The 113,816-nt window shown below is 56.3% G+C and carries 110 protein-coding genes, 1 tRNA gene and 15 pseudogenes (1 of these 126 running past the window's edge); 56 read left to right on the top strand and 70 right to left on the bottom strand.

Annotated elements, in window-relative coordinates; translation table 11 throughout:
* From JCM17844_RS03480 to JCM17844_RS03460, 5 genes are all read left to right on the top strand, one after another.
* Window positions 1–865 carry the 3' portion of a glycosyltransferase gene (locus JCM17844_RS03480; protein ID WP_149999691.1) on the top strand. 314 nt of this gene lie to the left of the window's left edge, so the window shows 865 of its 1,179 coding nt (coding positions 315–1,179); its start codon lies beyond the left edge, outside the window; it ends in the stop codon at window positions 863–865.
* A gap of 70 nt (window positions 866–935) precedes the next feature.
* Window positions 936–1,850 carry a presqualene diphosphate synthase HpnD gene (hpnD, locus tag JCM17844_RS03475; protein ID WP_149999690.1) on the top strand — a complete coding sequence of 305 codons (915 nt, stop codon included), beginning with the start codon at window positions 936–938 and terminating at the stop codon, window positions 1,848–1,850.
* A complete protein-coding gene (gene hpnE, locus JCM17844_RS03470) occupies window positions 1,832–3,157 on the top strand; it encodes a hydroxysqualene dehydroxylase HpnE (RefSeq protein ID WP_149999689.1) in 1,326 nt (441 codons plus the stop codon). The genes hpnD and hpnE overlap by 19 nt, the downstream gene beginning before the upstream one ends.
* Window positions 3,154–5,097: a squalene--hopene cyclase gene (shc, locus tag JCM17844_RS03465; RefSeq protein WP_149999688.1), complete on the top strand. Its 1,944-nt coding sequence runs from the start codon at window positions 3,154–3,156 to the stop codon at window positions 5,095–5,097. Before hpnE ends, shc begins: the two co-directional genes overlap by 4 nt.
* Before the next feature lie 25 nt (window positions 5,098–5,122).
* Window positions 5,123–5,344 carry a DUF2842 domain-containing protein gene (locus JCM17844_RS03460; RefSeq protein WP_149999687.1) on the top strand — a complete coding sequence of 74 codons (222 nt, stop codon included), beginning with the start codon at window positions 5,123–5,125 and terminating at the stop codon, window positions 5,342–5,344.
* Window positions 5,345–5,421: 77 nt separating this feature from the next.
* On the opposite strand, the gene JCM17844_RS03455 is transcribed toward JCM17844_RS03460, so the two are convergent.
* The gene (locus JCM17844_RS03455) at window positions 5,422–7,050 is read right to left on the bottom strand and encodes a long-chain-fatty-acid--CoA ligase (RefSeq protein WP_149999686.1); all 1,629 of its coding nucleotides are present in this window, start codon (window positions 7,048–7,050) and stop codon (window positions 5,422–5,424) included.
* Window positions 7,051–7,266: 216 nt separating this feature from the next.
* On the opposite strand from JCM17844_RS03455, the gene JCM17844_RS03450 reads away from it, so the two are divergent.
* On the top strand, window positions 7,267–7,884 hold the full coding sequence (locus JCM17844_RS03450; RefSeq protein WP_210431283.1) for a DUF1134 domain-containing protein: 618 nt from the start codon (window positions 7,267–7,269) through the stop codon (window positions 7,882–7,884).
* A gap of 94 nt (window positions 7,885–7,978) precedes the next feature.
* On the opposite strand, the gene JCM17844_RS03445 is transcribed toward JCM17844_RS03450, so the two are convergent.
* Complete coding sequence (locus JCM17844_RS03445; RefSeq protein ID WP_149999684.1) at window positions 7,979–8,653, bottom strand: N-formylglutamate amidohydrolase; 675 nt, start codon at window positions 8,651–8,653, stop codon at window positions 7,979–7,981.
* A 105-nt stretch (window positions 8,654–8,758) separates the two neighbouring features.
* Here JCM17844_RS03445 and pyk point away from each other — a divergent pair.
* Window positions 8,759–10,221, top strand: a pseudogene (pyk, locus tag JCM17844_RS17105) (pyruvate kinase).
* Here the strand turns inward: pyk and JCM17844_RS03435 are convergent.
* Both JCM17844_RS03435 and JCM17844_RS03430 read right to left on the bottom strand, forming a co-directional pair.
* Window positions 10,218–10,586 carry a M67 family metallopeptidase gene (locus JCM17844_RS03435; RefSeq protein WP_210431280.1) on the bottom strand — a complete coding sequence of 123 codons (369 nt, stop codon included), beginning with the start codon at window positions 10,584–10,586 and terminating at the stop codon, window positions 10,218–10,220. The pseudogene pyk and the gene JCM17844_RS03435 sit on opposite strands and share 4 nt — an antisense overlap.
* Before the next feature lie 29 nt (window positions 10,587–10,615).
* Window positions 10,616–10,879, bottom strand: coding sequence for a hypothetical protein (locus tag JCM17844_RS03430; RefSeq protein WP_149999682.1), 264 nt, complete (start codon window positions 10,877–10,879; stop codon window positions 10,616–10,618).
* A 22-nt stretch (window positions 10,880–10,901) separates the two neighbouring features.
* On the opposite strand from JCM17844_RS03430, the gene JCM17844_RS16370 reads away from it, so the two are divergent.
* The 3 genes and pseudogenes from JCM17844_RS16370 to rpoH all read left to right on the top strand — a co-directional run bounded on the left by JCM17844_RS16370 (window position 10,902) and on the right by rpoH (window position 12,931).
* Entirely contained in the window at window positions 10,902–11,477 is a 576-nt protein-coding gene (locus tag JCM17844_RS16370) for a pseudouridine synthase (RefSeq protein ID WP_210431279.1), read from the top strand.
* Window positions 11,478–11,500: 23 nt separating this feature from the next.
* The gene (locus JCM17844_RS16365; RefSeq protein WP_210431278.1) at window positions 11,501–11,899 is read left to right on the top strand and encodes a pseudouridine synthase; all 399 of its coding nucleotides are present in this window, start codon (window positions 11,501–11,503) and stop codon (window positions 11,897–11,899) included.
* Between the two features lie 130 nt (window positions 11,900–12,029).
* Window positions 12,030–12,931, top strand: a pseudogene (gene rpoH / locus JCM17844_RS03420) (RNA polymerase sigma factor RpoH).
* Window positions 12,932–13,062: 131 nt separating this feature from the next.
* On the opposite strand, the gene JCM17844_RS03415 reads toward rpoH, so the two are convergent.
* The 9 genes and pseudogenes from JCM17844_RS03415 to xseA all read right to left on the bottom strand — a co-directional run bounded on the left by JCM17844_RS03415 (window position 13,063) and on the right by xseA (window position 24,361).
* A complete protein-coding gene (locus JCM17844_RS03415; RefSeq protein WP_149999681.1) occupies window positions 13,063–13,644 on the bottom strand; it encodes a hypothetical protein in 582 nt (193 codons plus the stop codon).
* Window positions 13,645–14,055 (bottom strand): hypothetical protein, encoded by a 411-nt coding sequence (locus JCM17844_RS03410; RefSeq protein ID WP_149999680.1) that lies wholly within the window; start codon window positions 14,053–14,055, stop codon window positions 13,645–13,647. It abuts the gene before it with no gap.
* Window positions 14,055–15,689 (bottom strand): protein kinase family protein, encoded by a 1,635-nt coding sequence (locus JCM17844_RS03405; RefSeq protein ID WP_149999679.1) that lies wholly within the window; start codon window positions 15,687–15,689, stop codon window positions 14,055–14,057. The genes JCM17844_RS03410 and JCM17844_RS03405 overlap by 1 nt, the downstream gene beginning before the upstream one ends.
* A 181-nt stretch (window positions 15,690–15,870) precedes the next feature.
* Window positions 15,871–17,159, bottom strand: a pseudogene (locus tag JCM17844_RS03400) (adenylosuccinate synthase).
* A gap of 6 nt (window positions 17,160–17,165) precedes the next feature.
* Window positions 17,166–18,365, bottom strand: a complete 1,200-nt coding sequence (locus JCM17844_RS03395; RefSeq protein WP_149999678.1) for an ATP phosphoribosyltransferase regulatory subunit — start codon at window positions 18,363–18,365, stop codon at window positions 17,166–17,168.
* 51 nt (window positions 18,366–18,416) lie between these two features.
* Window positions 18,417–19,994, bottom strand: coding sequence for a phosphoglycerate dehydrogenase (gene serA / locus JCM17844_RS03390; protein WP_149999677.1), 1,578 nt, complete (start codon window positions 19,992–19,994; stop codon window positions 18,417–18,419).
* An 80-nt stretch (window positions 19,995–20,074) separates the two neighbouring features.
* A pseudogene (locus JCM17844_RS03385) lies at window positions 20,075–21,237 on the bottom strand (phosphoserine transaminase).
* 112 nt (window positions 21,238–21,349) lie between these two features.
* Window positions 21,350–22,765 (bottom strand): MATE family efflux transporter, encoded by a 1,416-nt coding sequence (locus tag JCM17844_RS03380; protein ID WP_210431275.1) that lies wholly within the window; start codon window positions 22,763–22,765, stop codon window positions 21,350–21,352.
* 147 nt (window positions 22,766–22,912) lie between these two features.
* On the bottom strand, window positions 22,913–24,361 hold the full coding sequence (gene xseA / locus JCM17844_RS03375; protein WP_149999675.1) for an exodeoxyribonuclease VII large subunit: 1,449 nt from the start codon (window positions 24,359–24,361) through the stop codon (window positions 22,913–22,915).
* Window positions 24,362–24,510: 149 nt separating this feature from the next.
* On the opposite strand from xseA, the pseudogene purD reads away from it, so the two are divergent.
* The 3 genes and pseudogenes from purD (at window position 24,511) to JCM17844_RS03360 (ending at window position 27,708) form a co-directional block, all read left to right on the top strand.
* Window positions 24,511–25,775 (top strand): annotated as a pseudogene (gene purD, locus JCM17844_RS03370) (phosphoribosylamine--glycine ligase).
* A gap of 56 nt (window positions 25,776–25,831) precedes the next feature.
* Window positions 25,832–26,908, top strand: coding sequence for a phosphotransferase (locus JCM17844_RS03365; RefSeq protein ID WP_149999674.1), 1,077 nt, complete (start codon window positions 25,832–25,834; stop codon window positions 26,906–26,908).
* A 2-nt stretch (window positions 26,909–26,910) separates the two neighbouring features.
* Window positions 26,911–27,708, top strand: coding sequence for an alpha/beta fold hydrolase (locus JCM17844_RS03360; RefSeq protein WP_149999673.1), 798 nt, complete (start codon window positions 26,911–26,913; stop codon window positions 27,706–27,708).
* On the opposite strand, the gene JCM17844_RS03355 is transcribed toward JCM17844_RS03360, so the two are convergent.
* From JCM17844_RS03355 to JCM17844_RS03345, 3 genes are all read right to left on the bottom strand, one after another.
* Window positions 27,705–28,199, bottom strand: coding sequence for a mechanosensitive ion channel family protein (locus JCM17844_RS03355; protein ID WP_210431272.1), 495 nt, complete (start codon window positions 28,197–28,199; stop codon window positions 27,705–27,707). The genes JCM17844_RS03360 and JCM17844_RS03355 overlap by 4 nt on opposite strands.
* Window positions 28,130–29,065, bottom strand: coding sequence for a mechanosensitive ion channel family protein (locus tag JCM17844_RS16360; protein WP_210431271.1), 936 nt, complete (start codon window positions 29,063–29,065; stop codon window positions 28,130–28,132). The genes JCM17844_RS03355 and JCM17844_RS16360 overlap by 70 nt, the downstream gene beginning before the upstream one ends.
* 61 nt (window positions 29,066–29,126) lie before the next feature.
* Entirely contained in the window at window positions 29,127–29,582 is a 456-nt protein-coding gene (locus tag JCM17844_RS03345; RefSeq protein ID WP_149999670.1) for a nucleoside deaminase, read from the bottom strand.
* 84 nt (window positions 29,583–29,666) lie between these two features.
* On the opposite strand from JCM17844_RS03345, the gene JCM17844_RS15765 reads away from it, so the two are divergent.
* The 3 genes from JCM17844_RS15765 to rsmD are packed head-to-tail and all read left to right on the top strand — an operon-like array spanning window position 29,667 to window position 31,128.
* Window positions 29,667–30,239 (top strand): pseudouridine synthase, encoded by a 573-nt coding sequence (locus tag JCM17844_RS15765; protein ID WP_235898896.1) that lies wholly within the window; start codon window positions 29,667–29,669, stop codon window positions 30,237–30,239.
* Window positions 30,206–30,562, top strand: coding sequence for a pseudouridine synthase family protein (locus tag JCM17844_RS15760; protein ID WP_235898895.1), 357 nt, complete (start codon window positions 30,206–30,208; stop codon window positions 30,560–30,562). The genes JCM17844_RS15765 and JCM17844_RS15760 overlap by 34 nt, the downstream gene beginning before the upstream one ends.
* On the top strand, window positions 30,562–31,128 hold the full coding sequence (gene rsmD / locus JCM17844_RS03335; RefSeq protein ID WP_149999669.1) for a 16S rRNA (guanine(966)-N(2))-methyltransferase RsmD: 567 nt from the start codon (window positions 30,562–30,564) through the stop codon (window positions 31,126–31,128). The genes JCM17844_RS15760 and rsmD overlap by 1 nt, the downstream gene beginning before the upstream one ends.
* A gap of 14 nt (window positions 31,129–31,142) precedes the next feature.
* Here rsmD and mutL read toward each other — a convergent pair.
* The 5 genes and pseudogenes from mutL to JCM17844_RS03310 form a co-directional block, all read right to left on the bottom strand.
* Window positions 31,143–32,988: pseudogene (gene mutL / locus JCM17844_RS17100) on the bottom strand (DNA mismatch repair endonuclease MutL).
* A gap of 112 nt (window positions 32,989–33,100) precedes the next feature.
* On the bottom strand, window positions 33,101–33,565 hold the full coding sequence (locus tag JCM17844_RS03325) for a DUF3035 domain-containing protein (RefSeq protein ID WP_210431268.1): 465 nt from the start codon (window positions 33,563–33,565) through the stop codon (window positions 33,101–33,103).
* A 92-nt stretch (window positions 33,566–33,657) separates the two neighbouring features.
* Complete coding sequence (lspA, locus tag JCM17844_RS03320; RefSeq protein WP_210431267.1) at window positions 33,658–34,173, bottom strand: signal peptidase II; 516 nt, start codon at window positions 34,171–34,173, stop codon at window positions 33,658–33,660.
* A complete protein-coding gene (gene ileS, locus JCM17844_RS03315; protein ID WP_149999666.1) occupies window positions 34,170–37,010 on the bottom strand; it encodes an isoleucine--tRNA ligase in 2,841 nt (946 codons plus the stop codon). Before ileS ends, lspA begins: the two co-directional genes overlap by 4 nt.
* Before the next feature lie 195 nt (window positions 37,011–37,205).
* Window positions 37,206–38,234: a bifunctional riboflavin kinase/FAD synthetase gene (locus JCM17844_RS03310; RefSeq protein ID WP_149999665.1), complete on the bottom strand. Its 1,029-nt coding sequence runs from the start codon at window positions 38,232–38,234 to the stop codon at window positions 37,206–37,208.
* A 276-nt stretch (window positions 38,235–38,510) separates the two neighbouring features.
* On the opposite strand from JCM17844_RS03310, the gene JCM17844_RS03305 reads away from it, so the two are divergent.
* Both JCM17844_RS03305 and JCM17844_RS03300 read left to right on the top strand, forming a co-directional pair.
* A complete protein-coding gene (locus JCM17844_RS03305; RefSeq protein ID WP_149999664.1) occupies window positions 38,511–38,897 on the top strand; it encodes a response regulator in 387 nt (128 codons plus the stop codon).
* Window positions 38,897–39,754 (top strand): protein phosphatase CheZ, encoded by an 858-nt coding sequence (locus tag JCM17844_RS03300; protein ID WP_149999663.1) that lies wholly within the window; start codon window positions 38,897–38,899, stop codon window positions 39,752–39,754. Before JCM17844_RS03305 ends, JCM17844_RS03300 begins: the two co-directional genes overlap by 1 nt.
* Window positions 39,755–39,818: 64 nt before the next feature.
* Here JCM17844_RS03300 and JCM17844_RS03295 read toward each other — a convergent pair whose 3' ends face one another.
* From JCM17844_RS03295 to JCM17844_RS03275, 4 genes and pseudogenes are all read right to left on the bottom strand, one after another.
* Window positions 39,819–40,469, bottom strand: coding sequence for an HAD hydrolase-like protein (locus tag JCM17844_RS03295; protein ID WP_149999662.1), 651 nt, complete (start codon window positions 40,467–40,469; stop codon window positions 39,819–39,821).
* Complete coding sequence (locus tag JCM17844_RS17095) at window positions 40,415–40,657, bottom strand: hypothetical protein (protein ID WP_149999661.1); 243 nt, start codon at window positions 40,655–40,657, stop codon at window positions 40,415–40,417. Before JCM17844_RS17095 ends, JCM17844_RS03295 begins: the two co-directional genes overlap by 55 nt.
* A 68-nt stretch (window positions 40,658–40,725) precedes the next feature.
* Window positions 40,726–41,612, bottom strand: a pseudogene (locus JCM17844_RS15755) (EAL domain-containing protein).
* A gap of 414 nt (window positions 41,613–42,026) precedes the next feature.
* Window positions 42,027–43,217: a sensor histidine kinase gene (locus JCM17844_RS03275; protein WP_149999658.1), complete on the bottom strand. Its 1,191-nt coding sequence runs from the start codon at window positions 43,215–43,217 to the stop codon at window positions 42,027–42,029.
* Between the two features lie 196 nt (window positions 43,218–43,413).
* On the opposite strand from JCM17844_RS03275, the gene JCM17844_RS03270 reads away from it, so the two are divergent.
* From JCM17844_RS03270 to JCM17844_RS03250, 5 genes and pseudogenes are all read left to right on the top strand, one after another.
* Window positions 43,414–44,292 carry a DUF748 domain-containing protein gene (locus JCM17844_RS03270; RefSeq protein WP_210431265.1) on the top strand — a complete coding sequence of 293 codons (879 nt, stop codon included), beginning with the start codon at window positions 43,414–43,416 and terminating at the stop codon, window positions 44,290–44,292.
* Window positions 44,293–44,409: 117 nt separating this feature from the next.
* Window positions 44,410–44,703, top strand: coding sequence for an SCP2 sterol-binding domain-containing protein (locus JCM17844_RS03265; RefSeq protein WP_149999656.1), 294 nt, complete (start codon window positions 44,410–44,412; stop codon window positions 44,701–44,703).
* A gap of 110 nt (window positions 44,704–44,813) precedes the next feature.
* Window positions 44,814–46,009, top strand: a pseudogene (locus tag JCM17844_RS17090) (acyl-CoA dehydrogenase family protein).
* A gap of 11 nt (window positions 46,010–46,020) precedes the next feature.
* Window positions 46,021–46,539: a DUF1499 domain-containing protein gene (locus JCM17844_RS03255; protein ID WP_149999655.1), complete on the top strand. Its 519-nt coding sequence runs from the start codon at window positions 46,021–46,023 to the stop codon at window positions 46,537–46,539.
* Between the two features lie 89 nt (window positions 46,540–46,628).
* On the top strand, window positions 46,629–47,132 hold the full coding sequence (locus tag JCM17844_RS03250; RefSeq protein WP_149999654.1) for a hypothetical protein: 504 nt from the start codon (window positions 46,629–46,631) through the stop codon (window positions 47,130–47,132).
* Between the two features lie 105 nt (window positions 47,133–47,237).
* On the opposite strand, the gene JCM17844_RS03245 is transcribed toward JCM17844_RS03250, so the two are convergent.
* The 4 genes from JCM17844_RS03245 to JCM17844_RS03230 all read right to left on the bottom strand — a co-directional run bounded on the left by JCM17844_RS03245 (window position 47,238) and on the right by JCM17844_RS03230 (window position 51,936).
* Window positions 47,238–48,596: an OmpA family protein gene (locus JCM17844_RS03245; protein WP_210431263.1), complete on the bottom strand. Its 1,359-nt coding sequence runs from the start codon at window positions 48,594–48,596 to the stop codon at window positions 47,238–47,240.
* A gap of 135 nt (window positions 48,597–48,731) precedes the next feature.
* Complete coding sequence (locus JCM17844_RS03240; RefSeq protein ID WP_149999652.1) at window positions 48,732–49,229, bottom strand: DUF2793 domain-containing protein; 498 nt, start codon at window positions 49,227–49,229, stop codon at window positions 48,732–48,734.
* Window positions 49,230–49,283: 54 nt separating this feature from the next.
* Complete coding sequence (locus JCM17844_RS03235; protein ID WP_149999651.1) at window positions 49,284–50,801, bottom strand: phage tail protein; 1,518 nt, start codon at window positions 50,799–50,801, stop codon at window positions 49,284–49,286.
* A gap of 724 nt (window positions 50,802–51,525) precedes the next feature.
* Window positions 51,526–51,936, bottom strand: a complete 411-nt coding sequence (locus JCM17844_RS03230; protein WP_210431262.1) for an NlpC/P60 family protein — start codon at window positions 51,934–51,936, stop codon at window positions 51,526–51,528.
* Between the two features lie 97 nt (window positions 51,937–52,033).
* Here JCM17844_RS03230 and JCM17844_RS03225 point away from each other — a divergent pair, with 97 nt between their 5' ends.
* Window positions 52,034–52,846, top strand: coding sequence for a hypothetical protein (locus JCM17844_RS03225; RefSeq protein WP_149999649.1), 813 nt, complete (start codon window positions 52,034–52,036; stop codon window positions 52,844–52,846).
* Between the two features lie 8 nt (window positions 52,847–52,854).
* On the opposite strand, the gene JCM17844_RS03220 is transcribed toward JCM17844_RS03225, so the two are convergent.
* From JCM17844_RS03220 to JCM17844_RS03145, 16 genes are all read right to left on the bottom strand, one after another.
* Window positions 52,855–53,697, bottom strand: coding sequence for a phage/gene transfer agent baseplate hub protein (locus tag JCM17844_RS03220; RefSeq protein ID WP_149999648.1), 843 nt, complete (start codon window positions 53,695–53,697; stop codon window positions 52,855–52,857).
* A 3-nt stretch (window positions 53,698–53,700) separates the two neighbouring features.
* Complete coding sequence (locus JCM17844_RS03215; protein WP_149999647.1) at window positions 53,701–56,058, bottom strand: DUF2460 domain-containing protein; 2,358 nt, start codon at window positions 56,056–56,058, stop codon at window positions 53,701–53,703.
* A gap of 2 nt (window positions 56,059–56,060) precedes the next feature.
* On the bottom strand, window positions 56,061–56,705 hold the full coding sequence (locus tag JCM17844_RS03210; protein ID WP_149999646.1) for a tail tape measure protein: 645 nt from the start codon (window positions 56,703–56,705) through the stop codon (window positions 56,061–56,063).
* 17 nt (window positions 56,706–56,722) lie between these two features.
* Window positions 56,723–56,968, bottom strand: coding sequence for a hypothetical protein (locus tag JCM17844_RS03205; RefSeq protein ID WP_149999645.1), 246 nt, complete (start codon window positions 56,966–56,968; stop codon window positions 56,723–56,725).
* Window positions 56,969–57,067: 99 nt separating this feature from the next.
* Complete coding sequence (locus JCM17844_RS03200) at window positions 57,068–57,232, bottom strand: phage tail assembly chaperone (RefSeq protein ID WP_149999644.1); 165 nt, start codon at window positions 57,230–57,232, stop codon at window positions 57,068–57,070.
* Complete coding sequence (locus JCM17844_RS03195; RefSeq protein ID WP_149999643.1) at window positions 57,219–57,548, bottom strand: GTA-gp10 family protein; 330 nt, start codon at window positions 57,546–57,548, stop codon at window positions 57,219–57,221. The genes JCM17844_RS03200 and JCM17844_RS03195 overlap by 14 nt, the downstream gene beginning before the upstream one ends.
* Window positions 57,545–57,961 (bottom strand): phage major tail protein, TP901-1 family, encoded by a 417-nt coding sequence (locus JCM17844_RS03190; RefSeq protein WP_149999642.1) that lies wholly within the window; start codon window positions 57,959–57,961, stop codon window positions 57,545–57,547. The genes JCM17844_RS03195 and JCM17844_RS03190 overlap by 4 nt, the downstream gene beginning before the upstream one ends.
* A gap of 20 nt (window positions 57,962–57,981) precedes the next feature.
* Window positions 57,982–58,383, bottom strand: coding sequence for a DUF3168 domain-containing protein (locus JCM17844_RS03185; RefSeq protein WP_149999641.1), 402 nt, complete (start codon window positions 58,381–58,383; stop codon window positions 57,982–57,984).
* Window positions 58,380–58,739: an HK97-gp10 family putative phage morphogenesis protein gene (locus JCM17844_RS03180; protein ID WP_149999640.1), complete on the bottom strand. Its 360-nt coding sequence runs from the start codon at window positions 58,737–58,739 to the stop codon at window positions 58,380–58,382. Before JCM17844_RS03180 ends, JCM17844_RS03185 begins: the two co-directional genes overlap by 4 nt.
* On the bottom strand, window positions 58,736–59,068 hold the full coding sequence (locus JCM17844_RS03175) for a phage head closure protein (protein ID WP_149999639.1): 333 nt from the start codon (window positions 59,066–59,068) through the stop codon (window positions 58,736–58,738). Before JCM17844_RS03175 ends, JCM17844_RS03180 begins: the two co-directional genes overlap by 4 nt.
* Window positions 59,065–59,625, bottom strand: a complete 561-nt coding sequence (locus JCM17844_RS03170) for a head-tail connector protein (protein WP_149999638.1) — start codon at window positions 59,623–59,625, stop codon at window positions 59,065–59,067. Before JCM17844_RS03170 ends, JCM17844_RS03175 begins: the two co-directional genes overlap by 4 nt.
* Before the next feature lie 121 nt (window positions 59,626–59,746).
* A complete protein-coding gene (locus JCM17844_RS03165; RefSeq protein WP_149999637.1) occupies window positions 59,747–60,982 on the bottom strand; it encodes a phage major capsid protein in 1,236 nt (411 codons plus the stop codon).
* Window positions 60,979–61,653 carry an HK97 family phage prohead protease gene (locus JCM17844_RS03160; protein WP_149999636.1) on the bottom strand — a complete coding sequence of 225 codons (675 nt, stop codon included), beginning with the start codon at window positions 61,651–61,653 and terminating at the stop codon, window positions 60,979–60,981. Before JCM17844_RS03160 ends, JCM17844_RS03165 begins: the two co-directional genes overlap by 4 nt.
* 16 nt (window positions 61,654–61,669) lie before the next feature.
* Window positions 61,670–61,987: a DUF6127 family protein gene (locus JCM17844_RS03155; RefSeq protein ID WP_210431261.1), complete on the bottom strand. Its 318-nt coding sequence runs from the start codon at window positions 61,985–61,987 to the stop codon at window positions 61,670–61,672.
* A gap of 120 nt (window positions 61,988–62,107) precedes the next feature.
* A complete protein-coding gene (locus JCM17844_RS03150) occupies window positions 62,108–62,452 on the bottom strand; it encodes a pesticin C-terminus-like muramidase (RefSeq protein WP_149999635.1) in 345 nt (114 codons plus the stop codon).
* A 469-nt stretch (window positions 62,453–62,921) separates the two neighbouring features.
* On the bottom strand, window positions 62,922–63,587 hold the full coding sequence (locus JCM17844_RS03145; RefSeq protein ID WP_149999634.1) for a hypothetical protein: 666 nt from the start codon (window positions 63,585–63,587) through the stop codon (window positions 62,922–62,924).
* A 73-nt stretch (window positions 63,588–63,660) separates the two neighbouring features.
* On the opposite strand from JCM17844_RS03145, the gene JCM17844_RS03140 reads away from it, so the two are divergent.
* Window positions 63,661–64,353, top strand: a complete 693-nt coding sequence (locus tag JCM17844_RS03140) for a hypothetical protein (RefSeq protein WP_149999633.1) — start codon at window positions 63,661–63,663, stop codon at window positions 64,351–64,353.
* 24 nt (window positions 64,354–64,377) lie between these two features.
* Here JCM17844_RS03140 and JCM17844_RS03135 read toward each other — a convergent pair whose 3' ends face one another.
* The 3 genes and pseudogenes from JCM17844_RS03135 to JCM17844_RS14235 form a co-directional block, all read right to left on the bottom strand.
* Complete coding sequence (locus JCM17844_RS03135; RefSeq protein ID WP_210431260.1) at window positions 64,378–65,166, bottom strand: pesticin C-terminus-like muramidase; 789 nt, start codon at window positions 65,164–65,166, stop codon at window positions 64,378–64,380.
* Window positions 65,150–66,135, bottom strand: a pseudogene (locus JCM17844_RS03130) (phage portal protein). The gene JCM17844_RS03135 and the pseudogene JCM17844_RS03130 overlap by 17 nt, the downstream one beginning before the upstream one ends.
* Complete coding sequence (locus JCM17844_RS14235) at window positions 66,095–66,394, bottom strand: hypothetical protein (protein WP_210431257.1); 300 nt, start codon at window positions 66,392–66,394, stop codon at window positions 66,095–66,097. Before JCM17844_RS14235 ends, JCM17844_RS03130 begins: the two are co-directional and overlap by 41 nt.
* An 86-nt stretch (window positions 66,395–66,480) precedes the next feature.
* Here JCM17844_RS14235 and JCM17844_RS03125 point away from each other — a divergent pair, with 86 nt between their 5' ends.
* Entirely contained in the window at window positions 66,481–66,864 is a 384-nt protein-coding gene (locus JCM17844_RS03125) for a hypothetical protein (protein WP_149999631.1), read from the top strand.
* 19 nt (window positions 66,865–66,883) lie between these two features.
* Here JCM17844_RS03125 and JCM17844_RS03120 read toward each other — a convergent pair whose 3' ends face one another.
* The 4 genes from JCM17844_RS03120 to JCM17844_RS16350 form a co-directional block, all read right to left on the bottom strand.
* The gene (locus tag JCM17844_RS03120; protein ID WP_210431256.1) at window positions 66,884–68,224 is read right to left on the bottom strand and encodes a DNA-packaging protein; all 1,341 of its coding nucleotides are present in this window, start codon (window positions 68,222–68,224) and stop codon (window positions 66,884–66,886) included.
* Window positions 68,221–68,703: a hypothetical protein gene (locus JCM17844_RS03115; RefSeq protein ID WP_149999630.1), complete on the bottom strand. Its 483-nt coding sequence runs from the start codon at window positions 68,701–68,703 to the stop codon at window positions 68,221–68,223. Before JCM17844_RS03115 ends, JCM17844_RS03120 begins: the two co-directional genes overlap by 4 nt.
* A 145-nt stretch (window positions 68,704–68,848) precedes the next feature.
* Window positions 68,849–69,085, bottom strand: coding sequence for a DUF6456 domain-containing protein (locus tag JCM17844_RS16355; protein WP_149999629.1), 237 nt, complete (start codon window positions 69,083–69,085; stop codon window positions 68,849–68,851).
* Complete coding sequence (locus JCM17844_RS16350) at window positions 69,058–69,747, bottom strand: DUF6456 domain-containing protein (protein WP_149999628.1); 690 nt, start codon at window positions 69,745–69,747, stop codon at window positions 69,058–69,060. The genes JCM17844_RS16355 and JCM17844_RS16350 overlap by 28 nt, the downstream gene beginning before the upstream one ends.
* A gap of 131 nt (window positions 69,748–69,878) precedes the next feature.
* Here JCM17844_RS16350 and JCM17844_RS03100 point away from each other — a divergent pair, with 131 nt between their 5' ends.
* Window positions 69,879–70,457, top strand: a complete 579-nt coding sequence (locus JCM17844_RS03100; protein ID WP_149999627.1) for a helix-turn-helix domain-containing protein — start codon at window positions 69,879–69,881, stop codon at window positions 70,455–70,457.
* 132 nt (window positions 70,458–70,589) lie between these two features.
* On the top strand, window positions 70,590–71,726 hold the full coding sequence (locus JCM17844_RS03095) for an acyl-CoA dehydrogenase family protein (RefSeq protein ID WP_149999888.1): 1,137 nt from the start codon (window positions 70,590–70,592) through the stop codon (window positions 71,724–71,726).
* Window positions 71,727–72,860: 1,134 nt separating this feature from the next.
* Here the strand turns inward: JCM17844_RS03095 and JCM17844_RS03090 are convergent.
* From JCM17844_RS03090 to JCM17844_RS03050, 10 genes and pseudogenes are all read right to left on the bottom strand, one after another.
* Window positions 72,861–73,385: a J domain-containing protein gene (locus tag JCM17844_RS03090; RefSeq protein ID WP_149999626.1), complete on the bottom strand. Its 525-nt coding sequence runs from the start codon at window positions 73,383–73,385 to the stop codon at window positions 72,861–72,863.
* Window positions 73,386–73,513: 128 nt separating this feature from the next.
* Window positions 73,514–75,154, bottom strand: coding sequence for a hypothetical protein (locus JCM17844_RS03085; protein WP_149999625.1), 1,641 nt, complete (start codon window positions 75,152–75,154; stop codon window positions 73,514–73,516).
* A 4-nt stretch (window positions 75,155–75,158) separates the two neighbouring features.
* On the bottom strand, window positions 75,159–76,775 hold the full coding sequence (locus JCM17844_RS03080) for an ATP-binding protein (protein WP_149999624.1): 1,617 nt from the start codon (window positions 76,773–76,775) through the stop codon (window positions 75,159–75,161).
* 100 nt (window positions 76,776–76,875) lie between these two features.
* Window positions 76,876–77,784: an NAD-dependent epimerase/dehydratase family protein gene (locus JCM17844_RS03075; protein ID WP_149999623.1), complete on the bottom strand. Its 909-nt coding sequence runs from the start codon at window positions 77,782–77,784 to the stop codon at window positions 76,876–76,878.
* Window positions 77,785–77,786: 2 nt separating this feature from the next.
* Window positions 77,787–77,858: pseudogene (locus JCM17844_RS17085) on the bottom strand (hypothetical protein); the annotation flags it as partial.
* Window positions 77,859–78,086: 228 nt separating this feature from the next.
* Complete coding sequence (locus tag JCM17844_RS14230; RefSeq protein ID WP_210431254.1) at window positions 78,087–78,254, bottom strand: hypothetical protein; 168 nt, start codon at window positions 78,252–78,254, stop codon at window positions 78,087–78,089.
* A 180-nt stretch (window positions 78,255–78,434) separates the two neighbouring features.
* A complete protein-coding gene (locus JCM17844_RS03065) occupies window positions 78,435–79,058 on the bottom strand; it encodes a hypothetical protein (RefSeq protein WP_149999621.1) in 624 nt (207 codons plus the stop codon).
* The gene (locus JCM17844_RS03060; protein WP_149999620.1) at window positions 79,051–80,238 is read right to left on the bottom strand and encodes a hypothetical protein; all 1,188 of its coding nucleotides are present in this window, start codon (window positions 80,236–80,238) and stop codon (window positions 79,051–79,053) included. Before JCM17844_RS03060 ends, JCM17844_RS03065 begins: the two co-directional genes overlap by 8 nt.
* Before the next feature lie 21 nt (window positions 80,239–80,259).
* Window positions 80,260–81,078 carry a crotonase/enoyl-CoA hydratase family protein gene (locus JCM17844_RS03055; RefSeq protein ID WP_149999619.1) on the bottom strand — a complete coding sequence of 273 codons (819 nt, stop codon included), beginning with the start codon at window positions 81,076–81,078 and terminating at the stop codon, window positions 80,260–80,262.
* A gap of 27 nt (window positions 81,079–81,105) precedes the next feature.
* Window positions 81,106–82,895: pseudogene (locus tag JCM17844_RS03050) on the bottom strand (aminopeptidase P family protein).
* Between the two features lie 138 nt (window positions 82,896–83,033).
* Here JCM17844_RS03050 and JCM17844_RS17460 point away from each other — a divergent pair.
* Window positions 83,034–83,420, top strand: coding sequence for a hypothetical protein (locus JCM17844_RS17460; RefSeq protein ID WP_210431251.1), 387 nt, complete (start codon window positions 83,034–83,036; stop codon window positions 83,418–83,420).
* Complete coding sequence (locus tag JCM17844_RS16340; protein WP_268885066.1) at window positions 83,333–85,132, top strand: S9 family peptidase; 1,800 nt, start codon at window positions 83,333–83,335, stop codon at window positions 85,130–85,132. The genes JCM17844_RS17460 and JCM17844_RS16340 overlap by 88 nt, the downstream gene beginning before the upstream one ends.
* A gap of 17 nt (window positions 85,133–85,149) precedes the next feature.
* On the opposite strand, the gene JCM17844_RS03040 is transcribed toward JCM17844_RS16340, so the two are convergent.
* Together JCM17844_RS03040 and JCM17844_RS03035 are read right to left on the bottom strand one after the other, a co-directional pair.
* Window positions 85,150–85,641, bottom strand: coding sequence for a DNA-3-methyladenine glycosylase family protein (locus JCM17844_RS03040; RefSeq protein WP_210431249.1), 492 nt, complete (start codon window positions 85,639–85,641; stop codon window positions 85,150–85,152).
* Window positions 85,605–85,793, bottom strand: a complete 189-nt coding sequence (locus JCM17844_RS03035; RefSeq protein WP_149999617.1) for a hypothetical protein — start codon at window positions 85,791–85,793, stop codon at window positions 85,605–85,607. Before JCM17844_RS03035 ends, JCM17844_RS03040 begins: the two co-directional genes overlap by 37 nt.
* A 130-nt stretch (window positions 85,794–85,923) precedes the next feature.
* Between JCM17844_RS03035 and JCM17844_RS17080 the strand changes: the two are divergent.
* The 4 genes and pseudogenes from JCM17844_RS17080 (at window position 85,924) to JCM17844_RS03015 (ending at window position 88,608) form a co-directional block, all read left to right on the top strand.
* Window positions 85,924–86,627: pseudogene (locus JCM17844_RS17080) on the top strand (nitroreductase family protein).
* Between the two features lie 137 nt (window positions 86,628–86,764).
* The gene (locus JCM17844_RS03025) at window positions 86,765–87,316 is read left to right on the top strand and encodes a PRC-barrel domain-containing protein (RefSeq protein ID WP_210431246.1); all 552 of its coding nucleotides are present in this window, start codon (window positions 86,765–86,767) and stop codon (window positions 87,314–87,316) included.
* 153 nt (window positions 87,317–87,469) lie between these two features.
* Entirely contained in the window at window positions 87,470–87,982 is a 513-nt protein-coding gene (locus tag JCM17844_RS03020; RefSeq protein WP_149999615.1) for a hypothetical protein, read from the top strand.
* Window positions 87,883–88,608 (top strand): phosphatase PAP2 family protein, encoded by a 726-nt coding sequence (locus JCM17844_RS03015; protein ID WP_149999614.1) that lies wholly within the window; start codon window positions 87,883–87,885, stop codon window positions 88,606–88,608. Before JCM17844_RS03020 ends, JCM17844_RS03015 begins: the two co-directional genes overlap by 100 nt.
* Window positions 88,609–88,717: 109 nt before the next feature.
* Here JCM17844_RS03015 and JCM17844_RS03010 read toward each other — a convergent pair whose 3' ends face one another.
* Entirely contained in the window at window positions 88,718–88,927 is a 210-nt protein-coding gene (locus tag JCM17844_RS03010) for a Flp family type IVb pilin (RefSeq protein WP_149999613.1), read from the bottom strand.
* A 339-nt stretch (window positions 88,928–89,266) separates the two neighbouring features.
* Here JCM17844_RS03010 and JCM17844_RS03005 point away from each other — a divergent pair, with 339 nt between their 5' ends.
* The 11 genes and pseudogenes from JCM17844_RS03005 to JCM17844_RS14200 all read left to right on the top strand — a co-directional run bounded on the left by JCM17844_RS03005 (window position 89,267) and on the right by JCM17844_RS14200 (window position 101,036).
* A complete protein-coding gene (locus JCM17844_RS03005) occupies window positions 89,267–90,058 on the top strand; it encodes an alpha/beta fold hydrolase (RefSeq protein WP_235898911.1) in 792 nt (263 codons plus the stop codon).
* A 429-nt stretch (window positions 90,059–90,487) separates the two neighbouring features.
* On the top strand, window positions 90,488–92,152 hold the full coding sequence (locus JCM17844_RS03000; protein WP_210431245.1) for an ABC transporter ATP-binding protein/permease: 1,665 nt from the start codon (window positions 90,488–90,490) through the stop codon (window positions 92,150–92,152).
* Window positions 92,149–93,594: an amino acid ABC transporter ATP-binding/permease protein gene (locus tag JCM17844_RS02995; RefSeq protein ID WP_210431244.1), complete on the top strand. Its 1,446-nt coding sequence runs from the start codon at window positions 92,149–92,151 to the stop codon at window positions 93,592–93,594. The genes JCM17844_RS03000 and JCM17844_RS02995 overlap by 4 nt, the downstream gene beginning before the upstream one ends.
* 282 nt (window positions 93,595–93,876) lie before the next feature.
* Window positions 93,877–95,497, top strand: a pseudogene (locus JCM17844_RS02990) (cytochrome ubiquinol oxidase subunit I).
* Entirely contained in the window at window positions 95,494–96,654 is a 1,161-nt protein-coding gene (gene cydB, locus JCM17844_RS02985) for a cytochrome d ubiquinol oxidase subunit II (protein ID WP_149999611.1), read from the top strand. Before JCM17844_RS02990 ends, cydB begins: the two are co-directional and overlap by 4 nt.
* A gap of 15 nt (window positions 96,655–96,669) precedes the next feature.
* Window positions 96,670–96,807, top strand: coding sequence for a cytochrome bd-I oxidase subunit CydX (gene cydX / locus JCM17844_RS02980; RefSeq protein WP_149999610.1), 138 nt, complete (start codon window positions 96,670–96,672; stop codon window positions 96,805–96,807).
* 186 nt (window positions 96,808–96,993) lie between these two features.
* Complete coding sequence (locus JCM17844_RS02975) at window positions 96,994–97,668, top strand: Crp/Fnr family transcriptional regulator (RefSeq protein ID WP_149999886.1); 675 nt, start codon at window positions 96,994–96,996, stop codon at window positions 97,666–97,668.
* A gap of 118 nt (window positions 97,669–97,786) precedes the next feature.
* On the top strand, window positions 97,787–98,674 hold the full coding sequence (locus JCM17844_RS02970; protein ID WP_149999609.1) for an MBL fold metallo-hydrolase: 888 nt from the start codon (window positions 97,787–97,789) through the stop codon (window positions 98,672–98,674).
* Between the two features lie 24 nt (window positions 98,675–98,698).
* Window positions 98,699–99,151 carry a protein tyrosine phosphatase family protein gene (locus JCM17844_RS02965; protein WP_149999608.1) on the top strand — a complete coding sequence of 151 codons (453 nt, stop codon included), beginning with the start codon at window positions 98,699–98,701 and terminating at the stop codon, window positions 99,149–99,151.
* 101 nt (window positions 99,152–99,252) lie between these two features.
* Window positions 99,253–100,412: pseudogene (locus JCM17844_RS14205) on the top strand (SulP family inorganic anion transporter); the annotation flags it as partial.
* Window positions 100,398–101,036 carry a SulP family inorganic anion transporter gene (locus JCM17844_RS14200; protein WP_371864739.1) on the top strand — a complete coding sequence of 213 codons (639 nt, stop codon included), beginning with the start codon at window positions 100,398–100,400 and terminating at the stop codon, window positions 101,034–101,036. The pseudogene JCM17844_RS14205 and the gene JCM17844_RS14200, both read left to right, overlap by 15 nt.
* 39 nt (window positions 101,037–101,075) lie before the next feature.
* Here the strand turns inward: JCM17844_RS14200 and JCM17844_RS02955 are convergent.
* A tRNA-Thr gene (locus tag JCM17844_RS02955) sits at window positions 101,076–101,150 on the bottom strand.
* A 101-nt stretch (window positions 101,151–101,251) separates the two neighbouring features.
* Between JCM17844_RS02955 and JCM17844_RS14195 the strand changes: the two genes are divergently transcribed.
* Window positions 101,252–101,407 (top strand): hypothetical protein, encoded by a 156-nt coding sequence (locus tag JCM17844_RS14195; RefSeq protein WP_188873770.1) that lies wholly within the window; start codon window positions 101,252–101,254, stop codon window positions 101,405–101,407.
* 33 nt (window positions 101,408–101,440) lie between these two features.
* Here the strand turns inward: JCM17844_RS14195 and JCM17844_RS02950 are convergent, their stop codons facing one another.
* A complete protein-coding gene (locus JCM17844_RS02950) occupies window positions 101,441–102,871 on the bottom strand; it encodes a sigma-54-dependent transcriptional regulator (RefSeq protein WP_149999607.1) in 1,431 nt (476 codons plus the stop codon).
* Between the two features lie 102 nt (window positions 102,872–102,973).
* On the opposite strand from JCM17844_RS02950, the gene JCM17844_RS02945 reads away from it, so the two are divergent.
* A complete protein-coding gene (locus tag JCM17844_RS02945; protein WP_149999606.1) occupies window positions 102,974–103,309 on the top strand; it encodes a PilZ domain-containing protein in 336 nt (111 codons plus the stop codon).
* 42 nt (window positions 103,310–103,351) lie between these two features.
* A complete protein-coding gene (locus JCM17844_RS02940) occupies window positions 103,352–104,224 on the top strand; it encodes a D-amino-acid transaminase (protein WP_149999605.1) in 873 nt (290 codons plus the stop codon).
* A 27-nt stretch (window positions 104,225–104,251) separates the two neighbouring features.
* Here JCM17844_RS02940 and JCM17844_RS02935 read toward each other — a convergent pair whose 3' ends face one another.
* The gene (locus tag JCM17844_RS02935) at window positions 104,252–105,127 is read right to left on the bottom strand and encodes an SDR family oxidoreductase (RefSeq protein WP_149999604.1); all 876 of its coding nucleotides are present in this window, start codon (window positions 105,125–105,127) and stop codon (window positions 104,252–104,254) included.
* A gap of 26 nt (window positions 105,128–105,153) precedes the next feature.
* On the opposite strand from JCM17844_RS02935, the gene JCM17844_RS02930 reads away from it, so the two are divergent.
* From JCM17844_RS02930 to JCM17844_RS02895, 8 genes and pseudogenes are all read left to right on the top strand, one after another.
* Window positions 105,154–106,161: a tetratricopeptide repeat protein gene (locus JCM17844_RS02930; protein WP_149999603.1), complete on the top strand. Its 1,008-nt coding sequence runs from the start codon at window positions 105,154–105,156 to the stop codon at window positions 106,159–106,161.
* Between the two features lie 59 nt (window positions 106,162–106,220).
* Window positions 106,221–106,883, top strand: coding sequence for a phosphoribosylanthranilate isomerase (locus JCM17844_RS02925; RefSeq protein ID WP_149999602.1), 663 nt, complete (start codon window positions 106,221–106,223; stop codon window positions 106,881–106,883).
* Window positions 106,880–108,117 (top strand): annotated as a pseudogene (gene trpB / locus JCM17844_RS02920) (tryptophan synthase subunit beta). The gene JCM17844_RS02925 and the pseudogene trpB overlap by 4 nt, the downstream one beginning before the upstream one ends.
* Window positions 108,114–108,932, top strand: coding sequence for a tryptophan synthase subunit alpha (gene trpA / locus JCM17844_RS02915; RefSeq protein WP_149999601.1), 819 nt, complete (start codon window positions 108,114–108,116; stop codon window positions 108,930–108,932). Before trpB ends, trpA begins: the two are co-directional and overlap by 4 nt.
* A 60-nt stretch (window positions 108,933–108,992) precedes the next feature.
* Window positions 108,993–109,871: an acetyl-CoA carboxylase, carboxyltransferase subunit beta gene (gene accD, locus JCM17844_RS02910; RefSeq protein ID WP_149999600.1), complete on the top strand. Its 879-nt coding sequence runs from the start codon at window positions 108,993–108,995 to the stop codon at window positions 109,869–109,871.
* Between the two features lie 15 nt (window positions 109,872–109,886).
* Window positions 109,887–111,266 (top strand): bifunctional folylpolyglutamate synthase/dihydrofolate synthase, encoded by a 1,380-nt coding sequence (locus JCM17844_RS02905; RefSeq protein ID WP_149999599.1) that lies wholly within the window; start codon window positions 109,887–109,889, stop codon window positions 111,264–111,266.
* 127 nt (window positions 111,267–111,393) lie between these two features.
* On the top strand, window positions 111,394–111,693 hold the full coding sequence (locus tag JCM17844_RS02900) for a sulfurtransferase TusA family protein (protein ID WP_149999598.1): 300 nt from the start codon (window positions 111,394–111,396) through the stop codon (window positions 111,691–111,693).
* 114 nt (window positions 111,694–111,807) lie between these two features.
* Window positions 111,808–112,524, top strand: a complete 717-nt coding sequence (locus tag JCM17844_RS02895) for an SEL1-like repeat protein (protein WP_149999597.1) — start codon at window positions 111,808–111,810, stop codon at window positions 112,522–112,524.
* A 33-nt stretch (window positions 112,525–112,557) separates the two neighbouring features.
* Here JCM17844_RS02895 and JCM17844_RS02890 read toward each other — a convergent pair whose 3' ends face one another.
* Both JCM17844_RS02890 and JCM17844_RS02885 read right to left on the bottom strand, forming a co-directional pair.
* On the bottom strand, window positions 112,558–113,316 hold the full coding sequence (locus tag JCM17844_RS02890; protein ID WP_149999596.1) for a TIGR02186 family protein: 759 nt from the start codon (window positions 113,314–113,316) through the stop codon (window positions 112,558–112,560).
* The coding region (locus JCM17844_RS02885) for a sulfite exporter TauE/SafE family protein (RefSeq protein ID WP_149999595.1) at window positions 113,313–113,816 on the bottom strand (504 nt) is incomplete at its 5' end. The genes JCM17844_RS02890 and JCM17844_RS02885, both read right to left, overlap by 4 nt.

The raw sequence follows: 113,816 nt of genomic DNA, 5'->3' as shown, positions 1-113,816 counted from the left end.
TGTCAGCGCGCCGCCTTTGGCAGCGGGCTGGACCGGGAAATTATGGGCTTTATCCCACGGTGTGGCCGCCGCAGGCAAAAAGGCGGACTTTTTGTGGCTCACCGATGCCGATGCGCTTCATGGGCCGGATGTTTTGGCGCAACTGGTCTCGAAAACCCAGACAGACGGGGTGGATCTGGCCTCTTTGATGATCCGCCTTCGGACCAAAAGCCTGTGGGAACGCTGGATCGTTCCCGCATTCATCTTTTTCTTCCAGATGTTGTATCCTTTTCCGGCCATCAACGATCCGCGAAAAAAGCACGCCGGCGCAGCGGGCGGCTGCATTCTGGTACGAAGGGATCGTTTGGAAGCAGCGGGCGGCATTGCAGCGATCCGCACCGCCCTTATCGATGATTGTTCGCTGGCCAGAAAGATACAGGATGCAGGAGGACGCTTGTGGCTGGGCCTGGCCAAAGACAGCTATTCCTTACGTGGGTCGGACGGCTTGATGCCCCTTTGGGTGATGGTGAAACGCACCGCCTTTACCCAGCTTCACTATTCAACGCTTTTGCTGCTGGCAACGCTTCTGGGACTGTCGCTGGTGTTTCTTGTGCCCCCAGCCCTTACCGTTGTCGCAATTGTGACCGGCCAATGGAGTCTTGCTGGAATCGCCGGTCTTGCATGGCTTTTGATGACCATCGCCTATGCCCCCACCCTACGCGATTATGGACAAAGCCCGATCAAAGGCCTGTTTTTACCCATAATCGCAGCGCTTTACACCGCCATGACCCTCCATTCCGCCATCGACCATTGGCGAGGGAAAGGCAGCCATTGGAAGGGCCGCGATTATAGCGCCGATGGAGAGACCACCCGCACCGGGACTTGATTGCCACGCGCGACAAGGCTAAGTGCGCTACATATTACGCAAAAAACACGATAAGGACGTCGAAAGCAGCATGAACGCGCCTTTGGTACAAATCAGCGCACCAGACGACAAAGCGGACCGCATCGCCGTCGCGCGGCAGGTGCGGTCGGCGGGATCGTCTTTCTATTGGGCCATGCGCTTGATGTCGCCCGAACGCCGTGCTGCCCTGTTTGCCATTTATGCCTTTTGTCGTGAAGTCGACGATATCGCCGACGGCCCCCTAAAAAACGCCGAGAAAAAGGCACAGCTGGCCCGATGGCATGACCGTATCGACGCCCTTTATGAAAGCACGACCGATCCTTCGGGCGATGCTTTGGACCGCGTTCTAAAGCGCAGCATCATGGATTACGGGCTTGATAAAGCCGATTTCATTGCCGTGATCCGGGGCATGGAAATGGATGCCGATGGCCCCATCCGCGCACCATCCTTTGAAGAGCTGATGGATTATTGCGATTGCGTGGCCTCTGCCGTGGGGCGTTTGTGCGTGCGGGTCTTTGGTGCGCCGGAACTGGCCGGGCGTACAGTATCCGATCATCTGGGCAAGGCCTTGCAGCTGACCAATATCATCCGCGATGTATCGGAAGATGCCGAAATGGGGCGTCTCTATCTGCCTCGTGATCTTTTGGCGAAAGCGGGGATAAAAAGCACCGATCCGATGACCGTGGCCCATGCCCCTCATATTGGTAAGATAAAGCAAGCGCTGGCCAAACAAGCCGCAGAAGAATTTTCCAAAGCCGAAACCGCCCTGCGCGCCTGTGATTGCGGCGATATGCGGCCCGCCGTGATTATGATGGTGGTTTATCGGCGCATTTTCGAGCGCATGAAAAAAGACGGCTATCAAACCCGCCGGCAAAGCAAAATCAAACGCGCTTTGGATAAGGCGGAAAAGCTGTGGATTGCGGCTAAAATAGCGCTGGGAGGCCGGTCATGGCGCGCGTCCATATAATCGGCGGTGGGCTGGCGGGTTTGGCCGCAGCGGTCCGCATTGCCAAAGCAGGCCACGATCTGACCCTTTATGAAACCGCCGCACGGGCTGGCGGGCGCTGCCGGTCTTTTCACGATGAAAAGCTGGGCTGTGTGATCGACAATGGCAATCATTTGATGCTGTCCGGCAATGGCTCTCTTTATGCCTATCTGGACGATATCAACGCCCGCGACCGGCTGGTTGGCCCTGATGCGGCGGATTTTCCCTTTGTCGATCTTGAAACGGACGAGCGCTGGACGTTGTCTTTGAACAAGGGGCGCTGGCAGGGCTGGGTGCTTGATCGCAATCGGCGCATCCCCGGCACCCGTGCATGGGATTATCTATCGGCCCTGCGGGTGTTATTGGCCCGCCGCGATGACCGGATCGCCAACCTTTTGAACCAAAACAGCGCGCTTTATCATCGCTTGTGGGAGCCGCTGATCGTTGCGGTGCTCAACACCGATCCCGACAATGCTTCGGCCCATTTGATACGTCGGGTGCTATTGGAGAGTTTCGCCAAGGGACAGGCTTATTGCCAGCCGCGCATGGCCCGCCATAGCCTGGCCGATACGCTGGTCGATCCGGCACTTGATCTGCTGGAAAACGCCGGAGCCAAGCTGCGCTTTCACAGCCGCATCAGTCATTTAGACCTGTCAGACAGCCGTATTCTCGCCATAAATCTGGGCAAAGAAAGCATCCGGCTCGATCCTGAAGACCGCGTGATACTGGCAACACCGCCATGGATCGCACAGCAGCTTCTGGATGGTCTGGCAACACCCGAAACAGGCGAAACCATTGTGAATGTGCATTTCCGCATGCCAACCGCTCTTTATGAGACCCCCATCCGCATCATCGGGCTGGTGGGCGGACTGGTGCAATGGATTTTCGTGCGCGGTGATGTGGCTTCCGTCACCATTTCTGCGGCGAATAAAATATCGAAAATATCGGCAGACGACATTGCCCGCACCTGCTGGTCCGAAGTGGCACGCGCTCTTGAACTGGGGGACAGCCCCCTGCCCGCCTTTCGCGTAATCAAAGAAAAACGCGCCACCTTCTCCGCCACGCCAGACGCCGCCACAAACCGGCCCGGTGCCCGCACAAAATGGTCCAATCTGACACTGGCGGGAGACTGGACCGACACCGATCTGCCGTCCACCATTGAAGGGGCTATCCGCTCTGGCCATCGCGCCGCAACGCACTGCCTGTCCACCATAGGCCGCGCGATGAAGGCGCACGCATCCGATTCAAACCCCATAACAAACAATCGAACAGGAGTGATGCAATCATGAGAGGAGAAGATCTCCAGATTGATCGCGGGCTTCAAGACCAGCTTGATTTTACCATCGGTGATGCCCTGACCGCCCTTAAAAAGCGCCAGCAGGCAGACGGCCATTTGATCTTTGATCTGGAAGCTGATGCCACCATTCCGGCGGAATATATCTTTCTTAATCATCATCTTGATGAACGCGAACCTGCGCTTGAACAAAAATTGGCGCGCTATATCCGTTCGATCCAGCAAGAAGAGGGCGGCTGGCCGCTTTATCATGGGGGGGCGCCGGATATTTCCGCCAGCGTCAAAGCCTATCTGGCCCTGAAGATCACGGGCGACAGCCCCGACCAACCCCATATGGCCAAAGCCCGCGCCGTTATCCATCGTTTGGGCGGCGCAGAAAAAACCAATGTGTTCACCCGCTATGCCCTGGCGCTGTTTGGCGAAGTGCCGTGGCGGGCGGTGCCGGTCATGCCGGTGGAACTGATGCTGATGCCCAAATGGTTCCCCGCCAATATGTGGCGTTTTTCCTATTGGTCGCGCACGGTGATCGCGCCCTTGCTGATTTTGGCGGCGCTGAAGCCCAAGGCCATCAATCCGACCAACACCCATATCCCCGAATTATTCCTGACACCGCCCGAGGACATCCGCGACTGGCAGCAAAACCCCACCGGGCGCTGGACCGGCAAGATGTTCTTGCAACTGGACAAGATATTACGGGTCGTCGAGCCTTATTTCCCCAAGAAAACCCGGCAAAAAGCCATCGCCAAGGCAGAGGCTTTTTTCACCGAGCGGTTGAATGGGGAGGATGGCCTGGGAGCGATTTTCCCGGCCATGGCCAATTCGGTGATGGCCATGGAAGCGCTGGGCTATCCCAAAGACCATCCCGCGCTGGTGACCGCGAAAAAGTCCATCAAATTATTGGTGACAGAAGAAAACGACGAAACCTTCGTACAGCCCTGTCTGTCCCCCATTTGGGACACATCCTTAAGCGCCCATGCGCTGCTGGAAGCGGGCGAAGCACCCATGGGAGAAAGCGCCAAAGGGGCGTGCGATTGGCTGGCCTCGAAGCAAATTCTGGATGTGAAAGGCGATTGGGCGGAAAAAGCTCCCGATCTGCGCCCCGGCGGCTGGGCATTTCAATATAACAACGACCATTATCCCGATGTGGATGATACCGCCGTTGTGGCCATGGCTTTGCATCGTACGCAAAACCCCGCCTATAAAGAAGCCATCGACCGTGCCGAAGAGTGGATCATCGGCATGCAAAGCACCAATGGCGGCTGGGGAGCCTTTGATATCGATAATGACGACCATTATCTCAACCATATCCCTTTTGCCGATCATGGCGCTTTGCTTGATCCGCCCACCGAAGATGTTTCGGCCCGCTGCTTGAGCTTTTTGGGCCAGCTTGGCCATGATATGTCGCATCCCACCGTCAAGCGCGGCATAGACTATCTGAAAAATCTGCAAGAAGACGATGGCAGCTGGTATGGCCGCTGGGGAACCAATTATGTGTATGGCACATGGTCGGTACTTTCGGCCCTGAATGCCGTGGGTGTGGATATGGACGCCGATTATGTCCAAAAGGCCGTGAACTGGCTAAAAGCCCGCCAGAATGACGATGGCGGCTGGGGCGAATCCGGCGACAGCTATTATGAGCATATGAAGCATGATGCGGCCCCAAGCACGCCTTCACAAACCGCATGGGCTTTGCTTGGGCTGATGGCCGCCGGCCATGTAAAAGACGAAGCCACCCGCAAGGGCATTGATTTCCTGTTGGCCCATCCCCGGACCAAAGACGGGCGCTGGGAAGAGCCCTGGTATAATGCAGTGGGTTTCCCCCGCGTATTTTATCTGCGCTATCATGGCTATAGCCATTTCTTCCCCGTTTGGGCCTTGTCGCGCTATCGCAATCTGACCCGATCCAACGACAAGTCCGTGCAATGGGGCATGTAATTCTTTCCAGAAGAAAGCCCGCCTTATGGCCATAGAGCGCCCTTCCTTACGCAGCCTGACAGGAACGTTGTTGCTGGTGGGTGGGCTGATTGTTTATGCGCTTTTGGCCATGCAGCTGGGAGCCATAATCAATGGCTGGCCGATTTGGGGACAAACGGTCATCTATGTGATTGTGGGGCTGGCCTGGCTTTGGCCCGCAAAGCACCTGCTAGGGTGGATGGGCCGCGGACGGCGCAACCAGAACTGACAGACCAAATAGCCGCCAGCCCGGACAGCTTTGCCATCCGGGCTGGTTCATAATCTGGAACGGCGACCGATGGCGCCTTACACATTCGGGAAGCGATAGTCCTTGAACTGCTCGCGCAGGCCCGCTTTATGGATTTTGCCCGTTGCCGTGTGGGGGATGCTATCGCGGCACACCACATCATCGGGCAACCACCATTTCGCCACCTTGCCGGTAAGAAAAGCCAGCATATCGTCCCGGCTGACGGTTTTGCCCGGTTCGGGAACGATCACAAGAAGCGGGCGCTCGTCCCATTTGGGATGGACAATGCCAATCACCGCTGCCTCAAGCACATCAGGATGCCCCACAGCGGCATTTTCCAGATCAATGGAACTGATCCACTCGCCCCCGGATTTGATCACATCTTTCGACCGGTCGGTGATCTGCATAAAGCCATCGGGATCAATCACCGACACATCCCCGGTATCGAAGAATCCATCCATATCAAGGATGTCATCGGGACGGTTATAATAGGCTTTGGCCGTCCACGGACCACGGGCCTGAAGATGGCCAAATGCAACGCCATCATGGGGCAAGATCTTGCCTTCCGCATCCACAATGCGCAATTCCGCACCGAACACCGCACGCCCCTGTTTGCATTGCACGTCAATGCGTCCATCGAAATCCAGAGACGCCGTGTCGGCCGTATGAGTGCCAACCGTGCCCAAGGGGCTCATTTCTGTCATGCCCCAGGCATGGCTGACCGACACGTCATAATCGCGTTCAAATGCTTCCACCATCGAGCGCGGAGCCGCAGACCCGCCAATGGTTACATTCTTGAGATAAGGCAGCTTTTTGCCGGTTTCCTGCAGATATTTCAGCAAGGCCATCCAGATGGTCGGCACTGCCGCCGTAACGCTGACCTGTTCTTCATCCAGAATCCGCCACATGGTTTGCGGATCATGATGCGGACCGTTCAAAACCAGTTTTGCCCCGGTCATGGTCGCCAGATATGGCACACCCCAGCTATTGGCATGGAACATGGGAACCACCGGCAACACCGCATCACGGGCGCTGACTCCCAGCGTATCTGTGGCTGCCGCAGCCATGGTGTGCAACACATTCGAGCGGTTGGAATAAAGAACCCCTTTCGGTTCCCCCGTGGTGCCCGATGTATAGCAAAGACCCGCAGCGGTATTTTCATCCAGCTCCGGCCACTCATAAACCCCGTCTTCCACATCCAGCAGATCCTCATAACATAAAGGATTGGGGATCTTGGTATCTTTGGGCATATGGGCGCGATCGGTGAGAATCACGAAATGCTCCACCGATTTCAGATGCTCCAGCAAGGGTTCGATCAGCGGCACAAAGGTAAGATCAAGACATAACACCTTATCGGCGGCATGATTGATGATATAGACGATCTGCTCGGCAAACAGACGCGGATTGACGGTGTGCGCCACAGCACCCATACCCGCAACCCCGAACCACAGCTCCACATGGCGCCATGTGTTCCACGCCAGCGTTCCTACCCGGTCGCCCTTTTGCACCCCGAGCCGCTCCAAAGCCTGCGCCAATTGTTTGGAACGGCCATGCAATTCGGCATAATTGGTTCGGTGGACCGGTCCCTCGACGGAATATGTCACAATCTCGCGGCGTGGATGGAACCGGGCTGCATGTTCGATCAATTTCGACTGCAGCAATGGCCAGTCCTGCATCAATCCGAGCATGGTCGTCCCCTTTACAAACACAATTCAAGATCGAATTAACATTAAAGCCTCCAGCGCATTGAGCAATGGAAACACACCCCACCTGCCCATATTGCGAGGAAAAAACAAGATAATGCGGTTTTTTCAACGGTCAAACTCTTGCCGTATCTGTAAGGGATTATGCTAAAAGTAACGCTTGTCGTTGCCGCCCCTTCCATTAGAAAACAGGACATCTTTATGCCCCGCACATTTTCAAAGATTCGACCTTTAATCTGCGGCCTTCTTTTTGTGCTGGTTTCGGGCTGCGTCTCGTCAAACTCTTCATCTACCAAAGCACCGCCTGCCCCCGATTATACAAATCAAACCGATGAAAACACCTTCGATCAGCGCACCATTTTGGAAGCCAGCAAGGATGTGTTCGGCGAAGGGGCCGAAGGGTTGGGCGGAATCATTGAATCAATTTTTGCGGATCTGGGCCGCCCCAATGGATATATCGCCGGGGAAGAAGCGGGGGGCGCGCTGATTGTGGGCCTGCGCTATGGCAATGGCATCTTGCATCACAAGATTGAAGGCACCCGTCAAGTGCACTGGGCTGGCCCGTCCATCGGGTTCGATGTTGGGGGCGATGCGGCAAAGGTCTTCACACTTGTCTATAATCTTTATGACACCGAAGATATTTTCCGCCGCTTTCCCCAAATCGAAGGCCAGTTTTATTTTGTCGGAGGGCTTGGCGTTTCCTATCACCAACGCGGTGATGTGATCATCGCCCCCATCCGTTTGGGTGTCGGCTTACGCGCCGGAGCCAATGTGGGATCTTATAAAATCACCAAGGAAAGCACCTTCAATCCATTCTGACGCCAAGCCTTCCCTTTAGCTGTCTTGCTGCGCCTTGATGATCGGGCGCAGCACTTGCGCCAAAATATGCGCAAACCGCTCCTGTCCGGCCTGATCACCAATCAGATCCTGACGTAGCTCGATGGTAGCCTGCATCAATCCATGCGCTTCGCCATGCCGGTGCATGCTGTAATAAAGCTCGGTCCCGGAATAGCTCATTGTCCCCCACATTCAGGCCCCATTCCTGCGCCAAAGGCCCGCGCATAGAGCGATACAGGCGATCGTCACCGGCATATAAGAACCCGATCTCCCAAGGGCGGGCGATCCCATTCATCACCGGCGTAAAGCTATGAAGGCCGATAACCACCGGCTTTTGCCCTGCAGCCATCATGGCAGCACGCTGATCTTCACATGCGCGATGATAGGGATGGAAATAAGCGTCCAAACGGGCCGTGCGCTGCGCTGCGCTCAGCCCTTGATTGCCGGGAATATCCACCCCGTCGCTGGTCTGCGGGATCGGATTCTGGGTGTGGGGATCGCGGTTTGGGTCCACCACCAAGCGCGAGACATTGGCCAATATGGCGGGGGCATCCAGCAAATAAGACAGCCTTTCACTGACAGTCGCTGCGCCAATATCCACGGCGATATGGCAATCCAGATATTCGGGATCGAGCCCCAGTCCATCCAAGGCAGGCGGGATATGATTGCTGGCATGATCGCAAAGAATGAGCGCACCGCCCGACCCTTCGGGGCGAAAACAGGTGGGAAGGACAGGATCGAGGGTTTTCATCGTAAAAATGCACCTTCTGAAAGAATAAGACTGGACGCGAGCGCACGGATATATAAGCCTATAGCTTCACATCCTTTATCAGTCACCTGACAAGCACGAGACCCCATGTCATCGAGCACATCCCCTTTGTTATCGCGCAGCCTTCGCCGGACGCGCATTATCGCCACCGTTGGCCCCGCAAGCTCCAGTCCCGAAATGTTGGAGAAACTCTGGGAAACCGGGGTTGATGTTTTCCGACTCAATATGAGCCACGGCGATCATGCCGATAAGGCCGATATTGTAACGCGCATCAGAGCCATCGAAAAAAAGATCGGGCGGCCGATCGCCATCATGGCAGACCTTCAAGGCCCCAAGCTGCGGATTGCCACCTTTGCAAACGATGCCATCACCTTGAAAAAAGGCCAGACATTCCAGTTGGATCTGGAAAACACACCCGGCGACGACAGCCGCGTCTATCTGCCCCATTCCGAAATTATCGACGTATTGCAGCCCGGCATGCAGGTGTTGCTGGATGATGGCAAGATCCGGCTTGAAGTGACGGAACGCATCGAAAATGGCGTTGTCACCCGCGTCAAGGTGGGCGGGCCATTGTCTAATCGCAAGGGCGTGAATGTGCCCGATGCCGTTCTGCCCATGGCGGCGCTGACCCCCAAAGACCTGCGGGATCTGGAATTCGCGCTGGACCAGAATGTGGACTGGGTCGCTCTCTCCTTTGTGCAGCGCCCCGAAGATGTGGCCGAAGCGAAAAAACTGGTGGCGGGCCGGGCCGGTGTTCTGGCCAAGATCGAAAAGCCAAGCGCCGTTGAACGCATTGATGCCATCGTGGAACTGGCCGATGCGGTGATGGTGGCCCGTGGCGATCTGGCGTTGAATTGCCGGTGGAAGATGTGCCCGCGGCCCAGCGCCAGATCATCCGTGCGGCCCGCGAAATGGGCAAGCCGGTGGTGGTGGCCACCCAAATGCTGGAATCCATGATCAAATCGCCGGTCCCCACCCGCGCCGAGGTGTCTGACGTTGCCAATGCAGTGCATGAAGGGGCCGATGCCATCATGCTGTCCGCCGAATCGGCGGTGGGCGATTATCCCCTGGAAGCCGTCAGCGTGATGAGCCGCGTTTCCATCAAGGAAGAAGGCGACCGCTCTCTCCAGCGCTCTGCCGCTCAATCCTTTACCCCCCATGCCACAGCGGAAGATGCCATTTCCGCCGCCGCCCGACAGGTGAGCGAAACCGTGGGGGCAAAAGCCATTGTTACCTTCACCACATCCGGGGCCACCGCCTTGCGCGCCGCCCGCGAACGGCCTTCGGTTCCCATCATGGTGCTTACCCCCAACACACAGGTGGCGCGCCGCCTGTGCATTGTTTGGGGGCTATATGCGGTAAAAACCAAGGATGTGGAAAGCTTTGAAGAAATGTACGAAAAGGCCAAGCGCATGGCCTTGCGGCACAAATTCGTAAAGGGTGGCGATCGCATTGCGGTGACCGCAGGTGTGCCTTTTGGCACGCCCGGTGCCACCAATGTGCTGCATCTGGCGTGGATTTCCGGCGAAGAACTGAAAGGCTGGGATTAATCAACGCAGCGGAGCGCCATCGGCACAAATCCGGTGTCCTCCGCACGCCACGCCCGGCTTGTGCAGCCTTTGTCATCAAGGGCGGTGATAAGCCAGATCCAGCCCGAATAGCTGGCCTGTGCAAAGTCTTCGGCGGAAGGCACAGGCTGGCCATAGGGATGGGAATGGAACACGCCCACAATCTGTTCCCCTGTGCCGCGCAGATCCCGTTGAAGGCTTAGATGCACCTTTGCATCCAGTTCGAACCGATCCGGATCGCGGGCAAGATTGGGGGCCTCAACCGCCCGGCTGATGGTCTTTTCGTGCCCCACCAAAAGGCCGCAACATTCCTTCGGCAAAGCCCGTCGGGCCGCTGTCTCGATCACAGTTTTGGCCATTGCGCTCAAAAGAACGGTCATAAGCGGCGGGACAGATACCCCCCATCCAAGGAAGCGGACAGGCCCGCCGCCACAGCAGCCGCCTGATCGCCGCTTTCCCCGCCCACCGACATCTTGTAAAGAATGGTGCCAAGCAGGCCAAGAAAAGCCAACAGCATCAAAAAGCCGACCGCCCCCATGACAAGGATCGCCGTGCGGTGGCGGCCCAAACGATCGAGACGGCTTTGATGGTTCGGGTTTTCGTCCAAATTTTGCACCGTCATCGTCTTTGTTTCCGCCATTATAAGGGTCTTTCAAGACACCATGTCATCCAGTTTCGAAATGGTCGCCAGCACCGATAACACACCCAACCGGTTGGATCGCTGGTTATCGATCCAGGTATCTGGCCAGAATCATGACCTGTCGCGGTCGCGGGTGAAAGCACTGATCGAAGCCGGTCATGCCACAATCAACGACCAGACGATACGGAACGCTTCCGCAGCCGTCAAACCGGGGGACCATATTTGCCTTCACATTCCCGCCGCCGAAGCCGCCGAGCCGGAAAGCCAGGACATTCCCCTTGTCGTCGCCTATGAAGATGACGCCCTGATTGTGGTGGACAAGCCCGCCGGCATGGTGGTGCATCCGGCCCCCGGCGCCCCCGATGGCACCCTTGTAAACGCCTTGTTGCACCATTGCGGTGACAGTCTTTCGGGCATTGGCGGCGTCCGCCGGCCGGGCATCGTGCACCGCATCGACAAAGACACCAGCGGTTTGTTGGTGGTGGCAAAAAGCGATGCAGCCCATCATGGATTGGCAGCCCAATTCGCCGATCACAGCCTGCACCGCCGCTATATTGCCTTTACCCGTGGGCATCCCAATCCCGCTGAAGGCCGGTAGAAGGCAATATCGGACGTCATCCGGTGAACCGCAAGAAAATGGCCGTGGTGGAACAAGGCGGCAAACATGCGGTGACCCATTATCAGACGCAAACCGCTTATTGGTCGGCACAGGGCACCCCCATTGCAGCAAAAATCATCTGCCAGCTTGAAACGGGCCGCACCCATCAGGTCCGGGTTCATATGGCGCATAAGGGAACGGCGCTGATCGGTGATCCGCTTTATGCCCGTGCGGCACGTCTGCCATCGAAAACCCCGCAAGCGCTTGCCCATGCCGTGAGCGGATTGGGGCGCCAAGCCCTTCATGCCGCGGAATTGGGATTTATTCACCCGATCACAGGCGAATTCTTGAAATTCTCCAGCGCCTTACCATATGACTTGAAACATCTTGAGGATCTTTTGGAACGTCATGGCCAAACCTGACGTTCTTTTCCTGTATAAGAATGACTGGCCGACGCTCGCTTACCAAAAAAGCACGGCGAGCGGCCAAACGAGGGAATCCGTGAAGGGTTAACGTCACGTCCCTCGTATAAATGAGAGAGGAGCGCTTAACATGGCAAATATCAATCTTCCCAGTCTCTCACCCGAAGGCAGCTTGACCCGGTATCTACAGGAAATTCGCAAATTTCCCATGCTAGAGCCGGACGAAGAATTCATGCTGGCCAAAGCGTGGGTAGAACATGAAGATTCCGAAGCCGCCCATCGCATGGTGACCAGCCATTTGCGTTTGGTGGCCAAAATTGCCATGGGCTATCGTGGTTATGGCTTGCCGGTTGCCGAGCTGATCTCCGAAGGCAATGTGGGCATGATGCAAGCGGTGAAGCGGTTCGACCCCGATAAGGTTTCCGCCTTGCCACCTATGCCATGTGGTGGATTCGCGCAGCCATTCAGGAATATATCCTGCGGTCATGGTCTTTGGTGAAAATCGGCACCACAGCGGCGCAAAAAAAGCTGTTCTTCAATCTGCGCCGTATGAAGGGCCAGATCCAGGCCATGGATGAAGGGGATATGCGCCCCGAACAGGTAGAACATATCGCCACCAAATTGGGGGTCACCGAAACCGAGGTGATTTCCATGAACCGGCGCATGTCGGCGGGCGATCATTCCCTGAATGCCCCCATGCGTGCCGACGGGGATGGCGAATGGCAAGATTGGCTGGTGGATGAAACCCCGGATCAGGAAAGCCTTGTTGCGGAAAACGAGGAACTGACCCAGCGCCGCGACATGTTGGCAGAAGCCATGACCACGCTGAACGAGCGTGAACGCCATATCCTGACGGAGCGGCGGCTAAAGGACAATCCAAAGACTTTGGAAGACCTGTCCAAGGTTTATGATATCAGCCGCGAACGGGTGCGCCAGATCGAGGTGCGGGCTTTCGAGAAGCTACAAAAAGCCATGCGCAATGCCGCTATCCAGAAATATGGGGCCGGCATTCTGGAAGATGCCAGCAATTAACCTCTTTGCCGTTCTTCCCCAAGGGCGGCGCTTTTATCCAACAAAACCTTTTTGCACTATTTTCGCGTGCAGCAACAAAAAGCCGGGCAGTTCTTCTGTCCGGCATTTGATTGCCATTTGATCGTCATCGATCACTGGGCCGAAGCAGCGGGCTTTGGCTCTTTGGGGGCGCGTCTGGCGGAAGACACGCCCTCCCCCCATTCCTTGATCAAGGCATCGCGCTGCTTTTCCAATTTATAAGCGCGGTCACTATTAAGATATTGCTGGATACCGGCCGCAAGAACCGGACACACCCACAAGACCGCGGCCCCCGCACCCGCAGCCCCCAGCATAACCGTCCACGCCATTACATCGCCAACGATGCGCATCAGATTGGCAAAGCTGGGGCCTTGCTCCCACATCTGCACCATATAAGGCAGCACTCCTGCCAGATTAAAGGCAAACATGGCGCTGAGGCGCGTTGATTTTTCCGGGGCAATATCGACAAACAAAATCACGAAGGTGGGCATCAATCCCAAGATCGCCAAAGCAGCAATGGGCGGCGCCACAAACAACATGGTGGCCAAAACCGCATAAACCAGCAAACGGCCTGTGCCCCCTGCTTTCTTCTGGTTGCGACCCGACTTTTTATTAGATTTTTGAGCGGACGCCCCTGCCTTCCCGGCACCTTTGGACGATGTCTTGTCTTTGGCCTTGGTGGGTTTTTGCGCCATTTAGCCTGCCCCCATCGTCAAGACGATCATGGTGACCATCAACACAAGCCAACCCATGGCCGAAGCGGCCCGAAACCCTGCCAGCCGGGCGTTTGGCTCCGACGGATGCACCGGACGGCGCATTTTCCGGATCATCTGTTCCAAAACAGACACCTTCCGCTGCGCTTCCAGAAATTCCTGATGATCCAGATATTTCAAATATTCAAGATCAATCGCCCGCGCAATATCGGGCAGGCTTCCCAAATCACCAAGCTCATCCAACCGCGCCATTATTGTGCGTTTGCGAGACCGGCTTTTGACATCCCCCAATAAGGCTTTCAGGCTTTTTACAAGATGGCCGCTTAAATTCTTCAACGGTCCAGAATCCAGCCTTTGCTGCAAAAAAGCCAATAATTTGGTCACCGCCGTCATCAGCCGTACGGGGCTCTTGCGATGTTTGATAAGGCTTCCACCAAGGGTTCGGCCCCTTCGACCCTGCTACAAAACATGGCCAGAACATGATCATCAAGCAAGGGAGACAATTCCGAGCTTTTATCAACAATACGGTCCAAAGCCTTCAACAATTGTTGGGGCGATGTGATCCAAAGGTCTTTCAGGGCCGGGCTCAGGCACTGCAATGTGGGGTTCAGATCATAAAGTGCACAAATTAACGCCATCCGCCCCTTGGTTCGACGCATAAGCTGAACCGTGTGGCTATGCAGTTGATGCTGTTTGCTCACAACCGGATTACGGTCGATGATAATATCAAGAATGGCGGGCAAGACATTGCTGTCAAACAGATGCAGCAAAATATCTTGCTCCATGTCGTCGTCTTTGTTGAAAATATCCACCATGGCCGGGCCAAGGCCATCGATGGTGGTGGAAATCCCGTTATAACGCAGCGGCCCCAAAGGATCGAGATGCGCTGTCACCCGCGCCACAAGGGCATGGTCACCGTGCCGTTCGCTGGAAAGATCTCCATCCTTTTTCACATTGATCAGCCGTTCCAGCCGTTCACTGAACAGCTCTGTGGTGATCATATTTTGCACCCAGGACGGGAAATCCACCTGACGCAAGAAATGCGCGGCATCCAAAGGATGTTGGGAAAATTCATGTGCCAGCATCCGCCGGTCGGAGAATGTCGCCTGCCGGAAAATAACCGGCCGGGCAAAGGTCCAAAGCACATTCACCGAGCGCCGGTTGGGAACCGACGACTCCAGCCATAAATTCAGTTCCTTGAGCGTCCAGCGCTCGCCTTCATCATCATTCAACAGCCCCCGCAACAGCGTGCCTGTGACGCCGGGCACTTCCGTGCCTGCACTATGCGCCCAGAACGACCCTTGCGCCATCCGTGCCGCATGCAAGGCATTGGGGTCTTTCGCGGGTTTTTTGTTCACCCCCAGATGGCACGCAAGCAACGTGGCACCCAAAGCGAACATATCCGCTTCCGGCGTGGCCTCCCCGCGCCCGAAAGGCATTGCCAAGGCCCGTTCCAATGGCTCGAAATGTGCGGGCTGCCCGGCAGCAGGGGGACAACTGAAACATTCGCCCAGAACCACGCCATCAAGGGCCGGGCTTTTGAAAAAAATGGTTTCGGGGCGGATAGAGCGATGAACGATACCGCGGCTATGCAGCCCCGCCAAAGCCTGAACGATCCCCGGAACGATCAGCTTGCGCAGCTTATGCCCGCTAATGGGGTGTTGAGCGGCAATCTCGGCCAGGGATGGCCCCTTGGGGGCCTGAACCAATGACACCAAATGCCGCGGTCCGCCCGCCTTCACGCGGATCACCGACGAGCGCACCGGATTGAGCATGCTGATGACCGGGGCCTCGATCAATTCAGCAAGAACATCCCCGCGATGGGTGCTGCCCTGATGATGCACCAACGCATAAAGCTCTGCGGGGCCTTCCTTAAGATCCGTCACGTCATAGGCATCGGCACATGGGCTGCTCAAATGCACCAGCGGCTTTGCCAGTTCAATCCGGTAGCGCCCATTCATCAATCCGGGAGCGGCAGACTTTTGGGAAGATTTGCTCCCTTTTTCCGGAGAGTCTGCATCAGCCATTATGCGAAAACCATTCGTAAACCACTTTACAGACAGTTAACGTCAAGGCCCGTTAAATACATGTTAAAATCTTAATATATTTGCCCCGCCCCAACGCATGACGAGGCCGGATATATTCCGGCCCCGTAATGAGGAGCTGAACGCGGAAAACCCTGTTTCCCGCTTTTGAAAACTTTGCCCCTTATTGAAAGGGATCGCGCATCAAAATGGTGTCTTCACGTTCCGGGCTTGTGGACAGCATGGCCACCGGTGCGCCGATCAGCTCTTCAATGCGGCGTGCATATTTCACCGCCGTGGCAGGCAGGTCGCCCCAGCTTCGCGCCCCTTCCGTGCTTTGTGACCAGCTTCAAGGGTTTCATAAACCGGCTCCACAGCAGCCTGCCCTTCCATATCGGAGGGCAGATAATCCACCATTTCACCATTCAACCGATAGCCGACGCAGATTTTGACTGTCTCCAGCCCATCCAGAACATCCAGCTTGGTCAAGGCAATGCCGTCAATGCCACCGATTTGCACCGCTTGGCGCACCATCACCGCATCAAACCAGCCACAGCGACGCGACCGGCCGGTGACCGTGCCGAATTCCCGGCCCCGCTCGCCCAAATGGCGGCCAGTCTCGTCTTCCAGTTCCGTGGGGAACGGCCCGGAGCCAACGCGAGTAGTATAAGCCTTGGTGATCCCCAGAACATAATCCAAAGCCCCCGGCCCTACGCCTGCACCGCCAGCCGCTTGCCCTGCCACCGTATTTGAAGAGGTGACAAAAGGATAGGTGCCGTGATCCACATCCAGCATCTGGCCTTGCGCCCCTTCAAACAAGATGCGTTTGCCTGCCGCGCGGGCCTTGGCCAAGGTCCGCCAGACAGGAGCCTTATAGGGCAGCACATCGGCAGCAATCGCCATCAGGTCGGCCACGATGGCATCTTTATCGATGCTTTTAGCCCCTAATCCGGCGCGAAGGGCATTATGATGTGTCAGCAGCCCGTCAAGGCGTGATTCAATCGCCGCCTTATCGGCCAGATCACAAATGCGCACCGCACGACGGCCAACCTTATCTTCATAGGCCGGGCCAATGCCGCGCCGTGTGGTGCCAATTTTCACGCCCGACGTTGCATCTTCGCGCAAGGCATCCAGTTCCCGATGGAATGGCAAAATCAGCGTGGCATTTTCCGCAATCTGCAAATTCGCCGGGCTGATATCCACGCCCTGATCGCGCAGGCGGGCAATTTCATCGCACAAGGCCCATGGGTCGATCACCACACCATTGCCGATCACCGAAATCTTGCCTTTGCGCACAATACCGCTGGGCAAGAGCGACAATTTATAAACAGCCCCATCCACAACCAGCGTATGGCCCGCATTATGGCCGCCTTGGAAGCGCACCACCACATCGGCCCGTTCGCTCAGCCAATCAACGATTTTTCCCTTGCCTTCATCGCCCCATTGCGAGCCGGTCACCACCACATTGGCCATTGGCCTTCACTCCTCACTTGCTTCATCGTCCGCTGTCAAAGACAACGCAACGCCATGTTCATAAAGATGCGTGCATCCTTCAGCCCGGGCCGCTGCCGCCGGATCGCTTACGGATACCAACCCATATACCGTACGCCAGCCAATGGAGCGCAGGCGTCTGGCTTCTTCTTGCCCGGTGCCGAACGGCAGATAAATGCGGGGATGTTCAACGGGAACCGGCACAGCGCGCAGCAAGCTATCCAGATACATGGAAAACCCGACGGCGCTTTCCTGCCCGCCATCGGGACATGCCACCTGATAGCGCCCGCCCCGGCCCAATTCACCAGAGACATGGGGGGCGAAAAACGCAAACCCAACACCCGTATGAAATTCAAATCCGCGACATTCGCCGGGATCAATGGTGATTTTCAGATCCGGCACACGGTCTTTCAAGGCCCGCGCCAATGTTACCAGCGTATCGCGGATCCGGGCGGCCTGGCCATCAAGGGGCACCTGTTCCAATTTCGGCAAGGCACTATCCAAAGACCCTGCCGCCTGCATCAAGCCGGTCAGAATGTCCCGGACCGTTTCATCAAATCCGGCCAGCGCAGCGATATCCTTGGCATCCAAAGCCCGACGGGCCATCTCTGTGGTTGGTTCATCCAACGCAAGCTGGCGGGCAAGACTTGGCACCAAAGTGGGGGACACCAGATCCACCGATAGTCCCTTGATGCCAAGATCCGTCAATGCTTCGGCGGCCAGCGCGATGACTTCCAGATCCGCCTCCAAAGCATCGGAGCCGATAAGCTCGACCCCTGCTTGCCGGAATTGCCGCGCCGGACGCAATTGGGTACCGCGCACCCGCAAGACATGGCCGGCATAAGAAAGCCGCAAGGGACGCCCCTGCCCCGCCATCCGCGAGGTGGCGATTCGTGCCACTTGCAAGGTCATATCCGAGCGCACGGCCATCATTTTTTGGCTGACAGGGTCCAGCAAACGGAACATGGATTGAGACCGTGACTGGGATTGCCCCTGCCCCTGTCCCGATGCCGTTATCAGGCTGTCTTCAAATTCCACCAAAGGCGGAGCCACCCGACGATAACCACGCCCGGCCGCCACCGACATCAGCCGATCCACCATATGCGCTTCATGCTCTGCCCAGGGAGGCAGATCATCGCGCAGCCCTTCAGGCAGCAGCGCACGTTGGAATGGGCCGGGCGCAGTCATGGCTTTCACCTCTTCCTCAATAGGGGCAGACGCCAAAGGCGCAAGCGGCGGTCAGAAACTCAAATGCGTTACCTGCTGGACATAATCCAAGCCAGCCACCGCGTCGAGTACCTCTTGCTCAATTGGCTGATCTACAGCGATCAAGGCCACTGCATAACCGCCCTTGACGGATCGGCCAAGATTGAAGGTGGCAATATTGAGATCATATTTCCCCAAAGCCGCCCCCAAGGCCCCCACAAAGCCGGGCCGGTCATCATTGATGATATACAGCATATGATCGGACAGTTCGGCTTCCAAAGGCACGCCATGCACTTCGACGATCCGTGGGGCACGGTTGGCAAACAGCGTTCCGGCAACGGTTCGGGTTTGGGTTTCCGTGGTGACGGTCAGGCGGATCAGTGTGTGATAATCGCCTTCGCGCTCATGCAGGACTTCCGATACGTCGATATCACGTTCACGGGCAATCACCGGCGCATTGACCATATTCACCGATTCCAGATTGGGCTTCAAAAGCCCCTCCAGAACCACCGCCGTCAAAGGCTTGGTGTTCAGGCCCGCCACATGGCCTTCATATTCAATGCTAACGGCGCGAATCCCTGAACGTGTCAGCTGCCCGGCGAATCCGCCAATTTGGCGGGCCAAGGCCATATAAGGCTTCAAGCGCGGGGCTTCTTCCGCGGTCATGGACGGCATATTCAGGGCATTGGTAACACCGCCGGTGAGCAAGAAATCAGCCATCTGCTCGGCCACCTGAATGGCCACATTCACTTGCGCTTCACTGGTGGATGCCCCCAGATGCGGGGTGGCCACCAGATTGGGATGCCCGAAAAGCGGGCTTTCTTTGGCCGGTTCCGTTGCAAATACATCCAAAGCCGCACCCGCCACTTTGCCCGTGTCCAGCGCCACCTTCAGCGCGGCTTCATCCACAAGGCCGCCACGGGCGCAATTGATCAGGCGCACGCCGGGTTTCATCAGGCCAAAGGCCCGCTCGCCAATGATATTGCGCGTTTTGTCCGTCAGCGGTGTATGCAGCGAGATAAAATCGGCACGGCGCAACAGATCATCCAGTTCTACCTTTGTAACGCCGATTTCCTGTGCCCGTTCCGGTGACAAATAAGGATCGAACGCCAGAACCCGCATTTTAAGGCCTTGCGCACGGTCGGCAACGATGGAGCCGATATTGCCACAACCCACCACGCCAAGGGTCTTGCCCGCCAGCTCCACCCCCATGAAGCGGGATTTTTCCCACTTTCCCGCCTGCGTGGATACATCGGCGGCGGGAATTTGCCGGGCCAGTGCAAACAGCATGGCAATGGCATGTTCCGCCGTGGTGATGGAATTGCCAAAGGGGGTGTTCATCACCACCACCCCATGATTGGTGGCAGCGGCCAGATCGATATTGTCGATGCCGATGCCGGCCCGGCCGATCACCTTCAAATTGGTGGCGGCCTCCAAAAGTTTTGCGGTGGCTTTGGTGGATGAACGCACGGCAAGGCCATCATAATCGCCGATGATAGCGGCCAGTTCTTCTTTATCCAGGCCGGTTTTTTCATCCACCTCGATCCCGCGTTCCCGGAAAATTTCGGCAGCGCGGGGGCTCATCTTGTCAGAAATCAGAACTTTAGGCATGAGTTTGTCCTTTGGATCGGGCTGCTTCAAGCGCCTCGGATCATCAAAATACAAAGGGAGAAACGCGCAAAAAACGCGGTTCAGGCAATCTGGGCGTGGTCGGCCTTGACCTTGGCAAAGGCCCAATCGAGCCATGGCACAAGAGCAGCAATATCCGCACGCTCCACAGTGGCCCCGCACCAGATACGCAAACCCGGTGGTGCATCGCGGTAGCCGCCAATATCAAAGGCCACCCCTTCGCCATCCAGAAGGCCGGCAATGGCTTTCGCTATCCGGGCCTGCGCCTCCGCATCAAGGGACGTGAACCATGGATCAACGATCTTCAGGCACACCGATGTGTTGGACCGGATCGCCGCATCAGTCGCCAGAAAATCAACCAGTCGCGCTCGGCGATCCACGCCGTCAGCACCGCCAGATTGGCATCGGCGCGGGCTATCAGGGTATCCAGACCACCAAGCCCGTCCGCCCAGCCAAGCGCATCGAGATAATCTTCCACGCACAACATGGAGGGCGTGTTGATTGTCTCGCCCCGGAAAATCCCGGCATTCAACTGCCCGTCTTTCTTGATGCGGAAAATCTTCGGAAGCGGCCAAGGCGGGCTGTAGCTTTCCAGCCGCTCCACCGCACGCGGCGATAGAATCAGCACCCCGTGGGCGGCCTCTCCCCCCAGCACTTTTTGCCAGGAAAAGGTGGTCACATCCAGCTTGCCCCAAGGAAGATCCTGCGCAAAAGCCGCCGATGTGGCATCGCAAATGGTCAGCCCTGCACGATCTTTAGCGATCCAGTCTCCATGGGGAACCCTGACGCCCGATGTGGTGCCGTTCCATGTGAACACCACATCATGGTCGGGGCTCACCTGCGCCAGATCAACAATATCGCCATAATCTGCGGTCATCACACGGGCATTGGCGAGCTTCAACTGTTTCACCACATCGGTGATCCAGCCTTTGCCAAAACTTTCCCATGCCAGCATATCCACCGGGCGGGCGCCCAGAAAATTCCACAGTGCCAATTCCACAGCACCGGTATCGGAAGCGGGAACGATGCCGATATGATAATCCTTGGGAACGCCCAGGATCGCACGGGTTTTTTCAATGGCTTGGGAAAGCTTCGCCTTGCCCGGTTTCGAGCGATGCGAACGCCCGATAGGCGCGTCTTCAAGAACGGCGGGTGTCCAGCCCGGACGCTTTGCGCATGGCCCTGATGAAAACAGGGGCCGCGCAGGACGGATGGTCGGTTTCATATATATCCTCTCCTTACAGAGAGCGCGCGCCTCGTTGGGGAGGCGTGGCCCGCCTGAGAAACTAAGGATCAAAAACCGACTGTCAATTGAAATATGTGAACTTGCGAAAAGATTATGCCTCGTCTTTTTGGGAAGGCTTGTTTTCAAAGGCTTTTTCCCGCCCTGTCAGCCACCAGAAACGCACAGACTGGGCGACCACCGAGAAAATACTGGCGATCAATGTGGCTTCCAACAACCCGATCAGCCCACGATCCATATCCACAGCCAGATACCAGGACAGGGGGAGCATCAGCATCAAATAGGCCACCGCCTGAATGGCTGTGGGCCACCATGTTTCGCCAAGGCCACGCAGAGCCATGGAAACCACGGACTGGCCGCCATCAAACACCGTGACATAGGCGATAAACATGATCGCCGGAACCGTGATGGCCGCAAGGCGCATATCATCGGAATGAAGGGCAAAAAGCCATTCGGGAAACAGGAAAACAAACACCGCAGCAAGACTTAGGAAAACGATTGAAGCCCCCAATCCCGTCCAGCCTGCAAGGCCGGTATCCGCAGGATCACCACGCCCGTGGCTGATGCCAACACGCACCGCCGTTGCCGACCCGATCCCCACCGAGACCATGAACGGCACCGTCATGACATTGAACACGATTTCCTGCCCCGCCAAGATAAAGGCCCCCAGTTTCTCGGCGATCACCGCCAAGCCCGCAAAGGCCCCCACTTCTGCCCCGATGCTTACCGCCGAAGCATAACCAATGGTGCGCTGCCGCGCCCAATCCTTCCAGCTTTGCCCATGGGATATGCGCAGCCCAAAGCGCTCCATGGATGGAGAATACCAAAGATAGGCCAGCAGCAACGCCGCCAAAATCCAGCGAACCAAGGTGCTGGTGAGCGCCGACCCGGCAGCCCCCATCTCCGGTGCGCCGAAATGGCCATAAACAAGGCTGTAATTCAAAACCACATTCACCCCATTGCCCACAATCAGCGCCACCATGGGGATCATTGGCCTGCGAATACCTTCCAGAAATCCTGTGCAACAAAAAAAGATCAAATGCGCGGGCAATCCAAGCCCCAGGATAACCACCAGCTTGGCGGATTCTTCGGCAATCACCGGATCGCTGGCCAGCCAATCCATCCAGATATGGGCGGGCAAAGACAAGGCCAGCATGCCTCCGCCAATCCATAAGGCATAAGGCATGGACCGCCGCCAGATCCGGCCACATTCCCGCTCGTCATCTCTGCCGAAAGCCGATGCCGTATAGACCACCACGCCCATCAGCAGCCCGATGCCCACCACCAGCAGGAAGGAAATCACCGACCGGTTGGCCAAAGACAGCCAGGCAAGTTCACTGGTGGCATAGCGCCCCACCATCACCGTATCGACAAAGCCAAGAGCCAGCATCCCCAGCCGCGATGTCATGGACGGCGCGGCCAAGCGTATAAGCTCGCTTAAGTGGCGCTTCAATCTGGCTTGCAACCAGTCGCGTCCTTGATCGTCGCTTTGATATTGGATGTTGCCCACAAACGTTCTCGACTGTTGATGATGCGGCCCCATCCGCCCCTTCCAATCATACCGAAAGCGGGCTTATGGGGATATGGCTTCCCGCCTATGGTCACGGGAAAAAGGATCGGTCAAATCATTTTTGCGCGTCGTCCTTGGGAACGGACCTTAAAGCAACGTGCCTTGCTTGAGCACCACGCCTTCCGGCTTTGGCTTTGGTTTTGACTTAGGCTTCGATTTGGCCTTGGGGCCCGGTGCCTTTGACACTGTGCCCTCTTGAACCATCAACCAGGCGCGGCCGTCTTGCAGTTCCGCCTCCACGCCCATGCCCGGCAGCAAGGCGCCGCTATGCTGCACAGGCACCCCCTTTGCATCACGCAGCACCGCATAGCCGCGGGCCAGAACACCTTGATAGCTCAATGTTTCCAATAACCGCGCAGCTGCAGACAAGCGCTGTCGTCCATCGGACAGGTTGCGCTCAAGGGCCGGTTCAAGACGGCGGGAAATCGCCTGCGCTTCCTGCCGTTTATAGGCCACCATCTGGCGCAAGCCGTTCGGGCGCAAGCTGCCCTCCAGCCGTCCCAATTTCGCCCTTTGATCAAGAGCCACATGACGCAAGGCCCTTGGCAAGCGATCGACCAGATCATCAAGGCGTTGACGCAAAGCCCCCAGCATATCCGCAGGCTTGGGCAAGCCACGCGCAAGCCCCGCAATCCGCTCGCGCATGCGTTCAAAATATCGCATCCGGGCGCCAGTCAGGCGGCTATCCAATTGGGCCACACGCGCCATCAGATCCGCGCGCACCGGCACAGCAATTTCCGCCGCGGCCGTCGGCGTGGGGGCGCGTTTGTCAGAAACAAAATCTATCAATGTGGTGTCGGTTTCATGGCCCACGGCGGAAATCACCGGAATGGTGCTTTCGGCCACAGCACGCACCACCGCTTCTTCATTGAAGGCCCATAAATCCTCAACGGAGCCACCGCCCCGCGCCACAATCATCACATCGGGTTTGGGAATTGCACCCTTTTGCGCCAAAGCGTTAAAGCCACGCACCGCATCGGCCACCTTTTGCGCCGCCCCTTCGCCCTGAACGGGCACGGGCCACACAATCACATGGCGGGGAAAGCGGTCTGCCAAGCGGTGCAAAATATCGCGAATCACCGCCCCCGTGGGCGATGTGACAACGGCGATCACCTGCGGCAAATAGGGAAGCGGCTTTTTGCGCTCCGCATCAAACAGTCCTTCGGCGGCCAGCTTTTTCTTGCGCTCTTCCAAAAGCGCCATCAAAGCGCCCGCGCCCGCCGGTTCCATATGCTCGATCACAAGCTGATATTTGGAGCGCGCCGCATAGGTGGTGAGCTTACCGGTGGCAATGACCTCCAACCCGTCTTCGGGCCGAAAGCCCAATCTTGAAACATTGCCGCGCCAGCACACACCATCCATGGTGGCACTGTCGTCCTTGAGACTAAGATAAAGATGCCCTGAGCTATGCAATTTCACGCCGGAAAGCTCGGCCCGCACCCGCACATGGCCAAAGCTGTCTTCCACCGTGCGCTTTAAAGCGCCGGACAGTTCGGATACCGTATATTCGTGAATATTTTCTCGCGCGTTTGTCATGCCACTTGTTTAAGACCTATTGGACCTTGGCATCAATCAAGGATCGTTAAAAAAATGGTCGGCGCTTGTCAGCCATGGCCGGGGTCGATAGGGTCCGGTGCCAAAGATAACATGCATCAATCGTTGCGATGATCAAGGAGACGATCTGGGTGAATATCCTCGTTATCGGATCGGGTGGACGGGAACATGCCCTTTGCTGGGCTCTTTTGAAATCTCCCTTATGCCAACAGCTTTATTGCGCCCCCGGCAATGGCGGGATCGAAGCCATCGCTCAATGTGTCACGCTGGATGCCTTGGATCACGACGCGTGGCAGACTTTTGCTTCGCCAAAAAAATCGGCCTTGTGGTTATTGGCCCCGAAGCCCCCTTGGTGGCAGGCTTGGTGGACCATCTAAGCGCTCTTGGCATCAAAGCCTTTGGCCCTTCGGCAAAGGCGGCACGTCTGGAAGGGTCCAAGGGCTTCACCAAAGATCTATGTGCCAAATACCAGATCCCCACAGCCCGCTATGGCCGCTTTCAAAAGGCCGCCGATGCCAAAGCCTATGCCGCAAAACAAGCCTTGCCGCTGGTGATAAAGGCCGATGGTCTGGCTGCGGGGAAAGGTGTCATCATCGCCGAAAGCCAGCATGAAGCAGAAACCGCCATCGATGATATTCTGGGCGGGCAGTTTGGTGAGGCGGGCGCGGATCTGGTCATTGAAGAGTTCATGCACGGCGAAGAAGCCAGCTTTTTTGCCCTTGTGGATGGTGATACGGCCCTTCCTTTGGCCGGTGCGCAGGATCATAAGCGTGTCGGAGACGGGGATACCGGCCCCAATACCGGCGGTATGGGAGCCTATTCTCCCGCCTCCGTGCTTGATACAGACATGCAAGACCGTGTGATGGCGGATATCATTCGCCCCACCCTTGCCGCCATGAAGGCCGAAGGCTGCCCCTATAAAGGGGTTTTATATGCCGGGCTGATGATCACCGAAGAAGGGCCGAAACTCATCGAATATAATGCCCGCTTTGGCGATCCGGAATGTCAGGTTCTGATGATGCGTCTGGCATCCGACATCGTCCCCGCTTTGATGGCTTGCATTGATGGCGGTGTGGCAGACATGGCGCTTCAATGGCGCAAGGAAGCCGTGCTTACCGTGGTGATGGCCACAAAAGGCTATCCCGGCACATATGAAAAAGGCTCGGTGATCAAAGGATTGGATGCAGCGTCCCAAATGCCGGATGTGGAAATTTTCCATGCAGGAACACAACGATCCCGAAATGGAGAGATTGTGACCATTGGCGGACGGGTGCTCAATATTACCGCTTCGGGAAAAACCGTGGCCGAGGCGAAAGAGCGGGCCTATGCCGCCATTGAAAAAATCCAGTGGCCACAAGGTTTTTGCCGATCCGACATCGGCTGGCGGGCCTTATAATAACGAACCGCCAGTCACCTGAAGCCTGTCTTCGAGCAACGACAAGGACACACAGAATGACCAGCCGCCAAGAGCAGTTTTCAGGGACCATGAAGGTGCGGGAGCGCCACCGCTTTGATGAGGCAGCGCTTGAGCGTTATATGATCGGGCATGTTGCCGGCTTCACCAAAGGCTTGAAGGTGGACCAGTTCAAAGGCGGGCAATCCAACCCCACCTATCTTTTGACCGATGGCGCCGGAAAGAGCTATGTGCTGCGCCGCAAACCGCCGGGAAAATTGCTGAAATCCGCCCATGCTGTGGATCGGGAATATCGCGTTATCACCGCCCTTGGCCAGCATAGCGACGTTCCTGTTGCGCGCACCTATGCGCTTTGTACCGATGAGTCCATAATCGGCACATGGTTTTACATCATGGATTGTGTGGAGGGGCGGATTTTCTGGGATGCGGCCATCCCGCAAGTAGGAAACACCGAACGCGCCGCCTTGTTCGACGCCATGAACGAGACGATTGCCACATTGCACATGGTGGACCCCGCAGCCATCGGCCTTGGCGATTATGGCAAGCCGGGAAATTATTTCGCCCGCCAGATTGCCCGCTGGTCCGGACAATATGAACAGGATGAAGAAGCGGGGCGCTTCAAAGCTATGGACCGATTGGTACAATGGCTACCCGACAATATCCCCCCCGGTGACGATACCGCCATCGTGCATGGCGATTTCCGCATCGACAATCTGATCTTCGACAAGGAAGAACCGAAGGTGCGGGCCATTCTGGATTGGGAGCTCTCCACCCTGGGCCATCCGCTGGCTGATTTTTCCTATCATCTGATGATGTACCGCATGCCCCCCCAAGGGTTCACCGGACTTTTGGGGGCCGATCTCAAGGCACTCAATATCCCGTCCGAGCAAGACTATATCGCCCGCTATTGTGCCCGAACGGGCCGCGACCTGATCCCCGACGGGCACATGAATTTCTATGTGGCCTTCAATATGTTCCGATTGGCCGCTATTTTACACGGCATTTTGGGCCGGGTGAAACGCGGCACCGCCGCCAGCAAACATGCCGCCGCCCAAGGCCAAATGTGCGAACCCTTGGCAGAACTGGCCTGGAACCAGATCAAGGAAAGTGCCTGAGCATGGCGGGGCCGTCGAAACAACCCATTGAAGGGGCCACTATCGCTTATGAGGCCATAGGGCCCAAAGATGCCGAACCGATTTTGTTCCTGCATGGCTGGACATCGGACCGCAGCACCTTTCGCTACCAGATCATGGAGCTTTCAAAAACCCACCGCTGTATCGTCCTTGACCTGCCCGGCCATGGCGACAGCGAAGCGGTCCCCAACGCCGATTACAGCGTCGATTTTTATCGTGATCGCCTGCGTGCATTTATCTCCACCCTGAAGATCGAGAAGGCAGCCCTGATCGGGCACAGCTTGGGCGGATTACTGGCTTTGGAACTATTGGCAGATAACGAAAGCCGCCATCCCTGCGCTATTTTGATTGACCCCGCCCCGATGATCAAAACCCCGGCGCTTTTGAAATCCCTCACCCGTACCCGCAAGATGATGCAGGATATGGGGCGGGAAGCAGCGCAAGCGATTTTGAGCAATAAGGTATTTTTCCGCAAAACCGATCCGGAAAATCTGTCACAAGAAGTGCAAGACATTGCACGGCGTACCGATGATGAAGCCGCCCTTAAAACCTGGGATGGAATTATCGCCTATGATGCCACCAAGGCATTGGAACGGGTACAGCGCCCATTGGCCTTCATCAATGCCGACCGCCCGCAAAACCGCGAAGAAGATATTCGCGCCCATGCGCCCTATTGTTTTTGGGGCCGCACCATTGGCACCGGACATTTCAACCACCGGGTCATGCCCCGTCAGGTCAATGCGATGATTATCGACTTTCTGGATCTTGCCAAACGGCTTTAGGATTTTTTTCCCGCATCAAGAGCCGGGTCTTGCTCAAGATCCGCATCCTCAGCCTGCACGGATTGGGGAGCGGCCATGGGCATGTCATTGGCGAAATGCACCACCCGTTGCGGGAAGGGAAAATCGATCCCTTCTTCATGGAAAGCGTCCCAAATGGCCAGCATCACTTCACTGGCCACATTCACCACGCCGGACTGCGGATCTTCAATCCACAAGCGCAATTCCAAATCCACGCCATTGTCGCCAAAGCCCATCAAACGGGCAGCGGGCGCGGGGGATTTCAAAACCCGATGAATATCCTGCGCGGCTTGTTCCATCAAGGACATGGCCTTGCGCAGATCACATTCATAGCTCACAGAAATGGGGATTTTCCGGCGCACACGCCTGTCAGAGAAAGACCAATTGATCACCGATTGCGTGATCATATCCTCATTGGGAACCAGAAATTCCGTCCCGTCGCGGGTGATGATCGAGGTATAGCGCGCCCCCAAATGATTGATCCACCATAGGTGCCCTGCGTTTCGATCACATCGCCGGGTTTGATGGATCGATCCATCAACAAGATCACGCCGGATACAAAATTCGCCACCACTTTTTGAAGGCCAAAACCAAGCCCCACACCCAAAGCACCGGAAAAGACCGCCAATGCCGTCAAATCAATGCCCGTGGCATTGAGCGCAATCATCACCGCAAGAATAACCAACGCAATACGCGCCAGCTTTTTCACCAATTCCCGGGCCGATGGGTTCACATCGCTTAACGCATCCACCCGGTTTTCCAGCAAACGAGACGCCGCCAAAGCCAGCCAAATCAGCAGAAAAAACGCCAACAACCCATTGATGATCGACAATAGGGAAATCGACACATCCCCGACGGAAAAGCGCGCCGCCCCAAGGGTGCGGGTGATCGGGTCCAGCAATCCCACAATATTCAAAGCCGCAATCAACCACGCCACACTGGCAACCAGCCGCCGCAAAGCTTGGGAACGAATAAAATTTACGGCAAAGCGGATGACCAACCATGCGGTTAAAAGGCTGGTGGCAATATCGAATAAATAGGTTGGAAGATTGAATTCTTCGGCCACCACACCCGCCGTTGCGATCAACAACAAGGCAAAGGCCGGCACCGTCAGCGGAGAGAAAAACGGTGCAATGCGCGCCAGAATCGGCACTTCAAGATGCACCCCGCCAAGCAATTTCCGCAAGGCACGGGCCAGCAGCCAGGACAAGCCAAGAGACAGGGCAATCACCGCAAATTGCGCAAGGCTGGCATAAGCAAATAAATCGCTTCCCAGCCAGATCAGCACCTGATCAAGCAGGTCGCGTAAATGATCGAAAGGGGAAAGCTCTTGCTCCATAAGATCTATCCTAGGCTGTAAACCCATAAACGTGAAGAGGCATGATCCATGCTTTCACGGCCTAGCGTCTTGATTGGAAGAAGTCTTTCAAAAGCAATGCTGCACGTTGTTCGGAAAATCCGGCATAAATATCGGGCTTGTGGTGGCAAGTCGCATGAGAAAATACCCGCGCGCCATAACGCACGCCGCCGCCTTTTTCATCCTCGGCTCCATAATAAAGCCTGCGAATCCGCGCAAAACTGATGGCCTGAGCACACATGGCGCATGGCTCTAATGTCACATAAAGATCGCAGCCGATCAGGCGTTCCGATCCCAAAATCCGCGCCGCATCCCGAATCGCCAGCATTTCTGCATGAGCGGTGGGATCTTTCAGTGTCAAAACCCGGTTTCCCGCCCTTGATATCACCGCGCCCGACGAATCGGTAATCACCGCCCCCACCGGCACTTCGCCACCGGCAGCGGCTTGTTCCGCCTCTAAAAAAGCGATTTCCATGGGGGAGAGAGGATTTTCTGTCATGATGGGAAGATGAAAAGCTGCAGGCCTGCGGTCAAGTGCGATCCTTGATTGCCCAACAGCACAGGGCGGCTTATGGTCGCCGCCATGACACAAGACAAAGACAAAAACAATGCGGCAGGGCCTGCACCGGAACGAATCGCAAAAGCACTTGCCCGTGCGGGCATCGGCTCACGGCGTGAGGTGGAACGGCTGATCGAGCTTGGACGCGTTTCCATCAATGGGAAGCGGCTGAAAACCCCGGCCTGCCTGATCACCAGCCTTGAAGGCATCACCGTTAATGGAAAGCCCGTCGAGCAAGCGGAAAGTGCAAGGCTGTGGCGCTATCACAAGCCACGTGGATTGGTCACAACGCACCGCGACCCGGAAGGGCGGTCAACGGTGTTCGATCATTTGCCATCGCATTTGCCGCGCGTCATTTCGGTAGGACGGCTGGATCTCAATTCCGAAGGGCTGTTGCTGCTGACCAATGATGGCGCACTGGCGCGCTGGATGGAAATGCCGAAAACCGGCTGGATACGGCGCTATAAAGTGCGCGCCCACGGCACGGCGGATGAAGCCAAGCTCAAGGCCCTTGCGGAAGGCGCAGTGGTGGACGGCATCGTTTATGAACCATTGAAGCCACCGTGGAAAAGGTTTCAGGCAGCAATGCGTGGCTGAATGTGGCTCTGCGCGAGGGGAAAAACCGCGAAGTGCGCCGGGTTCTGGCCTCGATCGGGCTGGATGTGAACCGCCTGATTCGCACCGCCTATGGCCCCTTCACTTTGGGAACATTGCAACGCGGTGCTGTGGGGGAAATCTCGTCAAAAGCCCTTTATTCCGCCTGTGGGGCCCATCTGGGAGCCTTGGAAAGCGCATCCATTGCAGCCGAGACGAAAAAAGCTCCCAATCCTTCCAAATGGGCAAAAGCCAAACCGAAAACCAAATTCCGCCCCAAAAGAAGTGCCCCGCGCACCCCAAACGGCCCCAAAGAGAAACGCTGATGCGGGTGATCGCCGGACAGTTTCGTGGACGCCGCTTGCGTGCCCCCGATGGTCGGGCGGTCCGCCCCACCAGCGACCGATTGCGCGAAACCTTGTTCAATATCCTGAGCCATAGCCAGCAGCCGTCCCTTGTGGGGGCGCATATGGCCGACCTGTTCGCAGGCACGGGGGCTGTGGGGATCGAGGCCTTGTCGCGGGGGGCCCGCCATGTGACTTTTGTTGAAAAAGCCCCGAAAAGCCTGAGCCTTTTGAAAGGCAATATCGCCACAATGAAAGCCGAAGACAAGGCAATCGTGCTGGCGAAAGACGCCACAAGGCTGCCCGCACCGGCTTTGGAACATGGCCCCGTCGAGATCGCATTTCTCGACCCGCCCTATCACAAAGGATTGGCGGACCTGGCGCTTTCATCCTTACGCGACAAAGGCTGGTTGGCCCCCAATGCCCTTGTGGTGGCGGAAACGGCGCGGGATGAAACGCTTTCCTTATCGAAAGGGTTTGACCTGCTCGACCAGCGCCAGATGGCCGACAGCAGCCTCTGGTTTTTGCGTTTCACCCCCTTGAGCTAGTGCTGCCGACGATTTTAACGGCGACCAAACAGCCGCTCCACATCCCGGAGTTTTAGCTCCACATAGGTGGGGCGCCCATGATTGCACTGGCCCGAATGGGGGGTGGCCTCCATCTCGCGCAGCAAGGCATTCATTTCATCCAGAGTTAATCGCCTGCCCGCCCGCACGCTGCCATGACAAGCCATGGTGGCGCACACCTCTTCCAGCCGTTCCTTCAGGGTCAGTCCCTGATCCAATTCCGCCAGATCATCGGCCAGATCGCGCACCAAGCGCACACTGTCCACCTTGCCCAACAAGGCGGGTACTTCGCGCACCACCACAGCGCCATCGCCAAATGGCTCCAGCACCAGCCCCAATTCGGCGAATTCTTCCACACGGGCCAGAACACGGCTGGCCGCATCCGGGTCCAATTCCACCACATCTGGAAGCAACAACATCTGCCGCGCCACACCGCTTTTCTCAAGCGATGCCTTCATGCGTTCATAAACCAGACGCTCATGGGCCGCATGTTGATCCACAATCACGATGCCATCGGCATTTTGCGCCATGATATAGGTTTCATGGAGCTGCCCGCGTGCCGTACCAAGGGGATAATCCTCTATCTGCGCCGCCCGCTCTTGCTCTTGTGTAACGGGTTCGTGCCGGGCAGATACGGGTATCGTTTCAGAGTCGAAACGACTTTGCTCTGGCACAGAGGAGGTCGGTGCCTGCCATGTACGGGCCGCATCATGAAAGCCGCCACCCAAGACAGGTTTCTCCCCATAAGCAGGGCGCGTTACGGGGGAATAGGCCGGACGTGCCGCCCCCAAAGCCGCCTGGCTGACACTGGTGGAAGCCCGATGCCCTGCCGCCCCCAAAGCATGACGCAAACCGGAAACAATCAAACCACGCACCAGCTTGATCGCGGAAGCGCACTTCGGCTTTCGCGGGATGCACATTCACATCCACCGCATGCGGGTCCAGTTCCAAAAACAACACCAAAACCGGATGCCGGTCGCGGGCAAGGAAATCCGCATAGGCTCCACGCACCGCCCCCACCAACAACCGGTCTTTTACCGGGCGGCCATTGACGAACAAATATTGCTGTTGGGCATTGCCCCGGGAATAGGTGGGAAGGCCGGCAAATCCCTTCAGCCGCAAATCATCGCGCACCGCATCCACCGCCACCGCATTATCGGTAAAGGCCCGCCCCAGAATATCACCGAGTCGCGCCTTTTGTGCATCGTCCCCTGTGGAGAGCGCCCGTTCGGCGCGGAGCAACACCCGGTCCCCATCGCTGAGGCTGAAGGCCACATGGGGATGAGCCATCGCCAGCCGCTTTATAATATCCAGTGCATTGGATTGTTCGGTGCGGTCGGCTTTCAGGAATTTCAACCGCGCAGGGGTCGCATAAAACAGATCCCGCACCTCGATGCGTGTGCCCCCCGATAAAGCCGCAGGAAGAGGGCCGGTTTTCGCCCCGGCATCCACTTTTAGCGCCCAAGCCTCATCCGCGCCTTTGGCCCGGCTGGTGATGGATAACCGACTGACCGAACCGATGGACGGCAAGGCTTCTCCGCGAAACCCGAGGGTGCCAATGGCATTCAAGTCTTCAGCGCTGCGTAGTTTCGAGGTGGCATGGCGCTCAACGGCCATTCCCAATTCTTCGGGCGACATGCCAATGCCATCATCCGTTACAGAAATAAGCGCCTTTCCACCTTCGCGCAGCACCACATCAATATGATGCGCCCCCGCATCCAGTGCATTTTCCACCAATTCCTTAACGGCACTGGCGGGGCGTTCCACCACTTCACCTGCGGCGATCTGATTGACCGTCTGTTCATCCAAAAGATGGATACGCCCGCTTTTCCCATCGTCCATAAGTACCCGCTTTTCATGATCGCCATTGCCTATATCAGCATATCAAAACGGCCGCCCTTGATGAAGGACGACCGCTCAAAATTCTGAAGGAAACAAAGCGCTGCGGCGCAGGTCAGCGCGGATCGGATGTAAGCCGTTGAATACTGGCCCCGTCGCTTTCCATCGCGCGCGGCTCCATCGCCAGGATTTCAGACAACATCGGCCCTTTGTTCACCAATTCCGTATCATCACCCACGGTGGAACGGATATCCGCATCCGTTTGGGGGAAATTATCCAGAAGCGCCATTTCCGCAGCGGATGGCTTTGGCGGAACAGCCGTATGGCCGGGGAAAAGCGCATCCACCACCTGGGCGGCGGGCTGGATATTTTGCGGGCTAGGCACGCCGGGGCGTGGAGGGCGCAACTGGAAATCAGGCGGCACCACCAAAGGGCGCTTATCAACCACCACAAATTCATCGGGCGGGCTTTTGCCAGACCCGACCAGATCACCAACCCAAACGCATCCACCAAGGCCGACAAAGGCCACAGCAGAAACGGCAAAACGGACAAGGCCGCGATATCCGAAAGAAATGGTCAAGGATTTTCCTCGCAACTATCGGTTATTTTCAACAAATCATATGGTCTTTGTACGGAATTTTAAGGCTGACAGCAAGCGTGCCGCTTCGCCTCTCAAACGGATTGTCGTTGCGGGTGTACGAAACTGTCAATCAACAACAGCACAACGCCCACGCTGATCGCCGCATCCGCCACATTGAAGATGTAAAAAGACCAGTTCCCCACATGAACATGGGCAAAATCCACCACCGCTCCATAAAGCACCCGATCCCATATATTGCCAATGGCCCCGCCCAGAATCAGCCCAAGAGCTAAAGCAGGCAGGCGCAAGCGGGTGCGCTGCAACCAAATGGCCAGCAGCACCGAGATCAGAGATGTGAGGCCGATCAGAAAAACGCGGCCCCCCATTGTGCCTTGCTGGAACAACCCAAGGCTTACCCCTTCATTCCAAACGAAGGTCAGGCTGAAAAAAGGCAGGAGGGGGCGTGTATCCCCCACCTGCATTGCCAGGCCATCCAGAATCCAGAGCTTGCTGAGCCGGTCCGTTAAAAGCACCAGCAAAACCACCAGCCAGCCAATGCGCCGTGCAGCTTTTTGGGTGCGCAATGAGTGGGCGAAAAGAGGCTTCACGCCGCACCACATCCCGGTGCCTGCACCGTTTTTGCACAACGATTGCAAATATCGGGATTGGCGGCATCGGCCCCGACCTCCTCGCTGACCACCCAGCAACGCTGGCATTTTTCACCGGAGGCCTGTTCCACCAGAACAGCCACATGCGGCACGTCATCAAGCCGCCATGCCTCATCCGGCCCGCGCCCCACGATCACCTCAACAGACGACGTGATACAAATCTCTGCCAGATCAAGGCCATCAAGCGCCGCCATCCGCTCGGGATCGTCGATATAAAGTTTGGGGGCCGCCTGCAAAGACGAGCCGATGCGCTTTTCGCGGCGCTCCACCTCTAGCGCGCCGGTGACCACGCGCCGGATAGCCCGGATCTTCGTCCATTTTTCCGCCAAATCCGGATTGCGCCAGCTGGCAGATGTTTCCGGGAATTGCTGTAGATGCACGCTTTTTGCATCCACACCGAATCGCGCCTGCCAGACCTCTTCCGTGGTAAATACCAATATCGGTGCCAGCCAGCTTGTCAGGCGATAGAACAACAAATCCAGAACCGTGCGCGCGGCGCGGCGGCGGATGCTGTCCTTGGCATCGCAATAAAGCGCATCCTTGCGGATATCGAAATACAGGGCCGAAAGCTCGATAATGCAAAACTGGTAAAGCGCCTGGAAATAGGGGTTGAAATCAAAGCCGTTGATCTTGTCACGCACCAGCGCATCAAGCTCGGCCATGCGGTGCAACACCCATTGTTCCAGCTCTGGCATCTGATCGATGGGTAGCCGTTCGCTTTCTTCAAAGCCTGCCAAATTGCCCAGCAAGAAGCGCAGGGTATTGCGGATCTTGCGATAAGCATCCACCTGCCCTTTGATGATCTCCTTGCCGATCCGCACATCTTCGAAATAGTCGGTCGATACCACCCACAGGCGCAGAATATCGGCCCCATATTGATCGACAATATCCTGCGGCGACAAGCCGGTGCCTGCAGATTTGGACATTTTGCGGCCATCGGCATCCAATGTGAAGCCATGGGTCAAAACCGCCTCATAAGGCGGGCGGCCGCGCGTGCCGCAGGCTTCCAAAAGGCTGGACTGGAACCAGCCGCGATGCTGATCCGACCCTTCCAGATACAAGGATGCCGGCCAATGCAGCTCTTCGCGTTCTTCCAAAACAAAAGAATGTGTGGAACCGGAATCAAACCACACATCCAGAATATCGGTGATCGCTTCCCAGTCATCGGGATTATGGTCCGAACCGAGGAAGCGCTTGGGATCCCCGGCGAACCACGCATCGGCCCCTTCTTCACGCACCGCAGCCACGATACGTGCATTGACCGCATCATCTTGCAAAATCTCGCCCGTAACGGGATTGGCAAAGACCGTAATGGGCACGCCCCAGGCACGCTGGCGACTGATCACCCAATCGGGGCGATCCGAAACCATGCCGCGGATACGATTCTTGCCGCGCGCCGGAATCCAGCGCACCTGTTCGATCCCTGCCAAGGCTTTTTCGCGCAGGCCGTTCGTTTCCATGGAAATGAACCATTGCGGCGTGTTGCGGAAAATCAGCGGGGCTTTGGAACGCCAGCTATGGGGATAGCTGTGTACGAAGGTGCTTTTACCCCACAAGGCATGATTTTCAGCCAGAAGATCGCAGATCTTGTCACCCACCTTATACACATGATCGCCCGCCACCAGCGGCATATGATCATAATAACGGCCATCACCGCCCACGGTCATCGGCACTTCGATGCCGAATTTCTGGCCGACGATGAAATCGTCTTCACCATGGCTAGGGGCCGTGTGCACAAAGCCGGTCCCCGCATCCACCGTAACATGATCACCGGGCAGCAAGGGTACATCGAACTCATATCCCCGCCCACGCCACGGATGGGCGCAAACCGTATTGGCCAGATCGGCGCCGCGATAGCGTTCCACCACCCCATGAACAGTGATGGACGCCCGTTGCGCAAAGGCACTGAGCAAGGCTTCAGCCACCAAAAAGCGTGTCCCGCGCTTGATCAAGGCGCCGTCGGACAGCTCATCGGCCTCTACCAGCACATAATCGATATCCGGCCCGAAGCAGATGGCGCGGTTGGCCGGAATGGTCCACGGCGTGGTGGTCCAGATCACCACCTTGGCGGTGGACAGGGCTTCGATGTCGGTTTTGATAATGGGGAACGCCACATCGATCTGGGTGGAACTGTGGTCGTGATATTCCACCTCGGCCTCGGCCAACGCGGTTTTTTCCACCGGCGACCACATCACAGGCTTCGAGCCGCGATACAGCGCGCCCGACATGGCGAATTTCAGCAATTCCTGAACGATCCGGGCCTCGGCCTCATAGGCCATGGTGGTATAGGGATTGTCCCAATTACCAAGGATCCCCAGACGCTTGAACTGCGTACGCTGGCGGTCAATCCACTTGGCGGCGAAGGCGCGACATTCCTTGCGGAATTCAACCGGGTCCACCTCGTCTTTGTTCTTGCCCTTTTTACGGTAGGCTTCTTCCACTTTCCACTCGATGGGCAGGCCATGGCAATCCCAGCCGGGCACATAAGGGGCATCATGGCCGGTCATTTGATAGGCGCGAACGATCACATCCTTCAGGATCTTGTTCATCGCATGGCCGATATGGATGTCCCCATTGGCATAGGGCGGCCCATCATGCAGGGTAAAGCGTGGACGATCACGGCCCGCATCACGCAGGCTTTGATAAAGGGCGCTCTTTTCCCAAGCCTCCAACCATTCCGGCTCTTTTTGCGGCAATCCGGCACGCATGGGAAGGTCGGTTTGGGGCAGGAAGATCGTTGCACGATAATCGCGCTTGGTGGGTAAGTCACCGGACATGGACAGTCCTCACGTCATTGAATAAGGCAGGAATTGTTAAGTTGCACATGGCCCCGGCCTTCAAACAAAGGCCGGGCCAATAATTCGCCTCTCCACACCGGTGATATATGCGCCACTCAACATAGGAAATCTTTTAGCAATGCCATGGCAAGCGGGCAAGAGACTGTTCGCCCCTTCCACCGCGGAATACCCGCTTTATCGCGGTTTTGCCAAAGCGACAGGATGGTCGGCGAGATAACGGTCCAGGCGGGGCGGCGGAAGGTGATCACGCGCATTTTCGGGATCGGCCAACAGCGTTCGGGCGGTTTGACAATCCTGTGCGATCTGGGCTTTCAGCGCTTCTATGCCAGAAAATTTCTGCTCTGCACGCACAAAGCCCACAAATTCGACCCGGATATGCCGACCATATAGATCCCCCTCGAAATCGAACAAAAAGGTTTCAAGGGTGATGTCGGATTTATCAAAGGTGGGGCGACATCCCAGATTGGCAACGCCGCCATAAATTGCATCATCGCCTTCCACCGTTACCCGAACGGCATAAACGCCGAATTTGGGGTGAAGCACATCTTCCAAAGCCAGATTGGCGGTGGGGAAGCCGATGGTTCGCCCGCGCTTGTCGCCTTCCAGAACATGTCCCGAAAGAGTCCACCAATGGCCAAGCAAGGACGCTGCCCGGCGCGCCCGACCTTCACGCAGGGTATCGCGCACAAGGCTGGAAGAATAAATCTGCCCCGCCGCGCCTTCGATACCGAAGGTCACAGGTTCCACCACACTGAGGCCAAAGCCTTCCATTTTGCCCATCCAGGCCAGCAGGTCCGACCCACCGGCACGCTTTGCCCCGAACCGGTAATCATAACCCGCCAGCAAATGCAAAACGCCCAGCTTTTCGCATAAAATTTCCGTCACGAATTGCTGCGGAGAAAAATGCGACAGCGTGGCATCAAATGGTAAGCTCACCAGCAAATCCACGCCAAACTGCTCCAAAAGCCATGCCCGCTCCCGAAAGGGGGTCAGGCGAAAAGGCGGGTCATTGGGGCGGAAGAAACTGCGCGGATGCGGCTCTGTGGTGACAACAGCCAAAGGCACCCCCATATCCCGCGCCAACCGGCCCGCTTCTCCCACCACCACCTGATGGCCGCGGTGGAAACCATCGAAATTTCCCAAGGCCGCAACAGATCCCCTTAAGGAAGGCGGCAAGGACAATGGGTGGCGAAGGATCTCCACGGGTGGGGTGGCTCCTGACAGACTGGCTTGGATTACATCCCTACAGATATTTCTGTGAGAATAAAGAGACGGCACTATAGCCGGAGGAGGAAACGCCGAGCAAGACGGACATGGGACGCATATAAAAAGTGACTTTTTAGACCAATTTGAAATTTAAATGATCATTCGAAGAGCATTAACCAGTTTTTTAGAGGCGGGGTATTAAAGTGCTTTTCTCTTAACCGACGGAGGGTCGCTCCGTCTGAATTCAGCCAATTTTCAGGGGTTTGGACAACTATGGCCGTAGATAAGGCGATGCCCATCCTTATCGTCGATGATTATAAGACGATGCTTCGAATCGTTCGCAACTTGCTCAAACAGCTTGGTTTCGACAATGTGGATGAAGCAACCGATGGTTCACAGGCGCTGGAGAAACTGCGCAGCAAAAATTACGGCCTGGTCATTTCCGATTGGAATATGGAGCCAATGACAGGGTACGAACTTTTAAAAGAAGTGCGTGCCGATGCGCAGCTGAAAGCGCTGCCATTCATCATGGTCACGGCGGAATCCAAAACGGACAATGTGATCGCAGCCAAAAAGGCAGGCGTAAACAACTATATCGTGAAGCCCTTCAACGCTGCGACGCTCAAACAAAAGCTGTCGGCTGTGCTTGGGGAATTCTGATGGGTGCCGAAGAACTCCCGGAAAAGATCGAGGCCTTGGTCGATCGCCTTCGGGAGAAGCGGGACGAGACTCTTTCTTTGACCGATGTTGCCTCGGTAACGGAAGTGCTCATCGGAACGATGCGCACCTATTTCCGCTCGATCGACACAAAGATCTACCGCGAATGTCGGACATTGAGCGACTATATCGGCAATGCCCGCAAGGAAATCGCGGCGCTTCAGCCAAGAGATCTGGAAACGGATCGTATTCCCCGCGCGGGCATGGAGCTGGATGCAATCGTCCAGCAAACAGAAACGGCGACCAATACGATCATGGAATCGGCTGAAGCCATCATGGGAGCGGATCCACAGGATGTGGAAGCGTTTCAGCAAACCGTGCAAGATAATATCATGCAGATATTTGAGGCCTGCTCGTTTCAAGACATCACCGGCCAACGCATTTCAAAAGTTGTGCAAACGCTCACCTATGTCGAAGGGCGCATTCACGAATTGCGTAGCCTTTTGGGCATTACCGATGATGAAATTTCCGCTGCGGCAGAAGATGAAGAAGACGTGGCCGTGGACGAAGATCGGGCCTTGCTTCGCGGCCCGTCCCTGGAAGGGGAAGGCATCGATCAGGATGCTGTCGATGCCTTGATGGGGGGAAGCCCTAAGACGGAACCTACAAGCCCCAAGGCCGCACCAAAAAGCCCCACGCCCGCGGCAAATACAAAAAAAGCAGCGCCACGAAAGAAAGCGCCTGCGCCAAAGGCTGCAGCCAAGCCCGCAGCAAAAGCGGCGAAGCCAAAAGCAGAGGAACCACCGACTCCATCCGGCTCAAGCAGCAAGATGATATTGATGCTTTATTTGGGTAACTGAAAAGCATGTCAGCGCAAACAGGGATGGCGGCAAAACGTCATCCTCATTGCTGCCTGCCAAAGACCTACCAGCGCAAAAATTCCATCCGGTAATCCGGCACCGCCAGATGTTGCTTGATCAAAGGTTCGATGCCTTGAGCCAGAAAATCTGCGTGATGCACACCATGCTCGATCAATATACTGGCAATTCCTTCGCGGGCGGCACCGGCAATATCGGTGGCAAGGCCATCGCCAATAATCAATTGCTCTGATGCGGAAACCTCTCGTCCGGCAAGCTCTGCAAAAAAATGCCGGCTGGCCGCATAAGGTGGCGGTGCGGGCTTGCCTAGCCAAACAACCGGCCCGCCCATGGCTTCATAACGATCCGCCACGGCCCCGGCGCAAATAAACATCTTTCCTTCATGGCGTACCACCCGATCAGGATTGGCACATAAAAGTGGCCGCCGGTTCTGCGCCGCTTTGGCAAGCAACGACACATGCGCGTCCACATCCCGGCCAACCAGCCCCGTAGCAACGATCACATCGGCCTCATCCGCATGATCCACCTCGAACAGGTCCATCTGCTCAACGGTTGCGCGATCTTCCTGTGGCCCCAGATGATAGAATTTCTGCCCTTGAAAATCCCGTTCCAGATAACTGCGCGTCAACTCGCCAGAGGTGATCACCGTATCATAGGCGCCCTCTCCCACCCCCAAAGCCTGAAGCTGCTCCCGCACCTGAAACGCGCGACGGGTGAATTCGACACGAGGGCCACAGAAACGCCTTCCCGTCGCGCACGGCTTAGTGCATCAACGGCAGGCAAAAAGGCGGAAGCGCCATCATGCACCACCCCCCAAATATCACACAGAATAAAAGGATGTCTGGAAACAAGCGAAGACAAGCCGGAAAGGACCGGAACGGACATAGGATCAAGCCATAATCAAGAGGATACAGGAAGCACAAAAAGGCTGCGAGAAAACGATATGCGTCAAATCATCCGCTCTCGCCACCACCATCTTCACGATTAAGACGCGGTTTTCCAAACAAATAGCCCTGCGCCAGGGAAATATCCAGATCCAGCAATTCGAGAACCTGACTTTCTTCCTCGATCTTCGAAGCGATCAAATCAATGCCCTGACGCTTTAACGCACGGCGCACATCGCCAGGATGAAGGTCTACCTGCTCTCCCAGCAATATATCCGCATCTACCTTCACAAAGCGCACATAAAGCGATTTTAGAAAAGCGGCGTCCAAGCGCAAATCATCCACATGGTCCAACCCGAAGCTGTAGCCACTCTCCCCTAAAGCGCTCAAACGGTTACGCGTCCGCTCATCCATGGACAGCAAATCGGCTTGAGGAAACTCGAACACCAACCGGTCCGCCAATTCCTTATTTGCCGCCATAAAATCAATAAATTGCGGAAAAAACTCTTCATCAAGAACAGAGGCTGCGGAAATATTACAAAAAAAGTGCACATCAGGCGCCGGGGGCCCAATTTCCGGATCAGCTGAATACAGCGGAACAACAACAAATTATCCAGCGTTCCCACAAGGCCGGAGCTTTCCGCAACAGGCAGATATTGCTGAGGATAAATCACTTCATCATGTAAGCCGCGCACCCGCGAAAAACACTCATAATGCTGTGGTCGACGCGACGGCAAAGCAACAGTGGGTTGCAAATACAAATCCACCCGGTTTTCAGACAGTGCCCCTTGCACGACCGAAAGAATATCCGCTTCTATATCGGGGGACAGCTCGGCACGTGCGGCTTGTGTCACCGCAACGCCCTTTAAAAGTCCCTCAACATTCACATCGCCTTTGCGCAATCCCGTCCCGGAACGCCCAATGATCTGCCCAAGCAATGTCTGCAGCACCCGCATTTCACGGATCATATCCTCGGTGGAGCCGCTGGCCTTTCCCTCTATTTGGCGCAAGGCCGATACATCCAGACCCAATTTGTCTGTTTCTCTGGCGATCCGCGCCACGGACCGTTCAATTCCCCGAAAACGTCGATCAATGCCCCGTTTCGATGACAGAACGAACAAAAGAACAGCCAAAAGGAAGATCAAAAAAGAAACCAAAGCCACCACAGGCTGTGGCCAGCCGGCATAGTCCGGCACGATCAGCGTCACAACAATGGACAGCGCCAAAAGAAGTAAGAAATATAAAATAGGAAAGAAAACAGTCATTTCCGCCCGATATTTACCCGCATTCACCCAAAGCCTAAACCACAGACCGCCTGCTGAAAAGGGGCGCTTGGACTACAAACGCATAAATGTCGGTTTGGCCTGACCTTAGAAGCATAAGTGATGGACGGGAAAGTGAATACAGCAGGAGAACCCGTCTCCGCCTTCGTTCCCGGAAACAGACATGGTCCCGCCATTTCGCTCCGCCAAAACCTTTGCCATCGGCAATCCGGCAGTTTTCCGCCGATGCGGAGAGGCATAAACGTCCGTCTCTTCATCAAAGGCAGCAACAGCAGCATTGATTTCATCTAAAGACAAAGGCGGACCAAGATCCGACATATGGAGTGTCAGGCGACCCGCTTCATCGAGAAACACCGAAAACACGACCCGGCTATAGCGGGGGGCACATAATAAGGCATTTTCCATCAAGGCCGACAAAAGCCCCAATATATCCGCAGATACGGCACGCAACTTTGGTAAAGCGGCTTCAATGCGCCGACTTAAAGTGAGGCCGGCTCGCGTAAATCTCTCCCGGAATCCGTCGAGAGACGTTTCAACAAAAGCGCCCAAATCCACATCTTGCAACGTACGCGGCACCGTAGACACCCTGTCCTCGGCCACGGCCAAAAGATCTTCAATGCGGGTGAGCAGCTCTCGACCCAATGTTACAATATCATCAGCATAATTCAGGGTCGGGGCATCCGGTTCACGCCCGATCCCTGCCATAATCTGAGAAAATCCCAAAATCCCATTCAGGGGAGTCCGCAAATCATGGCTGATCCGCGCCAGCATCCGCTCCCGCGCCTGCAAGGCAGCATCGCGGTCCCGTTGCGCCTGTATCAAGGCTTGATGCAGTTCCCCCTCTTGATGCCGCAACACCGCCACCATCCGCGGCGCACGCCCTGCCATTCCCACCGGGCGCACTGTCATGATGACGGGGATATGCGGCATCCCGTCATCAAAAGAACGCAGCATGACATCCACGCAAACAGGGCTATGACGCGCCATAGCCCTGTGCAAACGGACGATATCCCCCTGACGGGTCTGATCGCTCAGCAAAGTAAATAATTGCGTGCCACACAAAGATTGCCGGGACCGCCCCAGCCACGAACATAAAGCAGGATTGGCATCAGAAATCCGCACATCCAGACGTGCAAGATCAAGATCCAGGATCAGAAGGCCTGCCTCACATTCTTCAAAAACAGCGTCAAACAGACCGGGATTTCCATCACGCAAGCCAAGCATCGGGAAGTCCAGAGGCGCAAAACTACTACCGCTTTTCCTCACACTTCCATCCATAAACCCCTCAATTTTCCGCACCTATCAACACTGGAAACGCCCCAAGTAACCGGGTTCCAAAGGTAAATCACTGCTTTTTAAAAGCATCGCCTATTCGTATCCGCGGATCAAGCTATTCATTAAGATATTATTAACTATCGTCAATTGTCGAACAGGCGGTTACACTTAAAAATGATGACACGGGACAAAGGGGAACATGATGCGTAAAGTTTTAATCTCACTATTGGTACTGCTGGTCCTGGTGATTGGAGCTGGAGCCTTATGGGTCTATCTGGAAGGTGAAGAGGCCTTACGGGCCGGTATAGAGCGCCATGCCCCGCCAATTTTGGGCGCTCCCGTTGCTGTAGAGAAAATTTCTTTTTCTCCCTTTACGGGACAGGCTGAAATAACCGGCGTTCGCATTGGCAATCCAGACGGATATCCCGATGCCGATGCCGTACGTCTTGGCTCCTTTATGATCAAGCTCAAGCCCCAATCCGTCTTGACCGATCTCATCGATATCAAAACCATACGGATTGATGCGCCGGAGCTACGGATCGAGCCGGGCCCCAACAGCACCAATTTGCAAAGCATCCAAAAAAACATCGAAGACTTCATTGGCCCTGCGCCGACAGAAGAAGTGGATGTGGCCGACATACGCATTGGGGATTTCCAGCTCAATGATGCAATGATCACCATTGGCGGCGGCAAGATTGGCTTTTCCGATCAGAAACTGGAATTGGCCGATATCCATCTGCAAAATATCGGTGGAGCGGAAGGCATCGCCCCGTCACAAGCGGCACAGATTGTCTTTGATGCCTTGATGCCACAGGTAAAAAAAGCGTTGGCCAGCGAAATGGGCAAGCAATTATTAAGCGATGCCCGCGGGAAACTGGACAATCTGGAAGACAAAGCGCGGGAAAAGCTTGATGATGTCAAATCCGATTTGGAAGACCGCCTGAAAGAAAAGACCTCTGACCTGCCCGGTGGGCTCTCTGAAAAGGCCGATGAAGCGCTGAAATCCGGCCTTGGCGGTTTGCTCAAAAAGAAGAAAACAGACGACGGGAATAAGGACAAGGACGGAAACGGTCCTTGAAAAAAAGCTCCCATAGCCGGGGGCTGTCCCCCGGCGAAACACCATGCTAGCGTGCGCGACAGAATCGACCAAAGACCGTCGACATTCTGTCAACCATGTAAAAAAGGAGTCTTTTTCATGAGCCTTGCCGAACTGACTGAAACCGTCCGCACGAAAGTATCCGGGTCTGGCATTTCCAGCGTCATTAAGTTCGATCTCGGCGATCTTGGCGTGATCCGCATTGATGGCAGCCAAACTCCGCCCAATGTCGATAATGACGATGCAGATGCCGATTGCACGATCAAAGTTGAAGAAAGCGATTTCCGCGAAATCCTTGATGGCAGCCAAAATGCCCAGATGGCCTTCATGATGGGCAAGCTGAAAGTGGATGGCGATATGGGAGCCGCAATGCAATTGGCTGGCGCTCTTTAATCATCGTTTTCTGCGTGCCGGGGCCCGTCTGCTTTTTTACCCGCAAGCGGTTATAAGGCGGCGGTCCCGGCGTCTTTCTGCCCCGGAACACTATAGGCCGGAGAGGGATAATGGACCTGTCATTCACAAAACAAGATCGGGCCTTTCATGAAGATGTGAAAGATTTCTTCGCCCATGCCATTCCAAAGGAATTGCGCGAAAAACTCGATCATGGGACGACGCTTTTGAAAAGCGACTATGTGACTTGGCAAAAAATCCTGTTCGACAAAGGCTGGATAGCCCCGAACTGGCCAACTGAAGTGGGCGGATGTGGCTGGAATGCCACACAACAATATATCTTCAATCTGGAACTGGGCTTATCCGGCGCCCCAAAGCCTATCCCTTTCGGCCTGAATATGGTGGGGCCGGTGATTTACACCTTCGGCACCGAGGACCAAAAATCCCGCCATTTGCCATCCATCCTGAACAGCGATATCTGGTGGGCACAGGGCTATTCCGAACCGGGGGCCGGGTCCGACCTTGCCTCCCTGCGCATGACCGCTGTCCGTGATGGCGACACCTATATTCTGAATGGCACCAAGCTGTGGACCACCATGCCCACTGGGCCGACTGGATTTTCTGTTTGGCCCGCACATCCAAGGAAGACAAACCGCAAAAGGGTATTTCCTTCATTCTGGTGGATATGCGCACGCCGGGCATTCAGATCGATCCGGTCATCACCATTGATGGCGAGCATCATGTCAATCAAGTCACCTTTGAAGATGTGCGCGTCCCCGTCGAGAACCGCGTAGGCGAAGAAGGAAAAGGCTGGACCTGCGCCAAATTCCTGCTCGCCAATGAACGCCAGGCCATCACCGATCTAGGTGCGAAAAAACGGATGATCAAGCGCCTGCGTAAGCTGGCACATGACGTGACGGCCAATGGCCGCCCGCTTGCACAAGATCCTGATTTTGCGCAAAAAATAGCAGATCTGGATATTCAGATTTCCGGACTTGAATATACGGAATTGCGTTTTCTGGATGCTCAAATGCGCGGCGAAGAACGTGGCATAGAACCATCCATTCTCAAGGTTCGCGGCACAGAACTGCAACAAGCCCTATCAGAATTATATGTCGAAGCCTTGGGCTATTATGCCCTTCCCTATCCAGACCGGAAAGAGGATCGCGGACGTAATGAGCCAGATATTGGCCCCATGGGTGCCGCCGCAGGGATGGGACACTTCCTTTACTCCCGCGCTGCGACCATTTATGGGGGGACCAATGAAGTGCAAAGAAACATCATGGCCAAACTTCTTCTTCGCGCCTGAAAGGCCCCTATATGTCTGTTATTGATGCCATTCGCTACGCGGCCATTGCCGTTTCTATTCTTGTCATCATTGCGGGAATGGCCCTCTTGTTCATGTCGCCTAGCCAATTAGAAGGGCTTTTCAACGAAAAAGAACTGCCCGTCATTGAGTTTGCGACTCTGACCAGAACAGACAAGCCCAACAGCTATCTTCTCTGCCCTGCGGATCGCTGCCCGCAAGCATCCCCCGATGATATTGCGCCGGTCTTTGATTTGAGCAGCAATGACCTGCGTGCCCGGTTACTGGAATATGTAGACCGATCCCCCGATATTCGCACCCATCGGCTTGATTTGGAAAACCAGCAATTTGAATTTGTGGAACGCACACCGATGATGCGGTTCCCCGACATCATTACCGTGCGCATTTATCCCACCGATGAGGGCGGCTCGACATTGGCAATTTACAGCCGCTCCGTTTACGGACATTCTGATCTTGGTGCGAACAAGAAGCGCATCACGCGCTGGTTGGCGGCCATCGCGCCGAACAACTGAGCATTTGAAACGAATTGTTTGGTTAATTCTTCATTAAGCCTTAGCTTCGACACTCAAGGTGCCATCCATCATCTTGGGAAGAGGATCTCATGAAGGCCACATGGAAAACAGCATCGCTTGCCGCGATCATGATCAGCGGCCTATGCAGCCAAACGGCCTATGCACAATGCATGGACGCCAAAGAACGTGCGGCCCATGATATGCGGCTTTTGCAAACGCAACTGATGGTGGGGGCCCTGCAATGCCGTGGCCGCAAGGATCTTGGTCAACGTGCGTACTATAATGAATTCATCCGCAGCCATCGCGATGATCTGGCCCGCCATGGCAATGCATTGGTCGGGTATTTTGAGCGTAGTTACGGCCAAAACTATAAAGTCATGCTGGATAAGCATGTCACCAGCCTTGCCAATGCCGTATCCTCGGCAGTCCGCACAACCCCGGATTTTTGCACGAAAATCGCCCAGATCGGCGCACGCATAAGCCAAACACCCAACGACACACATATCCGCGTGGGCTTGCCGATGAAAATCGAAAACACCCTTGGAACCTGCCTCGCCGACAGCAATTCTTCCTCGTCCCCGAATATCCAATAATATCGAACACTCTGCTGCCTATCGCGGCAAAGCTACACAGCATTTATAAAAAAGGCGGACCTGTTATTGGCCCGCCTTTTATTCGTTGATCCACGTTATCCGGTCTTAGCTGCCGGGTTTGGGAAACAAGATCTCGACGCGACGGTTTTGCGGCTCGCGCACGCCATCATCGGTTTGCACAAGCGGATCAGACTCGCCGCGCGCGGCACTCAGAACCGAATCGCTTGGAACGCCTAGCTCTGCAAGAGCCTTTTCAACCGAAGCTGCCCGTCGTTGCGAAAGGCCTTGATTGTATTTTGCAGCGCCGGAGCGGTCAGTATGGCCCACCACTTCGATACGAACGACACCATATTTCTTAAAGGCATCGGCGGCATCACGCACAATCCTTTCTGCTTCAGGAGCCAATGTGGCGCTATCAAAATCGAAGAACACGATGAACGGGCCGATTTCCGGAGACAACACATCCACATCGACCGTTGCGGTTGCCACCGAACCATCCTGATCCTGCACAGTATAGGTAAAGCGATCACGTCCCACATATTTGGGATCGGCCGTATAGCGCACAGCACCACTCGGATCGCGGGAAACCTTACCATATTGGGCTTCCCCTATGGTCGCGATACCGGCCAAACGCCCTTCCGGGTCCCGGTCATTGGCCAGCACATCGATCATCACGCTGTTACCGGCTTCCACCCGCGCCCGATCATTTTCAGCACGCGGCGCACGATTAGGCGGCGGAGCCGGTGCGGCCACAGGAGCCGGAGCAGCTTGAGCTTTTTTCGGACCACCGAAGGCATAACGCAGCCCCACCAAGACGGAATGAGATTTATATTTTGCCTGCGCATCAATGGCATCAGCCACAAGCAGTCTGCTTTGGGCCGTGGTCAAAAAGCGATAGCCCACTTCCGCGGTCCAATGATCGCTTAATTGCGAACTAAAGCCGGCAAGCGCCTGAAAAGCCGGCTCTGCATCATTGGAACGAAGCAAGTCCTGCCCACCAGCCAAACGATAATCCAGATCGACAATCGCCACGCCGATCCCAGCCCCAAGATAAGGCTGGAACCCCTTCACAACCGGCACATCATAGATGAAATTGGCCATAATGGTCGAGGCATTGACATTGGTATCGGCCAGTGCCGTTGGGCCGGACAATGGTCCAAGCCCCAAAGCGGCCCCTGCACCGCCATCGGATCGCACGGTCAGGCCGTCCAGATCATTGCGTCGCTGCATAAATTCCAATTCCAGCCGCATGGGCTTGAAATCATAGCCAATGGCGCCACCCAACACCAAACCCAGATCGCGCTCGTCTTTCGAGGCAAAATTCCCCTCAAGAGCTTCGTCATGAGCCCAATTGATGCCCGCGCGAATGGCACCGTAAAAATTTCCATCCTGTTCTTGCGCACCGACTGCGCTGCCTAAACACAAAAAACTGGTGGATGCGAGAAGCAATAAGTTCTTTTTCATGACGTTCCCCTTCATGTCCCCTCGGCCTATCCCAATGAAGCCAAGAGCAACGCGTTAAATCATACTCCCCTATGGGATGCTGTACAATTTTGTCGAAAACATGTTGAAAAACGCACTTATATCGCCATCAGGTTGCTAAGTTGCGATCAGGCCATGATTACGGAGCGTCGCAAGAAGCGCACTCAGGCTGTCGCGCGCTTCTTGATCCACAACGGCACCGCCTACAGGGTCCGGAACTGGCCCTTGCCGCGGCCCGACAACCTGCTGTCCCCAAATAGAATAGCTGTCGGCCCACACATTTCCACTGCGCCAGAGAGTGCCTGTATAAATCGCATCAAATTGACGATCCGCAAGCCACGCGCGCATTCCCTGCACAGGGGCAATAAACCGCCAGCCCCCATCCAGCCATTGGGCGATTTCATTGTCATGTCCAGCCCAGGCCCCTAAAGCGCCTGCCCCAACAATCCATGCAGCACCTTCGCTGGCATTTTCCGGAGGGTCCGTCTGCGTCGCGCTTTCGATATGCAGATGCAAAAGCAGATCAATGCGCGAAAGCGCTTCATTATGGGTCACTTCCTTTTGGGATTGATTGGTCAAGATAAAGGGAAAAGCGTGTCGTGGAGACAGGCTCATAATACTCTCCAAAATATTGCATGACTTTATAAATGCCGTGGCAAAGGACAGCGCTCAAAGCAGACCGGTCCAAGAAAATCCACGCCCGACAAGAGCGCTCACTTGATAAAGAGCCCCCTCGATTTCAGCGCGCGGCGCTCCGAAATCGGCCACCTGATCCGCCACCGAATAGATGAGTTCCGGTTGAGAGGTAGAGATCGTGCGCACCACCTGCCCCGCATCCAGAATATCCAGTTCATACAGTTCACGTTCCTCGCCCAAAGGAACATCGCGGCCATCGACCCAATCCCCGGATTGCCGGGTTCGACGAACCCAGCGAACCACCAAATCCTGCCCTTCACGGCTGGCCTTCACATGAACCGGAGCCAAGGGCATCAAGGATCGTCCCTGATATGACAAGGTTTCGGGATCTGCATCATTCAGGAGATTATTCACCGACACCGCCTTTATCAGCATGGATTGCCCCAACAAGGACTCCGGCACTGTCATTTCCACCAACCCGCCCCCATCAAGCAGCACAAACCGCTCACCGGGTTGATGACCGTTCATGGCCCATTCCGTGCCATTGCGCCCGCGCAACAGACCCCGCAACCGATAGCTTCCATCGGCATCCAGAAACGCATCGCGGAACTGAATGATCTCGTTACCCGCAACGATCCGGTTTGCCCCGTTCAGAACAGCAAGAGAGGTTCTGCTTTCCAATTGCATATCCGGCCGCATCAACCGCACACGGATCTCGTTTTGCTCGTCCCAATAGGCGCTGGGGCCTTGAGGCAGAAAGGTCAAAACCTCTCCCATAATGGCGGCAACCCGGCTGCTGACCAAAATGTCATAGGTTTCGCCCCCATCGCGGGACAAATAAACAGAGCCGCCGCGCCAGCCCGGCGATCCACCGGCCAGAGCGGCAAGAACCTGTGAAGGCTCCCGCGATGTGCCAAGCCCGGGAAGATCAAGAGCCTGAAACTCCGTAGACCCCACAAGTTCCACAACCGGTGCTGTAAAATTGCCCGTTGCCGAACTATTGAAATCCAGATTGGGCAAGGTGCTGACGGGATAGCCCGATACCAGAACCCCATCCGGTGCGATGTCCATTTCTTCGATCAGCAACCGGACCGTCGTTTCATCCAACTGATAGGCCAACCGATCTCCCGCCTCCAGAGACGCAAAATCCACCGTCAAGCGAAGCTGATGCGTTTCTTGCTTCATCCATGAAAGGGCAAGCATCTGCTCGACTTGCCGTTTGGCTCTGTCGCCACTCAAAAAGAGCGGACTGTCGATGATGCCCCGATTGCCTGCAAACCCTTGCTGTCGGCGCGCCCTTTGTAGCGCTGGCTGATAATCCCGTTGCGGATCGCCATACCGCACGCTCAATTCCTGTAAAAGATCCGCCCCTTGTTCTCGGGTAATATGCACGGCCCAGCGATCCTCATCGGTCTGTCCGCCGGCTCCCATATCCGTTTCGAAAACCGTTCGTTCGTCCCCCGCATCAAGAGACCGGAACGAAAGCACCCCGCCCCCTTCCGAAACGCTGGCCGGAAAAAGCCCCATAACCCCTTCAATGGCGGACCGCATGGTACGTCCCTTGCCAGCGCCAACCCTTCAACGGATTGATCAAGGCCCGTCGCCTGCGCTGTCTCAACACCGGAGCGGGCGGCGATTTCCACCAAAAGATCGCCTGCTGACACGGCATCATCAGCAATCACTTCAAAGCTTAAATTAGGCACGCGATTGGCAAATTCTGCCAGTTCCAGCCCTTCAAGCACCGCATAAGCCATGCCCCGAAAGGCCGGTGCATTGGCAATCCCTTCATGGGCTTCGATCAAGACATCGGGATTTTGCGTTTCTGTCCCTTGATAAACCCGCAAAGTGGCAGGTGACAGCCACCGCCCCGCCTCGTCGCGCAGCAATTTCCCATCGGCCCAAATCCGGCGCACTCCCTGAATGGGCCGCGCCCCCAAGCCCACGGCCAAAGACACGGAATAGCTAAAAGTCACCGTCGAAGTCGATTTGCGGCCCTTCCCGCCCGATTGCTTTTCTTCGCTTCTTTTTTCGATCAGGCCGCTGGACCAAATAACATTGCCCGACACCCTTGCCGTGCCGAACACCAAAGGGATCGTCTCGCCAAGGGCTGAGCTTTGAACCGACAGATCCGACAGGCGCGGTCCTTCCCGGACGCTCCCCCCGCCCAGAAAAACAGACCGATCAATCACGCTGCCAATCGCGGCCCCCACAAGCCCCCCGGCCGGCCCCGCAACCACAAGGCCCGCCACACTCGCCACCTGCAACACCAAAGTCGTCATTGCACATTCCCCGGATAGTGAAAGCCGCACAAGATGGACCGGCGCCAATGGGCATCGAGCCGATGCTCAACCACCCGTCCGGCCCGCTCACAGGCATGAATCAGTCCGTTCCCTGTATGAATTGCCAAATGTTGCAAGGCGCCACCGATCTGCAAGCACGCCACATCACCCCTCCCCGGTGTCTTGATCTTGCAAAACCCTGCATCTTCGGCGGCAAGAAGTAATCGGTTATCAGAAAAACTGCGCGGATAGCCGGTCTGGTCATAACAAGTGACCCCCAATTGCCACCCCACCCATAAAACCAGCCCTGCGCAATCAAGCCCCCGCCCCACCTGTCGCCCTTGATGACGAAAAGGCGTCCCCAAAGCCAATCTGGCTGTCTCGACAATCAAATCGGGTGAAACCACTCTTCTATTTGCATCCCCGCTTGTGCTATCGCTCGGTATTGAAGGGGCGGCACGCGGATCGCAATCAATGCCCGCCTTATCGAAATAGTGAGGAATCATGGACGCCAATTCTTTCATCATCTATCTGCATGAGCTGCGCAATCAGTGCCTTTACACCCACTCAGCGCTAAGCATTTTCAATCAGTCTCTTGAGAAAAAAAGCCAGACCGGGGTCTTGTTCTCGGGGCAGGCCGCACTGAATGCCGCCTCGCAGGTTGGTGCCATTTTGTGGCCTTCCCGCGCCCGCGCCCGCCGGCGCGGCGAAGTGCTCCGGGAAAAACTTCAGCTTCCCGACAGCCATGCCTTAGGAGATCGCCGGTTTGTAGAACTATGGGAACATGCCGATGAAAAGCTCGATGAGTGGATCAAAAGCACCAAAGGTCAGCGGGTCCTGTTCGATTTCGTCGGTGACCCGAAAACCATCGACCTTCCGGGCCTGAAAGAAGATTGCATTTACCGGCTTTATGATACGACCAGCCATGTGTTCGTATTTCGTGGGCTTGGCTATAATATGGTCAATCTTTCCAAGGCCATCGAGGAAATCGGTCGCCGCACGGAAATCCTGATGAAGCAGATCATGGATCAGGTTCAAGGGGCCGAGGGCGAAGGCCGCGCCGAAGAGCCAGCCAATAACGACAGCCCGCCCCAAGCAGCTCCCACATCTGCTTCGGAAATTGAGCCACTATCCGATGCAGCGGCTGCCACGGCGGAAGAACCAAAGGATTCTGCCGAACAAGAACCTGCCAAGGCAGACGCTCCGGCAAAAGCCAAAGCCAAAGCAACGGCCAAGCCAAAAGCCGCCGCTAAACCGGCTGCAAAATCTACAGCGAAGCCAAAAGCCAAAGCCAGAAAAGCCAAAAGCGACGCATAAAACCGGCTTTATTGGAAACCCGGATAATCCAGCAAAGCATCAATTCCGGGAACGAAAGGGTCGCCGCGAAAATTTGACACATTGTCGAATTTTTCGCGGCACACCGCCAATGTCTTGTCGCAGCCCGCTGTCAAGGTGAACACATCGCCCACAGCCATGGGCCTTGGCGGGGCCTGAAACAAGGTTAGCCGGCCCATTTCAAAGCGCCGCACTTCGCTAACCAGGCCACCATTTCCCCCCAAATGCCAGCGCAGCTTCCCAAAATCATACCATCCATCCGGATCGCCGCTGAAATCCACCACGAAAACGGTTTCGTCGATCACTGTCTGAACCGATGCCGTGCGCCGAAAGGCATTCAAAGACTTCTTGCACCGCCGATCTCCAAGTTCTGCCCGGCAACCGGGGGAATATTGTTCGGTGATGCTTTGTGACAGCGCGTGCGTAAGGCCCCGCACTTCCGCACGAAAGCCTCCATCGATGCGGGTGATCCGGCCCAGCGTTCCTTGTTTTACAAGCAATTGACCGGCATCGGGATTGTTCCAATCCACCATGAACACCGTCACCCGTGCCCCATCGAAACGACCGCTGGACAGATCGTCCGGCACCAGATTCGTGCTTTCCAAAACCCCTTCGATCTCCAGATTATCGGTGGCCAGATCAGCCGTATCCCGCGCGGCTGTTGCCGATAGCCCGCCATCTGCATGATAGCGAACACCCCCCACCATCAGATCGCGGTCATGGGAGGTAAGAGCCACCAACACCCCATCGCGTCTTTGAAGCCGCCAACAGGTGGCAAGACTCGTAACCTGTTGCGCCAGATGCGTTTGAAGCTGCGGAGTAATCTGCCGCATGGCTTATTCCTTGATTTCAAGAAGGCGGATGGCGGGGGCGGCCCCTGTATCGAATGCCTCCAATGATAAAGACAATGCGTCATCGGCAAAACGCACCGGCACATCGAACAAAAATCCGGCGCTTACAACCGCGCCGTCCAGCGGCGCCACATCAAAGCGCACCAAACCGCTATGCGGATCAACACTCCATCCTGTGGTTCGCTCCACCCCATCCAGAGCAATACGCACAGATCCATCCACCGGTCGCGTAATACGCCGGATATGCGCCATGTCGCCATCGCCATAGCGTTTGATCAACTGGAACTCCTGATTGCTGCCATCACCGACACCAATCTCCTGATCTGTAGGGGCGGGCGGACTGCGATCCAAAGACGATCTGTGATCGGCCCAATCACGGAAGCGAAAGCCATAAGCCCGGCCCGCTCGCGCCCGGAAAAAGGCCATCAGTTGCGCAAGATCATCCACCGAACGCAGACCGCTCGAAATATCATAATCCGCCCGCGCCTGATCCCAATCACGGTTGCGCCGTTCATGGCCCGAAGCCGTGGCCACCACACGAGTTGAAAAGCGCGGACCACCTGTCGATCCGAAACTGACCGTATCGGGTAGCCGCACATCATGAAATCCAGCCAAATCCTGCTCCTTTTGATCCAGATCGAACATCACCACGCCATCCCGCACCACCTGCGTATAGGCCCAGATCACCCGTTCGGAAAAACCCCGCCGTTCGGCATCTTCCAAGGCGAATTCAATATTGCGCCAGATATGGCGGTCTTCTTCTAAAAGCACAAAACCGCTGAAGAACTGTGTCTTTTCAAGTGGATATCCCAATTCCGAAACCACGCTATCGACCCCACGCGCATGATCTGCCCAATTGCCGTCGATCACATGGTCATAATCTTCGATCTGCATCAGGTCATAAGCGGGAGACGCCCAATGGCTCACTGGAAAATTGACGCTGCGTAGCATTGGTGCGCTGTCATCCAGAACTTGCGGGGTAAAAAACAACAGCGCCACGTGCGCGCCGGGATACCGGCCTTTCACATGATCGCGCAGCCGGTGCGTTGCAGCCCCCAATTTCTCGCCCAGCCAATCCAGAAAAAGCTGCTGCTCGGCGGATGGAATCTCGGTGGCACTTTGATGCTTCTCCGGCACCGGATGCCCTGTTTCCAAAGGATATGCGGCAAGGGTTTGGGGATCATAAAAATGTGGTATGCGCCCCTCACCCAAAGAAACCCACCACCATGGCTCGCCAATTTGAAACACAAGCGGCAACCCCGCGGCATCCATCAAATCGCCAAAAGCCGAAAAGACCCGTTCCAACCAGCCCAAGGCCTCCCCGTTCGTGGGCGCGATCAAGGTGGATGGCGGCTCCCAGCCGGTCAGGGCGCGGCTGCCATCATGGGCCCTTTGCGCCCACGCATCGGGCGCATTTTGGTCCAAAATCTCAAAAGACAAGGATAAAACCAGTGTCATCCGAAAGCGGGCAAGGCGAGAAAACAGATCTGTATGCCATGCCAGCGTTGCCGCATTGAGCGCCGGAGCGGCAGGATCAACCACCCAGCGCAAAGCCTGAGCATCCCATGCCATGGTGTAATAATGGCTCATCCCCACATAATGGGTGAACCATGCCCGATAGCCCAATTGCAGCACATTGCGCATCAGCCGCGCGGGCGTGATGTTGAAGCTGTCGTCATAGCCATTGGCCATACGAATAGTGTGGGGCTTCACATAATCATCGCCAATCGCCAAATCCGCATTGCCGCCGGTGACGCGGATATCGCTCATGCTGACGCGCCCTTCCACAGCCCCGCCGGTCAGTGGGCTATCATCTTCCGGATCATAATCATCGGGAACCATGGAAATGAACATGCGATCGATATCGCCCGCATAAACCGGATCCGCTTCCGCAGGCAGAAAAAACCCACCATCCAGATTATTGAAATCAAGAGTGATCACAGCATTGCTTGCTGTGCCGGACGCATAGTTCCACAGGCGCACGAACCATGTGCGCGGCGTCCCCGTGGCATCACGCCCTTCAATGGTCAGGGTTGGACCAAAGCCATCGGCCAGCGTCTTGATCCCCACGCTTTGCCAGCGGAATGTTAAAATCACATGGCGATAATCGCGTCGGGTTTCATAAGACAACAAGGGATGATCGAATAAATCCTCGCTTTCCCAGATCAATCCGGCCAGATCGTTTCGCTGGTAAAAAACCAAAGACACGTCCAGGGCTTCGCCGCCGGGATTGGTGACGGCGGCCATCATCGGACGCGGAAAATTCACCGTCCAGAATCGCGGGTCGAAGCGGGTGATGGACTGCTCCTCAAAGCGGTCCGCCTTTTGCGATAACCACAACATGCTCAATCGAACCTTTGTGCCTGTGCCAACGCCCGACGCACGGATAAAGCAATTTGCGTGGCGCTTTGCCGCCCATCCCCTAGGCCGTTCTCACCACTTACATTGATGGTGATGGAAATCGGGCGATCGCTGCCGCCACTTATGCCGGGGCGATTGGGCTGAATTTGTCCGGCCCCACGCGGCACGAACACTTCCGGCCCTTGTTCGCCCACGATATAGGGTTGGCCGGGGGCAACCGGCCCACCTGTGGCCCGCCCCGGCAAACCAAGCAAGCCACCCAATGCCTTTGAAAAAATCCCGCCACCGCCCAATCCCCCGAATTGGGGGAAAAAGGCATCCAATGCTGCGGACGCAATATCCCCAAGGGCGGAAACGGCAACCGATTTCAGGCTGTCAAAAGAAAGTTCTCCACTTTGGGTAAAGCGCTGCAAGGCCGATTCCAGTTCGGAAAACGTCCCGCGGGCCGATTGCCCGATGGCCTGCCCCAACTCGGCAGCGCCGGTCAGGCTTTGGTCAAGGGCATCTTGCGGCAGAGCAGCCATGGCTTCAAAATCGTCCAAAGCCGCCTGGGCCTGTGCCATATCACTGCGAAACCGGCGTGAGTCCGCACGCAGGCTCACGACAAGCGCGTCCAGTTCAACTGTCATGAAATCTGTCTTTTTTGTCAGTGGCGCGTGAAACCCGCGATCATTTGCAGCACGCGACCGGTGAAGAACACAACGAGATAGGTGATGATCCGGCTTTGATCGACACCATGAAAATCTGTCTCGATCATCCGGAAAACCTCGACCACCAGAAGAACGAAGGACACAAGCTGCATCCCCATTCCCCCATAACGCAACCATTTGCGCCAAGGCTTGGGCGCAGCTGCGCCTTCATATTCAGACAGGCCCGCTTTTCGGGCTGCCACGCGTTCTCTCAAAGGTTTTCGTCTCGGATGATGCGCCATAGACCATTTATGGCGTTGCCGGGCCTTTATCGTCAACCGGGTGATCTGGAAAACGTTGCATCAGGCTTCCAATTCATCCGGCTTCAAAGCCGCGCGCAGCTGTGACGCACCGGTTCCCAGCGCCATTCTCATATCCGCAGGCGTTGCCGCCCAGAACATGTCCGGCGACCAGCCCAGCCGCCGCATGGCCAGCCCCGCCAAAGACGGGAAGTCAATCGCTTGCATCGGGTTGGCCCAGAATTCCTGCCAAAAGCGCTCGATAAGCCCGCAATGGCTCCAGCAATCCCGTCGCGACAATGCGGTCGCCAATGGCCTCGATACTCGGCGTTGCCTCCCCTGCCCCGGCCTTATGGCAATGGTGAAACACCACCGCCATATCCTGTACCTGCACATGACCATCGCCTGCTTTTTGAACCAGGCTCAGGATCGGTGCGTGATTTTGTTCGATCCGCGACAGGGCCGCAAACGTCGGGCGTAAAAAAAACGCCTCCCCGTCAAGGGCAAACACCACATCGCCACGCTCTTTCACCGGCCCGCTCATGGAGCCACCGAAAGATCGATCACGCCAGCACTTTCCAGCGACATGGTATAGGTCCGCGCCCCATCATGTTCGCCGGAATAATCCAGTGTCGTCACCTGAAAGGGCCCACTGAACAGATCGCCATTCTCGAACAAGATTTGAAAATTGGCGATTGATCCCGCCAAGGCCTGCGCCCGCAGTGCGGTTTCCGCCGCACTATTGGTAAAGATGCCAGAGCCGGAAACGGACAAACGCCGCACACCGGCCCCGCTCAAAAGAGAACGCCACCCCCCTGAATCCTTATGGGTTATATCCACGGCTGTGCTGTTGATATTCAAGGACGTGGAGCGCATCCCCCCGATGGTCGAGAAAATCTCCGGATTTGCCCCATCGCCAAGTTTCACAAGAAACCCGCGCCCTTTTTCTGCTGTCATGGCCATCTCCATTCCATGGATCAAAGAGTTTGAATAAGTGCCGAGAAGCGCAGCTGTCCCTGCCGCACCCCATCGGGATCACGCAAAGTTTGCAAACTTTCAAAGCTGAACGCCGCCACATGGCCGCCTTCAATAACCAAGGGCACAGACATTAACCGGTCATGCACCCTATCGGCCAAAGCAAGCAGTTGATGGTCACCGGGCTTGTCCGAAAACACCCGGATGGTCAGTCGCCAACGCTTGCCGTTCAGCCCCTGCGCCGACCAATCGCTTGCCTGAAACGGACCCACCAGCACAAAAGGCAATGCATGATGGCGGTGTGGTTCATCAAACACGCCGGAAATTTGCGCCATAAGGGCGCTATCGCTTGTCAGAGTCTCGATAACAGCCCGTTGCAGGCCTAAAAATCCGGAAAGGCTCATGCGGCATCTCCTTTGCCCAGGGCGGTGCGCAGCCCTGTCACCACCTCATCAAAGGCCGGTTGCAAGAAAGGCTCCGCCGCCATCCGCGCTGTTCCCAGTTCCACAAACACCGCATAAGGCGCGCTGGCTTGAACCGAAAATCCAGTCTCAAGCGGCGCAACAGACAGGCTTTCCGCCAAGATACTTGGTGTGGCGCGGCCTGCCTGCCTTTGTGTCAAAATCTGCGCTCGGGCCAGATCGGCCAGATCATTGGCCGCCTCCTCGAGCTGTTTGCGCAAGGCTTGCTCGGCGCGAGACATGGCTTTTTCCAGCCCCCGTTCCACGGCCTCCTTGCCATCAAGGCGCATCTCGATCATGGGAGACGCTCCTCACAGCCAAGGGTTAAAAATGTCGTATCTGCCGCATGCGGGGCAATGGAGCGAATATCCAGCGCCCGCCCGCGCCATAAAACCCGGTCACCGGGGCGCATATCGGCCAAGGCCCGTATAATCAAACGATAGCGCACACGATTATGCGGGCGATCCGCCGACAAAGGGTCTTCCGCACCCAATGGCACCACAGTCGCCCAAAGGCGGCCTAATCCCTCCCAACTCTCAACGGGGGCACCGGCTTCATCTGTCAGCCAGTGCGGGCGTTGATGCTCCACTCTTTGGTCGAGCCGTCCTGCATCCAATTCCCCGCTCATAGGCGCACCATCCGGTATGGGCCAAGCAGGCTGCGTACCGATTGCGCCAATATATGTCCCGTTCCGCCGCGCTGCTGATAAAGCGATGCAACCACCAACAAAATGGCGTGCCGGATGGGCGCAGGAATATCTTGGGCTGCGGGGCCATATCCGGCAGAGAAATCAATCTCGATGCCGCCATGTTTTTGGCCGGCTTTTGGAAAACCGCCCACAGATGTCGCCACAAGAAAGCCCGGCTCTGCACGGCTTTCCACGCGGTAAAGCATTGGGTCCATGATCTGGGTTTCGCCAGCCCTGTGGATCAGGCGTACCGCCTCCACCGACAATAGCGGCGGTTTGGGCAAGCACACCGTCCCATTTTCGGGCCAATGATCCCGCACCAACTGCCAGCGCTGCGTGATCAGCGCCCGGCCAAGAAAGTCTTCCACAGTCCGCCGCGCCGCTTGCAAATAGCTTTGAAGAAGACTGTCCTCATCCATATGGTCGATCCGCAGATGGGCTTTGATTTCGGCCAGATCCAGCGGTTCCACCGGCGGGGGTTGCAGCAGGGTGATCATAAGGTTTTCCTGTCCGTCTTGATAAATTCCGCTGTTGTGTTGAAAACCGGCCTTGCACGAAAAAGGGCGGACGCATCCTCTGCCCCCGCCCCTGTGCCTCAACCGGGCATCACGCCTATGATCAGGCCGCCGAGAATTTCAGCAATTTGATAGCGTCGGAATTCACGACACTGCCACCAACCCGCCGCGTGGTGTAAAAATGCACGAATGGCTTGTTGGAATAAGGATCGCGCAACACCCGCGTTCCCATACGGTCGGCAATCAGATAACCGCGCTGGAAATTGCCAAAAGCCACCGACAGGCTATCGGCCGCCACATCCGGCATATCTTCGGCTTCCACCACCGGGAACCCCAACAAAGTGCTGGCCTGTCCCTGCTGAAGGCCGGGCCGCCAAAGATAATCGCCATCGGCATCCTTGAACTTGCGGATCATATTCAAGGTAGCGGAATTCATCACAAAGTGCGCCCCGGCCCGATAGCCCGCCTTCAGGCTATGCACCAGATCAAACAGATGGTCTGCCGGATCGCTGACCGAAAAATCTCCCGCAACTCCGGTGCTCACATGCTGAAGGGCGCCAAAAGCCCGTGTCGCATCATTGGCGGCGCTGGTCGCACTGCCAAGAAACCCCTTCGGCTTGTTGATGCCATCGCCAGAAATGAACGCGGCCCCTTCTTTTTGCGCAAATTCCAAAGCCAATTCGCCAGCCAGCCAGCTTTCCACATCGAAAAAAGCATCATCCAGCATGGTTTGTGTGGCTGCCGGATTGGCAAAAATCTCGCCCATGGGCGGCGCGATTTCGGCAAAATCCGGGCTTGCGGTTTCGGCGCGGGCATCGCTTTCCCCAACCCAGCCGGAAGCGGGGCCGGTGGTCGCTACCAGCTTGCGGTAATTGGCCGACCCAATCTGCGTAACCGATGCAATAGAACGGATAGGAGACAGGTCTTTCAAACGTTGCTCGATCAAATGATCGATTTCCATCGGTACCGCATAGCCCCCTTCCGATGGCGTTGCGATATTCAGGGATTTTTCTTCCAAACGCGCCACATCGCGCTCTAGCCCCTTGCGGACATAGCCATTCACAAAAGCGGATTTATGCGCGTCCACAACCCGGCCAGACCCCGTATCTCCCGATAAAGACGGACGGTTCGCCGCCACCGACACACCATCGATCTGCGCCTCAAGGCGTTTCATTTCCTCGCTCAAGCGGCCCAATTTTTCTTCAATCAGATGATCCGCATAGCCTTTTGTCCGCCGTTCGATCTCTGCGGCATCATTATTGGCCTTAAAGGCCTCAAAGGTCTGCCCAAGCCGTTCAACAGCGGCTTTCACTTGCAGGGCGGTGGTTGACTGGCTCATAAAAGCGTTCCTTCATTGTTCATATTTGCCTGTTCAAGGACAGCCGTCATTCGGTGAATGCTGTCCATCGCCTCAAGCCAGCCCGCATCATCTTCCCGATGGCCAAGCCCCTTGAAGCCATGCGCCGCAAGCGCTTTGGCTTCGCGGCGTGAAAACCCGCCTGCCTCTCGCAGAAAGGTTTCGAAATCCCGGATGGTTGTCTTGTTTCCCGCCTTAAAGGCATGGACCCGCGCCGCGGATTGCATGGGAAAGGTCACCAAAGACACCTCCCACAAATCCACCTGATCCAGCAGACGCGCGCCGGTTTTCGCATCCTGACGCGCTTTGACGACACGATATCCTATGGAAAGTCCATCCAAAGCGCCCATACGCATCAAGGCATGGGCCTCGCGCGCTTTTTCCACATCCATCAGCAAACGGCCCTTCACGAACAAGCCGCGCGCATCTTCATGAAGCGCCTCGATCACTCCCAAGGGCTGGGCGGGATCATGCTGCCATAACAGCTTGACCTGCGCCGCCGGACGCGCCTTCAATGATGCGTCAAAAGCGCCCCGTTGCATGATGTCGTCGCCATCATCCAACAGATCAAAAACCGACGCATAGCCTTCAAACGCACCTTCCCCGTTTGCCGCCTTCACATTGAAAGCGGCATGCACCGTATTTTGCTCCATCGTGGATTTCCCGAATTCAGCCGGCAGGCGGCCAGAGTTTCAATTTCAGGGTCAGCCCTGCAACAATGGCAAGCATCAAACCCGTTATCACCCAGCGTACAATCGTGTGCCAGGCGGTGCGGCGCGCGACGCGCCAAGCCCCCAAAAGATCACGCAATTCGCACACATCCCGAAGCGCTTGCTCGTCTTCCAACCCCACATGGCGCAATACCCGCATCGCTCCACGTTCGCTGGCTTCTTCCACCAATGCCCGTAAGGTGGGGCTATTGGCTCCCTGCGCCTGGGCCTGTTCCACAAGCGCCGTGAGGATGGCCGTCTCAGTTTGATCGGTCACAATGGCCACTTCCTTTGATCCGAAAATATGCTGAATGATGTGACGCTGAAAACACTTCAAGGCCCATTGATGCAGCTCTTCACCGGGAAACGCACGGCAACAATCAGGAACAGGAAATCCCTAACCCCTGATCGTGCTGTCTGCCATGATGGCAACGCTCATGGTTTCTTGACGTTTTGAGCGTTTGCCGGGGGCTTTGAGATACGGAAACGCCTCCAACAGCTTGTTGGCCTCTTTATCGCGGCGGGGCTGAAACCCGTCTCCAAAATCACGGAACTCTTCTAAAGCTTTCTGCCACTCGCCCCGGGTCACGAACTCCCAAAATCTCGGCGTGCCGCCCTCTTTTGATGGAAGATGCAAATTCGGCCCATATTGCGTCGCCACGCTGGCGATGACCGTCTGTGCTGCAGGTGGTAAATCCTGAAAGCGGAGATGACGGCTATGACGGTTAAAATTCCGCGCCACCTCCGACCGTCACACCGCTGTCATCAATCGTTTTACCGCCCATCTCCAATATATAGGCTTGACGTAGAAACCCCTCCCTTTGGTCCAGAAAGTCTTCATCAATATCCAAATTTTCTTTCTGAATCAGCTCGCCCCTCCCTCATCCACAAAGCCCGATTGAGTTCCTGATAATCGACAGAGGCATCGCCGCCGGGAATGCCCAAAAGCATCGGCGGCCCCCCACAGGTCAGCGCACTCTTATGGGCGGTCGCCCTCATCCGTTGCGGTTGGCGGTAAAAGCTTTCCGGTGACAATCAGGAACAGCATCGTGCCGTAATCCGCCACCCCTGCCTCCGACACATCCGGCAACCAGCGTCATTCACCTTCGCCAGATTGGCCATAAGGTCACGCTGAATGGCCTCATATCGCTTGCCTTCATACGCGACTATTTTCCAAAGGCTTCCATTGTCGCTATCCTTCCAGCCCTCGATTATTTTCTCGATTTCAAGGGGCAGGTCCCCAGAGGCATAATCCGGCGAATGATACCAGGCAAACAGCTCGGCAACGAGTTCATTATCGCCTGCTTCTGTATCCGCAGCCGTATACTCAACTTACGCATTGCGGATATCTTTAAGGCTGAAAGAACCGGCGATATTGGCCCCTTCGCATTCTGCAATGCATGGCCCAGCTCATGACGAATGACATAGCGCTTCCCCGCCTCCGGCGTCCGCTCGGACTCCCGTGCGAACATGGTCGAAACGAACACGCCATCGCCAGCCGCCATTCCGCGCACCTCGCTCTCACTCAGCGTCGGCTTGAAGACGATGGTCTGTGCTATCACTCGATCGCCGGTCTTGATATGTTTCACCAATCCCAGATCGTTCTCACCATCCGGGTTCTTCGGCTCTCGATCGCCCAGATTGGTTTGCACCCGCCGCAACCCCTCGAGTGTCCAGTCCTTGTCGCGCACCCCGCCAAGCGCACGGGTGCGGTCCAGTTCCGCCTCGAAATCCTCAAGGTTCCGGATCACCTCACCCTCGGTCAGCTTGCGACCGAAAGACGCCTCGCGCTGCTCCGGCGTATAGCTGCGAAGGGCATCATTGAGCCCAACGCCGTGTTTGTCCCGCAGTCTGGCAATCCGGCGGGCCACCTCCACCGAACGGATGTCGTCAAAAGTCCCCTCCCCCTCGTCCGCATAGTCCAGTAGCAATCTATAGATAGATGAAACTATGGACACCATTGCGCGCAGGTTGTATTCTTACCGGCCATATCTCCTGTCACTAATTCATCCAGACGGAATTGGAGCCAAAGCCAAAATGACACGGCACGCGCTTCCCCTGCTCCTTGCCGCCTGTATCTTGTCGTTCATCCCGGCAACGGGTCGAGCCGGGGATTGCACAATCCACACACTCTCGGAATGCCGCAACACCAATCGACTCATGTGGGATCCAGCCTTCCGTGAAGCGAGGGAGGCATTCATCGGAGACCGGCCCGCAGGGTGGCTCTATGAAAACGGAACCATGTTGGGGCAAGTCAATACCGTCCTTGGTGGACCTCCCGATGAACCGGTCTATTTCTCAGATAATCTCGTCCGCTTTTCCGCCTGCCGCCCACACTCCTGCGATGAGAAGGGCGCGGTCGTCCTCACCACCGATGGCGAGATCGTCGCAGTTGGGGTGCTTCATTTCGATAATTCACGAACGCGCAGCGGCCACCCGATGCTGACGATCCTGACCCGAAAAAGAGATGACCGCTTTCAGGAAGCCGCCGATCATCTGATCGCATGGTATGAGATGGTCACGACCGACTATAATAACTGGCAGAAAGAGAGCTATGGCCTGTCCGACACATCGGACGAGCTCAGAAAGACAAGTGACCCTGAAATCGTCCTATTAGCGGGCACGCCGGACTCTCAGCCTTGAACGATCATGGCACCTTAGCGGCGCTCATGGTTTTTTACGGTCCGGGAGTTTGCCGGGATCGTTGAGATTGGGGAATGCCTTAAGCAATTTGTCGGCCTCCAGATCGCGTCGATTCTGAAACCCGTCGCCAAAATCGCGCAATTCCTCCAGCGCGCTTTGCCAGTCCCCTTGGGTGACAAATCCCCAGAATTTTGGCGCCTTGTTATTTCCCTTTGGTCCAAAATTTGGACCATATTGCAAGGACACGCTGGCGATGACGGTTTGGGCTTCGGACGCCAGATCGAAGAAGCGCTGTGTGCTTTCCCGATCATAAGCCGCCACCAATCTCACGAAAATACCATCATGCAGCTTATTTGTCAGATCGCGCGCTTCTTCCACGGATAAATACAAGGGCTGCTCTCGCAGCACGCGCTGGGCCTCTTCCCGTCTTTTGCCAAGATAAGGCGTCAAACGCTCTAATGTCTGCTCATCCACCCCCAAGGTCGCAAGGCCAGCGCGAGTTTGCTGCCCCAAATCCACACCTGCACCGATAGTCACGCCGCTCTGGTCGATAGGCTCGCCATTTTTATCAATGGGAATGTTGCCATCGGCGCGCAAACCGCCTTCCCTGGCTTCAATAAATTTCCGATCACCCTGAAATTCCGCAAGCCGACCATCAACACGGGAAACCTCCCCCACTTCGCCCTCCCCCTCGTCCACATAGTCCACAAAGCAGCGGCAATTTGCCGTCTGCTCGAAGGAGCCAGCGGGGTCCGATGGCAGCAACGACTGCTCGCCATGCACATCGAAATGTTCATCAATACCGATCTTCACGCCGTTCATCCCCGCCGGCAATAGGGGAAAGCCCCACCGCCGCGCGCTGTTCATTCACGGTCAGGAAGGCCGCCGCCCCCACACGCGCCCACAGGGCTTCACGCTCAACCGCCAAAGCAGGCAATGCATCGCGGTCCGCCACCAGCCGCACAGGATCCCCTTCTTTCGACAAAAAGCGCGACAGGCCCAACAACACCCGATCCACCAAAGGCAGCAGGGTCAACCGCCACAAGGCCCGATTGGCTTCTTGATAATTGGCATAGGTATTGTCGCCGGGAATGCCCAAAAGCATCGGCGGCACCCCGAAGGCCAGCGCAATTTCGCGGGCCGCCACATTCTTGGTGTTGATGAAATCCATATCCGCCGGCGAAAAGGCCATCTGTTGCCATTTCAAGCCGCCTTCCAGCAAAAGAGGCCGGCCGGCATTGGCAGCGCCTTGGAACTGCGCTTCCATTTCAGCCTTAAGCCGCCCCACCTGCTCATCGGTCAGATTGCCGGGTACGCCGTCCCCCGGCTCAAACACCAAAGCCCCCGAAGCCCGCGCCGCATTATCCAAAAGAGCCTTGTTCCAGCTTGATGCCGCATTGTGCACATCCATAGACTTTGCCGCCGCCTCCAGCGCCGACAGGCCATAATGATCATCCGCGGGATGAAAATTCTTCAGATGCAGGATAGGCGAACGGCCACTGGGCTGATGCACCTTGAAGCGATGCACATGGCCACCCAACCGATATTCATAGGCTTCGGGCCACCCACGCGCACCGGGAACCACCGTCATCCGTTCCGGGCGCAAGGCATAAAGCTCTGCCACACGCCCCGAAGAAGCATCCACACGCTCGATATAGCATTGCCCGCCAGCAACAACCAGGCATAGACCTGCTCTAAAAAGCTGGCACCATCCTGCATGGGATTGGGGGAAGCCAGCACATCAAGCAAAGGATGCGCAGCCACACGATGATCGGCGCGCATCACATGGATCGGCACGCATCACATGGATCGGCACAGAGGCCGCACATTCCGCCACCAATCGCACCGCACGATTGGCCACCACATTGTCGCGAAAGCCGTTTTGCACCAATGCCTGATAACTGCGGGCGCTCCAATTGGCGCTGCCCATAGATAAAAGCGCCGCCCCCGGATACCGCCCCTTCGCATGGCCCAGGCCGGAAACGGCGCTTTCCTTTTGTTCGCCGCCCAGCCTGTGCCGCATTCTGCTGATAAATGACATGAGATTCCCGTTTGTTGATGACCGCCCTTGGCAAGGCTGCGGTCCTTGGTTAGTGTCGCCCATCCAAGAGAGTGAGAGACGAAGTCATGAACACGCCCCGCAAAAACCGGCTCAGCGCCGCATCTCTGACACTGGTCGCCGCCTTTCTGCTGTCCGGCACGGCCTTTACCGCACCGGATTGCGGGGATCCGCCCCTGAACGAACCGGCCATTCCCCAAGCGAGCAAAGCCACCCGCGAGTCCATGCTGGCCGGTGTGAATGCCGTAAAAGCATATAGTGGTGCTGTGGATACGTGGCTGACCTGCAAGGATCGCCGCAGCGTCGAGGTGTTTCAGTGGATGACCGAAGAACAACGCACCCGCTGGGAAGAAGACCTCAACAAAGTGCATGAACGCCGGGTCGAGGTGCAGCGCCAGATGAATGAAGCCATCCGCGCGTTCAATAAAGTAAACACCGACAGCAACAGCTAAGCCCCGATAACACGCCTTTTCATAAACGGCGCAAATGCGGTGAAGACGGACGGCCCAGCGCCAATTCCGTCACCGCCCATACCATGGCATCCAGCCGGTCCGGACTGTGCTGGCCGGTGCTGCCCGTATAGCTGCACATTTCATCTTCCAACGCATCGAACCGCCCCACATGCCGCACCAATCCCCGCTCATAAAGGGCGGCCACCGGCTCTGCACGGGCGATTTTCCCCCGGCTGGCCCTTACCGCACGATAGCTCAAATCCGGGGCAGCCTGACGCAACACCGCCTCCACCATATCGCCGCCATTATTGGCCTCGCCCAACACCCGGTCAGCGTCAAAAGCTGCATAGCGTTCAGCCACCCGTGCCGCCCATTGATAAGGCCGCAAGCCCTGACAACTGGCATCGTCCAGAAGATACACGATCCCGGTATCATCAATCCCCGCCACCACGATGCCGCACGCATCGGCATTTTCGCCATGGCTGGCGGGTGGGTCCACCGCCACGACAATGCGATGAAGATCCGGCGCTTTTTGTACGCGGGAGGCTTCGATCAGATCTCTGGTCCATAAAGCGCCTGCAATTTCATCGATCAGCCGCCCGTCCAGCTCTTGCGCCCCCAAGCGGGTTCCCGAATAAAGCCGTTCCACTTCTTTCAGGAATTGCGGCGCCAAATGCGCTTTATTGTCCAGCGTCGATCCACTCACTGTCACGGTGGACGGCTCTGCCATCAATCGCTTCAACCAACCGACAGGACGCGGCGTGGTGGTGGCCACAACGCGCGGATTGCCCCCCAAACGCAAGCCCAGCACAAGATTGGACCACGCCCGCTCCCCTTCATGCCATTTGGCAATTTCATCGGCCCAGGCCGCATGATGCTGCGGGCCGCGCAACTGATCGGGGTCATTGGCGGAATAAAGATACGCCACTGCCCCATTGGGCCAAACCAGCCTGCGCCGCGATGGCTCGAATACCGGCCTATGGCTCGGCGGGCTGCAGGCTAAAATGCCGCTTTCCCCATCCACCATCACATCCCGAATATCCGCAAAACTGTCCCCCACCAGCGCCAGGCGCGCCGGTGCGCCAGAGCCTGCGGTCAAGGGCGTGGGGCCTTCCACCAGCAACCGCACCCATTCCGCGCCCATCCGTGTTTTCCCAAAGCCGCGTCCGGCCAAAACCAGCCAACAAAACCAATCGCCTTGCGGGGCAAGCTGATTGGGGCGCGCCCAGAACGACCAATCATAGATCAACGCCTGCGCCTCTTCATGGCTTAACCCCGCAACCCATCGCGCCACGGCCTGAGAGCTTAAATGGCCCACATTGCGTTCGGCCCGGCTTTTCATGCTCGGCGCCGCACTCACTCTTTCGTCCCCTCAATCACGGTTCCATCGTCGGATGCCGGCGCGCCTTCATCCCCCGTCCCAAGCCGCGCCAACAAAGCTTCCAACCGCCCATGGGCCGTTTCGCCCGGCTCGTCAGACCCGTCCGGCGATGCTGCTTTGCCGTCAGAGGCAAAAACATGCGGACGACGGCTTTTCAGAAGGAACATGCCCAAGCTATCGGAATAGTTCACCACGGAACCGCAGGGCTTTCCCGCATAAAACACCGGCTTTTCAACACCCTCCACCGCGCGGCGGCGCAATTCACATTCCAGATCATCCAGCGCCTCTTCCAAGGCATGATCCCAGTCCTCGCGGAAATCCGCATTTTTGGCGCGCAACCGGTATATCTCGCTTCGGGAAAGACCGGCCGCACGAGCCGAGGCACTGACATTGGCGCTTGCACGTAACGCATCGAGAAAAACCCGCCGCCTGCGTGTCGAAAGACCCTTTGCCGCCATCTTTGCCTTCCCATTTGAAAATCATAAAAAAACGGCCACCGATGGTCGGCAGCCGTTTGGTTCGCCCAAATGTTGAGCATGAAGAAGACCCTATCAGAGAGCGTGACGATTGTCAACCAAAAATAACCAAATTGGAACATTTTGATTATTTTTTGCAGCCCTCCGCTCCCTTCATATCACGATTCTCCATGCCATAATGGGCCGCCAAGCGATCCAGCGCGATCCCAAGCACCAACTTGCCGGATCGGGCAGGCCATCCCAAAACTTTCTCCGCCTCTTCCAACCCTTCCAAATGACAACAAACCCGGATCAGCACATCCGAAAGCCCGCTCCCCACAGCCTCCATTGCTGCCTTCACACGCCGCCGGGCATCAAGCTGCATATCACTGACAAATTGTCCATCTGCGGGGCCTTTTCGCTGCCGCGATGCGGGCACGGCATCAAGCTAGAGGTAATCCGCGCCCCCATGGAAGCGCGCTCGAAATCCTCTCGCAACCGCTCCCCCGCATCGAATTGGCATTGGGAAAGCATAGGACGACCATCCCGCCCCCGCCGACGCACCAACCACCCCAAAGGCGATTCCGCCCCGTTCACCCGCACCCGCCCGCGGGTGCCATCAGGCAAAATCCTGTCATCGGTCGCAAGCTGCATATGCTGGGAGCGATAAGGATCAATGCCAGGATCTTCAGCTCCCTCTTGGCCCCTCCCCTTCGCTTTGCCCCTTGTTCCAGCCTGCGCACCGGAAGACACGCCATACCCCGCCTCCAGCTTGGAAGACATATGGCGGCGGACAAAACTACGCCCTGCCTCTGTGGCCTTTACGCCCCCTTCCACCTTTTCAATAAAATCCAGTCGCAGCAACCGCGCCACCACAGCCAACGGCACCGGACGGCGCTCAAGCAAAAGACTGCCATCAGACAAAAGCTGCACCGAAGAGTGCTCACAAATGCCTTTCAGAACCGCCAAGCTGAAGCCTGATAAGTTCAGGCCCAAAGCCTCATCGCGTTGTTTTGATCCCGGCGATGCTTTTCGTAATTCTGCCATAAACGCCTTCTCCAAAATGTTCCAATCTGGTTATATCATAATGTGCCGTTCCGGTAAATATTGTTTGCCAAATTCTCGTATTGGGTTATAAATGGCGGAGGAAAGACTGAAAAAATCAACCGGAGTTCGCCATGCTTCATGCGCGCCTGAGAGAGATCCGCAAGTCCAAGGGGCTGACGCTTCAAGATGTGGCCGACCGGGTCAAACCCGATGGAACCACGGCCCAAACCATCGGACGGCTGGAAACCGGCGTGCGCACGCTTACGATTGATTGGATTGATAAAATCGCCGGCGCCTTGGATGTGGAACCGGCAGACCTGTTCGCCTTTCCCCATGCGGGCGATATTTTGATCGACGGCGCGGTCACCGCATCCGGCTCGGTTCTCGATCAGGAAGAAGGGCTTTTACCCCTGCGCCCCACCATGAAAAACCCCGTTGCCGTGCGCTTTTTAGAAAATATGGGACAATATCACAGCGGCGATGTGGTGGTCTGTGAACAGCTGACACAAGAAACCCTGCACAGGGCCGCAGGCTGCGACTGCCTCGTGAAGGACGAAACGGGCCGCCGCCATTTCGGCAAATTATTTCCCACCCGCGAAGCCGATACCATCATGCTCGCCCCGATCACCGCTAGCGGCAGTATCAAGGCATCGCTAAAGGTGGATATGGTGGCACCGGCCATCGCCCTGATGCGCTCGCTTTCGCATTAATCACACCCATAACCGATTGTCTGCCCGGCTCACCCCGCCGATGCCGGTGGGGCATGGCGCGGCCCGCGTTGACATCCCGTGCCCCAACGCAAACAGTGGACGGGAGAAGAGCGCTTTTGGGAGGACAATGCCATGCTCAAACACCGCGAGATTTATGACTCCGATCATGACATGTTCCGCGACAGCGTGCGAACATTCTTCGCCCGCCACATGCACCCCCATAAAGAACAATGGCGCAAAGACGGCATCATCCCGCGCGAATTCTGGACCAAGGCGGGCGAGGCAGGCCTTTTGTGTCCCTCGACCCCGGAAGAATATGGCGGTGCGGGCGGCGATTTCCGCTTTAACGCCATCGTAGATGAAGAGCTGGGCTATGGCGGCACCGCGGCAGGCTTCTCAGTCCATTCCGATATCTGCGCCTCTTATCTGTTGCACTATGGGTCCGAGGAGATGAAAAAAACCTGGCTGCCCAAAATGGCAAATGGTGAGGCGGTGGCCGCCATCGCCATGACAGAACCGGGCACCGGATCCGATCTGCAAGGCATCAAGACCACCGCCAAACGCGACGGTAATCATTATGTGATCAATGGCCAAAAGACCTTCATTTCCAACGGACAACACGCCGACATCATCATTGTTGTGGCGAAAACAGATCCGGATGCAGGCGCAAAAGGCACCAGCCTCATTCTTGTGGAGGCGGATAGGGAAGGATTCTCACGCGGCCGCAATCTGGAAAAAATGGGCCAGAAAGCCGCCGACACGTCGGAACTGTTTTTCGACTCTGTGCGGGTGCCCATTACAAACTGCATTGGCGACGAAGGCATGGGCTTTGTCTATCTGATGCAGGAATTGCCGCAAGAACGGCTCGTCATTGCCGTTGCTGCCGCTGCGGCCGCCCAGCATGCCTTTGATATAACGGTGGAATATGTGAAAGGCCGCAAAGCCTTTGGCCGCCCTGTCGCCAGCTTTCAAAACACCCGCTTCAAACTGGCAGAGATGAAAACCGAAATTGAAGTGGGCTGGGCCTTTGTGGACCAATGCACAAGACGGCATCTGGAAGGCAAGCTGGATGCGCAAGGCGGGGCAATGGCCAAGCTATGGCTATCGGAAATGCAAGGCCGGGTGGTGGATCAATGCGTCCAGCTTCATGGCGGCTATGGCTATATGATGGAATATGATATCGCCCAACATTATGTGGATGCCCGCGTTCAGCGCATTTACGGCGGCACCTCTGAAATCATGAAAGAACTGATTTCCAGATTTATCTAAACAGCCTTGCCAGGAAGCGGGCCAATTCGATCGACACAAAGCGCCCGCTCCGATGATAAGGGCGTTTATTGCACATATCTGAGCGGCGCCAGAAATCCGGCTCTCGCCAGAATTTATAGTCGGATTGCCTCATAATAGCCGTAGCACTCAAGGCAATACTCATCGATAAGACAGAGGCAGTCGACAAAGTAAAACAGTCGCCTGCTTAAAGATAGAGGCAAAAGTCTTTTTGACCAACAACGGAAAATACTGATCTTGCCAGAAGATAAATTATATCAAAGAGCCCGCAATAACAAAATCGCTATCGCCCCAGAAGCCACACCTACATAAAAAGTAACGACCATTCCCTTAAAAGAAATATATACATCTCTATATAATAGAAAATTCACAGAGGAAAATATATTCTTCGTGTTATAGCAAAGAATTTCTGACATTTATCTACCTTCCAGTTTCGATTATCAGATTTTTAAGAAATGTAATCCAACAGCAATCATACCGATTAATACACCCACTCTAAATCCAGCGATCCACATCCGCGCAATGGGGCTTTCCACCTTAAGTCGCCTGTCTAACGCAGCGTCCCGAGCCCCAATAAAGTGTAAAAATTTATCTATAATATTCATGAGCTTTATCCAAACATAAGGATGACGAATTTAACAATTAAAAATGAATTTAATGCACATGAAATGCATCATGTAACGCTCCACCTATCGCAATCCCTGACCATACAAGCATTACAGCGCATACAAGACCAATGACAGCCCATTGCCCTGCACTAAAATCATATTCGATCTTCATAATCATGGTCCAATTATATCCTCATATTCATTTATCGTTCTCCATGTCTCCGCCATTCACAAAACTCCCAGAAGTGTCATGTGTATTTTGTGCAATGGCACGATCTTTCCCGATCTGATAACCGAAGAACACAACGACGATAAGCGCCAACCAAAACCAATTCTGCGCTAACCACTGCCTTAAAGATGTCGTGTTATCTGACATTATTCCGAGACTCTTCTTGTAACACTAAACACGATTATTTTCGTACCCGACTAACATTGCCACGACACCTGCAGAAATAAGGCCTTATTATCCCTACCTAAAAAATTGAATTTAGGGAGAACCAATGCAAATTCACCCCGCCTTCGCCTTCAGCACATCATAAGCAGTGCGCACCCCGTGAAACAGGCGTGCAGCTTCTTTATCGCCGGGGTTTCGATCGGGGTGATATTGCTTGGCAAGGCTTCGAAAGCGCGCCTTGATCTCTGCCCCGCTGGCCGTTGGTTCCAGATCAAGCGCATCATAAGCATCGCGTTCCGCGCGGGTCAGGCCATCGGCATCGGTGGCGCCGCCCCAGCTAAACGCATTGCTTTGGCGAAATCCTGTGGCGGCTTCTGCCTCGGCTTCCTTGCGCATGAAATCGCGCACTGCCTCTTCATTCATTCCCGCAAAGAAATTCCAGTTCCGGTTATAATCGGCGGCATGGCGTTCGCAAAAATACCAACGCTCGTTATTATGCGGCGATTTCGGAGCCGGATGCTCTCCCGCCTCATTACAGTCGTGAAAATCGCACATGCGCACATGCACTGCATCGGTATCGCGGCCATAGCCACCCCAACGGGGAAATCCGAAATCGCTGCCAGCTCGTCTGGGTTTCATTGAACTCTCAATACAAAAGGGTGCCCGTATTGTGGCCACAGATGACCGGGAAAACAAGGGTGCGCACGCACCAAAAGGCCGTCAAAAGGCATCAGCCGCAGCCAATCCGGCTTTAGAAAGCAAGGTTTTCAAGCGCCCAATGGCCTCATCACGTTGCGGGCCTTTTGCCTTTGAAAGAATGGGCGCAAGAAAATCCGGATCGGCCATATAGCGGCGGATATCGCTTCAGCCAATTGATGCGCCTCCCCTTCGGTGAAATGACCATCAACGATCATCCGTAAAAGCCGACAGGCCTTATCAAAGGGCGCCCCCTGAGAATGCGCCACCCTTTTCAAAACCCCGCTATCGGCCATCAACCGCACACAAAGGCGATCCAGCTGCCCTGTCAGCTTTGATTTATGCAAGGCTTGCATATTCGAAGCGAGCAGGCGTTTTTGCAATCTGGCCAAAAGCTTCATGCGGCCTGCATAGCCCGCCCCCAAAGGCTCCAGCCAAAAGGCTTCATTGGCCCCGTCATGGATCAAGGGCGACATATAATTGGCAATCAAACGCCGATTGGCATCTCCCAGACAATGTTGTTCCAAAGCGATCAAGCGCTGCAATTTATCAGCCGGATTACGCCCCTCGACGATATATTCCCCAAGGGTTTGCGGGTTCAACAACCGCCGCATCCGGCCTTCCAGAAGATCGACCAATGGCCTGTCGGGCAGATCCACATCCAAAAGATCGCCAATACCGCTTCCCAAACGGGCCAGAGCCGCGAATTCTTTTTGCAAATCATCTCCGGTCAGACGCTGGCTCACCGTTAATTCATGGCGAATATGACCAACCAGCACATGGCGCGTGGCCGGTAACAATCGGGCCCGCAAAAACGCATCCAGCATAGACACAGCCGTAGACGAAGCCGCATCCCCCAACATGCCGCGGCTCAGCGCCGCCACATGCTCCAGCAATGTCACAAGATCTTCATCGGGTATCAAATGGCGCAACAGGCGACGATGGGTCAGTTGTTCCGATAAAAACAAATCCAGACTTTTCAAAACCCACAGCGGATGATCCAGACGGATCAAGCTGATCAACCGCTCCACCTTGGCCACACCATCCGGATATTGGCGCAAATCCACAGCCAAGACACAGGCCAGCAGGAAGGATCTGTTTTTGGCCTCTGCAAGGGTTTCGATCACATCCACAAAGCGCAGATCGCCAATCACCGGAAGGCCAATGGCATGCACCTGTCGCAATTCGGCGGCGGCTTTATCGATCAAGGCGAAATTGCCGCGCATCCGTTCTGTTACCGGCTCTCCGGTGTGGCGCACCTGGGCAATGGCCAGCCGTTGAACCGCGCTGAGCAGATTGGACCCGGCCCCTTGCAGCCGATTATAAAGATCGGGATCATGAAGCAGCTCGACCGGTGTGCTGTTCCAGCTTTCCAAAACAGGCGCCAAAAGCCGGGCAATTACCCGCCTGCTTTCGCTGCTGTAAAGATCGGCGGGTTTGCGACAAAACACCGCGAGTTCATCATCATCATATTTTGATGGTTTCGACTTGCGGCCAAAGAACAAAACTTCCAACGAGTTGAATTCGCTGCTGTCCCGGTCAAACCGCTCCCGCAGCACCCGCACAGCCCGATAGTTACCGCTGCGAAACACTTTTTCAGCTTCGGCCGCCGCTTCCTTCTGATCGTCGAAAACATCCAATACCGTCCAGCGTGCACCGGTCTGACCATGCAGTTCATAATGGGTATTCTGACCGCGCCGTGTGGGCCACATAACCTTAACGTGCCCCGCCGCTGCGCCAGCGTTCGATCACGGTCCGCACGAACGACACATCTTCACTGCCATCCGCCCAGTTTTCCGAAAAAGCCGGATCGGCGCTGGAGGGGCGCAGATTATCGGACAGATAATCCAGCCGGACCCGCATGGGCACCGCCACCCCTTCACCACATAAAATACATTCCCGATTGCGCAGCGATGAAATGGAATTCAGGAACGTTTCGCTGCCTTCAGGCATGGCGCTGGCGACAAAAGCCGCATCCCGTTCATTGTTCATGCGCATGGAAAGGATGGTGCCGCATTGGGACAAAACCGATTCCGATACATCCGATGGCCTTTGCGACACCAGCCCCAAAGACACCCCGTATTTCCGGCCCTCCTTGGCGATCCGTTCGATCACGCGGCGGGCGGAATCGAAACGCGGTTTCTGGGTGCGCGGCACATAGCGATGGGCCTCTTCACACACCAGAAGCAAGGGGCGCGCGCTGGCCCCTTTACGCGACCAAAGGGCAAAATCGAACACCATGCGGCATAATAACGACACCACCACATCAACGATATCCGATGGCACCCCCGAAAGGTCCAGTGTCGAAACCGGCCGCCCATCGGACGGCATCCGCAAAAGCCGCGCCACGATATCGGGGAAGGTATCGTTGATCAGCATGCCGGAGAACATGAAGCCAAAGCGTTCATCGCTCCGCAATTCTTCGATCTTATGCTTCAATCGCAAAAATGGCAGCAGCGTTTCGGGCTTTTCCAACCGCCCCATCTGGGTATCCAGATCGCTTAACAGGTCCGTCATCTTATAAGGAACGGGCGTATCCACCGTGATCCGCGATGTGGCATGCCGGGCACTTTTCTTGCGCGCCGCCAACAAGGATCGCTTCAAAATATCCACTTCCACTTCGCGGCTGACTTCGCGCTGGCCAATGAACACTTCGATATGTTCTTCAAAATTCATCAGCCAATAAGGCAAGGACAGCGTGGTGGGATCATAATGCACCCCAATATCGCTAAAGGCGGCGGCATATTCATTATGGGGATCAAGGATCAAAATATGCGCCTGAGGAAGCTGCTCCACAATGCGGTGGATCATCAAGGCCAGTGCGCTGGATTTCCCCGTCCCTGTGCTGCCCAGAACGGCGAAATGTTTGGACAGCAGATTATCGGGATGGATCACAGCGGGAACATCGCCGGGATAAACGGTGCCGATACGCACAGAAAGCCCTTCACTGGGGGCAAACAGCAAGGCCATCTCGTCATTATCAAGGGGATAGACATGATCCCCCGGCAATGGATAGCTGGAAACGCCCCGACTGATGGGACCGCCATCCCGCGTGGTTTCCCCGACGAAATCCACATGCAACACAACGCCTTGGGCACTATCATCAATACCGTGAATGGAGCCGAACACCCAACATCCCGGCGCAATGGCGATTTTTAAAAGTCCGCCGATATTGCCTAGTGCCGATGGGTCCACCCCCTGCTCCAAAAGGATTTCCACCTTCGATGCGTTAACAGTGCGCACACGGCCCAACCCCACCGAAGGGGCCTGTCCCGCATCTGCCCCTCCCCCTCGGGAAGGAGCAAGAGAGTCATCATTGTAATATTCGGTCATAAGACTCCGCGGTCCTCACAAGGCATTATCAAAGGATATGCCCTAATTCCTAAGGCATTAACTTTAATATTTCCTTGCTCAAAGAACGCTGAAAGCCTTTTCAACGGCGGATAAGCCCTTGGGACAACAGCCAGTCATGGCTCTCCTTTAACGAGAGAGACAATGCGGTTTCACGATAGCCCAACACGTCTTTGGCCCGCCCGGATGACGCCCGTTCATCATGGCACACAAAATAGGCCGCTTCCGGCGTGATATCCGGCTCCCGCCCCGTGATCCGCGCCTTGATATCATGCAGCCGCGCCACCCCCTTCATGGCAAAAGCCGGAATGGCGCGCATCGGCTCTGGTTTTCCCAACAGCCGGGCGATTTCTTTTGCCACCGTTAAAAAGGAGGCATGAGGCCCCCCCAATATATAATTCTGCCCTGCCACGCCTTCCGTACTGGCGCAAACCATCGCCCGCGCCACCTCTCCGGCATTGGCAAAGCAACCACCGCCCGGCGGCACGCCGGGCAGTGCATCTTTATCCATCAGCAAAAACAGCCGCGCCCAGCCGGTTGTGTCATAGCGCCCCAGAATATGGGTGGGATTGACAATCACCGCATCCAATCCGCCAGCCACCGCCTCGCGCACGGCATCTTCGGCCAGCGCCTTGCTTTTCACATAGCCAACCCAGCTTTGCCGTCCTGTTTGCACGCTGTCTTCGTTCACAATGCCGGAATGATGGCCCCATACGGAAATGCTGGAAACATGCACCAAGCGCCCGATCCCGGATGTCCGGGCGGCCGCAATCACCGCTTTGGTGCCGCCCAAATTCACCATCATTTGCCGCTCTCGGTGGCCGCGCCACGGGCTGGTATCGGCCGCAACATGAAACACCGCATCCTTGGCACGTGCCATGCCGATGGCCAGATGGTCGCTATCGGATAAATCGCCGCGAAAGGCTGAACGCCCAATTCCCCCCAAAATTCGGGCGGCGTTTGTGACCGGTGCAATGCCGTTACCGCCCATCCTTCATTCACCAAATGCGTAATCAGGGTACGCCCCAAAAATCCGGTGCCACCCGTTACAAATGCGTGCTTCATGCCAAACCTTTCATACGACCCGCGCATAAACTAGGCCGTAAATTTATAAATGGCGACGCCCATAACCATAGGGTTTTTGTTTTTTTGAAAGGGATCAAGAGAAGGGAAGGATGCTGCCCAAAAGGCAAAAGAGCCATCGCCCTTGATGAATTGGCGGCGAAGGCATCATTCATAAGCCCAGCGGATGATTATGATCCGGTCCTGCCAAAGCCCGGAAAGGCAAGTAACTTAATCGCTTGTGGGAGCGGGATGCTCCAGCGTCCCAAGATCGGCTCTATCAGCATCATCTGATCGATCGGATGCGCTTTCCAAGGCATAGGCCATCCGCCGCCGCTCCCGATCATCTTGCGCTTCATGTAATGTCCGCGGCTGGCGTTTCAGATAAGGACTTGCCATGATATGCTCCCTGAATAACACCCTGCCGAAATCGCAAAGAGTATCGGCGCAATTCTTTAAGGAATCGTAAAATATCTAAAAATCATTAAAGCTCGTGAAAAGCTAAGCCCTAGAAAAACAAAGATCGTTTCGCAAAAGCAATATTTCAGTTTTAACGAAAACACGCTTTATATCCGCGCCCTAATCCGCAGAAATGGCGGTACGATCAAGGGGGCGCACACTGACCACGATGGGATCGCCCTTGGCCCCATAAACGATTTCAGCCAAAAAGCGCGACCGACAATCCCCATCCAACGCTTGCGGATCAAGCCCGGCCAACAAGCGGCGCTGCCCCTGGCTCAGCCTTAAATCCGACACCATCAGATTTGGGGTCAGAACCACCGTCTCTTCTACCGTTTTTGCCGTAACCCAGCCCCGCGCAAGGGCCGTATTCGGCTGGCCGCCATAAACCGAATTCAAACGTGCCTTCTCCCGATCCGCATCCCGCACCACAAGGGACGGATGGATCGCCGCATCATCACCGCTATGAGCCGCCACCGCCGGGCCATCGCTTTCCAGAACCACCGTCGCCTTTACCGGATATGCGGTTTCAAGCAAGGAGGAATTTTTAGAAAAGCCAAAAGCCACCAAGCGCTCCGCTTGCGGGCGCGGCTCCCCTTTGGGGAAATAATAGGGATCGGCCTCAAGTTTAATGGCGGCCCCATCGCCTTTCAGCATGGCCAAAAGCCCGCCATTGGGGCCCGTGATCAGGCGACATTCCTCTATGCTCAGCCGTCCTTGATCGGCCCCCAGGCGGTTAAGCATTGCCGATATCAGCGGCGTGCCCATGCCCACAAGATAAAACAGCGCTCCCAAAAGAAAGGCCCAGAAAGCTGCGGAAAAGCGGGAAAAAATCTGCCTCATGCCGCGCTCCCCAAAGATTTGCGCGCCTCCATCCGGCGCACAAGCCCCAAAGCCATAAGAAGCCCGCAAACAGGAACAGCCCCCCAAGCGCCACCAGCACATCGGGCAAGCTGGCCGCGAACCAATCATAGAACCGGCTGGCCACAAACAGGCCCAGCATAATCAGGGCACCATAAAGCACCTCGCGCCAGCCCTTCCATAGCCCCACAATAAAAACTGCCATCAGCAAAACCACCGCCAAGCCCTGATAGCCTGCGGCCACCACAGACGGTGCATAACCAAGCGCGCTATGCCCTTTGAATCCCAAAAGGATCAGCCCACCGCCCGCCAATAGCACACCGGCCAATCGCCAAGCCGGCCGCATGGCGGCAAACGATCCCAGAAAAAACAGCCCATTGGAAAACAGGCCCACAACAAACAAAGCAAGGCCCGCCAGAAAAATCCCGTCCATGCGCCCCCATAGCGCCATCCACATGCGGCCATCCAGCAAGGACATGATCGCCGCCAAAAAGCCTCCCGCGCAAACCAATCCCGGCACCGCCAAAGCCCGGCTGTCGTAACGATGACCAAAGGCCACGGCAAATCCAGAAGCAAAAAGCCCGAACTCCAATCCCAAAGGCTGGTTGAACAGCCGTGCCAGAACCACCATTCCGCCAGCAAAGGCAAGGGTGGCAAGCCCGGCCATCATGGCGGTGAAATACGGGCTGCGGCCACCGGCATATAACCCTTCCGCCAAGGCCACAAAGCCAATGGGAACAGCAAAAGCCACCAAGGCCCGCGCCCAATTGCCCATATCCGGCCACAGATAATCCAGCGCGGCAAATCCCAGCAGCACAAGGGCCACAATCCCGGCCGTTGCGGCCATGCGCATTCCCCAATGCACCGGCTCAGACGCCTGATCCGCCGATAGATCATGCGCACCGCTTAAATCTGCCAGAACCTCGTCATGATAGGCGCGGATTTTCTGGCGATCCGCTTTGGACAAGCCAAGAAGGCCCAAATCCTCCAGCCTTTGTTGCTCATCCCGAAAACCGGCAATGGCATCTAGGCGGCGGGCGGCCTTATCGCGGGTCATCGCCATGCCGTGCGCTCCCTCATGGCGTCACTCCAGCAAATCATCGAAATCAGCTTCTTTACGCTGCAAGGCAGCCTGAGCGCCCTTCATCAGATCCTCGCTGATCAAAACGCCGGAATTCCAAGCCGCCACATAGTCCAGCCCATCGGCAATGCTGTGATCGCGTGCATGATTAAGCACCTGCTTGATGCCGGAAATAGCCAGCGGGCTTTTCCGCGCCACAATCGCCGCCATGTCCAGCGCTTTGGCGATCACATCATCCCGATCAGCCCCAACGCCGTTCACAAACCCGAAATGCCGGGCTTCCTCCACCTCGAAGCGCCGCCCCGTATAGGCCAATTCGCGCACAATGCCATGGGGCAGCAAATGGCCGATCCGTTGCAAGGTGCCCACATCGGCCACCATACCGATATTGATTTCCTGCACGGTGAAATAACTGCCCTTTGCCGCCAAGCGCATGTCACAGGCGGTTACCAGATCCACACCTGCTCCAAGACAGCCCCCATGCACTGCCGCGATGGATGGTTTCCGGCAACGATCAAGGCTGGTGAAGCAATCCTGCATACGCAAAATGGTGCGCCGCAGCTTTTCCCGCACCCGGCCTGCATCCTGTTTAGGGTCGGGCATCAGGCTGTACATCATGGTCAGGTCGATCCCGGCGGTAAAGTGCTTGCCCTGCCCTGAAATCACAATGGCACGCACAGCGGGGTCCGCATCCAGTTCATCGATGGCTTGGGGAAATTCCCGCCAGAAAGCCTTGCCCATGGCATTGGCTTTTTCCGGACGGCACATGGAAAGGTGAGCCACACCATTTTCCATATGGATTTGCACTGTCTCATAAGCCATGGAAGACCCTTTCATATGGCGCAGCAATTATCCGGCGATCGGGGCCGTCATTTGCGCCAGCCAATCCCGCGTGTCCTCCGCCACCAGCGAATCCAGCGTGTCATAAACCCGTGCATGATACCGGTCGAGCCAGCCAATCTCGTCTTCGCTCAGCAGCTCTGTTTTCACCAAACGCCGGTCGATGGGCGCAAGGGTCAGGGTTTCAAAGCGCAAGAAGGGCCGCTCGTGGGAGTCTTCGTCCGCCACCACGGTGACCAGATTTTCAATGCGGATCCCAAAGCCCCCATCCTTATAATAGCCCGGTTCATTGGACAGGATCATGCCGGGCTGCAAAGCGATGGCATTGGGGGCCTTGGAGATGCGTTGCGGTCCTTCATGGACCGCCAGATAGCTGCCCACCCCATGGCCGGTGCATGATCATAATCCAGCCCCACATCCCATAAAGGCTTACGCGCAATGGCATCAAGCTGCGCCCCGGTGGTGCCTTTGGGAAACCGCGCCCGCGCCAGTGCGATATGGCCTTTCAAGACGCGCGTGAAGCGGTCTTTTTCCTCGTCTCCCACCGTCCCGACCGGCACGGTGCGGGTGATGTCGGTGGTGCCATCGGGATACTGCCCGCCCGAATCCACCAGATACAGCTCACCCGGCGTCAGGGGACGGCTGCTTTCCTCAGACACCCGATAATGGCAAATGGCCCCATTGGACCCGGCGCCTGAAATGGTATCGAAGCTGGTATCGCAAAAGCCGTCACGTTTTTTGCGGAAGCTTTCCAATTTGGCCACACAGCCGATTTCCGTCAAACCGCCCTTATGGGCCTCTTGATCAAGCCAATGCAGGAATTCGGTTACCGCGGCCCCGTCGCGTTCATGGGCGGCAATGCTGCCCTTGATTTCTGCCTCTGTTTTGCAAGCTTTGGGCAAGGCGCAAGGATCGGCGGCACGAACAATATCGGCCCCGCCTTTTTTCAGGGTCTCGAACACCGCCGCATTGGCCGTGGCCGGATCGGCCAACACCGCCTTGCCGCCTGCGCCCAGATCGGACAGCGCATCATAAAAGCCATCATAGGGCGCGATCGACACCTCATTGCCCAGATGCTCTCGCACTGCATCGGTCATTTTCTCAGGTGCGACGAACAAATCGGCGCGGCCATCTTTATGCAGCACCGCATAAGCCAAAGCCACCGGCGTATGGGCCACATCATTGCCGCGGATGTTGAACAGCCATGCAATGGAATCAAGCGCCGTAAGCACCGCCGCCTCGGCCCCGTTTTCGGCAATATCCCCGCCGATACGGGCGCGTTTATCCGCCGAAGTGGCTCCGGCAAGGGCGGCATCATGGGGTTTCAAAGGAAAAGGCGGGGGCGCGGGCTGATCGGGCCACACCGCATCAATGGGGTTTTGATCCACCGCCACCAATTCGGCCCCTTTGCGTTGCAAACGGCTTTGTGCCTGCGCAACCCAGCCCGGCGTGTGCAAACGCGGATCATAGCCGATCCTGTCGCCTTTTTTCACCTCTCCCCAAAGCCAGTCCAAAGGGTCCGTCTCGGTCAGATGCACATGCGCAAACAAGGCGCTATCCACCTGATCGCGGACCTGAATCACATAACGGCCATCCACAAACATGGCGGCTTTTTCAGCCAGAACGATGGCCGAACCGGCAGACCCCTCAAAGCCCGTCAGCCATGCAAGGCGCTGGGCGTAATCCGCCACATATTCGCTATTATGCTCATCGGTTAGGGGCACCACGAAACCATCCAGTGCCTGACGGGACAATTCGGCACGCAAAGCGGACAATCTCTCGGCATGGGGCTTGGACACGAGGGGGCTCCTTCATCAAAAACAGGTGAATTTGCCCATTGATGGCACCCTGCGCGTCACTTCGCAAGGCGGGCGTCTTTTCATAGGCGTCTGAACGTGCTTCCCTATGCCTCCCGACAGCTTCAAGAGATTTCTTCAATGACAAAAACCATCCTCAGCCAAAAGGCCGACCATCTGCCAACGCCGCCGCATGCCCCCCAGCATCCCACCCTTGTCACCCATCATGATATTGCGGTGACAGATGAATATGCGTGGCTGCGCGATTCCGGCTATCCCAAGGTGGAAACACCGGAAATCCTCGATTATCTGAAGGCGGAAAATACCTATTATGAAGCCGCCATGGCCCCGGTCGCGGATCTGACAGACACCATTTTCAAGGAACTGAAAGGCCGCGTTGCTGAAGAGGATGAAAGCGTGCATCCCGCGATGGCGATTGGCTGTATCAATGGCGCTATGCGGCAGGAACGCAATATCGCCGCTGGTACCGCAAATCGGCAAAGGATGATGCTGCGGACTGGCATCTGATTCTGGATGAACCGGCCTTGGCCGAAGGGCATGAGTATTTCCGCCTCGGCGGCCTGAGCATCAGCCCCGACGGGCGCTTATTGGCGTATTCCACGGATACGGATGGGTCGGAGCGCTTTACCCTCAAGATCCGCGATCTCGAAACAGGGAATGTCCTGCCCGATCATATCGAGCAGACCATCGGTTCTCCGGTCTGGTCGGCGGACAATGCACGGCTTTTATACCGCATCGTCAATGACAATTGGCGGCCTTATCGGGTGATGGCGCATCATTTGGGTGACGATCCCGCGCAAGACCTTTTGATCTATGAGGAAAAAGACGGCGGCTTCTTTGTGCATCTGGATAAAACCCAATCACGGAAATGGATTGTCATCTCTTCCGGCAGCCATGAAACCGGTGAAGTGCATATTCTTCCCGCCGATGCGATAGAAACGCCGCTGCGCCTGATCGCCAGGCGCGAGGCCGGACACGAATATGATGTGGATCATGCGGGCGACCGTTTTTTCATTCGTTCCAACAAAAACGCCCCCAATTTCCGTATTCTCTCTGCTCCTGAAAATGATCCGTCCCCTGAAAACTGGCGCGAGATTCTCCCCAAAAGCGATCGCGATTATTACCGGGCGGTCACCGCATTCACGTCTTTTCTGGTTGTAGAGCAACGGCGCGACGGCCTGGACCAAATCCGCATCCTGTCCCATGACGGAACCCGCGATCATTTTATCACCTTCCCCGAAAGCACCTATCGCGCCGAATTGGGCGGCAATGCCGAGCCGAACCCGACACAGCTTCGCATCAGCTACGACTCAATGATCACCCCGGCCACGGTGTTCGATTATGATCTGGCATCAGACGCGTTGATCACCCGCAAGGTGCAGGAGATCCCCGCAGGCTATGACAAGGCAGATTATGCCACCGAACGGCTCATGGCTCCCAGCCGCGATGGCCAGCACATCCCCTTGTCCATTGTTTATAAAAAAGGCTTCAAAGACACCGCCCCCGGTCCGGTGCATCTTTATGGCTATGGGGCTTATGGCATGGGGATGCCGCCATCTTTTTCCACCACACGCCTGTCTTTGCTGGATCGGGGTTTTGCCTTTGCCATCGCCCATATTCGCGGCGGTGATGAACTGGGCCGTCCATGGTATGAAGGCGGCAAGAAATTCGCCCGCCACAATACCTTCAATGATTTCATCGATGCCGCCGATTATCTGGTGGAAAAAGGCTATGCCAAGCCGGGCGGGATATCCGCTTCGGGCGGATCGGCAGGCGGCAAGCTGATGGGGGCCATTGCCAATCAGCGGCCCGATTTATGGCGGGCCATCATCGCCCATGTGCCTTTTGTGGATGTGTTGCACACCATGCTGGACGACAGCCTGCCGCTCACCCCTATTGAATGGCCGGAATGGGGCAATCCCAAAGCCGATGCAGAGGTCTTTCGCTATATTGCCAGTTACAGCCCCTATGAAAATGTACGGGCGCAAGATTATCCGCCGATGATGGTTACATGCGGGCTGAACGATCCCCGCGTCACCTATTGGGAGCCGGCAAAATGGGTCGCCCGGCTACGCGCCCGCAAGACCGATCATAATCTGATCCTGTTCAAAACCAATATGGGCGCGGGCCATGGCGGCAAATCGGGGCGCTTTGATGCGCTTTATGAAGTGGCGGAAGAATACAGCTTCATTCTGATGGCCTTCGGCATGGTGAAATAGCGGACCCGAGACAATTTTCAGGCTGGCGCATTGTTCAGGATGTGCCAGCACATCAAAGCGGCGGACGACCGGTAAGGGGCCCATCCTTCCCCCAGCGCGTCCGCTTCTTTGATGCTGGGGCGATCCTCCAGCCCCCGAATACGGCGCACCCCTTCGCGCACCCCCAGATCATCGGCGGGCCAGATATCGGGGCGGCCAAGGGAAAACATCAGATACATGCGCCCCGACCAGATCCCGAAACCCTTCAAGGCCGTCACCTTTTCCAAGGCCTCTGCATCGTCCAGAAGATGCAGCCCATCGGGATCAAACTGCCCTCCGGCGATGGCTTCAGCCAGTCCGCGCCCATAGCGCACCTTGGCTGCCGATAGGCCCGCCCCGCGCAAAATATCGTCTTCAAGGCCAAGAAACCGCTCCGGCGTTGCCTCTCCATCCATGGCGGCATCCACCCGCGCCGCAATGGTAGCGGCGGCCTTCACCGAAAGCTGCTGGCCAATGATAATGCGCAGCAATGCGGGAAAGCTCCATCGGTGCGGCGTTCTTGCGGATAGCCCCACAGGCTCAACGCCTCGGCCAGTTGCGTATCATTACTTGCCAAATGGTCAAGCGCCCGGCGCACATGATCGCCACTCAAGTGAAATTCGGCTGTCTTGGGCAGGGTCATGTCAGGCTCCATTTTATTGCAAGCCGGACCATATCGCCGCCGCCTTTTTCTGCCAAGCCACCATCGGCACTCTTTACAGCTTTGCGGCAGTTGATACTCTTTTCCCCGCCTTATAAAAGAAAGCCTCACTATGAAAGCGCCCTATATCGAATATCCGCTGACCGGTTATCCCCATCGGTCTGACGCCCAGATGATCGACAGCGCCCGCGCCTTTCGCATCTTGATGGAAAAACGCCGCACCATTCGCTTTTTCAAACCCGATCCCATCCCCCAAAGCGTGATCGAGGATGCGGTCAAAACCGCCGCCACGGCCCCATCGGGGGCCAATAAGCAGCCTTGGCATTTTGTCATTGTCACCGATCCGGATTTAAAAACCAAAATCCGGGCCGCCGCCGAAGAAGAAGAACGCGCTTTTTATGGCGGCAAGGCCGGACAGGAATGGCTGGACGATCTGGCCCATCTTGCACCGATGCCCATAAGCCGTTTTTGGAAATTGCGCCCTGCCTGATTGTGTGTTTCCAGCAAAATTACCAAATCGATGAAGAAAGCGGCAAGCGATCCAAAAGCTATTATGTTCAGGAATCCATGGGCATTGCCTGCGGATTTTTGCTGGCCGCCCTGCACAATGCCGGGCTTGCCACCCTGACCCACACCCCCTCGCCCATGGGATTTTTGCGCGATATTTTAGGGCGCCCAAAAAATGAGCGGGCCGTTATGCTGGTGGTTACCGGCCGCCCGGCCGATGATGCCACCGTCCCGAAGCTGACCAAAAAGCCTTTCGATCAGGTGGCCAGCCTCAAGCTTGAATGCCTTATTCCACATAGTTCGTCTTAGTTTCTCTATTTTACAACATAGTTCTGTCGAAATTGATGGTTAAGAATCCGTTTATGGCGCGAACGGAGGATGCCGCCGCGATCTCCTCCGCCAACGCCTCGAACGGATTTCGTGCACCACTGAAAGGGAGACGATCTATGCCTAAGTTCAAACAGATTACCATTGGCGCGCTTGCTGCTGCCATGGCTTTCCCCGTAGCCACCCTTCCGGCATTTGCTGGTCAATATGATGATCAGACCAAGCCAGCCCAGCATATAGACAAAGCGCAAAAGCATCTGGATCAAGCCGAAGATCAAATGGATCACGATGCCACCAAGCAGATGGATCAAGCCAAAGATAAACTGGACCGCGAAGAACGGATCACGGCAAGAACCAATATTGAGGGCAAAAACGTTCTCAGCACCGATGGGGATACCGTCGGCTCCGTTGAAGAGCTTGTGGTTTCGAAAACCGACAACAAGCTTTACGCCGTTATATCCGTTGGCGGCTTTCTGGGGATTGGCGACCGCGATGTTGCCGTACCCTATGAAAAGCTGAGCATCGGCAGCGAGAACGTCACCATCATGTCGCAACAGGCAAAAACCGATCTGCGCAATATGCCCGAATATGATGAAGAAAAGTTTGAAAAATACGATCCCAAAGAACGGCATATGAAAGATGCCAAAGACACATATAAAAAGAAATATTGATAAACCGCGTTCTTCTTTGGGTCACACCAACAGCCAGCCTCCCTTTGGAGGCTGGTTTTTTTGTGAATGATGCGCCCAGATCATCCAACAGGGCCAAGGCTCTTTTAACTTTTCCCTGCGAGGCTCTTGCTTATCAACAAAAGGGGCTAGCTCGTGGAACGCCACATTTCTTATCATCAACAAAAGCGCTGGAGGTACGCCGGCCTTGGGCAAGAGCTGAGGCTGCAATTCCCCTTCCTTATTGTAGTGGCGCTTTATGTGGCCGGCGTTGCCATCATCGCGCAAATTTACGGGCTGGAAGAGTTATTTCGCATTGCCCTTTACAGCACCATGATGCGAACACCCGCTATTTTGACCGTTCCTATGGTGCTTTTGACCTATGCATTATACTTGGGCCTTGTTGAAAAAGAGCCTTATCCGCTGCGGCGATTGAAGCGCGATCTGACGCAAAATATTTTGACCATCGGCGGGATCGTGGGGATTGCCACACCATTGCTGGTGATCCCATATATGATTTCTGCCTTCACCTCCTTTAAAAGCATGATCCCTTTGATCCGTCCCTTTCATTGGGACGCACCATTGGAAAAACTGGATGCCTTTTTGCATCTTGCACTGCGCCATGGAAAATTACGCATTTCATTTTTGGAAATGTTTATTCAACGCTAACAATCAATTTCTTATACAATATATGGATATTTCTGATCTGGGGGTTTCTTCTTTTTCAAATCTACGGCCTTTTTGGAAAGCACCATCGGTCCCACTATATCTTGAGCTTTTCTCTGTGCTGGATAGTGATCGGATCTTTCTTTGCTTTGATATTGTCTTCTGCAGGGCCTGTCTATTATGGCCACATCACCGGGCTGGAAGATGTCTATGCCCCCTTGATGGAACGGTTGCAGGCGATGGATGCGCAGATCAGAACCGATGGCGGGTTCTGGGAAATCTGGGCACTGGATGTGCAAGACCGGCTATGGCTGAACTATCAGAATGCGGCCACAACTGTGGGCAGCGGGATTTCTGCCATGCCCAGCATGCATGTCTCTATCGCAACATTAATGGCGCTAAGCGCACGCCGGATCGGTCTCTGGTTTGGGCGGCTTATGACAGGCTATGCTTTTCTCATCATGATCGGTTCGGTGCATTTGGGATGGCATTATGCCTTGGATGGGTATCTGGCACTTTTCTTGACCATATTTTTATGGAAGCTGGCCGATCGCATCATCCATTGGGCGGAAACAGCCCGGCTTCCCTCGCCCCGCCGGACTGCCCCCCCGGATCAAGCCCGGGGGTGACGGTGTTGGGGCGCGTATGGGGAAAGTGGGCAAGCAAAGAAAAACCCTCGCCGAATGGCGAGGGCTTTGAAAAATCCCGGCTGACCCCAAGGACTATCAAGATAGAGTATCAACCGCCAGTAGCGTCCGCACCAGTCTGGGCCGTGGATACTGCACCATCAAGCTGCGTGCTGGCTTCATTAAAGATGCCCTGCAAGCTGCCCCCAAGGGCGGTCATGGCACCAATGGCGGCAACGGCCACAAGGGCGGCAATCAGGCCATATTCAATGGCGGTGGCGCCCTTTTTGTCTTTATTCAGATTACGAAGAAATTTGAACATCATGTTTCTCCCGTGTGTCCAAGGTCCGATGAGCAAAGACTGGCGGTAAGAAATTGAAATTGCGTTAACAGATAGATGGCCTTTTCTTAAAGACGGTAGATAGAATTTTAAGTAAAAATCAGACATATTTTGACAATTATTGAAGAAAGATGCGCGCATGGCCAAACAAAGCCGAAACCCAAGCCCAAATCATCCCCATGAAATGCATGAAAGCCGCCGCTATTTCTTGCCAAAAGGCGCACAAAACGGCGATTTTCAAGGGGCCGACGGGGTGCGGCTGCGGATGCGGGCATGGCCGGCACCAACACAGGGCCATAAAGCACGCGGCACCCTTTTTTGGTGCCGGGCCGCACCGAATATATGGAACGCTATGCGGAAGTGATCGCCGATTTTCTTGAAAAAGGCTTTGCGGTGGCCATCCTTGATATGCGCAATCATGGGCTTTCCGACCGCCCATTGGCGAATCGTCAGGCCCATTTCGTGGCAGATTTCGCCCCCATGGCAGACGATGTGGCCCGATTCGTTGCCCAAGGGGCGGCGCTTGATCTGCCGCGCCCTTTCACCTTGCTGGGCCACAGCATGGGCGGCCATGTGGCGCTGCGGGCGGTGCACGATCATCCCCAATTGGCCCGATCGGTGGATAAGCTGGTGCTATGCGCCCCCATGCTGCGGATTCGCTTTTCGCCTTTGCCTTTATGGCTGGTGCGCGGGCTGGTGGCGCTGGCCGGGGCTTTGGGCTTTTGGGAACGCTATGCCCTTGGCCAGGGAGATTGGGCGGGCGGCAAGGCACGGGCGCGGCTGATGCGGCTTTTGACATCAGATGCACAGCGGTTCGCCGTGGAAGATTGGCAAGTGGCGCAAAATCCCGATTTGAAACTGGGCGGAGTTACATGGGGCTGGCTGCGCGCCGCCCTTAACTCATGCGATCTGCTGGCGCAAAAAGCTATGCCGAAGCGATCACGGTGCCGACGCGCTTTATCCTCGCCGGAAGCGATCGGGTGGTGGATAACCACGCCAGCCGCGCCTTTGCCGCCCGCATGCCCCATGCGGATGTGGTTGAACTGCCAAACAGCCGCCATGAACCATGCGCGAGGTGGATGCGATCCGGGACGGGTTTTTCAAGGCCGTTGAGGATTTCGCGGGCTAGGGGGAATGGGTGTTGGGTGGGGCTACGGGTTGTGTCCCTTATGTCATTCCCGGGCTTCCTCTCCCTTGCGTCATTCCCGGGCTTGACCCGGGAATCCAGTTCTTTGTTGGTGGAGCGCTCCGGCCCTGCCGGTCTGGACCCCCGGATCAAGTCCGGGGGTGACGATGGTGGGGATGTCCGGCGGGTGACGAATAGATACTCAACATTTTTCGTCATTCCCGGGCTTCCTCTCCCTTGCGTCATTCCCGGGCTTGACCCGGGAATCCAGTTCTTTGTTGGTGGAGCGCTCCGGCCCCGCCGGTCTGGACCCCCGGATCAAGTCCGGGGATGACGGTGGTTTTGTGATCAGGATATTTGTACATATGGGCGCTCTTGTGCGCAGATAAGAACCGTTCGAGCAGAGAGGATCATTGGTGGCGAGGCAAAGGCGGCAAGACACATCATCTGTCCGTCCGGCCCGTGGCACAGGGATCACGGCACCGATCGCACATGCTTTGCGGTTTGCCGGGCTCTTATCGGTTTTGGCCGGGCTGATCTGGCCCATACAGGCCGCCGCTTTGGCTTGGGCGATCGCGGGCTGGATTGCCGGAGATATGGGCCGCACCCCATGGGCTGCCGCTATTTTTGTGGCCGGCGGGTTTCTTCGGGCTTTTTGCGACCACCGCGCCGGACAGATCCTGTTTGATGCCGCGGACCAAACAATCTCGCACCAGCGGGCAGCCCTTATCACCCGTGAAGCCCGCGCCCGCGCACCCCTTGGTTCGGCAGAAATCGCCGCCCTTATCGTCCAGAAACTTCCGCTGCTTCAGCCTTGGATCACCCGATACAGCATCGCCATGATCAAGGTGGCCGTTCTTCCCCTTGTTCTGCTTCTCATTTCCTTCTGGTTTTCATGGATCGTGGGGCTGGTGCTGCTGGTTGCAGGGCCGCTTATCCCGGTTTTCATGATCCTTATCGGAATGGCAGCGGAACAGGCATCCCGTCGCCAGATGGATGAAATCGGCTCGATGAACGCCATGGTGATGGACCGCTTGTCCGCCATGCTTGATATCCGGCTTTTAGGGGCCGCAGACAAAGCCCTTGCGGATTTTTCAGACAGGGCCGAAGCCTTGCGCATCAAAACGATGGCGGTTTTGCGCATCGCCTTTTTATCATCAACGGTTCTGGAGCTTTTCAGCGCCATCGGTGTTGCCATGGTCGCGGTGTTCGTTGGCTTTACCCTTTTGGGGGAAATCACCTTCGGAAGCTGGAGCGCGCCGCTTTCCCTTGGCGAAGGGCTGTTCCTGCTTTTGATCGCCCCCGACTTTTTTCAACCCTTTCGCGAGCTTGCCGCCGCGTGGCATGACCGCGCCGCCGGTTTGTCTGTTCTGGCCGAGCTTGATGCTTTGGACGGGGCGGAACGTGCGCCCTTTCTGGGGGAGGCGCGGGCCGCGCGCCCCTTGGACGGGCCTTTGACGCTGTCTCTGGCCGGTGTGGTGGCGGCCTTGCCGGGCCGCAGGGTAACCTTGCCGGATTTTTCCCTGAAAAGGGGGCAATCCCTGGCCCTGATCGGTGAAAGCGGCGCAGGCAAAAGCACGGGGCTTGCAGCACTTGCGGGGCTGGTGCCTTTGGCGGATGGGCAGATCACGGTTTGCGGCCATCGGCTTGACCATGAAACAGCCGATGCGTGGCGGGCGCGCATCGCCCTTGTGCCGCAAAGACCGCATTTCCCCGACCAGCCTTTATATGCGTGGCTTGATCCCGATAAGCGCCATACCGACCCTTGGCCTGCACTGAAACGGGCCGAGGTGGATCAGGTGGTTTTGCGCCTTCCTTATGGGCTTCGAACCCGATTGGGAGAAACCGGCGGCGGTGTATCTGGCGGCGAGGCGCGGCGTTTGATGATCGCCCGCGCTATCTTGAGCGGACGCGAACTGATTCTGGCCGATGAACCGACAGCCGATCTTGACCCTGATACGGCGGCAATGATTATCCGCGCCCTTATGCATTTAAAGGAAAACGGGCACAGCGTCATCGTTGCCACCCATGATCCGGATCTTGCCGCGCTTATGGACCGCAGGGTCGAGGTGGGGCAATGAAAACACTTTTCCCCATCATCCGGATGATTCTGGCCGCAGCACCGCAGGCCATGATGCGCGGCGCCGTGCTTAGCGTTCTTGTTTTGCTGATGGGTGCCGCCCTTCTGGGATTGTCCGGCTGGTTCATCACCGCAACAGGGCTGGCCGGCATTGCAGGGCTTGGCATTGCCTTTGATGTGTTCCGGCCATCTGCCGGTGTGCGGTTTCTGGCCTTGGGGCGCACGGCGGCGCGCTATGGCGAACGTGTTTTCACCCATGATGCCACATTACGCGCACTGGCTTTTCTTCGGGTAAGGCTTTTGCGCCGTCAGGTGTGGCTGGACAGCCGGGCGCTTTCACGCTTGCGCAGCGAAGCGGTGCTGACCCGGATCATAGCCGATGTGGATGCTTTGGATGGCGTTGTCTTGCGCCTGCTTTTGCCGGCCGTTGCCGCCCTTGCCACCCACCTGATCGTCTTTCTGGCCATTGGCTGGCTGGCGGGATGGACCATCGCATGGGCCTTGCTGGCAGGATATATCCCGCTGGCGGTCCTTATCTTCTGGCAGCTTGCCCGCCGCAGCATAAAACCTTCGGACAGGGCAGAAAAAGAAAGCCAGACTCTTCGGCGGGGCGTGATCGATATGATCCGGAACCGCCAATCCCTGATTTTGGATGCCCGATTGGATGACCGTGAAGCGGATCTGCTTTCACTGGATGGCAAAATCCGCAAGGCGGCACAACAACTGGATCGTGCCGAACGCGGGACGGCACTGGCCATCACCATGCTGGTGACGCTGGTTGCGGCCTTTGCCCTTGGCCTTGGCGGCTGGCTGGTGGCGCAAGGCGTGATGGGGCCGGCGGTGGGCGTGATCGGGATTTTTGTGGCGCTGGCCTTGGCGGAAACTTTGATGCCGTTAAGGCGGGGCATTGCCGATTATGGCAAGATGGCCGGCGCGGCAAAGCGGATAGGCTATGGCGAAAAGGCAGACCCGGAAAAACCAAAGCCGACCCCCCCCCTTTGCCATGAAAATGCCGGGGCATCGCCGCCGGTGCTTGCGATCAGGAAAGCGCCGCTCACCTTCATGATTGAACCGGGTGAAGCGATCGCCCTTACGGGGGCAAGCGGAAGCGGCAAGACCAGCCTGCTGATGGAGATTGCCGGGCTTGCCGAAAGCTCAGGCATTGCCATTTTTGGCCGCGCCCCTGCCGATTGGCCAGACTCTTCCTTGCGCGATCTCGTCACCATGGTGCCGCAACGCAGTGTTTTGCTGGCTGGCACCATCCGTGAAAATTTCAATCTGGCGGCCGATGTGCCTGAAAGCGCACTATGGCAGGCCCTTGCGGCCATATCCCTTGATGCAGTGATCCGGGAACGCGGCGGGCTGGATGCGCCCCTTGGGGAAGCCGGTGCGGGATTGTCGGGCGGACAGGCCCAGCGCCTTGCATTGGCGCGCGCATCATAAGGCAACCACAGCTTTTGCTTTTGGATGAACCCACGGAAGGGCTGGATGAAGCAACGGCCGATCGCGTGCTGTCCGGCATCAGGCGCGCTTTGCCGCAAACCGCCATCCTTGCGACGTTACACCGCAATGCAAACCACCCGATGTTTGATAGACAAATATCGCTGCTTTTGTAACCATATATTGGGCAAACAAGAGTTGGATTGCACCAAACAGGCATCTGCCCCCCGCCCTTCTCGCGAGCATAAAGGCAGTCGGCAGTCCTGATAACAAGGAGAGCCGGGAATGGAGCTCGATATTGTCGAGTTGTCGCGCCTGCAATTTGCGCTGACAGCTATGTATCATTTCCTTTTCGTGCCGCTAACGCTTGGTCTTTCAATCGTTATCGCCATCATGGAAACCGTCTATGTTATGACAAGGCGGCCGATCTGGCGTCAGATGACAAAATTCTGGGGCCTGCTTTTCGGGATCAATTTTGCGATCGGAGTGGCAACCGGGATCACGATGGAATTCCAGTTCGGCATGAACTGGTCCTATTTCAGTCATTATGTCGGCGATATTTTCGGCGCCCCCCTTGCCCTTGAAGCTGATGGCCTTTTTCCTTGAAGCAACCTTTGTCGGCCTGTTCTTCTTTGGCTGGGACAAGCTGAGCAGAATTGGCCATCTGGCCGTGACATGGCTGGTGGCTATCGGGTCGAATTTCTCTGCATTGTGGATTTTGATCGCCAATGGCTGGATGCAAAATCCGGTGGGCGCCGTTTTCAATCCCGATACCATGCGGATGGAAATGACCAGCTTCTTCGATGTGATGTTCAATCCCGTCGCACAGGCAAAATTCGTCCATACGGTTTCTGCCGGTTATGTAACGGCGGCGGTTTTCGTTCTTGGCGTGTCGGCCTGGTATCTGCTTAAGGGCCGCCATGTTGAACTGGCGCGCCGGTCCATTACGGTTGCCGCCTCTTTTGGCCTGGCATCGGCGCTATCGGTCGTGATTCTGGGCGATGAATCCGGATATTCCGCAACCCTCAACCAGAAAATGAAGCTGGCCGCCATCGAAGGGATGTGGGAATCCGAACCCGCACCGGCGGCATTTACATTATTCGGCGTGCCCGACCAAGAAGCGCGCGAGACGAAATATGCGGTCCATATCCCTTATGTTATGGGGCTGATCGGCACCCGTTCTCTCACTACCGATATTCCGGGGATCAATGATCTGCTCGACGTGGCACAAGAGCGCGTTCGCTCGGGGATCATCGCTTATGATGCCTTGATGACCATCCGCAAGGACCGGGGGAACACAAGCGCAGAGGTGCGGGCCACATTCGAAGACCATGGCAATGATCTGGGCTATGCCTTCTTGCTGAAACGCTATGTGGATGACCCGCGTGATGCCAGCGAAGCGCAGATCGCTCAGGCCGCCAATGACACATTACCAACAGTCTGGCCGCTTTTCTGGTCATTCCGCCTGATGGTGGCGCTGGGGTTCAGCTTCATTGCGGTGATGGCGTATTTTTTCTGGCGGTCAAGCTTTCGCGGGCAGGTTTATCCGCGTTGGGCGCTTTGGGGAGCGGTGGCGGTTATCCCCACGCCGTGGATTGCCGCGGAACTGGGCTGGTTCGTTGCCGAATATGGCCGACAGCCATGGACAGTGGATGGCGTGCTGCCAACCGCATTGTCGGTCAGTCATCTTTCGGTACAGGATTTGTTGCTGACACTTGTTGGTTTCATTGCCTTTTATACGGTGCTTTTCATCGTCGAAATGGGCCTGATGCTGAAATATATCCGCAAAGGCCCGTTCGAGGATGTGGAAGAAACCGAAAAATGGATGGCGAAACACCAACATCAATTGCGCACCCATGACGGCAAGGGGCCCTTCGCCCCACTATCCGAGGAGCAGTTGCCATGATCTTGCATGAATTGATCGATTACGACCTTCTGCGGATAATCTGGTGGGCGCTTTTGGGCGTGTTGCTGATCGGTTTCGCACTTACGGACGGTTTCGATATGGGGGTGGGCGCGCTCTTGCCCTTTGTCGCCAAAACCGATGCCGAACGCCGCGTGGTCATCAATACGGTTGGCCCGGTCTGGGAAGGAAACCAGGTCTGGTTCATTCTTGGAGGCGGCGCGATTTTTGCGGCATGGCCGCCGCTTTACGCCGTCAGCTTTTCAGGCTTTTACCTTGCCATGTTTGTCATCCTTGCGGCCCTGATCGTGCGGCCTGTGGCCTTCAAATTCCGCTCAAAGCGCCAGAATATACGCTGGAGAAAAAGCTGGGATTGGGCATTATTTGCAGGAGGCGCGGTGCCGGCGCTTATCTTTGGCGTGGCGGTGGGCAATGTTTTGCAAGGCGTGCCTTTCGAGCTCACCCCCGATCTTTTCGCCCGCTATGAGGGGGCCTTTTATGCCAAATTCGCAGGTCTTCTAAATCCGTTCGCACTTTTGGTGGGTGTGATGTCTTTGGCGATGCTGGTTACCCACGGGGCCGCATGGATTTCATTCAAGGCTGAAGGTGTTGTTGCCACACGGGCGCGGTCCATGGGCACCATATCCGGACTTGTGACCATCGGCGGCTATGTGCTTGCGGGCCTGTGGCTTGCCTATGGCATCAGTGGCTATGCCCTGGCAGAAAATATTGTTCCCGATGGGCCGTCCAATCCGCTTTATTCCGATGTTGTCCGCACAAGCAGCTGGCTTTCTGCTTATGGGGAGCGGCCATGGATTGTTCTGGCACCGGGGCTTGGCCTTCTTGGCATGGTCATGGTGGTTCTGGGGCTACATGCCGGGCGCGAAGGTTCAACCCTTCTTTGGTCGAAGCTAGGCATTTTCGGGGCCATTTCATCGGTGGGGCTTACCATGTTTCCCTTTATCTTGCCGTCGTCGCTGGACCCGCGATCTTCGCTAACGGTGTGGGACAGTTCTTCATCCCATCAGACACTGTTCATCATGCTTATGGCGACACTGATCTTCATGCCGATCATCCTGACCTACACCGCATGGGTTTATCGGGTTTTGTGGGGCAAGGTTACCGAGGCCGATGTCACCGACAATCATTCGGCCTATTAAGGAAAGGAACGCGTTATGTGGTATTTCGCCTGGTTTCTTGGCCTGCCCCTTGCAGCCCTGTTTGCCGTCGTTAATGCGATGTGGCTAGAGATAGAAAGCGACCGCGCACATATGGGACATGCCGACCCGGACGGGGGGCACGATCCGCACTGAGAATAATAGCCGACATCCGATCAAAGGCCGCTGTCCGTTAAATCCAGATGGCGGCCTCCCCCGAAAAGCGACCTGATCCCGTTCCATGATTATGGCGCTCTTCACAACGCATAAGTTGTAACCCATTGTACCTGTTATGCGGGGGAGGAAAGCGCCCGCGCACTTTCAAACAAGGGGCAGGATGTGATGCAAAACGATGGGCAATGGATAGACCGTTTTGAAGGCTTGAAAAGCCTGCCGCCTGATTTGCGTGCGGCCCTTGTCTCGGGCAGTTCGGTGGTCAGCCTTGAGGAAGGCACACAGATTTTTGCGCCGGGGCAATCGGCGGACAATCTTTTGTTGCTGCTTGATGGGACCGTGCGCGTCCAGCAAAAATCCGAAACGGGCCGCGAGGTCTTTTTATATCGGGTACAGGCTGGAGAAAGCTGCGTTCTTACAACCGCTTGCATGTTGGCCTTTGAAGATTATGCCGCGGATGGCGTGGCTGAAACCGATGTTCGCGCGGTTACCATTCCCCGTGAAACCTTTGACTCTCTGGCCGCCAAATCATCCGTCTTTCGCGAGTTTGTCTTCAAGGCCTATTCCCGGCGGATCACAGACCTGTTCACCTTGATTGATGACATCGTTTTCCAGCGCATGGATGTGCGCTTGGCAGCGCGCTTGCTGGACCTTGCAACAGACAATGTGGTTCACGCCACCCATCAGATGCTGGGGACCGAACTGGGAACCGCGCGTGAAGTCGTGTCGCGCACATTGTCGGAATTCCAGCGGCGCGGCTGGATTGAACAACATCGTGGCGAAATCCGGCTGGTTGGCCGGGAAGGCCTTCAGCGGCTGGTCCATTCGGCCGGGGAAATGTAACAAAGTCACCAAGATATATGGCCCCATTATGCATGATGCCCCTGTGATGTTCTTCAACAGGGGATAATCCATGACGACAAATACGGGAAAAGATAATCGTCTCCGAAGAGACTTTGCCATGACCGACTATCCCGTCCAGATGGATGTGAAACCCGACGTCTTTGGCTTTTTCGACGATGACACCAACACCATTTCCTATGTCGTCAAAGATCCAGAGTCGGAGCATTGTGCCATTATCGATTCCGTTATGGATCTCGACTATGCCGCCGGACGCACCAGCTATGAAGGGGCAGACCGCATCATTGCCTTTGTCACGGAAAAGGGCTGGACCGTGGACTGGTTGATTGAAACCCATGTCCATGCCGATCATCTGAGTGCCGCACCTTATATTCAGGAACGCGTGGGCGGCAAACTTGGTATCGGGCGCAATATCCTTGTTGTGCAAGATCTGTTCGGACAGGTGTTCAGTGAAGGCACCGGATTTCGCCGTGACGGCAGCCAGTTCGACCGGCTATTTGATGATGGCGACACCTACAAGATCGGTGAAATGGACTGCTTTGCCATCCTGACACCGGGCCATACCCCTGCCTGTATGACCCATATCATGGGCAATGCGACCTTTGTTGGTGACACATTGTTCATGCCTGACAGCGGATCGGCGCGTGCCGACTTTCCCGGTGGGGACGCTGGCGTGCTTTATGATTCAATCCAGAAGGTGCTGAGCCTGCCTGACGATATGCGCCTGTTCATGTGCCACGATTATGGCCCCGATGGCCGGGACATTGCGTGGGAAACCACGGTGGCCGAACAAAAAGCCTACAATATCCATGTGGGAGGCGGCAAAACGAAAGAACAATATATCAAGTTCCGCACCGAGCGCGATGCAACACTGGGCATGCCGCGGCTGATTATCCCTTCCTTGCAGGTGAATATGCGCGGCGGCCATTTGCCGCCAGAGGATGACAGCGGAACACGGTTCCTCAAAGTGCCCATCAATGTGCTGTGAGCCAACGAAAAGAGGATATGCACCATGGATATCAAAAAAATCGACAACACGCTGAGCGTTTCTGCCCAGATCCGCGCAGAAGATATTCCCGCTTTAAAAGATCAGGGCTTTCGCGGGATTATCTGCAATCGGCCCGATGGCGAAAGCGCCGACCAACCCGCCTTCAAAACCATGGAAACGGCCGCCACAACCGCAGGGCTGGAGATACGGTATGTGCCCATTATCAACGGGCAGGTTCGGGATGAAGATATAGCGCTGTTTGACCACAGCTTGCGCGATTTACCGGGGCCCATACTCGCCTATTGCCGCAGTGGAACACGGTCGGCCATGCTTTGGTCCCTGAGCCAGGCACGCTGCCGCCCGCTCCATGAAATTCTGGCCGCAACAAAAGCTGCCGGCTATGACATGAGCGGCATCGCCCGGCAGATCGCCAATCATGCCTCCACCGATAAAAAAGACGCCAAAATAATATCGTGACCATAAGATGCGGCATAGTTCAGGCCGCCGCGCTGCAGGCCTTTGATATGCTGGCCTGTGGCAGGCGGCTGCCACGGGCAGCTTGTGAGGATCGCTAGCCAATGCCAATATTTCTGCGCCGATATCTGCCTGTTCTCGATTGGGGTCGCAATTATGGCGGCAAGACACTGACAGCCGACCTGATGGCTGCGGTAATCGTGACGATTATGCTGATTCCCCAGTCTCTTGCCTATGCCATGCTGGCAGGGCTTCCGCCTGAAGCCGGGCTTTATGCCTCGATCGTGCCGATCCTGCTTTATGCCCTGTTTGGAACGTCCCAGGTGCTGGCCGTGGGGCCGGTGGCGGTGGTGTCTTTGATGACAGCCGTCGCCGTCAGTCAGGTCGCCTCGGAAGGCAGCATGGGATATGCCGCAGCCGCCCTAACGCTGGCCTTGCTGTCGGGCGGTATGCTTTTGGTGATGGGGGTGTTGCGCATGGGGTTCATCGCAAATTTCCTCAGCCATCCCGTGATTGCCGGGTTCATCACCGCCAGCGGCCTGTTGATCGCAACCAGCCAAATGAAGCACATCCTTGGTGTTCCTGCCTCTGGATACACATTACCGGAAATGCTGCTGTCCTTGGCGCGACATATTGGTGACCTCAACCTGCCGACCCTGCTCATCGGAGCCGGATCTACGGCCTTTCTGTTCTGGGTACGCAAAGGAATGAAGCCCTTGCTGAAGCGCATGGGCATGGGCATGGCAGATGGCATAAGCGACACCCTGTCAAGAATAGGGCCGGTGCTGGCAATTATTGTCACCACCCTCCTTGTGGCATTGCTGGATCTGGCAGATCGCGGCGTGGCGATTGTGGGGGCTGTCCCGCAAAGCTTCCGCCCTTTACCATCCCCGATCTTGGCGCCGACATGATTGCGACCCTAGCCCTGCCCGCCTTGCTGATTTCAATCATCGGTTTTGTGGAATCCATCTCGGTCGCACAAACCCTTGCGGCAAAAAAACGCCAGCGCATTGATCCTGATCAGGAATTGATCGGGCTGGGCGCGGCCAATATCGGGGCCGCCTTCACCGGCGGCTATCCGGTAACGGGGGGCTTTGCCCGCTCTGTTGTCAATTATGATGCCGGTGCAAAAACACCTGCAGCCGGTGCCTTTACCGCCATTGGCTTGGCGATTGCCGCCCTTGCGCTCACCCCTTTGATCTATTTTCTGCCGACAGCCACACTGGCAGCAACGATTATTGTCGCTGTCATGAGCCTTGTGGATTTTAAAATCCTGCAAACGGCATGGACCTATTCACGGGCTGATTTTGCTGCGGTCAGTGCAACGATCTTGGTGACCCTTGTGATCGGTGTGGAGGCCGGTGTTTCTGCTGGCGTGATGCTGTCCATCCTGTTGTATCTGTGGCGCAGTTCACGCCCCCATATCGCCGAGGTGGGCCTTGTCCCCGGCACCCAGCATTTCCGTAATATCTTGCGCCACAAGGTCGAAACGACCCCAAGCGTCCTTACCCTGCGGATTGACGAAAGCCTGTGGTTTGCCAATGCGCGTTATCTTGAAGATTATCTGCTAAACCGACTGGCGGGCGATCTGGATATCCGGCATGTGGTTTTGATGTGCTCTGCGGTGAATGAGGTTGATCTTTCTGCCGTGGAAAGCCTCGAGGCCATCAATCAGCGGCTGAAAGACCAGACGATCACCCTGCATCTGAGCGAGGTGAAAGGCCCGGTAGAAGACCGCCTCAAGCGCTCGTCCTTTTTAAATCATCTCACCGGATCTATCTATCTGTCCCAATATGACGCATGGAAGGCTCTCACCCCTAAAAAGGACAGAAATTCCCTTAACCATTCAAACCAAAAGAAGAAACAGAGCCGCTCATTGAAAATATGAGCGTCAGCGAATCACCAAAAGACCGGAAAAAAAAGGAAATGGTGCCCACAGCGAGATTCGAACTCGCGACCTCTCCCTTACCAAGGGAGTGCTCTACCCCTGAGCCATGTGGGCGTGCATTCGTTTTGCAGCGCGGCTTTTGCCACAGCCAGACGCAGGACGCAAGCCTAACCTGACACTTGAAGACAATTCCTTTCGGGATTAAAAACGCAGCCATGAAAAACACGCCCGAAAACACACCTGATCCCGCCAAACAAAAGCAAGAACGACTGGCAAAAGCGCTGCGGGATAATCTGCGCCGCCGCAAGGAACAAGCCCGCGAGCGCGGCTCCGATCCGGTGCAACCGCCCGGCACAGGCACGCCCGACTGATCGGTAAAGCGCCAAAGCACAAAGCGGCGAGGTTTAGGAATGACGCTCCGAAACCATCGCAGCGGCATCGTCCACCACCCGATCATCCCAGGACTGCAATTTCCTATAAAGCGTTGACGGCGCCACTTCCAAATAGGCGGCGGCTTGGCTGACATTGCCACCGCATAGATCAATGGCCCGTTCAATGGCCCGGCGCTCCACCAATGCCAGCGGTTCAATGCGCGCCGGAACATCCCGAACCGCCGCTTTTTGCGTCTCTTTAGAGCTATGATCCGCGTCTCCGGAATCGCTTGTGTGCAACGACCGCGACAACATATGCTCTTCAAGAACCGGCCCGTCATTCAGCACCACGGCGGTCTGGATCACATTGCGCATTTCACGCACATTTCCCGGCCAGCCATAGCGCCGCACAGCATTTTCCGCGTCTTCCGACAGGCGCTCAAAAGATTTGCCTTCTTCTTTTGAAAGCTGCGTCAAAAAGGCCCGCGCCAAATCAACCGCATCATTGCCCCGATCCCGCAAGGGCGGCAATTCGATGGGAATAACGTGCAGCCGGTAATAAAGATCTTCACGGAATCGTCCGCTCCGCACTTCGGCCATGGGGTCACGGTTGGTAGCGCAAACGATTCGCACATCCACCTTACGCAGATCATCCGATCCTACAGGCTGCACCATCCCCGTTTGCAAAAAACGCAGCAATTTGGATTGCAGGGCCAGATCCATCTCGCACACTTCATCCAGAAACAGCGTGCCCAGATGGGCTTTCACCGCAGCACCCTCCCGATCGCCGGTGGCACCGGTGAACGCCCCTTTTTTGTGGCCGAAAATCTCGCTTTCGATCAAATCTTTAGGAAGAGCCGCACAATTAAGCGCAACAAACGCCCCTTGGGTACGCGGTGAGCATGTATGCAATGCTGCGGCACATAATTCTTTGCCTGTTCCCGATTCGCCGGTGATGAACACACTGGCCTTTGATGGCCCGGCACTTTCAATCATCCGGTAAACCGCTTGCATGGGCAAGCTTTTCCCGATGAATTCCCCGAAACCTTCACCGCGAAAGCTGTCTTCATAGCGCTTCACCAGGCTGCTAAGGCGGCGATTTTCCAGCGCATTGCTGGTGGTGGTAACCAGCCGGTCCGCATCAAAGGGCTTCACCAGAAAATCCGTCGCCCCGGCCTGCATGGCTTCCACCGCTTTGGAAACAGAGCCATGCGCCGTCATCACGATCACCGGCGGGCGCGTTGCCCCTTCGGGCAAAGAAGACAACAACGACAAACCATCCCCATCGGGTAATTTCACATCCAGCAAAATCAGGTCCGGCACGCCTTGCGACAGAGCAGCCTTTGCCTGCGCCAGATCCGCCGCAATCTGCGTTTTCGCCTCCAGCCGGCGCAAATAAGCCTCATAAGTACGGGCAAGACTCAGGCTATCTTCAACGATCAGGATATGTGGCGTGTGCGTCATATTCAGCTTTAATCAATTGCAGGTACATATGTTAACTGAACACAAACCTGTTTGTCCCACCATGTTTTTTTATCGGATCATATTATCAGGATCAGACGGCCCATGAACAACGGGGATACAGGAAAAGAGCGCCGCAATCATCCGCGTCGTTCGGTGATCTGGATGGGTACGCTCAAGGTTGGCGAGTTCAGCTTTTCTTGTCGGGTGTTGGATCTTTCTCTGGCGGGAGCCCGCATCCGGCTGGCTTTGCCCTTGAAACGCGGCGCTCCTGTTACATTGACCATTTCCCGTTGTGGCGATTTGCCTGCGGAAATCTGCTGGCACAAGGACGACAGGTTAGGGTTAAATTTTATTTTACCCCCTCAGGAAGTCCGTCAACTTCTGGGCGATCATGCCGTGGCCACACTGGGGCTTGACCTTTCTGCCCGCGTGGATTGAAAGTGACGGGTGTGTGCTGTTCCCCTTGTTGGTGAGTCCCCCGTGTCCCGTATTGTTTATGTTAACGGCCAGTTTTTGCCCCGTGCCCATGCCAGCGTCTCCATCGAGGATCGCGGCTATCAATTTTCCGACGGCGTTTATGAGGTATGCCTGTTTTTAAACGGCAAGCCTTTGGATTTCCATCTGCATATGGACAGGCTGGACCGGTCTTTGGCCGCTTTATCCATCAACCCGCCCATGGGGCGCGGGGCTTTCAAAGTGGTGATGGACCAGATGATGCGGCGCAATCGCCTGCGCGATGCAACGATCTATCTGCAAATCACCCGCGGCGTTACTCGCCGCGACCATGCTTTCCCTGCCTTTCCCCCGGCACCTGCCATTGTGATGGCCGCCCAGCGGTTCAATGTGGCGGCCTTGCGCGAAAAGCAAAAAACGGGCGTTGCGGTGATAAGCACCCCCGATCTGCGCTGGAAACGCTGCGATATCAAAACCGTCTCGCTTTTGGGCAATGTTCTGGCCAAACAAGCGGCCCGTGAAGCCGGGGCGCTGGAAGGCTGGATGGTGGATGCACAGGGCTTTGTTACCGAAGGATCATCATCCACCGCCTGGATTGTCGATCAACAAGGCCGCCTGCGCACCCGGCGTTTGGCAAAGGATATTCTTCCCGGCATCACCCGCCATGTAATGGGCGATATAGCCGCCAATGCCCAAATCGCACCGGTGGAAGAGCCCTTCACCATTGCCGAAGCACAATCGGCGAAAGAGGCGTTCATCGCCTCCACCACCTCTTCTGTTACGCCGGTCACCCAAATTGACGGCGTTCCCGTCGGGGATGGTACGCCCGGCCCCGTCACCCGTGATTTGATTGATCGGCATTGGCGGCATGTGCTGCGCGAAACCGGCTATCGGCTATAGCCCGCCCTATGCTCTGAAAATCAGCCGCTATGGCTTGTCCAGCAGGCTGGCAAGCCCCGCCTTATAATCGGGGAAGGCCAGTTCAACCCCCAGTTCAACATGCATCAACCGATTACGAACCCGCTTGTTTTCACTATAAAAACTGCGGGCCATAGGCGACAAATCCGCCTCGTCCAAGGGTACCTCCGGCGGCGGGTCCTGCCCCAGAAGCGACGCGGCATAGGCAATCACCTCCGAAGAGGATGCGGGGCAATCATCGCACAGATTATAGATGCCCCCCTTGCGCGGCCGAGCCATGGACGCCATCAAGGCGCGGGCAATATCGGCTACATGAATGCGTGAAAAAACCTGACCGGGCTTGGCAATGCGCCGCGCCTGCCCTGCCTGCACCGCATCAATCGGGCTTCGGCCAGGACCATAGATTCCCGCCAGCCGAAAAATATGCACAGGCAGCCCCGCCCGATCCCCCAAACTGCGCCAAGCCGTTTCTGCCATCAAGCGCCGCACAGCACGGCGGCTGATAGGGGCTGGCGGCGTGGTTTCATCCACCCAGCCTCCCCCATGATCGCCATAAACTCCGCTGGTGGACAGATAGCCCACCCACCGGCAATCACCCAAAGCGGCAAGGTCTGCGCGGTGATAGCGTTCCACGGGATCGCCCTCATCATCAGGGGGGACGGAGGATAGGATATAAGACGAATCCGCCAGCACAGCCCGCCCCGCAGCATCCATCGGCGCTTGACCGTCAAAAAGAAAGGCGGCGATCCCTGCGGCCTCAAGCGCCCTCCGATCAGGCTCTGAGCGTACGGTTCCTGCCACCTGCCAGCCTTGCGCTTGCAGATGCCGCGCCAGAAAACGGGCGCTATAGCCCAATCCGAAACAAAAAAGCCTTTCTTCCGCCATAGGCCGGTGCCACCTTATGCGTCATGATGAAATCCATTCTTTTCATGGCACAAATGGGCGCGCTCTGCACCCTTGGCCTTATCGGCGTGACAAGCGGGGCCAGCGCCCAGCAAAACGATCCCTTATCGGAACTGCCCATCGATCAGCGGCGGGCCAATCCCGCCGGCCTTGCCGATCCTCAGCCCGATACAGAGGTCGCGCCTGCAGGCGATAGCGACACGCTGGTCCCTTTGATGCTGCCACCAACGCGGGGCATTAGCAGCGCCAAGGCACAAGAAGAAGCCAACCGTTATCGTGCCTGCATGCGGCGCATGGATACGGCACCGGATCGCGCCCTGGAAGACGCCTTGGCGTGGCTGACCGATGGCCCCAGCCTGCCTGCCGAACATTGTGCCGCCGCCGCCCTTGTGGCGCTTGGCCGCCCCGATGCGGCTGCCGAACGCTATGGCCGGTTGGCCGATGATATGCGCACCGGGCGCGGCCTGACCTATGACATTGTAGATGCCGATGATCCCTATAGCCTGCTGGCGGGGATCTATGCGCAAATGGGCAATGCGCTGCTTTTGGCCGACAAGCCCGAACAGGCCTATACCGCCTTTTCCAACGGTCTGGCACAAGCGCCTTTGGAAAACGATCCTTTGACCTTGGAGCTTCATGTGGACCGCGCCCGCACTTTGGGGCTGTTGGGCGAATATGAAGATGCCATCAAGGATCTCGAGCAAGCCCGTATGATCGGCGGATGGCGTGCCGATATTGCCCTTTATCTGGCCAGTGCATATCGGGCGCTTGGCGATCTGGAACCAGCCCTTGATGCCGCAATACGAGCGGTGGAACTGGATCAACAAAGCCCCGCCGCGCGGCTGGAACGCGCCAATATCCATATGCTGACCGGCGACGAAAAAGCGGCCCGCACCGATTGGCAAACCATTGTCACCCGCTGGCCCGATGCAGCCGCAGCCTTTGCTGCCCGCGCCAATCTTGCAGCACTTGACCAAATGGACCCGGCCCCGAATAATACGGCCCCTACCCCTTAAAAGCGCTCCGCCGCACAGAGGCGCTTGCAGCTTGTCACATAGCCCCCTAGAAGATGCACATGTCACTTGAAGTTAAAATCTGCGGGCTTGCCTCGCCGAATGTTATTGATGCCGCGGGCAAGAATGGGGCCCGTTGGGCGGGATTTGTTTTTTTTCCGCCGTCTCCGCGCTATGTTGATGCGCGTCTGGCCATCGATCTTGCCGCCATCGCCCGCAGCCACGGGATGGAAACCGTCGGCGTTTATGTAAATCCCACCGACCGGTTATTGGACGAAACCGCCCCGGCTGTGGACTGGATTCAATTGCATGGCCAGGAAACGCCAGAACGCGCCCAAGCCATCCGCGCTCAATCGGGAAAACGGCTGATCAAGGCCCTTCCCATTGCCGAAGCCGCAGATGTAGAGGCTGCCCGCACCTATGAAGCGGTGGTGGATATGATCTTGTTCGATGCCAAAGCCCAGCCCGGAACGACGCGCCTGCCCGGCGGCAATGGCCGTGCCTTTGACTGGACTTTGCTGGAAGGCCGCACCCCATCCCTGCCATGGATGTTATCCGGTGGCCTTGATGCGGATAATCTGGCGCAGGCCGTTTTGGAAAGCGGGGCCAAACGGGTGGATGTATCATCGGGGCTGGAAGATGCGCCCGGCCTCAAAAGCCTCGATAAAATCGCTCAATTCATGAACCATGCGCGCACGCTAGGACCAAAGGAGCAGACGCCGTGACCACAGCCGGGGCCGAAAATGGGGCCACCAAACCCAACAGCTTTCGCACAGGGCCCGACGACCGGGGCCATTTCGGCAAATATGGCGGACGCTATGTAGCGGAAACGCTGATGCCGTTGATCCTGTCGGTAGAAAAAGCATGGCATGAGGCCCGCGAAGATCAAAAATTCCTCGATGAACTGGATGATCTTTTAGAGCATTATGTGGGACGGCCCAGCCCGCTTTATTTCGCAGAACGCCTGACCGAACATTTGGGTGGCGCGAAAATCTATATGAAGCGCGACGAGCTGAACCATACCGGCGCCCACAAGATCAATCATGCCATCGGACAGGTTTTGTTGGCCAAACGCATGGGGAAAACCCGCATCATCGCGGAAACCGGTGCGGGCCAGCACGGGGTGGCCACCGCCACCGTTGCGGCACGCTTTGGCCTGCCTTGCACCGTGTTCATGGGCGCCAAGGACATGGAACGGCAAAAGCCCAATGTATTCCGCATGCGGCTTTTGGGGGCCGATGTCCGCCCCTGTCATTCCGGCTCTGCCACCTTGAAAGACGCCATGAATGAAGCCCTGCGTGATTGGGTCGCCAATGTGGATGACACCTTCTATGTAATCGGCACCGTGGCAGGCCCCCATCCCTATCCGGAAATGGTCCGCGCATTCCAATCGGTGATCGGGCGCGAGGCACGGGCACAGATCATGGAACGGGAAGGGCGCCTGCCCGACAGCCTTGTGGCCTGTATCGGGGGCGGCTCCAATGCTTTGGGATTGTTCCATGCCTTTCTCGATGATCCGGATGTGGCCGCCTATGCCGTTGAAGCGGCGGGCAAAGGCATTGAAACCGGCGAACATGCGGCAGCCATTGCAGGCGGAACCCCCGGCGTTCTGCACGGCAACAAAACCTATTTGCTACAAGATGACGACGGCCAGATCATCGAAGCCCATTCCATTTCGGCGGGTCTCGATTATCCCGGCATTGGCCCCGAACATGCGTGGCTGGCGGATATGGGCCGGGTGAACTATGTCTCGGCCACCGACCATGAAGCTTGGAGGCTTTTCAGCTTTGCGCCCGCCTTGAAGGCATTTTACCGGCGCTGGAGCCAAGCCATGCCTTGGCACAGGTGATCCGCATGGCGCCAGACCTGCCAAAAGATCATTTGATCATCATGAATATGTGCGGTCGGGGGGATAAAGATATTTTCACCATCGCCGATATTTTAGGGGTGGACCTATGAGCGATCGTATCACCGCACGGTTCAATGCCTTGAAGGCCGAAAAGCGCGCCGCTTTTGTCACCTTCATCACGGCAGGCGATCCCGATCCGGATACCAGCGCGAAGCTGTTGGCCCGCCTGCCCGAAGCCGGGGCCGACATCATCGAACTGGGGATGCCCTTCACCGATCCCATGGCCGATGGCCCCGCCATTCAAGAAGCCAGCCTGCGCGCCCTGCATGCGGGCATGACCATGCACAAAGTTCTTGAAATGGTAGCCAATTTCCGAAAATCCGACACCGATACGCCGATCATATTGATGGGGTATTTCAACCCCATCATGGCCTTTGGTGTGGAGGCGTTCGTCGAAAAAGCCAGCAGCGGCGGGGTGGATGGCTTGATCGTTGTCGATCTTCCACCGGAAGAAGACGCCGAATTGCGGGTGCCTGCGGCCAAAGCCGGAATCGCGATGATCCGCTTGGCCACCCCCACCACAGATGATGCCCGTCTTCCCCGCGTTCTGGATGGCGCATCGGGTTTCCTGTATTATGTATCGGTGGCGGGCGTCACCGGCACCAGCAGCGCCCAAGACAGCGATATCGAAGCGGCCGTCACACGGATTCATGCCGCATCGGATTTGCCGGTGGCTGTGGGCTTTGGCATCAAATCTCCGAAAGATGTGGCGCGGATTGGCCAACTGGCCGATGCAGCCGTGGTCGGATCGGCCATTGTGGCGCAGATCAAGGCCAATCTGGATGAAACAGGGCAAGCCCGCCCCGGTCTGGTGGACGCGGTAAGCGCGTTCGTGCACACTTTGGCAGAAGGAACCCGGGGATAATTTTTCCCTCTCTTTGCCCACTCTGATAAGCTACCGCTGCCCTTAACAAGGAATGTGTCGATGAATTGGTTGACTGATTATGTGAAGCCGCGCCTGTCGAAGGTGATCCGGAAGCGCGAATCGCCCGATAATCTTTGGCACAAATGCAAAGCCTGCGGACAGATGATCTTCCATAGGGATTTCGTGGCCGCACAAAAGGTCTGCGCCAATTGCGGCCATCATGACAGAGTCGGCCCCAAAGACCGGTTTGAGGCACTCTTCGATGAAGGCATCCACCAACGGGTCGACCTGCCCACGGTGAAAGACGATCCTTTAAAATTCCGCGATACAAAGCGCTATACCGACCGCATAAAAGACGCCCGCAACAAATCGGGCGATACCGATGCCATTCAGGTAGCGAAGGGCAAAATCGGCGGTGTGGATAGCGTGATTGCCGTGCAAAATTTCTTCTTCATGGGGGGATCGATGGGCATGGCCGTGGGCGAGGCCATTGTCCGGGCCGCCGAAGAGGCCATCGCCTTGAAAGCACCGCTGATCATGATCACCGCCGCAGGCGGGGCGCGGATGCAAGAAGGCATCTTGTCTTTGATGCAGATGCCGCGGACCACAGTGGCGGTGGATATGGTGAAAGAAGCCGGGCTGCCCTATATCGTTATTCTTACCGATCCCACCACCGGCGGCGTGACCGCCTCTTATGCCATGTTGGGGGATGTGCATATTGCCGAACCGGGCGCATTGATCGGCTTTGCCGGCCCACGGGTGATTGAACAAACCATCCGCGAAAAGCTGCCCGATGGCTTCCAGCGTTCGGAATATCTGCTGGAGCACGGCATGGTGGATATGGTGGTGCATCGCCATGAATTGCGTGGTGCCTTGCGCCGAGTGATCTCTTTGCTGATGGAAAAGCACCGTCCGGTTTTTCATCAGGCGGCCCAATAGAAACCACCCATCAGCATGACGACGTCCGATACGCCCCCCCCACAGGATGCACGGCAAGCCGTGGCCAATGCTCTTGGGCGTTTGGCCACCCTGCATCCCAAGGTGATTGACCTGTCCCTTGGGCGGATCGAAACATTGCTGGAAAAGCTGGGAAATCCCCACCGTTCCTTGCCCCCGGTTCTGCATGTGGCGGGCACCAACGGCAAAGGCTCGGTGGTGGCCACCAGCCGCGCCATTGCCGAAGCTGCGGGGCTGCGGGTGCACAGCTATATCTCGCCGCATCTGGTGCGCTTTAACGAACGCATCCGCCTGCAAGGCCAATTGATCGACGATACGGCCCTCAGCGCACTTCTGGACGAGGTGGAAGCCGCCAATGGCACCGATCCCATCACTTTTTTCGAGATCACCACAGCCGCTGCCCTGCTCGCCTTTTCCCGCATTCCCGCCGATTTGTGCATTCTGGAAGTGGGCTTGGGCGGGCGGCTGGATGCCACCAATGTGATCGACCGGCCCGCCGCCACCGCCATCACCCCGATTTCTTACGATCATCAGGCTTATTTGGGCGATGATCTGGCGGATATCGCTGCAGAAAAAGCAGGGATCATGAAATCCGGCGTTCCGGCGATTCTAGGGCCGCAATTCCCCCCTGTGGACAAGGTTCTGCGGCGCATTGCCCATGAAAATAATGCGCCGTGCTTTGGCTTTGATCAGCAATGGCAAGCCGGATTGCGGACCGACGAGGCCGGGGCAACCCATTTGATCTATAAAGACGCTCACGGCATTCTTGATCTTCCCGCCCCCGTTCTGGCCGGAGCGCATCAAGCCATGAATGCCAGCACCGCCATTGCATTATTGCGGCATCAAAATGCCGTTCCCATCTCTGAAGCGGCAATTCGCGCCGGACTTGGCTGGGTACGCTGGCCCGCGCGCCTGCAAAAGCTGGATCACGGCCCCTTGCGGGAACTTTTGCCCGAAAAAAGCGATTTATGGCTGGATGGTGGCCATAACCCCGCCGCCGCCCGTGCGGTGCGGGAAGCCCTGTTGACGCTGGTGGATACATCCCGGCCGGTCAGCCTGATTGTCGGGATGATGGGCAATCGGGATCCCTTGGACTATCTGCGGCCATTCCAAGGGCTGGTTCACAGTGTCTATGGGGTCACGATCCCCAATGTGGAAACCCCGTGCCCTGCCGCAGATATCGCCGCTGCCGCCAGTTCCATTGGCATGCAGGCTATGGTCGCATCTTCCGTGGACGGTGCGTTAAAAACCATTGCGCAAACCGCTCCTTCCGCCAAATCCCCTCATGCTTTGTGCCCCGCACCTTTTGTTTTGATCGCCGGGTCCTTGTATCTGGCGGGGGATGTGCTGGCCAAAAACGGCCCCTTACCCGACTAGGCCCATTCTTCTTACCGTTTCAGATCTTTTTTCTCCGGTTAAGGGGACGTTGAGATTTGGATGCTAAGTTAGTGCCAATCAACAAGAATGCTCAGGCAAACCGCCGGACGGCAAGATACCCGTTCGCTTGAAAACACAAATGCCGAGAGGGTGCGCATTTATGCACGAAATAGATGTCAGGGGATTGCAAGCCCCGTTTCCGATTCTAAAAATCCGCCGTGCTCTTGCAGCCATGGAGCCGGGGATAAAAATCAAGGCCATTGCAGACGACCCTGCGCTGATCGCCGACCTTCCCGCCTTTTGCCAGCAGGCGGGGCACCGGCTTATTATGGCCCATCAACAAGGCAGCCAGTTAATTTTCGAACTGGAACGCGGCGCACGACAAGCGGACCTGAACGTGACCGAAGCTCTGCAAGAAGCAAGCTGATCCTTTATTTTTCTTTGAAATCGCTCAAAGGTGACAAGCGCCTGTTTCATCGGCGTTGTCCGCTTTACCAAGATGGTCCATACTGCGCGCGCTATCATGTTCAAGGATGCGTCTGTGATGTTTTCTACCTTGCCCCCGCATGGATCTGCCTTCCGCTTTGCCCTTCTCGCCCTTTCTTTTGTGGTTTTTCTTGCCGGATGCACAGCGGATGGCCCGCGTGAACGACAGAAAAAGCGTGCGGAAATGACCGAGCGGCTGTCACAAATCCCCACCGTGGATATTTCTTCGCGGCTTTACAGCCAAGCCCTTGATCTGAAAGCGCAGAATAAATGCCAAGAGGCCACACCGCTCTTTTATCAGCTCTCCATGCGCGGCGATGGCTTTGAATTGGCGCAATATCATCTGGCGGATTGTATCTTCAAAGCCACATCCCAAAGCGCCACCTCTACCGAATGGCTTGATGGACTGGTTTGGATGCGCCGTGCTGCCGAAGCCGGCGCCCCTGAAGCGCAAGGCACGCTCGCGCTGATTTATGCAACGGGACCAGATGGCATCCGCGATTTGACCGAGGCCGCCATGTGGGTGACCTTGTTTGAAAAAAACCCGGCTCGCAAAAAGCCCGGTTTTTCTTCCCCCATTTCCTCCACACAGCTTGCCCGGATCAATCAGGCTCTTACCAGTGATGCCCGCCGCGCTGGCGAACAACGGGCGGAAAACTGGAAGAAGATCCTGTGGACTCCGGTGCAAGGGGCCAGACCGAATGCCGTGGCTCCGCGCTCGGAAGGGGGGATTCAAATGTTGACCCCGGGTGACAGACCTCCCCGCCAATAAGTTACAAGCCGTGGACCTTTTGATGGTCCGTCCTTAGCGACGTGATAACAAGCTCGCGCCCCACCCCGATAACAAGGCCAGAAGCACAGCGGCAATGCCGTAAAGCAAAGGCTTTTGCTTTGCCAACTGGAACACCGCACGCTCGAATCCGATTTTCCCCACCTCGATATGCAAGGCGCGATCCACAACCGGTACGCCGTTGGAAAACAGCACCACACGGGCCTCGAACGGTCCTTCGGGTACATTGGCTGGCAGGCGAATATTGGTACGAAACAACGCCTCTTCCAGAACCATCACAGCATCCGTATCAAGGCGATAAAGGCCGCGCTTTTCCATAGCCCGGACAAAGCCGGCGCGAAATTCCCGAGGATCAATGGCATCGGACGAAACAATGGGAAGCGGTAAATTCGCCAATCCCAGTCCAAGATCCGACAGGGTTTTCTCATCGGTAATGCTGGCAAGGGGGCGCGTGCTTGTCAGGGCATAATATCCCGGAGCCTCTGGAATAGAAGCCGCCTGTTTATTGACCCAAACCCCCGCCACCTGCGCTTTGCGGCGCACCACCATACTTTTTGCGGGGCCAAGCACGCTAATCACCAGATCAAGCGGTTCATCCCTGTCCACGGCCCCTGAAATGGCCCCGAACAATAACAGGTCCGTGCCGGAAAAATCATAGCGCAGATTAACAATATCGCGGCTGATATCCGTGACAAGGCCATGCGGCGCGGCCTTGGCCGCATCATATGCCCAAAAAAACACCGCCAACACGATCATGAAGCCCCGCGCGCTCATAATGCCCCCGGCATGATCGAATAAAGATCATCTGGCACGCTCACCAGATCCCAGCCCATGCGCAGGCACACACCCAGAACGATCAAGGCCAAAAGGGCCCGCAATTGCTCTCCTTTCAGCTTCATTCCCAATGTCGCACCCAGTTGCGCGCCACCAACCGCCCCCACCAGCAACAACAAAGTCAGAATGATATCCACGGTCTGGGTTTGCACCGAGTGCAATAAGGTGATGATAGCCGTTACAAAGATAATCTGTAGCAAAGACGTTCCCACCACCACATTGGTGGGCATCCCCAAAATATAGATCATGGCCGGAACCATGATGAAGCCGCCGCCCACACCCAAAATGGCCGCCAGCACCCCCACCATGGCCCCGATGCCCAAAGGCAGAAGAATCGAAATATAAAGCCGCGATTTGCGGAAGCGCATTTTGAAAGGCAAGCTGTGTTGCCAGCCGCGTCCGGCCCGTCTTTTACGGGGGGCGCGCCGCCGGCGGCTACG

Source organism: Iodidimonas gelatinilytica (assembly GCF_008579125.1).
In the GTDB taxonomy this organism is placed as follows: domain Bacteria; phylum Pseudomonadota; class Alphaproteobacteria; order Sphingomonadales; family Rhodothalassiaceae; genus Iodidimonas; species Iodidimonas muriae.
Note: the sequence above shows the minus strand (reverse complement) of the source record. Positions and strands in the feature narration are given on the sequence as shown.

What these genes read in the sequence shown, in the direction of transcription:
- hpnD (WP_149999690.1), top strand. Translation starts at nt 936, where the DNA reads ATGAACGCGCCTTTGGTACAAATCAGCGCACCAGACGACAAAGCGGAC.
- hpnE (WP_149999689.1), top strand. Translation starts at nt 1,832, where the DNA reads ATGGCGCGCGTCCATATAATCGGCGGTGGGCTGGCGGGTTTGGCCGCA.
- shc (WP_149999688.1), top strand. Translation starts at nt 3,154, where the DNA reads ATGAGAGGAGAAGATCTCCAGATTGATCGCGGGCTTCAAGACCAGCTT.
- JCM17844_RS03460 (WP_149999687.1), top strand. Translation starts at nt 5,123, where the DNA reads ATGGCCATAGAGCGCCCTTCCTTACGCAGCCTGACAGGAACGTTGTTG.
- JCM17844_RS03455 (WP_149999686.1), bottom strand. Translation starts at nt 7,050, where the DNA reads ATGCTCGGATTGATGCAGGACTGGCCATTGCTGCAGTCGAAATTGATC.
- JCM17844_RS03450 (WP_210431283.1), top strand. Translation starts at nt 7,267, where the DNA reads ATGCCCCGCACATTTTCAAAGATTCGACCTTTAATCTGCGGCCTTCTT.
- JCM17844_RS03445 (WP_149999684.1), bottom strand. Translation starts at nt 8,653, where the DNA reads ATGAAAACCCTCGATCCTGTCCTTCCCACCTGTTTTCGCCCCGAAGGG.
- JCM17844_RS03430 (WP_149999682.1), bottom strand. Translation starts at nt 10,879, where the DNA reads ATGGCGGAAACAAAGACGATGACGGTGCAAAATTTGGACGAAAACCCG.
- JCM17844_RS16370 (WP_210431279.1), top strand. Translation starts at nt 10,902, where the DNA reads ATGTCATCCAGTTTCGAAATGGTCGCCAGCACCGATAACACACCCAAC.
- JCM17844_RS03415 (WP_149999681.1), bottom strand. Translation starts at nt 13,644, where the DNA reads ATGGCGCAAAAACCCACCAAGGCCAAAGACAAGACATCGTCCAAAGGT.
- JCM17844_RS03410 (WP_149999680.1), bottom strand. Translation starts at nt 14,055, where the DNA reads ATGACGGCGGTGACCAAATTATTGGCTTTTTTGCAGCAAAGGCTGGAT.
- JCM17844_RS03405 (WP_149999679.1), bottom strand. Translation starts at nt 15,689, where the DNA reads ATGGCTGATGCAGACTCTCCGGAAAAAGGGAGCAAATCTTCCCAAAAG.
- JCM17844_RS03395 (WP_149999678.1), bottom strand. Translation starts at nt 18,365, where the DNA reads ATGACTGCGCCCGGCCCATTCCAACGTGCGCTGCTGCCTGAAGGGCTG.
- serA (WP_149999677.1), bottom strand. Translation starts at nt 19,994, where the DNA reads ATGCCTAAAGTTCTGATTTCTGACAAGATGAGCCCCCGCGCTGCCGAA.
- xseA (WP_149999675.1), bottom strand. Translation starts at nt 24,361, where the DNA reads ATGACAAACGCGCGAGAAAATATTCACGAATATACGGTATCCGAACTG.
- JCM17844_RS03365 (WP_149999674.1), top strand. Translation starts at nt 25,832, where the DNA reads ATGACCAGCCGCCAAGAGCAGTTTTCAGGGACCATGAAGGTGCGGGAG.
- JCM17844_RS03360 (WP_149999673.1), top strand. Translation starts at nt 26,911, where the DNA reads ATGGCGGGGCCGTCGAAACAACCCATTGAAGGGGCCACTATCGCTTAT.
- JCM17844_RS16360 (WP_210431271.1), bottom strand. Translation starts at nt 29,065, where the DNA reads ATGGAGCAAGAGCTTTCCCCTTTCGATCATTTACGCGACCTGCTTGAT.
- JCM17844_RS03345 (WP_149999670.1), bottom strand. Translation starts at nt 29,582, where the DNA reads ATGACAGAAAATCCTCTCTCCCCCATGGAAATCGCTTTTTTAGAGGCG.
- JCM17844_RS15765 (WP_235898896.1), top strand. Translation starts at nt 29,667, where the DNA reads ATGACACAAGACAAAGACAAAAACAATGCGGCAGGGCCTGCACCGGAA.
- rsmD (WP_149999669.1), top strand. Translation starts at nt 30,562, where the DNA reads ATGCGGGTGATCGCCGGACAGTTTCGTGGACGCCGCTTGCGTGCCCCC.
- ileS (WP_149999666.1), bottom strand. Translation starts at nt 37,010, where the DNA reads ATGTCCGGTGACTTACCCACCAAGCGCGATTATCGTGCAACGATCTTC.
- JCM17844_RS03305 (WP_149999664.1), top strand. Translation starts at nt 38,511, where the DNA reads ATGGCCGTAGATAAGGCGATGCCCATCCTTATCGTCGATGATTATAAG.
- JCM17844_RS03300 (WP_149999663.1), top strand. Translation starts at nt 38,897, where the DNA reads ATGGGTGCCGAAGAACTCCCGGAAAAGATCGAGGCCTTGGTCGATCGC.
- JCM17844_RS17095 (WP_149999661.1), bottom strand. Translation starts at nt 40,657, where the DNA reads ATGTCCGTTCCGGTCCTTTCCGGCTTGTCTTCGCTTGTTTCCAGACAT.
- JCM17844_RS03275 (WP_149999658.1), bottom strand. Translation starts at nt 43,217, where the DNA reads ATGGATGGAAGTGTGAGGAAAAGCGGTAGTAGTTTTGCGCCTCTGGAC.
- JCM17844_RS03270 (WP_210431265.1), top strand. Translation starts at nt 43,414, where the DNA reads ATGATGCGTAAAGTTTTAATCTCACTATTGGTACTGCTGGTCCTGGTG.
- JCM17844_RS03265 (WP_149999656.1), top strand. Translation starts at nt 44,410, where the DNA reads ATGAGCCTTGCCGAACTGACTGAAACCGTCCGCACGAAAGTATCCGGG.
- JCM17844_RS03255 (WP_149999655.1), top strand. Translation starts at nt 46,021, where the DNA reads ATGTCTGTTATTGATGCCATTCGCTACGCGGCCATTGCCGTTTCTATT.
- JCM17844_RS03250 (WP_149999654.1), top strand. Translation starts at nt 46,629, where the DNA reads ATGAAGGCCACATGGAAAACAGCATCGCTTGCCGCGATCATGATCAGC.
- JCM17844_RS03245 (WP_210431263.1), bottom strand. Translation starts at nt 48,596, where the DNA reads ATGAAAAAGAACTTATTGCTTCTCGCATCCACCAGTTTTTTGTGTTTA.
- JCM17844_RS03240 (WP_149999652.1), bottom strand. Translation starts at nt 49,229, where the DNA reads ATGAGCCTGTCTCCACGACACGCTTTTCCCTTTATCTTGACCAATCAA.
- JCM17844_RS03235 (WP_149999651.1), bottom strand. Translation starts at nt 50,801, where the DNA reads ATGCGGTCCGCCATTGAAGGGGTTATGGGGCTTTTTCCGGCCAGCGTT.
- JCM17844_RS03225 (WP_149999649.1), top strand. Translation starts at nt 52,034, where the DNA reads ATGGACGCCAATTCTTTCATCATCTATCTGCATGAGCTGCGCAATCAG.
- JCM17844_RS03220 (WP_149999648.1), bottom strand. Translation starts at nt 53,697, where the DNA reads ATGCGGCAGATTACTCCGCAGCTTCAAACGCATCTGGCGCAACAGGTT.
- JCM17844_RS03215 (WP_149999647.1), bottom strand. Translation starts at nt 56,058, where the DNA reads ATGTTGTGGTTATCGCAAAAGGCGGACCGCTTTGAGGAGCAGTCCATC.
- JCM17844_RS03210 (WP_149999646.1), bottom strand. Translation starts at nt 56,705, where the DNA reads ATGACAGTTGAACTGGACGCGCTTGTCGTGAGCCTGCGTGCGGACTCA.
- JCM17844_RS03200 (WP_149999644.1), bottom strand. Translation starts at nt 57,232, where the DNA reads ATGCAAGCGATTGACTTCCCGTCTTTGGCGGGGCTGGCCATGCGGCGG.
- JCM17844_RS03195 (WP_149999643.1), bottom strand. Translation starts at nt 57,548, where the DNA reads ATGAGCGGGCCGGTGAAAGAGCGTGGCGATGTGGTGTTTGCCCTTGAC.
- JCM17844_RS03190 (WP_149999642.1), bottom strand. Translation starts at nt 57,961, where the DNA reads ATGACAGCAGAAAAAGGGCGCGGGTTTCTTGTGAAACTTGGCGATGGG.
- JCM17844_RS03185 (WP_149999641.1), bottom strand. Translation starts at nt 58,383, where the DNA reads ATGAGCCTTTCCGGATTTTTAGGCCTGCAACGGGCTGTTATCGAGACT.
- JCM17844_RS03180 (WP_149999640.1), bottom strand. Translation starts at nt 58,739, where the DNA reads ATGATCGAGATGCGCCTTGATGGCAAGGAGGCCGTGGAACGGGGGCTG.
- JCM17844_RS03175 (WP_149999639.1), bottom strand. Translation starts at nt 59,068, where the DNA reads ATGAGCGGGGAATTGGATGCAGGACGGCTCGACCAAAGAGTGGAGCAT.
- JCM17844_RS03170 (WP_149999638.1), bottom strand. Translation starts at nt 59,625, where the DNA reads ATGATCACCCTGCTGCAACCCCCGCCGGTGGAACCGCTGGATCTGGCC.
- JCM17844_RS03165 (WP_149999637.1), bottom strand. Translation starts at nt 60,982, where the DNA reads ATGAGCCAGTCAACCACCGCCCTGCAAGTGAAAGCCGCTGTTGAACGG.
- JCM17844_RS03160 (WP_149999636.1), bottom strand. Translation starts at nt 61,653, where the DNA reads ATGGAGCAAAATACGGTGCATGCCGCTTTCAATGTGAAGGCGGCAAAC.
- JCM17844_RS03140 (WP_149999633.1), top strand. Translation starts at nt 63,661, where the DNA reads ATGGACACCATTGCGCGCAGGTTGTATTCTTACCGGCCATATCTCCTG.
- JCM17844_RS14235 (WP_210431257.1), bottom strand. Translation starts at nt 66,394, where the DNA reads ATGTCATTTATCAGCAGAATGCGGCACAGGCTGGGCGGCGAACAAAAG.
- JCM17844_RS03125 (WP_149999631.1), top strand. Translation starts at nt 66,481, where the DNA reads ATGAACACGCCCCGCAAAAACCGGCTCAGCGCCGCATCTCTGACACTG.
- JCM17844_RS03115 (WP_149999630.1), bottom strand. Translation starts at nt 68,703, where the DNA reads ATGGCGGCAAAGGGTCTTTCGACACGCAGGCGGCGGGTTTTTCTCGAT.
- JCM17844_RS16355 (WP_149999629.1), bottom strand. Translation starts at nt 69,085, where the DNA reads ATGCAGCTTGATGCCCGGCGGCGTGTGAAGGCAGCAATGGAGGCTGTG.
- JCM17844_RS16350 (WP_149999628.1), bottom strand. Translation starts at nt 69,747, where the DNA reads ATGGCAGAATTACGAAAAGCATCGCCGGGATCAAAACAACGCGATGAG.
- JCM17844_RS03100 (WP_149999627.1), top strand. Translation starts at nt 69,879, where the DNA reads ATGCTTCATGCGCGCCTGAGAGAGATCCGCAAGTCCAAGGGGCTGACG.
- JCM17844_RS03095 (WP_149999888.1), top strand. Translation starts at nt 70,590, where the DNA reads ATGCTCAAACACCGCGAGATTTATGACTCCGATCATGACATGTTCCGC.
- JCM17844_RS03090 (WP_149999626.1), bottom strand. Translation starts at nt 73,385, where the DNA reads ATGAAACCCAGACGAGCTGGCAGCGATTTCGGATTTCCCCGTTGGGGT.
- JCM17844_RS03085 (WP_149999625.1), bottom strand. Translation starts at nt 75,154, where the DNA reads ATGTGGCCCACACGGCGCGGTCAGAATACCCATTATGAACTGCATGGT.
- JCM17844_RS03080 (WP_149999624.1), bottom strand. Translation starts at nt 76,775, where the DNA reads ATGACCGAATATTACAATGATGACTCTCTTGCTCCTTCCCGAGGGGGA.
- JCM17844_RS03075 (WP_149999623.1), bottom strand. Translation starts at nt 77,784, where the DNA reads ATGGGCGGTAACGGCATTGCACCGGTCACAAACGCCGCCCGAATTTTG.
- JCM17844_RS14230 (WP_210431254.1), bottom strand. Translation starts at nt 78,254, where the DNA reads ATGGCAAGTCCTTATCTGAAACGCCAGCCGCGGACATTACATGAAGCG.
- JCM17844_RS03065 (WP_149999621.1), bottom strand. Translation starts at nt 79,058, where the DNA reads ATGCTTAACCGCCTGGGGGCCGATCAAGGACGGCTGAGCATAGAGGAA.
- JCM17844_RS03060 (WP_149999620.1), bottom strand. Translation starts at nt 80,238, where the DNA reads ATGGCGATGACCCGCGATAAGGCCGCCCGCCGCCTAGATGCCATTGCC.
- JCM17844_RS03055 (WP_149999619.1), bottom strand. Translation starts at nt 81,078, where the DNA reads ATGGCTTATGAGACAGTGCAAATCCATATGGAAAATGGTGTGGCTCAC.
- JCM17844_RS17460 (WP_210431251.1), top strand. Translation starts at nt 83,034, where the DNA reads ATGACAAAAACCATCCTCAGCCAAAAGGCCGACCATCTGCCAACGCCG.
- JCM17844_RS03035 (WP_149999617.1), bottom strand. Translation starts at nt 85,793, where the DNA reads ATGACCCTGCCCAAGACAGCCGAATTTCACTTGAGTGGCGATCATGTG.
- JCM17844_RS03025 (WP_210431246.1), top strand. Translation starts at nt 86,765, where the DNA reads ATGCCTAAGTTCAAACAGATTACCATTGGCGCGCTTGCTGCTGCCATG.
- JCM17844_RS03010 (WP_149999613.1), bottom strand. Translation starts at nt 88,927, where the DNA reads ATGTTCAAATTTCTTCGTAATCTGAATAAAGACAAAAAGGGCGCCACC.
- JCM17844_RS02995 (WP_210431244.1), top strand. Translation starts at nt 92,149, where the DNA reads ATGAAAACACTTTTCCCCATCATCCGGATGATTCTGGCCGCAGCACCG.
- cydB (WP_149999611.1), top strand. Translation starts at nt 95,494, where the DNA reads ATGATCTTGCATGAATTGATCGATTACGACCTTCTGCGGATAATCTGG.
- cydX (WP_149999610.1), top strand. Translation starts at nt 96,670, where the DNA reads ATGTGGTATTTCGCCTGGTTTCTTGGCCTGCCCCTTGCAGCCCTGTTT.
- JCM17844_RS02975 (WP_149999886.1), top strand. Translation starts at nt 96,994, where the DNA reads ATGCAAAACGATGGGCAATGGATAGACCGTTTTGAAGGCTTGAAAAGC.
- JCM17844_RS02970 (WP_149999609.1), top strand. Translation starts at nt 97,787, where the DNA reads ATGACCGACTATCCCGTCCAGATGGATGTGAAACCCGACGTCTTTGGC.
- JCM17844_RS02965 (WP_149999608.1), top strand. Translation starts at nt 98,699, where the DNA reads ATGGATATCAAAAAAATCGACAACACGCTGAGCGTTTCTGCCCAGATC.
- JCM17844_RS14200 (WP_371864739.1), top strand. Translation starts at nt 100,398, where the DNA reads ATGAGCCTTGTGGATTTTAAAATCCTGCAAACGGCATGGACCTATTCA.
- JCM17844_RS14195 (WP_188873770.1), top strand. Translation starts at nt 101,252, where the DNA reads ATGAAAAACACGCCCGAAAACACACCTGATCCCGCCAAACAAAAGCAA.
- JCM17844_RS02950 (WP_149999607.1), bottom strand. Translation starts at nt 102,871, where the DNA reads ATGACGCACACGCCACATATCCTGATCGTTGAAGATAGCCTGAGTCTT.
- JCM17844_RS02945 (WP_149999606.1), top strand. Translation starts at nt 102,974, where the DNA reads ATGAACAACGGGGATACAGGAAAAGAGCGCCGCAATCATCCGCGTCGT.
- JCM17844_RS02935 (WP_149999604.1), bottom strand. Translation starts at nt 105,127, where the DNA reads ATGGCGGAAGAAAGGCTTTTTTGTTTCGGATTGGGCTATAGCGCCCGT.
- JCM17844_RS02930 (WP_149999603.1), top strand. Translation starts at nt 105,154, where the DNA reads ATGAAATCCATTCTTTTCATGGCACAAATGGGCGCGCTCTGCACCCTT.
- JCM17844_RS02925 (WP_149999602.1), top strand. Translation starts at nt 106,221, where the DNA reads ATGTCACTTGAAGTTAAAATCTGCGGGCTTGCCTCGCCGAATGTTATT.
- trpA (WP_149999601.1), top strand. Translation starts at nt 108,114, where the DNA reads ATGAGCGATCGTATCACCGCACGGTTCAATGCCTTGAAGGCCGAAAAG.
- accD (WP_149999600.1), top strand. Translation starts at nt 108,993, where the DNA reads ATGAATTGGTTGACTGATTATGTGAAGCCGCGCCTGTCGAAGGTGATC.
- JCM17844_RS02905 (WP_149999599.1), top strand. Translation starts at nt 109,887, where the DNA reads ATGACGACGTCCGATACGCCCCCCCCACAGGATGCACGGCAAGCCGTG.
- JCM17844_RS02890 (WP_149999596.1), bottom strand. Translation starts at nt 113,316, where the DNA reads ATGAGCGCGCGGGGCTTCATGATCGTGTTGGCGGTGTTTTTTTGGGCA.